This is a genomic window from Erwinia sp. L03-1 (genome assembly GCF_058686115.1).
The window spans coordinates 3,386,118-3,498,800 of sequence record NZ_CM178762.1 but is presented as its reverse complement, the minus strand read 5'-3'; the positions used below and the strand labels follow the sequence as shown (position 1 = coordinate 3,498,800).

At 55.5% G+C, this 112,683-nt stretch carries 115 protein-coding genes, 1 tRNA gene and 4 pseudogenes (1 of these 120 cut by a window edge); 61 read left to right on the top strand and 59 right to left on the bottom strand.

The features are described from left to right. Positions 1-98: 98 nt before the first annotated feature. The 8 genes from gpt to AC4PCC_RS16250 all read left to right on the top strand — a co-directional run bounded on the left by gpt (position 99) and on the right by AC4PCC_RS16250 (position 6,685). Positions 99-557, top strand: coding sequence for a xanthine phosphoribosyltransferase (gene gpt / locus AC4PCC_RS16285; RefSeq protein WP_067704917.1), 459 nt, complete (start codon positions 99-101; stop codon positions 555-557). A 119-nt stretch (positions 558-676) separates the two neighbouring features. Then, complete coding sequence (gene frsA, locus AC4PCC_RS16280; protein ID WP_492125207.1) at positions 677-1,927, top strand: esterase FrsA; 1,251 nt, start codon at positions 677-679, stop codon at positions 1,925-1,927. A 69-nt stretch (positions 1,928-1,996) separates the two neighbouring features. Then, positions 1,997-2,398, top strand: a complete 402-nt coding sequence (gene crl / locus AC4PCC_RS16275; RefSeq protein ID WP_492125206.1) for a sigma factor-binding protein Crl — start codon at positions 1,997-1,999, stop codon at positions 2,396-2,398. Between the two features lie 374 nt (positions 2,399-2,772). Then, the gene (proB, locus tag AC4PCC_RS16270) at positions 2,773-3,876 is read left to right on the top strand and encodes a glutamate 5-kinase (protein ID WP_067704940.1); all 1,104 of its coding nucleotides are present in this window, start codon (positions 2,773-2,775) and stop codon (positions 3,874-3,876) included. Between the two features lie 10 nt (positions 3,877-3,886). Further along, complete coding sequence (gene proA, locus AC4PCC_RS16265) at positions 3,887-5,140, top strand: glutamate-5-semialdehyde dehydrogenase (RefSeq protein WP_492125205.1); 1,254 nt, start codon at positions 3,887-3,889, stop codon at positions 5,138-5,140. Positions 5,141-5,189: 49 nt separating this feature from the next. Further along, on the top strand, positions 5,190-5,819 hold the full coding sequence (locus AC4PCC_RS16260) for a LysE family translocator (RefSeq protein ID WP_067704944.1): 630 nt from the start codon (positions 5,190-5,192) through the stop codon (positions 5,817-5,819). 217 nt (positions 5,820-6,036) lie between these two features. Then, a tRNA-Thr gene (locus AC4PCC_RS16255) sits at positions 6,037-6,112 on the top strand. Positions 6,113-6,304: 192 nt separating this feature from the next. After that, positions 6,305-6,685 carry a hypothetical protein gene (locus tag AC4PCC_RS16250; protein ID WP_067704982.1) on the top strand — a complete coding sequence of 127 codons (381 nt, stop codon included), beginning with the start codon at positions 6,305-6,307 and terminating at the stop codon, positions 6,683-6,685. A gap of 165 nt (positions 6,686-6,850) precedes the next feature. Here AC4PCC_RS16250 and AC4PCC_RS16245 read toward each other — a convergent pair whose 3' ends face one another. From AC4PCC_RS16245 to AC4PCC_RS16210, 8 genes and pseudogenes are all read right to left on the bottom strand, one after another. Continuing rightward, on the bottom strand, positions 6,851-7,240 hold the full coding sequence (locus AC4PCC_RS16245) for a DUF6985 domain-containing protein (protein ID WP_067704993.1): 390 nt from the start codon (positions 7,238-7,240) through the stop codon (positions 6,851-6,853). 11 nt (positions 7,241-7,251) lie between these two features. Further along, positions 7,252-9,285 (bottom strand): annotated as a pseudogene (locus AC4PCC_RS16240) (RHS repeat-associated core domain-containing protein); the annotation flags it as partial. A 19-nt stretch (positions 9,286-9,304) separates the two neighbouring features. Further along, a pseudogene (locus tag AC4PCC_RS16235) lies at positions 9,305-9,463 on the bottom strand (helix-turn-helix domain-containing protein); the annotation flags it as partial. After that, a complete protein-coding gene (locus AC4PCC_RS16230; RefSeq protein WP_492125204.1) occupies positions 9,441-9,893 on the bottom strand; it encodes a hypothetical protein in 453 nt (150 codons plus the stop codon). The pseudogene AC4PCC_RS16235 and the gene AC4PCC_RS16230, both read right to left, overlap by 23 nt. Beyond that, positions 9,890-10,039, bottom strand: a complete 150-nt coding sequence (locus AC4PCC_RS16225; protein ID WP_492125203.1) for a hypothetical protein — start codon at positions 10,037-10,039, stop codon at positions 9,890-9,892. The genes AC4PCC_RS16230 and AC4PCC_RS16225 overlap by 4 nt, the downstream gene beginning before the upstream one ends. A gap of 657 nt (positions 10,040-10,696) precedes the next feature. Continuing rightward, the gene (locus tag AC4PCC_RS16220) at positions 10,697-11,074 is read right to left on the bottom strand and encodes a hypothetical protein (protein WP_492125202.1); all 378 of its coding nucleotides are present in this window, start codon (positions 11,072-11,074) and stop codon (positions 10,697-10,699) included. 10 nt (positions 11,075-11,084) lie between these two features. Beyond that, positions 11,085-15,321, bottom strand: a pseudogene (locus tag AC4PCC_RS16215) (RHS repeat-associated core domain-containing protein). A gap of 18 nt (positions 15,322-15,339) precedes the next feature. Continuing rightward, entirely contained in the window at positions 15,340-15,777 is a 438-nt protein-coding gene (locus AC4PCC_RS16210; RefSeq protein WP_492125201.1) for a DcrB-related protein, read from the bottom strand. Between the two features lie 493 nt (positions 15,778-16,270). Here AC4PCC_RS16210 and AC4PCC_RS16205 point away from each other — a divergent pair. Then, positions 16,271-16,588 (top strand): annotated as a pseudogene (locus AC4PCC_RS16205) (transposase); the annotation flags it as partial. A gap of 8 nt (positions 16,589-16,596) precedes the next feature. On the opposite strand, the gene AC4PCC_RS16200 reads toward AC4PCC_RS16205, so the two are convergent. Continuing rightward, positions 16,597-16,944, bottom strand: coding sequence for a hypothetical protein (locus AC4PCC_RS16200; RefSeq protein WP_492125200.1), 348 nt, complete (start codon positions 16,942-16,944; stop codon positions 16,597-16,599). Positions 16,945-17,444: 500 nt separating this feature from the next. On the opposite strand from AC4PCC_RS16200, the gene AC4PCC_RS16195 reads away from it, so the two are divergent. The 4 genes from AC4PCC_RS16195 (at position 17,445) to AC4PCC_RS16180 (ending at position 19,463) form a co-directional block, all read left to right on the top strand. Further along, positions 17,445-17,690, top strand: coding sequence for a YmjA family protein (locus tag AC4PCC_RS16195; protein WP_492127546.1), 246 nt, complete (start codon positions 17,445-17,447; stop codon positions 17,688-17,690). 178 nt (positions 17,691-17,868) lie between these two features. Further along, the gene (locus AC4PCC_RS16190; RefSeq protein WP_067705008.1) at positions 17,869-18,294 is read left to right on the top strand and encodes a VOC family protein; all 426 of its coding nucleotides are present in this window, start codon (positions 17,869-17,871) and stop codon (positions 18,292-18,294) included. A gap of 169 nt (positions 18,295-18,463) precedes the next feature. Further along, complete coding sequence (locus tag AC4PCC_RS16185; protein WP_492125199.1) at positions 18,464-18,601, top strand: hypothetical protein; 138 nt, start codon at positions 18,464-18,466, stop codon at positions 18,599-18,601. 328 nt (positions 18,602-18,929) lie between these two features. Beyond that, on the top strand, positions 18,930-19,463 hold the full coding sequence (locus tag AC4PCC_RS16180) for a sterol desaturase family protein (protein ID WP_492125198.1): 534 nt from the start codon (positions 18,930-18,932) through the stop codon (positions 19,461-19,463). On the opposite strand, the gene AC4PCC_RS16175 is transcribed toward AC4PCC_RS16180, so the two are convergent. From AC4PCC_RS16175 to budC (AC4PCC_RS16135), 9 genes are all read right to left on the bottom strand, one after another. Then, positions 19,402-20,400 carry a phytoene/squalene synthase family protein gene (locus tag AC4PCC_RS16175; RefSeq protein ID WP_492125197.1) on the bottom strand — a complete coding sequence of 333 codons (999 nt, stop codon included), beginning with the start codon at positions 20,398-20,400 and terminating at the stop codon, positions 19,402-19,404. The genes AC4PCC_RS16180 and AC4PCC_RS16175 overlap by 62 nt on opposite strands. Beyond that, complete coding sequence (locus AC4PCC_RS16170) at positions 20,397-21,878, bottom strand: phytoene desaturase (RefSeq protein ID WP_492125196.1); 1,482 nt, start codon at positions 21,876-21,878, stop codon at positions 20,397-20,399. Before AC4PCC_RS16170 ends, AC4PCC_RS16175 begins: the two co-directional genes overlap by 4 nt. Continuing rightward, positions 21,875-23,041, bottom strand: a complete 1,167-nt coding sequence (gene crtY, locus AC4PCC_RS16165) for a lycopene beta-cyclase CrtY (RefSeq protein ID WP_492125195.1) — start codon at positions 23,039-23,041, stop codon at positions 21,875-21,877. Before crtY ends, AC4PCC_RS16170 begins: the two co-directional genes overlap by 4 nt. Further along, positions 23,038-24,309, bottom strand: coding sequence for a glycosyltransferase (locus tag AC4PCC_RS16160; RefSeq protein ID WP_492125194.1), 1,272 nt, complete (start codon positions 24,307-24,309; stop codon positions 23,038-23,040). The genes crtY and AC4PCC_RS16160 overlap by 4 nt, the downstream gene beginning before the upstream one ends. Then, positions 24,306-25,349: a type 2 isopentenyl-diphosphate Delta-isomerase gene (gene fni, locus AC4PCC_RS16155; RefSeq protein WP_492125193.1), complete on the bottom strand. Its 1,044-nt coding sequence runs from the start codon at positions 25,347-25,349 to the stop codon at positions 24,306-24,308. The genes AC4PCC_RS16160 and fni overlap by 4 nt, the downstream gene beginning before the upstream one ends. 110 nt (positions 25,350-25,459) lie before the next feature. Beyond that, positions 25,460-26,365: a polyprenyl synthetase family protein gene (locus AC4PCC_RS16150; protein WP_492125192.1), complete on the bottom strand. Its 906-nt coding sequence runs from the start codon at positions 26,363-26,365 to the stop codon at positions 25,460-25,462. A gap of 188 nt (positions 26,366-26,553) precedes the next feature. After that, complete coding sequence (locus AC4PCC_RS16145; RefSeq protein WP_492125191.1) at positions 26,554-27,108, bottom strand: YtfJ family protein; 555 nt, start codon at positions 27,106-27,108, stop codon at positions 26,554-26,556. A gap of 40 nt (positions 27,109-27,148) precedes the next feature. Next, on the bottom strand, positions 27,149-27,913 hold the full coding sequence (gene budC / locus AC4PCC_RS16140) for a meso-2,3-butanediol dehydrogenase (protein WP_492125190.1): 765 nt from the start codon (positions 27,911-27,913) through the stop codon (positions 27,149-27,151). A gap of 176 nt (positions 27,914-28,089) precedes the next feature. Continuing rightward, positions 28,090-28,854, bottom strand: a complete 765-nt coding sequence (gene budC / locus AC4PCC_RS16135; RefSeq protein WP_492125189.1) for a meso-2,3-butanediol dehydrogenase — start codon at positions 28,852-28,854, stop codon at positions 28,090-28,092. Positions 28,855-29,058: 204 nt separating this feature from the next. On the opposite strand from budC (AC4PCC_RS16135), the gene AC4PCC_RS16130 reads away from it, so the two are divergent. The 6 genes from AC4PCC_RS16130 to AC4PCC_RS16105 all read left to right on the top strand — a co-directional run bounded on the left by AC4PCC_RS16130 (position 29,059) and on the right by AC4PCC_RS16105 (position 33,556). After that, positions 29,059-29,967 (top strand): LysR family transcriptional regulator, encoded by a 909-nt coding sequence (locus AC4PCC_RS16130; RefSeq protein ID WP_492125188.1) that lies wholly within the window; start codon positions 29,059-29,061, stop codon positions 29,965-29,967. 100 nt (positions 29,968-30,067) lie between these two features. Then, positions 30,068-30,475 (top strand): DoxX family protein, encoded by a 408-nt coding sequence (locus tag AC4PCC_RS16125; RefSeq protein WP_492125187.1) that lies wholly within the window; start codon positions 30,068-30,070, stop codon positions 30,473-30,475. A gap of 11 nt (positions 30,476-30,486) precedes the next feature. Beyond that, positions 30,487-31,458: a glutathione S-transferase family protein gene (locus AC4PCC_RS16120; RefSeq protein WP_492125186.1), complete on the top strand. Its 972-nt coding sequence runs from the start codon at positions 30,487-30,489 to the stop codon at positions 31,456-31,458. A 2-nt stretch (positions 31,459-31,460) separates the two neighbouring features. Beyond that, positions 31,461-31,595 (top strand): hypothetical protein, encoded by a 135-nt coding sequence (locus AC4PCC_RS16115; RefSeq protein ID WP_492125185.1) that lies wholly within the window; start codon positions 31,461-31,463, stop codon positions 31,593-31,595. Between the two features lie 109 nt (positions 31,596-31,704). Beyond that, a complete protein-coding gene (locus tag AC4PCC_RS16110) occupies positions 31,705-33,021 on the top strand; it encodes an MFS transporter (RefSeq protein ID WP_345830864.1) in 1,317 nt (438 codons plus the stop codon). Between the two features lie 337 nt (positions 33,022-33,358). After that, a complete protein-coding gene (locus AC4PCC_RS16105; RefSeq protein WP_492125184.1) occupies positions 33,359-33,556 on the top strand; it encodes a YciX family protein in 198 nt (65 codons plus the stop codon). 128 nt (positions 33,557-33,684) lie between these two features. Here AC4PCC_RS16105 and AC4PCC_RS16100 read toward each other — a convergent pair whose 3' ends face one another. After that, complete coding sequence (locus tag AC4PCC_RS16100; RefSeq protein WP_492125183.1) at positions 33,685-34,713, bottom strand: FUSC family protein; 1,029 nt, start codon at positions 34,711-34,713, stop codon at positions 33,685-33,687. 160 nt (positions 34,714-34,873) lie between these two features. Here AC4PCC_RS16100 and crcB point away from each other — a divergent pair, with 160 nt between their 5' ends. Next, a complete protein-coding gene (crcB, locus tag AC4PCC_RS16095) occupies positions 34,874-35,251 on the top strand; it encodes a fluoride efflux transporter CrcB (RefSeq protein WP_067705062.1) in 378 nt (125 codons plus the stop codon). Positions 35,252-35,310: 59 nt separating this feature from the next. Here the strand turns inward: crcB and AC4PCC_RS16090 are convergent, their stop codons facing one another. From AC4PCC_RS16090 to AC4PCC_RS16075, 4 genes are all read right to left on the bottom strand, one after another. Then, positions 35,311-36,081: a hypothetical protein gene (locus AC4PCC_RS16090; protein WP_492125182.1), complete on the bottom strand. Its 771-nt coding sequence runs from the start codon at positions 36,079-36,081 to the stop codon at positions 35,311-35,313. A gap of 1 nt (position 36,082) precedes the next feature. Next, positions 36,083-36,280 (bottom strand): hypothetical protein, encoded by a 198-nt coding sequence (locus tag AC4PCC_RS16085; protein ID WP_067705068.1) that lies wholly within the window; start codon positions 36,278-36,280, stop codon positions 36,083-36,085. Positions 36,281-36,391: 111 nt separating this feature from the next. After that, complete coding sequence (locus AC4PCC_RS16080; protein WP_492125181.1) at positions 36,392-37,846, bottom strand: sugar porter family MFS transporter; 1,455 nt, start codon at positions 37,844-37,846, stop codon at positions 36,392-36,394. A 177-nt stretch (positions 37,847-38,023) separates the two neighbouring features. Then, the gene (locus AC4PCC_RS16075; RefSeq protein WP_492125180.1) at positions 38,024-38,404 is read right to left on the bottom strand and encodes a hypothetical protein; all 381 of its coding nucleotides are present in this window, start codon (positions 38,402-38,404) and stop codon (positions 38,024-38,026) included. A gap of 363 nt (positions 38,405-38,767) precedes the next feature. Between AC4PCC_RS16075 and iraP (AC4PCC_RS16070) the strand changes: the two genes are divergently transcribed. After that, positions 38,768-39,064, top strand: a complete 297-nt coding sequence (gene iraP, locus AC4PCC_RS16070; protein WP_492125179.1) for an anti-adapter protein IraP — start codon at positions 38,768-38,770, stop codon at positions 39,062-39,064. A gap of 140 nt (positions 39,065-39,204) precedes the next feature. Here the strand turns inward: iraP (AC4PCC_RS16070) and AC4PCC_RS16065 are convergent, their stop codons facing one another. Continuing rightward, the gene (locus tag AC4PCC_RS16065) at positions 39,205-39,408 is read right to left on the bottom strand and encodes a hypothetical protein (protein WP_492125178.1); all 204 of its coding nucleotides are present in this window, start codon (positions 39,406-39,408) and stop codon (positions 39,205-39,207) included. A gap of 326 nt (positions 39,409-39,734) precedes the next feature. Then, positions 39,735-39,980 carry an exopolysaccharide production protein YjbE gene (gene yjbE, locus AC4PCC_RS16060; protein WP_067705082.1) on the bottom strand — a complete coding sequence of 82 codons (246 nt, stop codon included), beginning with the start codon at positions 39,978-39,980 and terminating at the stop codon, positions 39,735-39,737. A gap of 570 nt (positions 39,981-40,550) precedes the next feature. Between yjbE and AC4PCC_RS16055 the strand changes: the two genes are divergently transcribed. Continuing rightward, positions 40,551-41,138: a class I SAM-dependent methyltransferase gene (locus AC4PCC_RS16055; protein ID WP_492125177.1), complete on the top strand. Its 588-nt coding sequence runs from the start codon at positions 40,551-40,553 to the stop codon at positions 41,136-41,138. 85 nt (positions 41,139-41,223) lie between these two features. Beyond that, entirely contained in the window at positions 41,224-41,454 is a 231-nt protein-coding gene (locus AC4PCC_RS16050) for a hypothetical protein (protein WP_067705085.1), read from the top strand. A 70-nt stretch (positions 41,455-41,524) separates the two neighbouring features. On the opposite strand, the gene AC4PCC_RS16045 is transcribed toward AC4PCC_RS16050, so the two are convergent. Together AC4PCC_RS16045 and AC4PCC_RS16040 are read right to left on the bottom strand one after the other, a co-directional pair. Continuing rightward, on the bottom strand, positions 41,525-42,529 hold the full coding sequence (locus AC4PCC_RS16045; RefSeq protein ID WP_492125176.1) for an acyltransferase: 1,005 nt from the start codon (positions 42,527-42,529) through the stop codon (positions 41,525-41,527). A gap of 128 nt (positions 42,530-42,657) precedes the next feature. Then, positions 42,658-42,879, bottom strand: a complete 222-nt coding sequence (locus tag AC4PCC_RS16040) for a hypothetical protein (RefSeq protein ID WP_492125175.1) — start codon at positions 42,877-42,879, stop codon at positions 42,658-42,660. A 553-nt stretch (positions 42,880-43,432) separates the two neighbouring features. Here AC4PCC_RS16040 and copM point away from each other — a divergent pair. Continuing rightward, on the top strand, positions 43,433-43,789 hold the full coding sequence (copM, locus tag AC4PCC_RS16035; RefSeq protein WP_492125174.1) for a CopM family metallochaperone: 357 nt from the start codon (positions 43,433-43,435) through the stop codon (positions 43,787-43,789). A gap of 139 nt (positions 43,790-43,928) precedes the next feature. Further along, on the top strand, positions 43,929-44,123 hold the full coding sequence (locus AC4PCC_RS16030; protein ID WP_067705562.1) for a hypothetical protein: 195 nt from the start codon (positions 43,929-43,931) through the stop codon (positions 44,121-44,123). Positions 44,124-44,164: 41 nt separating this feature from the next. Here AC4PCC_RS16030 and AC4PCC_RS16025 read toward each other — a convergent pair whose 3' ends face one another. The 7 genes from AC4PCC_RS16025 to AC4PCC_RS15995 form a co-directional block, all read right to left on the bottom strand. Then, the gene (locus AC4PCC_RS16025) at positions 44,165-45,742 is read right to left on the bottom strand and encodes an ABC transporter substrate-binding protein (RefSeq protein WP_492125173.1); all 1,578 of its coding nucleotides are present in this window, start codon (positions 45,740-45,742) and stop codon (positions 44,165-44,167) included. A 107-nt stretch (positions 45,743-45,849) separates the two neighbouring features. Then, positions 45,850-46,515, bottom strand: a complete 666-nt coding sequence (locus AC4PCC_RS16020; RefSeq protein WP_492127545.1) for an ABC transporter ATP-binding protein — start codon at positions 46,513-46,515, stop codon at positions 45,850-45,852. Then, positions 46,508-47,356 (bottom strand): ABC transporter ATP-binding protein, encoded by an 849-nt coding sequence (locus AC4PCC_RS16015; protein ID WP_492125172.1) that lies wholly within the window; start codon positions 47,354-47,356, stop codon positions 46,508-46,510. Before AC4PCC_RS16015 ends, AC4PCC_RS16020 begins: the two co-directional genes overlap by 8 nt. Then, complete coding sequence (locus AC4PCC_RS16010; RefSeq protein WP_067705112.1) at positions 47,346-48,206, bottom strand: ABC transporter permease; 861 nt, start codon at positions 48,204-48,206, stop codon at positions 47,346-47,348. The genes AC4PCC_RS16015 and AC4PCC_RS16010 overlap by 11 nt, the downstream gene beginning before the upstream one ends. Next, the gene (locus AC4PCC_RS16005) at positions 48,203-49,255 is read right to left on the bottom strand and encodes an ABC transporter permease (RefSeq protein ID WP_492125171.1); all 1,053 of its coding nucleotides are present in this window, start codon (positions 49,253-49,255) and stop codon (positions 48,203-48,205) included. The genes AC4PCC_RS16010 and AC4PCC_RS16005 overlap by 4 nt, the downstream gene beginning before the upstream one ends. Further along, positions 49,255-50,823, bottom strand: coding sequence for an ABC transporter substrate-binding protein (locus tag AC4PCC_RS16000; RefSeq protein WP_492125170.1), 1,569 nt, complete (start codon positions 50,821-50,823; stop codon positions 49,255-49,257). Before AC4PCC_RS16000 ends, AC4PCC_RS16005 begins: the two co-directional genes overlap by 1 nt. A 139-nt stretch (positions 50,824-50,962) precedes the next feature. Next, positions 50,963-51,619: a CPBP family intramembrane glutamic endopeptidase gene (locus tag AC4PCC_RS15995; protein WP_492125169.1), complete on the bottom strand. Its 657-nt coding sequence runs from the start codon at positions 51,617-51,619 to the stop codon at positions 50,963-50,965. Between the two features lie 187 nt (positions 51,620-51,806). On the opposite strand from AC4PCC_RS15995, the gene AC4PCC_RS15990 reads away from it, so the two are divergent. After that, positions 51,807-52,103, top strand: a complete 297-nt coding sequence (locus AC4PCC_RS15990) for an I78 family peptidase inhibitor (protein WP_345830889.1) — start codon at positions 51,807-51,809, stop codon at positions 52,101-52,103. Positions 52,104-52,133: 30 nt separating this feature from the next. Here AC4PCC_RS15990 and AC4PCC_RS15985 read toward each other — a convergent pair whose 3' ends face one another. From AC4PCC_RS15985 to AC4PCC_RS15975, 3 genes are all read right to left on the bottom strand, one after another. Next, positions 52,134-52,646 carry a redoxin domain-containing protein gene (locus AC4PCC_RS15985; RefSeq protein WP_492125168.1) on the bottom strand — a complete coding sequence of 171 codons (513 nt, stop codon included), beginning with the start codon at positions 52,644-52,646 and terminating at the stop codon, positions 52,134-52,136. 293 nt (positions 52,647-52,939) lie between these two features. Continuing rightward, a complete protein-coding gene (locus tag AC4PCC_RS15980; RefSeq protein ID WP_345830893.1) occupies positions 52,940-53,185 on the bottom strand; it encodes a biofilm development regulator YmgB/AriR family protein in 246 nt (81 codons plus the stop codon). Positions 53,186-53,386: 201 nt separating this feature from the next. Continuing rightward, on the bottom strand, positions 53,387-54,058 hold the full coding sequence (locus AC4PCC_RS15975) for a MarC family NAAT transporter (RefSeq protein WP_067705136.1): 672 nt from the start codon (positions 54,056-54,058) through the stop codon (positions 53,387-53,389). Between the two features lie 467 nt (positions 54,059-54,525). On the opposite strand from AC4PCC_RS15975, the gene cspE reads away from it, so the two are divergent. From cspE to AC4PCC_RS15945, 6 genes are all read left to right on the top strand, one after another. Then, positions 54,526-54,738 carry a transcription antiterminator/RNA stability regulator CspE gene (gene cspE / locus AC4PCC_RS15970; RefSeq protein WP_013200976.1) on the top strand — a complete coding sequence of 71 codons (213 nt, stop codon included), beginning with the start codon at positions 54,526-54,528 and terminating at the stop codon, positions 54,736-54,738. A 170-nt stretch (positions 54,739-54,908) separates the two neighbouring features. After that, positions 54,909-56,114, top strand: coding sequence for a multidrug efflux MFS transporter (locus AC4PCC_RS15965; RefSeq protein WP_492125167.1), 1,206 nt, complete (start codon positions 54,909-54,911; stop codon positions 56,112-56,114). Positions 56,115-56,337: 223 nt separating this feature from the next. Beyond that, positions 56,338-56,490, top strand: coding sequence for a hypothetical protein (locus AC4PCC_RS15960; RefSeq protein WP_492125166.1), 153 nt, complete (start codon positions 56,338-56,340; stop codon positions 56,488-56,490). 222 nt (positions 56,491-56,712) lie between these two features. Then, the gene (gene iraP / locus AC4PCC_RS15955) at positions 56,713-56,973 is read left to right on the top strand and encodes an anti-adapter protein IraP (protein WP_492125165.1); all 261 of its coding nucleotides are present in this window, start codon (positions 56,713-56,715) and stop codon (positions 56,971-56,973) included. Between the two features lie 161 nt (positions 56,974-57,134). Continuing rightward, positions 57,135-57,443 (top strand): PsiF family protein, encoded by a 309-nt coding sequence (locus AC4PCC_RS15950; RefSeq protein WP_492125164.1) that lies wholly within the window; start codon positions 57,135-57,137, stop codon positions 57,441-57,443. 216 nt (positions 57,444-57,659) lie between these two features. Further along, positions 57,660-59,195, top strand: coding sequence for an FAD-dependent oxidoreductase (locus AC4PCC_RS15945; protein ID WP_492125163.1), 1,536 nt, complete (start codon positions 57,660-57,662; stop codon positions 59,193-59,195). A gap of 103 nt (positions 59,196-59,298) precedes the next feature. On the opposite strand, the gene proC is transcribed toward AC4PCC_RS15945, so the two are convergent. Further along, the gene (gene proC / locus AC4PCC_RS15940) at positions 59,299-60,108 is read right to left on the bottom strand and encodes a pyrroline-5-carboxylate reductase (protein ID WP_492125162.1); all 810 of its coding nucleotides are present in this window, start codon (positions 60,106-60,108) and stop codon (positions 59,299-59,301) included. 178 nt (positions 60,109-60,286) lie between these two features. On the opposite strand from proC, the gene AC4PCC_RS15935 reads away from it, so the two are divergent. Further along, a complete protein-coding gene (locus AC4PCC_RS15935; protein WP_492125161.1) occupies positions 60,287-60,742 on the top strand; it encodes a YaiI/YqxD family protein in 456 nt (151 codons plus the stop codon). A gap of 42 nt (positions 60,743-60,784) precedes the next feature. On the opposite strand, the gene AC4PCC_RS15930 is transcribed toward AC4PCC_RS15935, so the two are convergent. Then, positions 60,785-61,483: a DUF2076 domain-containing protein gene (locus tag AC4PCC_RS15930; protein WP_492125160.1), complete on the bottom strand. Its 699-nt coding sequence runs from the start codon at positions 61,481-61,483 to the stop codon at positions 60,785-60,787. Between the two features lie 301 nt (positions 61,484-61,784). Here AC4PCC_RS15930 and aroL point away from each other — a divergent pair, with 301 nt between their 5' ends. From aroL to ppnP, 4 genes are all read left to right on the top strand, one after another. Beyond that, positions 61,785-62,309 (top strand): shikimate kinase AroL, encoded by a 525-nt coding sequence (aroL, locus tag AC4PCC_RS15925; RefSeq protein WP_492125159.1) that lies wholly within the window; start codon positions 61,785-61,787, stop codon positions 62,307-62,309. Positions 62,310-62,412: 103 nt separating this feature from the next. Next, a complete protein-coding gene (locus AC4PCC_RS15920; RefSeq protein ID WP_067705156.1) occupies positions 62,413-62,604 on the top strand; it encodes a YaiA family protein in 192 nt (63 codons plus the stop codon). Between the two features lie 299 nt (positions 62,605-62,903). Next, complete coding sequence (locus AC4PCC_RS15915; protein ID WP_492125158.1) at positions 62,904-63,758, top strand: AroM family protein; 855 nt, start codon at positions 62,904-62,906, stop codon at positions 63,756-63,758. 68 nt (positions 63,759-63,826) lie between these two features. Then, complete coding sequence (gene ppnP / locus AC4PCC_RS15910; RefSeq protein WP_492125157.1) at positions 63,827-64,117, top strand: pyrimidine/purine nucleoside phosphorylase; 291 nt, start codon at positions 63,827-63,829, stop codon at positions 64,115-64,117. 42 nt (positions 64,118-64,159) lie between these two features. On the opposite strand, the gene rdgC is transcribed toward ppnP, so the two are convergent. Then, on the bottom strand, positions 64,160-65,071 hold the full coding sequence (rdgC, locus tag AC4PCC_RS15905; RefSeq protein ID WP_067705162.1) for a recombination-associated protein RdgC: 912 nt from the start codon (positions 65,069-65,071) through the stop codon (positions 64,160-64,162). 144 nt (positions 65,072-65,215) lie between these two features. Between rdgC and mak the strand changes: the two genes are divergently transcribed. Further along, positions 65,216-66,124 carry a fructokinase gene (gene mak, locus AC4PCC_RS15900; RefSeq protein ID WP_492125156.1) on the top strand — a complete coding sequence of 303 codons (909 nt, stop codon included), beginning with the start codon at positions 65,216-65,218 and terminating at the stop codon, positions 66,122-66,124. 50 nt (positions 66,125-66,174) lie between these two features. On the opposite strand, the gene eat is transcribed toward mak, so the two are convergent. Further along, positions 66,175-67,539 (bottom strand): ethanolamine permease, encoded by a 1,365-nt coding sequence (gene eat, locus AC4PCC_RS15895; protein WP_067705166.1) that lies wholly within the window; start codon positions 67,537-67,539, stop codon positions 66,175-66,177. Between the two features lie 234 nt (positions 67,540-67,773). On the opposite strand from eat, the gene AC4PCC_RS15890 reads away from it, so the two are divergent. Continuing rightward, entirely contained in the window at positions 67,774-68,778 is a 1,005-nt protein-coding gene (locus AC4PCC_RS15890; RefSeq protein WP_492125155.1) for a phosphotransferase enzyme family protein, read from the top strand. 394 nt (positions 68,779-69,172) lie between these two features. Continuing rightward, positions 69,173-70,054 (top strand): AraC family transcriptional regulator, encoded by an 882-nt coding sequence (locus tag AC4PCC_RS15885; protein WP_492127544.1) that lies wholly within the window; start codon positions 69,173-69,175, stop codon positions 70,052-70,054. Positions 70,055-70,204: 150 nt separating this feature from the next. On the opposite strand, the gene AC4PCC_RS15880 is transcribed toward AC4PCC_RS15885, so the two are convergent. The 4 genes from AC4PCC_RS15880 to sbcD all read right to left on the bottom strand — a co-directional run bounded on the left by AC4PCC_RS15880 (position 70,205) and on the right by sbcD (position 76,779). Further along, positions 70,205-70,618, bottom strand: coding sequence for a cell envelope integrity TolA C-terminal domain-containing protein (locus tag AC4PCC_RS15880; RefSeq protein ID WP_492125154.1), 414 nt, complete (start codon positions 70,616-70,618; stop codon positions 70,205-70,207). Between the two features lie 222 nt (positions 70,619-70,840). Then, positions 70,841-71,704 carry a UilS family quorum-quenching N-acyl-homoserine lactonase gene (uilS, locus tag AC4PCC_RS15875; RefSeq protein ID WP_492125153.1) on the bottom strand — a complete coding sequence of 288 codons (864 nt, stop codon included), beginning with the start codon at positions 71,702-71,704 and terminating at the stop codon, positions 70,841-70,843. A gap of 47 nt (positions 71,705-71,751) precedes the next feature. Further along, positions 71,752-75,426 (bottom strand): AAA family ATPase, encoded by a 3,675-nt coding sequence (locus tag AC4PCC_RS15870; protein ID WP_492125152.1) that lies wholly within the window; start codon positions 75,424-75,426, stop codon positions 71,752-71,754. Between the two features lie 129 nt (positions 75,427-75,555). After that, positions 75,556-76,779, bottom strand: coding sequence for an exonuclease subunit SbcD (gene sbcD, locus AC4PCC_RS15865; RefSeq protein WP_492125151.1), 1,224 nt, complete (start codon positions 76,777-76,779; stop codon positions 75,556-75,558). A 919-nt stretch (positions 76,780-77,698) separates the two neighbouring features. Here sbcD and AC4PCC_RS15860 point away from each other — a divergent pair. The 7 genes from AC4PCC_RS15860 (at position 77,699) to proY (ending at position 85,591) form a co-directional block, all read left to right on the top strand. After that, the gene (locus AC4PCC_RS15860; protein ID WP_492125150.1) at positions 77,699-77,899 is read left to right on the top strand and encodes a hypothetical protein; all 201 of its coding nucleotides are present in this window, start codon (positions 77,699-77,701) and stop codon (positions 77,897-77,899) included. 270 nt (positions 77,900-78,169) lie between these two features. Next, positions 78,170-78,859, top strand: a complete 690-nt coding sequence (gene phoB / locus AC4PCC_RS15855) for a phosphate response regulator transcription factor PhoB (RefSeq protein WP_492125149.1) — start codon at positions 78,170-78,172, stop codon at positions 78,857-78,859. A gap of 21 nt (positions 78,860-78,880) precedes the next feature. Then, complete coding sequence (gene phoR, locus AC4PCC_RS15850) at positions 78,881-80,197, top strand: phosphate regulon sensor histidine kinase PhoR (RefSeq protein WP_492125148.1); 1,317 nt, start codon at positions 78,881-78,883, stop codon at positions 80,195-80,197. A 14-nt stretch (positions 80,198-80,211) separates the two neighbouring features. Continuing rightward, positions 80,212-81,144, top strand: coding sequence for a PstS family phosphate ABC transporter substrate-binding protein (locus tag AC4PCC_RS15845; RefSeq protein WP_492125147.1), 933 nt, complete (start codon positions 80,212-80,214; stop codon positions 81,142-81,144). Positions 81,145-81,333: 189 nt separating this feature from the next. Further along, positions 81,334-82,437 carry a cobalamin-independent methionine synthase II family protein gene (locus AC4PCC_RS15840; protein ID WP_492125146.1) on the top strand — a complete coding sequence of 368 codons (1,104 nt, stop codon included), beginning with the start codon at positions 81,334-81,336 and terminating at the stop codon, positions 82,435-82,437. Positions 82,438-82,841: 404 nt separating this feature from the next. Then, positions 82,842-84,164: a branched-chain amino acid transport system II carrier protein gene (gene brnQ / locus AC4PCC_RS15835; RefSeq protein ID WP_492125145.1), complete on the top strand. Its 1,323-nt coding sequence runs from the start codon at positions 82,842-82,844 to the stop codon at positions 84,162-84,164. A 68-nt stretch (positions 84,165-84,232) separates the two neighbouring features. Continuing rightward, positions 84,233-85,591, top strand: coding sequence for a proline-specific permease ProY (proY, locus tag AC4PCC_RS15830; RefSeq protein ID WP_492125144.1), 1,359 nt, complete (start codon positions 84,233-84,235; stop codon positions 85,589-85,591). A gap of 144 nt (positions 85,592-85,735) precedes the next feature. On the opposite strand, the gene AC4PCC_RS15825 is transcribed toward proY, so the two are convergent. The 4 genes from AC4PCC_RS15825 to AC4PCC_RS15810 all read right to left on the bottom strand — a co-directional run bounded on the left by AC4PCC_RS15825 (position 85,736) and on the right by AC4PCC_RS15810 (position 89,717). Then, positions 85,736-86,314 carry an Ail/Lom family outer membrane beta-barrel protein gene (locus tag AC4PCC_RS15825; RefSeq protein WP_492125143.1) on the bottom strand — a complete coding sequence of 193 codons (579 nt, stop codon included), beginning with the start codon at positions 86,312-86,314 and terminating at the stop codon, positions 85,736-85,738. Between the two features lie 379 nt (positions 86,315-86,693). Next, positions 86,694-87,971, bottom strand: a complete 1,278-nt coding sequence (locus tag AC4PCC_RS15820) for a histidine-type phosphatase (RefSeq protein WP_492125142.1) — start codon at positions 87,969-87,971, stop codon at positions 86,694-86,696. A gap of 379 nt (positions 87,972-88,350) precedes the next feature. Beyond that, positions 88,351-88,953 carry a peroxiredoxin C gene (locus AC4PCC_RS15815; RefSeq protein ID WP_067705193.1) on the bottom strand — a complete coding sequence of 201 codons (603 nt, stop codon included), beginning with the start codon at positions 88,951-88,953 and terminating at the stop codon, positions 88,351-88,353. A 182-nt stretch (positions 88,954-89,135) separates the two neighbouring features. Beyond that, positions 89,136-89,717 (bottom strand): ACP phosphodiesterase, encoded by a 582-nt coding sequence (locus tag AC4PCC_RS15810; RefSeq protein ID WP_492125141.1) that lies wholly within the window; start codon positions 89,715-89,717, stop codon positions 89,136-89,138. A gap of 262 nt (positions 89,718-89,979) precedes the next feature. On the opposite strand from AC4PCC_RS15810, the gene queA reads away from it, so the two are divergent. From queA to secF, 5 genes are all read left to right on the top strand, one after another. After that, positions 89,980-91,050, top strand: coding sequence for a tRNA preQ1(34) S-adenosylmethionine ribosyltransferase-isomerase QueA (gene queA, locus AC4PCC_RS15805; RefSeq protein ID WP_492127543.1), 1,071 nt, complete (start codon positions 89,980-89,982; stop codon positions 91,048-91,050). A gap of 86 nt (positions 91,051-91,136) precedes the next feature. Beyond that, the gene (gene tgt / locus AC4PCC_RS15800) at positions 91,137-92,261 is read left to right on the top strand and encodes a tRNA guanosine(34) transglycosylase Tgt (RefSeq protein ID WP_067705197.1); all 1,125 of its coding nucleotides are present in this window, start codon (positions 91,137-91,139) and stop codon (positions 92,259-92,261) included. 24 nt (positions 92,262-92,285) lie between these two features. Next, positions 92,286-92,618, top strand: a complete 333-nt coding sequence (gene yajC, locus AC4PCC_RS15795; RefSeq protein ID WP_067705199.1) for a preprotein translocase subunit YajC — start codon at positions 92,286-92,288, stop codon at positions 92,616-92,618. Between the two features lie 27 nt (positions 92,619-92,645). After that, positions 92,646-94,493 carry a protein translocase subunit SecD gene (gene secD, locus AC4PCC_RS15790; RefSeq protein ID WP_492125140.1) on the top strand — a complete coding sequence of 616 codons (1,848 nt, stop codon included), beginning with the start codon at positions 92,646-92,648 and terminating at the stop codon, positions 94,491-94,493. A 10-nt stretch (positions 94,494-94,503) separates the two neighbouring features. After that, positions 94,504-95,472, top strand: a complete 969-nt coding sequence (gene secF / locus AC4PCC_RS15785) for a protein translocase subunit SecF (RefSeq protein WP_067705203.1) — start codon at positions 94,504-94,506, stop codon at positions 95,470-95,472. A 135-nt stretch (positions 95,473-95,607) separates the two neighbouring features. Here the strand turns inward: secF and AC4PCC_RS15780 are convergent, their stop codons facing one another. Both AC4PCC_RS15780 and lysM read right to left on the bottom strand, forming a co-directional pair. Next, the gene (locus AC4PCC_RS15780; RefSeq protein ID WP_492125139.1) at positions 95,608-96,183 is read right to left on the bottom strand and encodes a DUF3251 domain-containing protein; all 576 of its coding nucleotides are present in this window, start codon (positions 96,181-96,183) and stop codon (positions 95,608-95,610) included. A gap of 26 nt (positions 96,184-96,209) precedes the next feature. Continuing rightward, positions 96,210-96,650: a peptidoglycan-binding protein LysM gene (gene lysM, locus AC4PCC_RS15775; protein WP_345830927.1), complete on the bottom strand. Its 441-nt coding sequence runs from the start codon at positions 96,648-96,650 to the stop codon at positions 96,210-96,212. A gap of 208 nt (positions 96,651-96,858) precedes the next feature. Between lysM and nrdR the strand changes: the two genes are divergently transcribed. The 6 genes from nrdR (at position 96,859) to pgpA (ending at position 100,959) form a co-directional block, all read left to right on the top strand. Further along, positions 96,859-97,308 carry a transcriptional regulator NrdR gene (gene nrdR / locus AC4PCC_RS15770; protein WP_067705210.1) on the top strand — a complete coding sequence of 150 codons (450 nt, stop codon included), beginning with the start codon at positions 96,859-96,861 and terminating at the stop codon, positions 97,306-97,308. Between the two features lie 3 nt (positions 97,309-97,311). Continuing rightward, positions 97,312-98,421: a bifunctional diaminohydroxyphosphoribosylaminopyrimidine deaminase/5-amino-6-(5-phosphoribosylamino)uracil reductase RibD gene (gene ribD / locus AC4PCC_RS15765; protein ID WP_492125138.1), complete on the top strand. Its 1,110-nt coding sequence runs from the start codon at positions 97,312-97,314 to the stop codon at positions 98,419-98,421. A gap of 115 nt (positions 98,422-98,536) precedes the next feature. Continuing rightward, entirely contained in the window at positions 98,537-99,007 is a 471-nt protein-coding gene (gene ribH / locus AC4PCC_RS15760) for a 6,7-dimethyl-8-ribityllumazine synthase (RefSeq protein WP_067705215.1), read from the top strand. Positions 99,008-99,023: 16 nt separating this feature from the next. Then, positions 99,024-99,443, top strand: coding sequence for a transcription antitermination factor NusB (nusB, locus tag AC4PCC_RS15755; protein WP_067705217.1), 420 nt, complete (start codon positions 99,024-99,026; stop codon positions 99,441-99,443). 54 nt (positions 99,444-99,497) lie between these two features. Beyond that, positions 99,498-100,475, top strand: coding sequence for a thiamine-phosphate kinase (thiL, locus tag AC4PCC_RS15750; RefSeq protein WP_492125137.1), 978 nt, complete (start codon positions 99,498-99,500; stop codon positions 100,473-100,475). 25 nt (positions 100,476-100,500) lie between these two features. After that, on the top strand, positions 100,501-100,959 hold the full coding sequence (pgpA, locus tag AC4PCC_RS15745) for a phosphatidylglycerophosphatase A (protein ID WP_492127542.1): 459 nt from the start codon (positions 100,501-100,503) through the stop codon (positions 100,957-100,959). A 163-nt stretch (positions 100,960-101,122) separates the two neighbouring features. Here the strand turns inward: pgpA and AC4PCC_RS15740 are convergent, their stop codons facing one another. From AC4PCC_RS15740 to xseB, 4 genes are all read right to left on the bottom strand, one after another. Beyond that, the gene (locus AC4PCC_RS15740; RefSeq protein WP_492125136.1) at positions 101,123-102,097 is read right to left on the bottom strand and encodes an aldo/keto reductase; all 975 of its coding nucleotides are present in this window, start codon (positions 102,095-102,097) and stop codon (positions 101,123-101,125) included. A gap of 92 nt (positions 102,098-102,189) precedes the next feature. Further along, on the bottom strand, positions 102,190-104,055 hold the full coding sequence (gene dxs, locus AC4PCC_RS15735) for a 1-deoxy-D-xylulose-5-phosphate synthase (protein ID WP_492125135.1): 1,866 nt from the start codon (positions 104,053-104,055) through the stop codon (positions 102,190-102,192). Between the two features lie 19 nt (positions 104,056-104,074). Continuing rightward, complete coding sequence (ispA, locus tag AC4PCC_RS15730) at positions 104,075-104,974, bottom strand: (2E,6E)-farnesyl diphosphate synthase (RefSeq protein ID WP_492125134.1); 900 nt, start codon at positions 104,972-104,974, stop codon at positions 104,075-104,077. Beyond that, positions 104,974-105,216, bottom strand: a complete 243-nt coding sequence (xseB, locus tag AC4PCC_RS15725; RefSeq protein WP_067705568.1) for an exodeoxyribonuclease VII small subunit — start codon at positions 105,214-105,216, stop codon at positions 104,974-104,976. The genes ispA and xseB overlap by 1 nt, the downstream gene beginning before the upstream one ends. A 230-nt stretch (positions 105,217-105,446) precedes the next feature. On the opposite strand from xseB, the gene thiI reads away from it, so the two are divergent. Continuing rightward, positions 105,447-106,895 (top strand): tRNA uracil 4-sulfurtransferase ThiI, encoded by a 1,449-nt coding sequence (gene thiI, locus AC4PCC_RS15720; RefSeq protein WP_492125133.1) that lies wholly within the window; start codon positions 105,447-105,449, stop codon positions 106,893-106,895. A 184-nt stretch (positions 106,896-107,079) separates the two neighbouring features. Here the strand turns inward: thiI and AC4PCC_RS15715 are convergent, their stop codons facing one another. Then, on the bottom strand, positions 107,080-107,619 hold the full coding sequence (locus AC4PCC_RS15715; RefSeq protein WP_492125132.1) for a DUF2514 family protein: 540 nt from the start codon (positions 107,617-107,619) through the stop codon (positions 107,080-107,082). Between the two features lie 724 nt (positions 107,620-108,343). Here AC4PCC_RS15715 and AC4PCC_RS15710 point away from each other — a divergent pair. After that, positions 108,344-109,141, top strand: coding sequence for a LysR family transcriptional regulator (locus AC4PCC_RS15710; RefSeq protein WP_492125131.1), 798 nt, complete (start codon positions 108,344-108,346; stop codon positions 109,139-109,141). Positions 109,142-109,400: 259 nt separating this feature from the next. Here AC4PCC_RS15710 and yajL read toward each other — a convergent pair whose 3' ends face one another. After that, the gene (gene yajL, locus AC4PCC_RS15705; RefSeq protein ID WP_492125130.1) at positions 109,401-110,006 is read right to left on the bottom strand and encodes a protein deglycase YajL; all 606 of its coding nucleotides are present in this window, start codon (positions 110,004-110,006) and stop codon (positions 109,401-109,403) included. Continuing rightward, a complete protein-coding gene (gene panE, locus AC4PCC_RS15700; RefSeq protein WP_067705235.1) occupies positions 109,960-110,880 on the bottom strand; it encodes a 2-dehydropantoate 2-reductase in 921 nt (306 codons plus the stop codon). Before panE ends, yajL begins: the two co-directional genes overlap by 47 nt. A 185-nt stretch (positions 110,881-111,065) precedes the next feature. Here panE and AC4PCC_RS15695 point away from each other — a divergent pair, with 185 nt between their 5' ends. Then, on the top strand, positions 111,066-111,557 hold the full coding sequence (locus AC4PCC_RS15695; RefSeq protein WP_067705237.1) for a YajQ family cyclic di-GMP-binding protein: 492 nt from the start codon (positions 111,066-111,068) through the stop codon (positions 111,555-111,557). Between the two features lie 69 nt (positions 111,558-111,626). On the opposite strand, the gene AC4PCC_RS15690 is transcribed toward AC4PCC_RS15695, so the two are convergent. Then, positions 111,627-112,683 carry the 3' portion of an MFS transporter gene (locus AC4PCC_RS15690; protein WP_067705239.1) on the bottom strand. Its footprint extends 308 nt past the window's final position, so 1,057 of the gene's 1,365 nt are visible here — the last part of the coding sequence; its start codon lies off the right edge, out of view; the stop codon is at positions 111,627-111,629.

Genomic DNA, 112,683 nt, shown 5'->3' with positions numbered 1-112,683 from the left:
CGATCGGTGCTGGTTTTTAGCGCCTCAGATCTCTATAATTCCGCGCAACCTCACCCATAGTACATTTTTAAGCCAACACCATTGGTCGGGACACCTTTATGAGCGAAAAATACATCGTCACCTGGGACATGCTGCAGATCCATGCCCGTAAACTGGCTCAGCGCCTGCTTCCCGTTGAGCAGTGGACAGGCATTATCGCGGTCAGCCGCGGCGGACTGGTTCCCGCTTCCCTGCTGGCCCGTGAGCTGGGTATTCGCCATGTGGATACCGTGTGCATCTCCAGCTACGATCACGACAATCAGCGTGAAATGAAAATCCTTAAGCGCGCTGAAGGCGACGGTGAAGGTTTTATCGTCATTGACGATCTGGTGGATACCGGCGGTACCGCGCAGGCGATCCGCGAGATGTATCCGAAAGCCCACTTTGTGACCATTTTCGCCAAGCCTGCCGGTCGCCCGCTGGTTGACGACTATGTGGTTGATATTCCGCAGAACACCTGGATTGAACAGCCGTGGGATATGGGCGTAGCCTATATTCCGCCCATTGTTAAAGGCTGATTGATCCCGGTCAACGCAACGCCCGGTTCTGCCGGGCGTTGCTGTTTTTACGGTTAGCGCAGCCGCAGGGCCTGGGGTAGACTGGTCCCATGCCCTGTGCGCCGGAGGACCGCCACGCTATGTCACCGAAAAATCTGAGCGAAGAGCTGTTCAAACCGCGCTTCAAACACCCTGAAACCTCATCCTTAGTGCGTCGCCGACATCTGCATAAGCCGCTGCCGGTTCATTCGGCGCTGGAGGGGGAGAGTCACGCTGGCTGGTACCGGATGATTAACCGCGTATTCTGGACGTGGCGCGGCCTGCCGCCGCTTGAGATCGGCGAGGTGCTTGCCAGAATCGCCAACAGCCGCGCGGAGCACACCGATGAAAGCCTGCTGGATACGGTGATCGGCTATCGCGGCGGCAACTGGATTTACGAGTGGTCTTCCCTGGCGGCGCAGTGGCAGCAACGGGCCAGCGCGGCCACCCGCGATGAAGAGGCAGGGCGCTGCTGGCTGCATGCCGCCAATTTGCTCGGCGTGGCGGGCTACCCGCATTTGAAAGGTGATGAGCTGGCCGACCAGGCGCAGCTGATGGCTAACCGCGCCTACGAAGAGGCAACGAAACGCCTGTCGGGCGAGCTGAGAGCGCTGACGTTTGCTATCCCCGGCGGCAGCCCGATTGAGGGCTTTCTGCATATGCCCGCAGGCGTCAGTGCGCCTTATCCTACGGTGCTGCTGTGCGGCACGCTGGACGCGCTGCAAACCGACAGCTATCGCCTGTTTCATGACTACCTTGCCCCGCGCGGGATCGCCATGCTGACCATCGATATGCCTTCAGTGGGGTTTTCATCGAAGTGGACGCTCACCCAGGACACCAGCTTTCTGCACCAGCAGGTGCTGCGTCAGCTGGAAAATGTACCCTGGGTCGATCACACCCGCGTGGCGGCCTTCGGCTTCCGCTTTGGCGCTAACGTGGCGGTGCGGCTGGCCTATCTTGAGTCACAGCGTCTGCGTGCGGTCGCCTGCGTCGGCCCGGTGGTGCATCATCTCCTCAGCGATAGCGTGCTTCAGGACCAGGTGCCGGAGATGATGATGGACGTGCTCGCCAGCCGCCTGGGCATGATGAACGCGGCGGACTCAGCCCTGCGCGCCGAGCTGGGCCGATACTCCCTGAAAACCCAGGGGCTGCTGGGCAGACGCACCACCACGCCGCTGCTTTCCGCCTTCTGGCCGAACGACCTCTTCAGCCCGGAGGAGGAGTCGAAGCTGATTGTGCAATCCTCCAGCGACGGCAGGCTGCTGCCGGTATCGCTGACGCCGGCGATGCGTAACTTCGATAAGGCTTTACGTGATATTGTTGACTGGATAGCAAAGCGGTTGCTGCGATGATTTGCTATAGTTCAGCACTTTCCTGCTCCTGAGCGGGGTGATAACAGGCTCAATGATGGAGGTTTTACAATGACGTTACCAAGTGGGCATCCTAAGAGCCGCTTAATGAAGCGCTTTGGTTCTCTGGGACCCTATATCCGTGAAGCTAAGTGCGAAGGCGATCGCTTTTTCTTTGACTGCCTGGCCGTTTGCGTCAATGTGAAACCGGCACCGGAGCTGCGTGAGTTCTGGGGCTGGTGGATGGAGCTGAATGCTGAAAGCGACCACTTCACCTACGAATACTACTTTGGTCTGTTCGACAAAGAAGGAAACTGGAAGCCGTGCGCCATTAAGGGTAAGGAAAACAACGAGCGACTGGAAGAGACGCTGCGTAATTTCCACGTGCGTCTTAAAGCGCTGCTGGAAGAGCTGGAGCTGGGCCTGAAGCCCGCCGAAGACTTTGCGGATGAACCGGTTAAGCTGACCGCCTGACGAGGAAACAGGGCTGGACATTGCCAGCCCTTCGATGTCTTTACCTTTGGTCTGTACCCCGGTCACCAAATCGTTAATCTGCGTCTGGCCCTTAAAGCCCATGCGCACGTAGGATTTGTCACCGCTGTATTTTTTCTATCAATCCCGAATGCCTGAATATTATTTTGGCTTCCAGAGCGCTCTGAACGCAGAGACGTTCTACAGGATGAAGATGATATTTTTACTACATATTTACACATTTGGAATTAAACTGAATTACTTAACGGGTTTGAAATAAGGCTGTTTTTTGCCTTTTTCCCGCTCCCCTGTTGGCTTCCAGCACCACACCTGATAAAACGTCTTCTTGCAGACCTCTCACGTAACGGCAGGAAATAATGAGCAGCAGCCAGACCCTGGTAGTGAAACTGGGGACCAGCGTATTAACCGGCGGATCGCGTCGGCTGAACCGGGCACATATCGTCGAACTGGTGCGTCAGTGTGCGCAGCAGCACGCGGCGGGCCACCGCATTGTGATTGTGACCTCCGGGGCGATGGCCGCCGGACGTGAGCATCTTGGCTACCCGGAACTGCCGCCGACCATCGCCTCAAAGCAGCTGCTGGCTGCGGTCGGGCAGAGCAGGTTGATTCAGCTGTGGGAGCAGCTGTTCTCTATTTACGGCATCCACATTGGGCAGATGCTGCTGACCCGCGCCGACCTTGAAGATCGCGAACGCTTTCTGAATGCGCGGGATACGCTGCGGGCGCTGCTGGATAACCACATCGTGCCGGTGATCAATGAAAACGACGCGGTTGCCACGGCGGAAATCAAAGTGGGCGATAACGATAACCTCTCAGCGCTGGCGGCGATTCTGGCCGGTGCGGATAAGCTGCTGCTGCTGACCGATCAGCAGGGGCTGTTTACCGCCGATCCGCGTAACAACCCGTCAGCGGAGCTGATCCGCGACGTGCACGGCGTTGACGATGCGCTGCGCGCGCTGGCGGGTGACAGCGTTTCTGGTCTGGGCACCGGCGGCATGACCACCAAGCTACAGGCAGCGGATATCGCCTGCCGGGCGGGCATTGATACGATTATCGCCGCCGGTAGCCGTGCAGGCGTCATTGGTGACGTCATCGCCAGCAACCCGGTCGGTACCCGCTTTCACGCGCTGGAAACGCCGCTTGAGAACCGCAAGCGCTGGATCTTCGGCGCGCCGCCAGCGGGCGAAATCACCGTCGATGACGGTGCGCTTTCGGCGATCCTCGAGCGGGGCAGCTCGCTGCTGCCAAAGGGCATTCGCGATATCGGCGGCAACTTCTCACGAGGCGAAGTGATCCGTATCCGCAGCCTCCAGGGGCGGGATGTGGCGCACGGCGTCAGCCGCTACAACAGCGATGCGATGCGCATGATTGCCGGGCATCACTCCCAGCGAATCAGCGAAATTTTAGGTTATGAATATGGTCCGGTTGCCGTTCACCGCGATGATATGATCGTCAGCTAAGGAGCAGGGCATGCTGGAAGAAATGGGTAAAGCCGCGAAAGCGGCATCTTATGCGCTGTCGGTGCTCTCCACCGCAGAGAAAAACCGGGTCCTGATGACCATCGCCGACCGCCTGGAAGCGCAGAGCGCTGAAATCCTCACCGCAAATGAGCGCGATCTGGCCGACGCGCGCCAGAACGGCCTGAGCGAAGCGCTGCTGGATCGCCTGATGCTCAACCCGGCACGGCTGAAAGCCATCGCCGACGATGTGCGCCAGGTCTGCCGCCTGGCCGATCCGGTCGGCGTGGTGCTGGACGGCGGCCTGCTGGACAGCGGCCTGCGCATTGAGCGTCGCCGCGTGCCGCTGGGCGTGGTGGCGGTTATTTATGAAGCGCGCCCCAACGTCACCATCGACGTCGCCGCGCTCTGCCTGAAGACCGGCAACGCCTCTATCCTGCGCGGTGGGAAGGAAACCTGGCGCACTAACGGCGCAACGGTTCGCGTTATTCAGGACGCGCTGCGTCAGCATGGTTTACCGGCCGGGGCCGTCCAGGCGATTGAAAGCCCCGATCGCGAATGGGTTAATCAGCTGCTGAAGCTGGATCGCTATGTGGATATGCTGATCCCTCGCGGCGGCGCGAATTTACATAAGCTGTGCCGCGAACAGTCGACCATCCCGGTGATCACCGGCGGCATTGGCGTCTGCCACATCTTTGTCGACAGCGATATCGAGCAGCAGGCGGCGCTGAAGGTGATTATCAACGCCAAAAAACAGCGCCCCAGCGCCTGTAATTCACTGGAGACGCTGCTGGTTCATGCGGACGTGGCAGAAAGCTTCCTGCCCGTGTTGAGCCACAGCATGGCGGAGGCGGGCATCAGGCTTCATGCCGACCCGCGCTCGCTGACGCTGCTGCAAAACGGCCCGGCCGACGTTACCCCGGTCACCGACGCCCAGCTGCGCGACGAATGGCTGTCGCTGGATCTGAACGTGGTGCTGGTGGACTCTCTGGATCAGGGCATCGCGCACATTCGCGAATATGGCACCCAGCATTCGGATGCGATCCTCACCCGCAGCCTGCACAACTCAAACCGCTTTGTGAATGAGGTCGACTCCTCGGCGGTGTACGTTAACGCCAGCACCCGCTTCACCGACGGCGGCCAGTTTGGCCTGGGCGCAGAGGTGGCGGTCAGCACGCAGAAGCTGCATGCGCGCGGCCCGATGGGTCTGGAGGCGCTCACGACCTATAAATGGATAGGGTTTGGCAGCGATACCGTGCGCGGTTAACGCTTTAGCATCATAACCACCGACGCCAGGTGCGCAGGGAGAGTTAAGTATGGTGACGTTTTCACAGCTTTTTCCCTTCGCCGCCATCGCCCTTGGGCTGGTGCTGACGCCGGGGCCAAATATGATCTACCTGATTTCCCGCTCGCTGTGCCAGGGCCGCCGCGCAGGTTATATCTCGCTAAGCGGCGTGGCGCTGGGCTTTATATTTTATATGCTCTGTGCCGCAATGGGCATCACCGCGCTGATTATGGCGGTGCCGCTGGCGTACGACGCGCTGCGCATTGCCGGGGCGCTTTACCTGCTGTATATGGCCTGGCAGGCGGTATTCGGCGGCAGATCGCCCTTTCAGCTGCGCAACCTGCCGCCCGACAGCGATCCTAAGCTCTTCACCATGGGCCTGCTGACCAACCTGTTAAACCCCAAAACCGCCGTCATCTACCTCAGCCTGCTGCCGCAGTTTATCCGTCCCGAACAGGGGCAGGTGCTGATGCAGTCGCTTATACTCGGCTTCACCCAGATTGTGACCAGCATTATCGTCAACAGTATGATTATCTTCGCCGCCGGCACTATCGCCACCTTTCTCGCCCAGCGCCCCGGCTGGCAGAAGCTCCAGCGCTGGATAATGGGTACGGTGCTGGCAGGCCTGGCGGTCAGAATGGTTAGGGAGGGAAGGAAGTAGGGTAGTGAGTGGGGGAAGTAAGTTGGGAGCAGAGAAAGAGCAGCAGGTGAGTGGGGGAAGTAAGTTGGGGGTAGAGAAAGAGCAGCAGGCTAGGAAAGGAGGAGAATCACCCGAGGTTTGCCTTGCCGCCAGATGAAAAAAGCGGCGACTGATTCGCGCCCCCTTGACTCCCCGGGCATTTTTTCTTAACGTAACGCCCCGTAGTTCACCTCCCCAAGCCGATATAGCTCAGTTGGTAGAGCAGCGCATTCGTAATGCGAAGGTCCCAGGTTCGACTCCTGGTATCGGCACCAGTAAAATCAATCAGTTACGAAATCCTCTGTCATAAGGCTTCCCATTTTTTCTCTCGCATATTTACTGGCGTACTTATTTAGCACGGTACAGACCCCTTACCATAACCTCCCCTGAAAGCGTTAGCCTTTGACCATTGGCTAATTGTTGATGTTGCATATAGTGGTGTAACGACATAAAGACCGGGCAACATAATGACAAAAACAGAAAAAATGCTGGCGCTGAGAAAGCGGTTCAACCCTGATAGCAATGACGCCTTGCTGGATCTTAACGTAGATGAGCTTTGCCAGAAGTTCAGGTACAGCCAGCAAATATATTTAAATTTTGAGTCAACCATTGAACAGCATTTTGCAACGCTTAACCAAAATCAGGAAGAACAGATATTCTCAGGCCACCCGATACTCACCGCTTCGTTAGGTGAGAACAAGCCTGCAATCGGAGAGCATAATCTGGAAAGCGATTACCACATTAAACATTTTCAGGTTAGCAGGCTCTTTCACCTCCGGGACATCATACAGTGCAGCAAAATCGTGCCTTTCACTGACCGTGAAACTCCTGAACCCGACTATTTCTAAAGCCCTATTTTTTCGTGAATAGAAATTTAATAGAATAAGAAATAATCCTATAAGCAAGAAAGTAGATGAGTCCAGAACTGTAGCTTAATTAGTTAACTATCTAACTTTAAAGGTACAGTCCAGGTTATCGGTATAATTATCTGATTTTATTTTGAATAATGTTATCTACATAAATGCGGTTTCGCTGCTACCGATTTTCTCTATGTTTTCTCCTTTCAATTTCACGCCAATTCCATGTTCTCTATCAATTGTTGTGGAAAACATAAAACCATATTCATTTTCTTTATCTGGGAATACGTACAGTTTTATAATTTTAAGGTCTGGTAATTCTTGATTGTAAGTTTTAATGCAATATTCACTGACCCCTTTTTGGATCTTTTGTAAAAATTCATTTTGGTGAGAAATTAAGTAAGAAATATCATCTTTCATCTTTTGATCTGGTGATTCAGACTCAAGATTAACACACTGTATTTCATCCGAACCGAATGCTTTTAAGATCAAATCGACAGCAATGCCTTCATCATCTTCATAAAATTTCAAGTCTTCTGAGTACATAATGCTCCTCACTATTTACAATTCAATGATTTTGCAATTTTTTTGGCTTCAAGTGATTCATATTTTACAACATGATACTGTTCGTATTGGCTTACTGAACCGGAGTGAGGGAACGTGGCTTCGTGAGCGCTTGTCTCTACAAGTTGCATGGTAGAAGTATTCGTTAGGGGATCATAATCATTTAAATGGTGCCAGGTATAGCCATCTGGATGTGATTTACCTGTAACATTCCCAACTGAGTTTGTGTAATTTGCCAATTCATTTGCTGCTTTAAAATCGCCATAACGACTACCTGTCATTGGTATTTTTACAATATTCTCACCATGCGGATAAAGTGCATCACTTCCTGAGAAATCCACCCCGGGATATCTTGATAGCCCCCACGGATCAATCCACCCCAGCGGATTCGGAGCATACTGATAAAGGTTCCAGCCACCCGCCAGCCCAATCGGATCCTGTACCGTAAAGCGTCCAATCTGCGGATCGTAATACCGGAACAGATTATAGTGCAGTCCGGTCTCGCTGTCAGCGTACTGCCCGGCATAGCGGAGTGGCTGATGGTGCAGGGCAGTTTGCTGCGCGATTTTGTGAAAACCTTCCGTCTGCCGGGTGACGTCACCGAAGCTACCGTAGTGCCCACTCCAGCGCAGTTCGCCGCTTTCATCGATAATTTCCAGCGGTGCACCGTTAAGGTCGGTACTGAACCAGAGAATATCTCCATGACTGTCGTCGCGTAAATGATCAACCCGCGCCAGCGGGCTGTATGCTTCATTCGGGTCGTAAATACAGGTCTGGCACTGCCCATTCTGCTGCTGCTCCTGTAACAGACGGAAGCCCTGCCACAGGAAACGGGTTTCAGTAGTGCCACGCTGGGTGGTGACGGTTTTACGGGTACGACGACCCAGGGCATCATACTGGTAGTGCGCCGTGAAGCCACCTTCCGGTCCGCTGCCTTCTGCCTGTATCAGCCGGTTTTCCGCGTCGTATTCGTAATGCTGTTCATACAGGCCGCTGCGGCGACTGACCAGGTTTCCCCACCCGTCGTATTTCATAAACAGATTTTGCCAGTGCGTCAGGCGGTTATCCGTCAGCGGCAGGGCAGACAGGTCATTATCCGGCAGGAGGTTATCCGCGGCGTCGTAACGGAACGTCCTGGTGCTGTGGTCCGGGCGGGCTTCGTAGTGCCTGAGAAGACGACCTTCCTCATCATAGCCATAAATCGTGCTGCCACGCAGTGTGTCGCTGACGTCAGAGAGTTCTCCCCGCCCGGTGTAGTTAAAGGCGCGTTCGAAGATTGCCTGTTCCGGCAGGTTGGGTGCTAAGCCGCCGATACTGCGTTGCAGGGTACGTCTGCCCATACTGTCATACTGGCGGGTCTGTTCACGGGTTCCCTGAGTGCGGGACACTTCCCGGTGCAGGCGGTCGCGGGTAAATTCAGAGATGATTTGCTGATTAAAGCGGAGGGCACTGACGTGACCGGAGCCGTAGTGCAGCCAGCTTATCTGCTGCCCGCCGGGCAGGGTCAGCGCGGTGAGGTTGTCCAGGGTGTCATAGTCGTAATGCAGTTCACCGTTCACCCCCTGTTCAGTGAGCAGTTTTCCTGCTGCATCAAAGGTAAACTGAATATCATCTGCTTCAATTCCCAGCGCCACGCCTGCTGCGGTCGGCGTGCGCGTCAGGCAGGTGAGCTGCCCGCTGTTGTTACGCTGGTAATGGTACCGGGCATCGCGGGTTGTCCGGGAGGTCAGCAGGCCGCTGCTGTCATAGCTGAACTGCTGAACACGCCGGGGAATGCCGCCATCGTTGTCCGGTCTGCCGCTTTCCAGCAGGGTGGTGAGCAGTCCCCGTTCGTTCCATTCCATCTGCCGGGTTGTGTTATCCGGGCGAATCTCATTTAAAGGACGTCCTGAGGGGTCATAAGTAAACCGGTACTCACCGCCGTTGCCGTTTTGCAGACGCAGCAAATTGCCTCTCGGGTCATAGTGCCAGCGTCGGCTGACGCCGTTGCTGCCGGTCTGACTGAGCGGCTGGCCCAGGCGGTTATACTGTAAGTATCCCACCTTAATCGGCCAATTCGCGGTAATGATAAAATGTATCACGTGAAACGCCCATGATTTTACAGGTTTTCGATACATTGCTGGATTCTTCAGCCAGATTAAGCAAACCAGCTTTATATTGACTGAAATCGCCGCTGTGGGGATTATTTATAAATAAAAAATTCACAGGTTATTTCATTGAAATCATAATCTATTTGAATGTAAAATGAAAAGTCTTCTGCTATTAGTCTTATTTCATCTGACTCCATTTTTTCAAAATCATAATGAGAGTTAATATATATTATACCATCAACTTTGTAAGCTCCAAGAAATTTCCATTCTTCATCTAATAGCATGTAACATTTTTTTGTGGTTGTTTTTTCTCCCGCTGAATTAATTAGAGTGTACATATTTTTCAGTTCTATTTTTTTTCTTGATATTTCTTCTTTTTCATTTAGTTTTTTTATTATTAAGTCAGTATCTTCAAGACTCATGAAGTTTGAGGTGTTTACGGGGTTAAGTGTTAAAGACTCAATTTTTTTATAATACTTATCCTTGAGTAAATTGCCTTGTGCTTTTCTATATAAAAAATCTTTTTTTTGTTTTAGTTCATTCATTTACATGTACCTTTTGCATAATAAGCTTTACCCTTTCCGTTACGGAGTTGTGGGCGACCATATTTATTAATTCGCGGGTTGCCAGCATCATCAGTTTTTACTGCTCCCGCTTCCCAGTGCGGTTTATCAGGGTGGCTGATGTCCATCGTTTGCTCCTGGACTGATGTCATTCCTGTGCCTCCCCCGGTTTTTGAGCTTCATAGGAATAATCTCGGCCAGAGTTATTTATTGACTGACTAAGGGGCTGCTGGCTGGTTGGAATACCACTCTGCCTCATTGCTTCTCTTCGCGCAGCTCTTGAATCTGGACTTTATATTCAACGGTGACCGCCTGTCATTTGTTAAATTCTGTATTTTAACAGAATCGAAGCATACCAAGATGATAAGTAGGAGAAGAAAACGGAGTTAAAAATATTAAAACATAAAAAATGTAACATTTTATAATTATTATTTTTGAGAAAATGCTACATTGAGATCGTTGACAAAATATCAGCGTTCGTTAGATCTTGGTGTAACCGACCACCAAGGAGGCTTTCAGTGCTCTAATTGTAATAATCGCTGGTAGTTCGATGTTAGTTGACGATTTACCATTTGCTGAGTATGAACTGGCGCAATTCCCTAACGCACCAGTTTCGGATAAAAAATCAATTATCGTTGTTTCATTCTGATGATGATGCTATGTATTTCATCATAGTTAACTCAACCCAAAGGGGCTTTCACACTTGCATTTCCTAAATCTCTACCCATTGACTTACTGTGGTCAAATTTAAGGCCTAGAATGTCAATATGATATTTTTAAAATATTCATTTTATAATTAATCTAGTGCTGCTATTTTTGAATATATCACGTAAATATTGTGACACTTTGAATTTGTCAATGGGATGTTTAAATATAGCATGGAAATTCCTGGCGCCTGCTTCACTAGACGCTTTATCATTAACTGTAATTACCAGTTCTACATCGTTTAGTTCAACATATTCTATTGCTGAGGGGATTTCATATTTAGTAGATTCATTCTGAAACCCAATACATTCATCAACAGATAAACTATCTTCGTCAAATCTGCCGATGATTAAGAAATTTTTAGGGTCGCTTTTGTCATCACCGACAGCCAGTGTAAGCACATCGTCTTCATCAATGCAGTTAACACAAACAGCTTCGATTTTTTTAGTAGAATTCATTGATTATTCCTTAACCAGAACAACTTCTGGCTCTTGTTGATTTTTTACCAGCAGCAGACCAGACATTTCTTTCACCGTTTTCGTCAGGCCATGTATAAACGACATCTGAACCAGTATTCAATTTAAATGTGTTCATTTTTCCCCGGCATGAAGTACAGGGAGGGTATTGGCCATCAATAACCAATTTATCTCCCGGCAAAGCAATCTGATCTAACTCGCGTGTTATCCGCGCTTCTGTATGAGTCGCTAGTGAACTTTGTGGGAAGCCAAGAGCCTTTTCTTCTGGTGTCATATTGCCACTTTGCCATATGCCCTGGGCTTTTACATTGCCATCAGAATCAAATAACGTGGCATTGGCGGTATGTGTACCTTTACCTGAACCAAATGATAGCCCCCACGGATCAATCCACCCCAGCGGATTCGGAGCATACTGATAAAGGTTCCAGCCACCCGCCAGCCCAATCGGATCCTGTACCGTAAAGCGTCCAATCTGCGGATCGTAATACCGGAACAGATTATAGTGCAGTCCGGTCTCGCTGTCAGCGTACTGCCCGGCATAGCGCAGCGGCTGATGGTGCAGGGCAGTTTGCCGTGCAAGTCGGTGAAAACCTTCCGTCTGTCGGGTAACCTCACCAAAGCTCCCGTAATGTCCGCTCCACCGGAGCTGGCCCTGCTCATCAGTGATATCCAGCGGTGCACCGTTAAGGTCGGTACTGAACCAGTAAATTTCACCCCGGTTGTCGTCCCGCAGGTGGTCGATACGCGCCAGCGGGCTGTATGCTTCATTCGGGTCGTAAATACAGGTCTGGCACTGCCCATTCTGCTGCTGCTCCTGTAACAGTCGGAAGCCCTGCCACAGGAAGCGGGTCTCAGTGATGCCACGCTGCGTGGTGACGGTTTTACGGATGCGACGGCCCAGGGCATCATAATGGTAGTGCGCGGTAAAACGGCCTTCCGGTCCGCTGCCTTCTGCCTGTATCAGCCGGTTTTCCGCATCATATTCATAATGTTGCTCATGCAGGCCGCTGCGGCGACTGACCAGGTTTCCCCACCCGTCGTATTTCATAAACAGATTTTGCCAGTGCGTCAGGCGGTTATCCGTCAGTGGCAGGGCAGACAGGTCATTATCCGGCAGGAGGTTATCCGCGGCGTCGTAACGGAACGTCCTGGTGCTGTGGTCCGGGCGGGCTTCGTAGTGCCTGAGAAGACGACCTTCCTCATCATAGCCATAAATCGTGCTGCCACGCAGCGTGTCACTGACGTCAGACAGTTCTCCCCGCCCGGTGTAGTTAAAGGCGCGTTCGAAGATTGCCTGTTCCGGCAGGTTGGGTGCTAAGCCGCCGATACTGCGTTGCAGGGTACGTCTGCCCATACTGTCATACTGGCGGGTCTGTTCACGGGTTCCCTGAGTGCGGGACACCTCCCGGTGCAGGCGGTCGCGGGTAAATTCGCTGACCGTCTGCTGATTAAAGCGGATGGCACTGACGTGACCGGAGCCGTAGTGCAGCCAGCTTATCTGCTGCCCGCCGGGCAGGGTCAGCGCGGTGAGGTTGTCCAGGGTGTCATAGTCGTAATGCAGTTCACCGTTCACCCCCTGTTCAGTGAGCAGTTTTCCTGCTGCATCAAAGGTAAACTGAATATCATCTGCTTCAATTCCTTTTTCCACGCCTTCAGCGGTCGGCGTGCGCGTCAGGCCGGTAAGCTTCCCGATGTTGTTACGCCGGTAATGGTACTGAGCATCGCGGGTTGTCCGGTTGGTCAGCAGGCCGCTGCTGTCATAGCTGAACTGCTGAACACGCCGGGGAATGCCGCCATCGTTGTCCGGTCTGCCGCTTTCCATAAGAGTGGTAAGCAGTCCCCGTTCGTTCCATTCCATCTGCCGGGATGTGTTATCCGGGCGAAACTCATTTATAGGACGTCCTGAGGGGTCATACGTAAACCGGTACTCACCGCCGTTGTCGTTTTCCAGACGCAGCAGATTGCCTCGCGCATCATAGTGCCAGCGACGCATGATACCGTTGCGGCCGGTCTGACTGAGCGGCTGGCCCAGGCGGTTATACGTCCAGGACACTTCGCTTTCCAGCGGGTCACGCCAGGCGTTGAGCTGTCCGTGTTCGTTCCACAGTAGCGTTTCCCTGCTGCCGTCGGCACGGATAATCGCAGTAAGCTGACCGGCGTCGTTCCATTCGCGGCGTGTGATGTTACCTTCCGCATCCTCACTGCTCAGGAGCTGGCCGAAGCGGTCATACGTAAAACGGGTCATGCTGCCGGAGCAGTCGGTGCGTTGCGTCAGCAGTCCCTGGCGGTTCCACACCAGCAGCACGTCACCGCCACTGGCATCGGTGATGCGTTCCGGCAGCGTTTCTTCGTCGTCAGGATAGTGGTAAGTGCTGGAGTGATTCAGTGCGTCGGTTTCCGACAGCAGGCGACCGTTTAAATCATATGTCGCCTGTGTGGCTGTTAAATCCGGGAAAACCGTGCGGGCGATGCGGTCAGTGTTGCGAAACCAGTAATACTCTGTGGTGCGGCCTGCCGGGTCAGTCTCTGACGTCAGGCGACCGTAGCGGTCCCACTGGCTGCGCCGCATGGCTCCGTCAGTAAGGATGACATCGCACAACTCACCGTCGCGGTAAACGAAGCTGGTCTGGCGACCGTCATAATCTGTGAAACGGGCGACGTTATTATCGTCGTCAACCAGCCAGTGTGCCTGTGCGCCATCCTCGCGGGTAGCGCGGCGGGTGCCGTTTATAAAATCGTATTCAAAATCAAGCTGCTCACCCGCGCTGTTGCGGTATGCCACCACGCGCGGCAGACCATCAATGTTCTGCCACAGATATTCATTCACAAGCCCGTTGCTGTCCTCATGGCTGCGCAGTAAATCCGTGCCATGCCCGTCGTCATACCAGCTGAAACGCCGGCGTACCTGACCGCCGCGTCCGGTGACGCTAATCACCCTGGCCTTATCATCGAAGCCGTAGCTGACCAGGCAGATTTCATTATCCAGCCAGGCCCCGGTCAGGCGAACCTGCCCGCTGACGGTTTTGTAGCGGCAGACTACACTTTGCCCCGCGCTGTCGGTGAGTGAATGCAGGGTATGGGTCGTCGTTCCATGCAAACAGGATATCGTTACCACAGGATTCAGTGAGGCGTAGCGGCAGGGAAGGGGAATTGTCCCGCAGGGATGAGTAATGCCAGCGCTCGCCGCTGATATCATACACTGACCATGTATCGTCCTGATGATGTTCCAGCCAGCGCTTCTCCGGTTCACAGAAGGTACGCTCTCCTTTCGGCACGGGAGGAAATGACACGTAATCGCCGGACGGTGCACGCCATACCAGCCCGTCCTGATACCGTTCAAGGCGGGTTTCCCAGAAAAGTGACCAGCCACGGCCCAGCACGCTGTCGCCGGGATTGCCACTGCGCCAGTAACGCTGCCAGACCACCGGCAGACGGGAAGGCAATACGAAATCCAGCTCGTCATCACCTGACAGAAACTTCTGCCCACTGACGATATCCACCGGACGCGCGATGATGCCCACGGCAGCGACACCGGTCATCAGCATGCTGGCGCGGCAGGCGATACGGGCCAGCTTGTTGATACCCGGAATTTTACTGAACAGTCTGCCCAGTGCACCGACTTTGCCAGCCGCTCCACCTGCTCCGCCGAGCAGTCCTGCAAATAACAACGTCAGGTCAGAGGCTTTATACAGTTTTTCAGGGACTTCAGATTGTATGGGCAGGGTCGGCTGCGGCTCACCGCCAATGCGCACGTTCCCTGAACCCGTCATCACTTTGCCGCCACAGGTGGTCTGGTCACCGATGCGGCCAGCAGGCAGGCCGTTAATAAATACGCGTGAGGAGCCTTCGGCCATCTGCTGTGAGCCACCGTCCTTAGCGCATTCCACCATGCTGTTGGTCGCAATGGCGGCAGGTCTGCCGTTAATGAACACGTTATGAGAGCCGGTGGCGATAACGCCTTCCTTCTGCATGCTGGCCGCGCCCGCATCCGCGATACCGTCCCGTGCTGCCGTCGCCAGTTCACCTGTCAGGTATCCCACCGCCAGGCTGGCCCCGACCAGAAGGACGCCAATGCCGAGACAGGACGCACCGAGACCGGCAATCATCATTGCCCCGGCGGCAATGCCACCGGCAGCCGCAATCAGTCCACCGACAATCGTTCCGGCAATCATCCCTGCCAGCGCGTGAGAATGGCCGATATCATCGCCCACGCGTGCCGCTTCAAACATAACAACGTTCCTTAATTGTCAGGTGTTAAACCGAAAACTGCCGAGGAGTGCCTGAAAGCACTGGCTGTCCATGTCCCTGATTTTTTCCACACGGGACATAGTGAACACCAGAATATGCTTCTCCGCTGTATTAAAGACGGCCTGCTGCTGAAAGACCTTCTGGTTATCACGAAAGTAGCTGGCATGCACACATTCACCGTGTGCAATATTTTCCCCCAGCACGGCTGCTTCGCGCAGAGACAGTTTCCATCCTTTAAGATGTTTATCCATGAGCGCTGTCTGGCGGTCAATATAGTCTTGCAGCACCTCTCCATTACTGAGGGTATCTCGTGAGATGTTAAATGCGGGGGCGTTCTCGCCGGGTAGAGTAAAAACATTAACCGTGCGGTCCTGATACTGGTCAGGAAGCGTTATCCGGCCTTCTGTGAACAGACAGGTAGCATGGCTTTCGGACATTGAGCAGATTCCCTGTGCCTGAGAAAACGTAAGTTTGCCACAGGGTATGCCCGCTGGCTATATGCGCAACCGGGTTTTCACTAACCCAAAGCGGGACATAAAAAGACTGACTTCCAGAGAGCAGTGGGTCAGCAAGCATCCTTTTCCCGTCTCACAAATCTATTAATTGATTAAAATCTCTTTGAGTTATTGATCTGTAAAATCGAAGAATGTAGTTAAATTGATAGTTATGGCGACTGATAATCTCATGTCGATTGGTAATTAATTGTCTAAATCGATCGATAAATTAATATCGATATTTTATGACTGCTAACTGTTGTGAATTTTATCGATAAAACCGCTCTGACAGGCTCTTTCTTCAGATCAATTAATTAGATGATATTTGGTGGGGGGTTATGTCAGCATGTCCGTTTGGTGATACAGGAATCCAGGAGCATCTGTCAGTTTGTAAAGGTTGTGGAGCTGAAAGAGTAAAAGGCCACGTCGCCAGCAGACGATGAAGGAGCTGGCAAAAGACATCTGGAACCGACCGTGGAGTACTGAACGGCGAACGGACTGGCAGCAATGGATAGCGCTGGCGAGAAGTTGCGATGTACCGGTAATGAGAAACATGGCCGGTACAATCAGCAAAAGGTTATACGGGATACTGAATGCCATGCGGCATAACGTCTCAAATGGCAATGCTGAAGCCCTGAACAGCTAAATAAGGTTGCTGAGAATAAAAGCCAGAGGTTACCGGAACAGGGAGCGCTTTAAGCTGGGAGTAATGTTCCATTACGGTAAGCTGAATATGAGCTTCTGCGCGTTTTGATTAACCGCTTATTTCTTAATTGGAATATCTTCGTTGATTGAGATTGCCTGTTCTCTTGGATTATCGTAGTTGGTTGAGATCGCATGTTCTACAGAAAATGCAGATCTTTCGGATTGCTTACTTGCTGGAATAGCATCCGAATCGGACGGGGTTGTACTTACTTGATCTTTTAATCGCTGCAAACGCCATTGCTCAAACTCTTCAAATAGAACGAAATCAGTATCATTGTCATCTACAGTGCTGATGGGGGCGGTTAACGGTTTATGGGTATCAGATACATCATGAGAGGCACTCTGTTTCCTGGACGGGACATCATCAAAGTGAACTTTTTTATTCGATTCTCCTACTGAAGCCATGAGTTCTTTGAAGTGAGTATATTATTCAGCACTCATTCTTAATTTGGGATGCAAAGACGAACATCGCGGCTTGATGTCTGAGGCTTTAACGTTCGTACTGGTTGTAACATATCCGCCAGATGAATGGATATTTTGAGTTGAATTCTTTGAGGTGGATGAGGTATCGACAAAGGAATCGATACTTAAGGTTGAATTACATAAGCATGAATTGATATTAAAAGGCATACGCCCTCCTGATAAGACTGACTGTAAATGAAGGGGGAATAATATCAAGAAACAGAGTTTATCTTATAAGTGTTTAACCCCTATAAAGACAATATGAGCGAATTTTTCACACCATAATCGGAGAAGACCCATTTATATACAGTTTTTTGTTGGCCCGGTCGGGAGAACAGTGGGATCAATGCCCAGGATGACACGAAAACCCCTTAAAATGCTATTATCCACACCAGCCGACTGAGGCAGTAACTGACACCCACCTTAACTCCCGGGGATGAATGATGAGCAATGACGTACCGCTAAAATTTTATGACATCGTAGATGAGTATTCGACGGAATCTGCAAAGCCGGTAAGCGACCTGGAGCGTGACCCTCTGGCGCGTTATTTCCAGCTGCTAGTCACCCGCTTAATGAATAACGAAGAGATCAGCGAGAGTACACAAACTGAGCTGGCCAGGGAGGCGGGCATCGACGCGCTTCGTATTGATGACATTGCGACGTTTCTGAATCAGTGGGGCAATGAGTAGCTCTTTTAAGACAGCCGATTTTTCAATCCTTTACCCCGCACCCTCAACGCTTTAGATAATACCCCCCACAGCAATGTCGCCCGCCGTGCTCTCCGTTACCCCCGGGCGCACTGGCGGATAAATGCGCTGCGCGCGATATCATATTCTTGCAGGACATAAACGCCGCAGGATAAAGATGATGACAGCGACTGATATTGGTTTGACCCACGTTGCCTTTGAAGTGAAAGATATCGCGAAAAGTATCGATTTTTATCAGCGCTATGCCGCGATGAAGGTCGTTCATCAGCGTGAGCCGGGCGTACCGGAGGCTGAGAAGGTGGCATGGCTCAGCGATCTTACCCGGCGCTTTGCCATTGTGCTGGTGCAGACGCAGGCGGGAAGGGATACGCCTCTTGGTCCGTTTGGGCACCTGGGCGTGGCCTGCGCAACCATTGATGAAATTGATATAAAAGTGAGCATGGCCGAACGGGAAGGCGTGCTGCGCAAGCCACCACAGCAATCCGGCCCGCCAGTGGGCTACTGGGCGCTGTTTGCTGACCCGGACGGTAATACGCTTGAACTCTCCTGTGGGCAGCAGATCGGCTTTACGATCGATGAAGTCTGATCCCGCCATAACGACCTACGCCAGCCCCGTTCCTTTTCAGGAGCGGGTGGGTAGAAATATCAATTAACAAACTTAATGAGTTATCACGGCCTCAGCGCTTGCGATTTTACCGGTAACATTCTAACTTTTCAGAATGTTCTTTAACCCTGTAAACGTTGAGGTGCTCGCCATGAAGTTAGCAAATGTATTTGTATTGTTTGAAAAAATTGCGTTGTTAGTGTTTGTTATTCTGCTGGGCTATCTGATAATAACAGGCGTTTTTTCTGCAACAGGCGTCGATCATAGCTGGCCTTACCCACATCGATAGCTGAGAGATTCACCAGGGAATACGCAATATAATTAATAAAAAAACGATAAAAACCTTTTCGCACCTGCACTTACCGTTAAACCTTCCGTTCAGCACACGTCAGCTTTGCTCGCCATAAGCGGGTAGCCTCTTTGGCACAACTCCCCCAATTTTAAGGTTTTCTCTGACCTTCGCGGTTAGCGTTCCCCCATTCGCCGTTAAGTCACGCAGTTAATTCAGCGTATGGCTCTGCCGGGCTCAGAAACACAGCGTTAATTCAGTAAAACTCAGTCGTCAGGCATTTTATCTATTAAGCTTACTGCCATCGAACCGGAGAAGAGCGAATAAGATGCAGCTGTTGTACAACGCATTAATCGTGCTGTTTACCATCATCGTGATGGAAGTGGTGGCGGCGCTGGCCCATAAGTACATTATGCATCGCTGGGGGTGGGGCTGGCATCATTCTCATCACCGACCACATAAGGGCGGGCTGGAGTTAAATGACCTTTATGCGATGGTCTTTGCGGTGCTTGCCATTGTGCTGATCTATCTGGGCAGTACCGGCGTCTGGCCACTCCAGTGGATGGGTGCGGGCATGACCGCTTATGGCGCGCTCTATTTTATCGTTCACGACGGGCTGGTGCACCAGCGCTGGCCGTTTCGCTATATACCCCGGCGCGGCTACCTGAAGCGTCTCTATATGGCGCATCGTCTGCATCACGCCGTCCGGGGGCGCGAGGGCTGCGTCTCTTTCGGATTCCTGTATGCGCCGCCGCTGTCGAAGCTGCAAAAAACGCTGCGCCAGCGGCACGGTAAGCCGGTCAGCGAGGACGCTGCCAGAGCGAATCGGGACGCGGGCCCGGCTTCGCAAGACGAGAAGTAAGCGCCAGCCCAGCCCCCGAGAGCAGCAGCCCCAGTTTCTCGCCTTTGCTGGTGCCCTGACGCCGGTCCCAGGCCTGCTCTCCGGCGTTACTGACCTTGACGCCGATCTCCCGGTAGACGCCGCGGGCGGTAGCAATCGCCCAGGCGGAGCGAAGTGGCAATCCGGGCAGGCCCGCCCGGGCCGACTGATAGTAAGGCTCGGCGGCGTCGACCAGCCGCCGGGCTATTCTTGCCAGCGCGGCCCGGTTGACTGGGCTGGCATAGTTCGCCCTGTCCATACCCTCTTCAGCCAGCCAGCGAGCAGGCACATAGCAGCGCCCGCCGTGGGCATCTTCCACAATATCACGCGCAATATTGGTGAGCTGAAAGGCCAGCCCAAGATCGCAGGCCCGATCCAGCACGGCGGGATCGCGCACGCCCATCACCTGCGCCATCATCAGCCCGACGACCCCGGCTACGTGATAGCAGTAGCGCAGGGTGTCATCAAGGGTGTAATAAGCCTCGCCCCGCACGTCCATGGCGTAACCTTCAAGGTGATCGAAAGCCAGCCGTTCTGGAATGGCGCTGGCCAGGGCTACTTCCTGAAAGGCGGCAAAGGCGGGTTCCGACACAGGGGCGCCGCTAAGCGCCTGATGGGTAAGGACTTTAAGCCTTTCCAGCCGCTGCTCCGGGCTGCTGTCAGCGGTTACGTGGCCCGCGCCCGCGTCCGGGCTGTCAGATAGCGGGTTGCTAAACGCAGCGTGCGGACTGTATTCCGCCCCGTCGCGGCGAAAACCCAGCTCCTGGCCATCAATAACGTCGTCGCAGTGACGACACCAGGCATAGAGCATCAACGCGCTGCGTCGCGTCTTTGCGTCAAACAGCTTCGAGGCGGAAGCAAAGCTCTTTGAACCGACCGCCATCGTCTGGGTAGCGTGAGTAAGTAAAGGCTGATTCAAGGGGCTAAATCCTCCAGCATCAGGCCGGCGGTGGCCCTGGCGGAGCCGATCACGCCCGGTACGCCTGCGCCGGGGTGTGTGCCGGCGCCCACCAGGTAGAGGTTAGTAATGTGACTGTCGCGGTTATGTGGCCGGAACCAGGCGCTTTGGGTCAGAATCGGTTCTACCGAGAAGGCCGAACCAAGATGTGCGCCCAGTTCGTCGCGAAAATCGAAGGGGGTAAACATCCGGTGGGTGACCAGCTGCTGGCGCAGGCCAGGCATATAGCGCTCCTCCAGATAGTCGAAGATGCGATCGCGCAGGCGCGGCCCTTCCACGTCCCAGTCGAGATCGGCAGTACCCAGGTGCGGCACGGGGGCCAGCACGTAGTAGCTGCCGCAGCCCGGCGGGGCCAGCGACGGGTCGGTGACGCAGGGGGCATGCAGATAGAGCGAAAAGTCGTCGGCCAGGCTGTTGCGGGTAAAAATATCGCTGATCAGCTCTTCGTAGCGCGGGCCGAAGCACACCGTATGGTGCGCCAGCTGGCTGTGATGATGATTAAGCCCGAAGTAGAGCACGAACAGAGAGTTGCTCATGCGCTTACGTTTAAGAGAGGTCGCGCGCGCCGCACCTCTGGGGTGGTGGCCGAGCAGCTTTTCATAGGTATGCACTACATCCGCATTTGAGGCGACGGCGGGCGTATCAATACGGCGACCATCGGTCAGGTGAACCGCTGAAATCTTATCGCCCTGGGTTTCCAGTCGATCAACCTCCGCGTTCAGCTCAATTTTTCCGCCGAGATCCTCAAACAGCTTCACCATGCCCTGCACCAGCGCCCCGGTTCCGCCCCGGGGGAACCACACGCCCCATTCCCGCTCCAGGGCGTGGATCAGGGTGTAAATGGAGGAGGTGGTAAAGGGGTTGCCGCCGACCAGCAGCGAGTGAAAAGAGAAAGCCTGACGCAGGTGTTCGTCCTCAATAAATGAGGCAACCATGCTGTAGACGCTGCGCCAGGCCTGGAGGCGGGCCAGCTGAGGCCCGGCACGCAGCATATCGCGGAAAGAGAGAAAGGGGACGGTGCCGAGTTTCAGGTAGCCCTCTTTAAACACCGCGCGCGAATAGTCGAGAAAACGCTGATAGCCCGCCACATCGCGGGGATTGAAGCGGGCGATCTGCGCCTCCAGCGCGGGCTGATCGTTATCGTAGTCCAGCACCCGGCCCGTTTCCCAGCAGAGGCGATAAAAGGGTTTAACCGGCAGCAGTTGGACGTAATCTGCCATGCGTTTACCGGTCAGGGCAAACAGCTCCTCAATGGCGGTGGGATCGGTAATCACCGTTGGCCCGGCGTCAAAGGTAAAACCCTGATCCTGGTAGACGTAAGCGCGCCCGCCGGGCTTGTCTCGCCCTTCAAGCAGCAGCGTGGGAATGCCCGCCGACTGTAGCCGGATGGCTAATGCCAGCCCGCCGAAGCCGGCTCCTACAACAATTGTTCTTTTCATTTAAGGGCTCGCAGCCTGGGGTGATGTTTAAGGATGGCGCGCAGGGCTTCGCCTACCGGAACCGGCGGCTTGCCCGACAGGATCCGTACCCGGTCAAAGTGGGTAGGGTGACCGGCATAGAAGCGGGCAATCAGCCCGTCGCTAAGGCCGTAAAAGCGTTGCATGACGCGCCAGCGCCCGGCCGGAGGACCGGCCAGGAAAAGCATGCGGTTTAGCAGGCGGAAAAAGCGCTGATGCCGCCACTGACGTAGCGCAAAATCCTGAATGAGTCGGAACAGCTGGGCGCTATCCGGCGAGGGCTGGCTGGCGATCAGATCGGCCAGCTGAACAGCCAGCGGCAGTGAGTAGCCGGTGGTCGGGTGAAAAAGCCCGGCGCGCAGGCCGCTGCACGGCAGTCCGTCGCGCTGTCGCCAGAAAGCCCCAGGCTGACCCGCCAGCGTAATGGGCAGAATGCCCTGCTCCTCGCGTTCCAGCTCCTGTAACAGCCAGCCTTTTTCGGCGGCATAGTCTGCAATACGCTGCCGCGCCCGATCGGCGTCCAGCGCCGCGCTGTCAATATAGTGCGTATCCTCAATCAGCAGCGTATCCGGCGTGAGTGGCAGGGTATAGACAAAGCGATAGCCCGCCAGCTGATCCACCGTGGCATCCATCAGAATGGGGCGGGTCAGGCCATGTGGCGTGGCCAGCCGCCACTGCTGGCCCAAAAAGGCCTGACTGCCGACCGTCAGCGCGGGACCGGGCTGGTAGCCACGGCCATCTATTACCGCTTTTGCCCGCAGGATCTGCCCGTCAGCGAGCTGGACGCTGTTCGCGGAGAGCGGGATGGCCGGACACGCCGTCAGCAGATTGTCGCCCAGGGCCTGTTCAACAACCCCGGCGAAGCGCCCGGCGGTCACCGTCATATAGCCGCCGGACAGGGTGCGGGTCAGCTGCGGAAACTGCACGTCATAGCCGGCCCAGCGGTGGGCGACCAGCGGGTCGATCCACTCCTGCTGTTCAGGCGTCAGGTCGCTTTGATGGAAGGACCAGGTGTGGTTACCGCCGCAACGCGCGCTCTCCTCCAGCATTAACACGCGGAGCGTGGGCTGACGCTGCGCTAAGCGCAGGGCGATAAGGCCATTGGCCAGGCCGCCGCCCAGCAGGATCACATCCGATTTCTTCACGGTGCCACCTTATCCGCTGTGGAAAAGCGCGGGCTTAACGCCTGCTCGACGATGAGTGCGGCGGCAGACGCGCCACCCGCGCTGCTGAGCTGAGCCTGCATGGCTGACAGGTTTTCCCGATAGCGATTGTCGTTTAACAGCGCGTCGAGATGATGCGCCAGCGTTTTGCTGCTGCTGAAACGAGAGGCGCGCCGCCCAGTGCCGCTCCAGGCGACGCGCGCGGCAACGCCGGGCTGATCGAAGGCGATCGGAATGGCAAGGATCGGCGTGATATTTTTCACCGCGTCGGCCACGGTATTCAGCCCGCCGTGCGTTACCACCGCCTGCGCCTGACGCAAAACGGCATCCTGATCGGCAAAGTCTGTGACCCAGCTGGCACCGGCGTGACGTAATTTTTCCACCTGGCGCGAGTTCAGGCCGCCGCAGTGGGCGATCAGCAGCTGGGCGTCCAGGCGGCGGCAGGCGCGGGCGATAGTATTGAAAAGACGGAAACGATGCCCCTGCAGGGTGCCGAGTGAGGCAAAAATAAAGGGACGGGCGGGATCCAGCGGCCAGGCTGCCTTACCGGTTTTGCCTGGGGATCGCAGCGGTCCGACGGCGTGAAATCCGGCGGGCAGCGCGCGACGGGGGAAATCCAGCGCGGGCAGGGTCTGGCTGATTTGCGCCAGCGGCGACAGGCAGTCGTGCAGTCCCTGGCGGGGCGTCAGGCCAAAGGCGCGCGCATGGCGGTTGATGATCCTGGTATGGCCGCGCATCATCCAGTCGTAGATCTGCTGGCTGGAATGATAGAGTTTTTGCGCCCGGCGATCGGTGCCCCAGGCAAACGGCATAACCGGCAGCGGCAGGCCCGCCTCGCGGTTAACCGGCAGGGCGCAGGCAACCGAGACGAAAGGGAGCCCCAGCGCGTCGGCGACCAGCCCACCGGCAGGCTCCATCTGGTCGACGATCAGGCCGTCCACCGCCAGTCTGTTCAGGATGGCAGGCAGGGCGCAGCAGAGCCGATCGGTGGCGTGGGCCATATCATCAATCACGCCGAAGAGGGAGAGGCTACGCGGGTTAACGGTCAGCCTGAAGGCGCGGGTGGGCGTGCCCGCAGGCAGGTTCTCTACCGGCTCGAAAGCGATGTTCGCGTCGCTGAGCAGGCTTCGCGCTTCGGGCGGCTGAATAAAAGTGATGCGATGTCCCCGCGCCATCAGCGCCTGCGCCAGGGCCTGGAGCGCGCGCACGTGGCTGAAAAGCGGCGGCGCAACCACGGCGTAGTGGCTCATGCTCCGCTTCCTGCGTAGTGCATCGGCGCGTGACGCAGCTCGCGCAGGTTACTGCTGCCGGTGCAGAAGCAGGCGGTTTGTAGCTGCGCGATCAGCGTCTGGAAAAATGCCGTGACGGCCTGTTCTGACGCGGTGGCGCTGGGGAGTATCGCGGCGGCAAGGCCGACCACATCCGCGCCCAGACCAATAGCTTTGGCAATATCAATGCCGTCGACAATCCCGCCCGAAGCGATCAGGGTCAGGTCGGGCAGGGCAGCGCGTATTCCCCGCAGCGCCTCGCTGGTGGGAATGCCCCAGTCGGCGAAGGCCATGGCGACGGCACGCTGCTGTGCGCTGTTGGCGCGCTCGCCCTCCACCGCCGCCCAGCTGGTGCCGCCCGCGCCAGCCACGTCCAGCAGGGTCACGCCCGCCTCTGCCAGCCGACGGGCCACGTCAGGCGAGAGTCCCGCACCGACCTCTTTGACCACCACCGGCACCGCCAGCTGCTTAACCAGCCCGGCAATGGCGGACAGTACGCCCCGCCAGTCGCGGTCCCCGCCGTTTTGCAGCGCTTCCTGGAGCGGGTTGAGATGCACGATCAGGGCATCGGCCTCAATCATCTCTACCGCACGACGCGCATAGTCCAGCCCGGTTGGGCCGACGATCTGCGCCGCGCCGAGGTTAGCCATCAGCGGGATGTCCGGCGCAATAGCGCGTAAATTTTTGTTCAGGCCGAAATTGACGTCGCTCTCCAGCGCCACCCGCTGCGAGCCGACGCCCATCGCCAGGCCCAGCGTCTGCGCCGTGGACGCCAGGTGAAGATTAATCTCCTGGGCGCGACGGGCTCCCCCGGTCATTGACCCGATCATAATCGGCGCTTTCATCGGCCTGCCAAACAGAGAGGTGCTGAGATCGATACGATCACAATCAATTTCGGGCAGGGCGCAGTGCTCAAAACGCCAGAGCTCAAATCCTGTACGGATCCTGCTGACGGCGCGCGCCGGGTTAAGCACGATATCCAGGTGATCGTTTTTACGCTGAATCAGATCCGCGTCCTTCATGGGTACTCCGGTGAATCCATTATTCGGTCATTTGCAGGCGTCACTACGGCGGGCGGTTTCTGACAAACCGCAGGCGTCAACACCCGCGCAGGCACCCGTTTAAACAGACGTTAACGCAACGTGGCCAGCTGCTGGTTGAACCAGCGGTGCATAAAGCGCCGGGTCGCCAGCCCCTGATGACAGACGAAGGCAAAGTGCCGATCGGCACTGTGCAGGTGATTTTGCAGGCGGCGGTGTACCTCTTCGGCCCCCAGCAGGGCCACCAGGGTCGATTTGCCCGCATCCTGATTCAGATCCTTGCCGGAGCCGCTATGGCTGTCGGCCAGATCGTCAAGGAGCTGGAACGCCTGCCCCAGATCCTGCGCGAAGCCGCGCAGCTTCTGGCGCACGACAGGGGGCGCATCGGCGGCCAGCGCCGCCATCTGGATGGTGGCGTCAAACAGCATGCTGGTTTTCAAATCATTTGTGGTGGCGATAGCTTCACTGCTGCGGCACGCACCGCCTTCATTAAGATCCTGAAACTGGCCCTGAACCAGCCCCTGCAAACCGACGGCGGCAGAAAGCTCCGCCACCGCCTGCGCGCGACAGTTTCCTGATAACCCTTCTGCGGCCGCGACGGTGCCAAAGGCGCTGCTTAGCAGGGCAACGGCAGCCAGCACGGCCACGTCCTCGCCAAACTGGCGATGAATGGTGGCCCGGCCACGGCGCAGCAGGGCGTTATCCATGCAGGGAATATCATCAAGGATCAGCGAGGCGGCATGGATCATCTCCACGGCGCAGGCTAAATCAATCAGGCCGGGGTGGTTTTTATCACACCCCAAATCACAGGCGGCCAGCAGCAGCAGCAGGGGACGCATGCGCTTTCCAGGCGTCAGCGTGCCTTCGCGCATAGCAGCCCTTACGCGGTCCCGCTCGCCACCGGCAGGCAGCAGCGAGTCGAGTCGCCGCTCCAGGGCTTCACGCAGCGCCAGCAATTCGGTATCCATATCGGGGGATTTTTCTGCTAACACTGTCATGGTCACTCTTAATCGAATCAGTAAATTAATGGGCCGGAAAACGAATGGACGCTACAGGAATAAATGCACGGTCCTTGTTGATAAGGCTAGAGTATTATTAAGAAATTGCGCTGATAAACGATGAAAAAAAGCTTAACTGATACAGGATGGGGGCCGTATGGAGCAATCCGTGCCTGCGTTTCAGCGACTTATTGCAGCAGTTGGTGCAGCAGCGACAAAACCTGATTGATCTCCGCAGGCGTCAGCGCGCCCTCTTTGGCAAAGCGAATGAGGCCAGCGCTATCGACCACCACCACGGCTGCGCTGCCGGGGGTCAGTTGCCAGGCGCGCTTCACCGCCCCGCGATTGTCGATAATAAACTGTGTCGAGGGCGACTCGCGTTTGGCGGACCGCAGGCTGGCGCGCACAAAAACGGCGCTGCCGGGGATGGCATCGTCTGCGTTAACAATAATCGACGTCTGAAAGCGCGTCGGGGGCAGGTGAGCCGCCGCTAACGCCGCACTCAGCGGCGCGTTTTCGTCTCTGGCAGAAAGCCGTCCGGCCAGATGCATCACCACGCGCACCCTGCCGGTTAACCCGACGCTGTTCCAGGGCTGGTAGTCCGTTTCTCCGCCGCTGGCGATCACTTCGCCTGCATCATATACGCCTACAGGAGGAAGGCGCTGGCCAACCGTAAACAGGTTTGCCAGCGCGGAGAAGGGCAGAAACAGAACAAGGGCGACAAACAGTAGACGAGCCGACATGCATCTCTCCATTAAGCCGCCCTGAACAGGGAAGACGGGCTTATGCCTGCTTAGGCTGTCCGTTTGAGGCCGTGATGCCGCCGTCTACCGGCAGATTGACCCCGGTAATGTAACGGGCGTCATCGCTGGCGATAAAGGCAATCGCGTTAGCGATATCTTCCGGCTCACCCGCGCGGTTCAGCGGGATACGCTCATAGAATTTATTCAGCAGCTGCGGGTCATCCTTCATCCCTTCCGTCAGATCGGTCATGGTCAGACCGGGACAGACGGCATTGACGCGTACGCCGTCTGCGCCGTAATCCATTGCCAGCGAACGGGTAAAGTTGGTCACCGCGCCTTTCGCTGCGTTATAGACGCTCATGCCCCAGTCGCCGCCCAGGCCGGAAACGGAGGAGATATTCACGACGTTGCCTTTGGTTTTCAACAGCGCGGGCATAAAGTAGTGAACGCAGTGGAATACACCGTTCAGATCCACCCCCATCAGCTTTTTCCAGTCTTCAAGCGCGATTTCATGAATGCGCCCCTGAACGATAATGCCGGCGTTATTCACCAGCACGTCCACCCGGCCATACTTGTCCTGCACCTTGCGCGCAAGCGCCTGGACCTGGCCTGCGTCGGCGACGTCACAGGGGGCAACCAGATGATCGCCCTGGGTCAGCGTGGCCAGCGTTTTTTCCAGCTTTTCAGCCGTCCGGCCTACCAGTACCACCGATGCGCCTTCGCGGGCAAAGCGCTGCGCCGCGGCTTCGCCAATACCTGAACCTGCCCCGGTGATGACGACTACTTTTTGCTGAAAACGTGCCATTTTGAACTCCTGTTCATCATTATTACCGAATTAAATCATGGGTGTAAGCCTGGCAGGCTTAGCGTGAAGTGCAAGTGAAGACGGGGCGCGGGAGGGCTAATTAGTTGTAATTGCACAGGGTTTTTTGCATAAATCATGCCGGGCAGCGGGCAGCGGGCAGCGGGCAGCGGGCAGGACTACCCCTGGGCGGGCTGACCATTAGAGGCGGTAACGCCGCCATCAACCGGCAGATTGACGCCGGTGATATAGCGCGCATCATCGCTGGCGATAAACGCAATGGCACTGGCGATATCCGCGGGTTCCCCTGCGCGATTTAATGGGATGCGCTGGGTGAACTTTTCCAACAGCTGTGGCGCGTTCCTGATCCGTTCGGTCAGGGCCGTCATGGTCAGGCCGGGGCAGATAGCATTGACGCGCACGCCGTCTGCGCCGTAGTCCATCGCCAGCGCGCGGGTGAAGTTGCTAACGGCCCCCTTTGCCGCATTGTATACGCTTATGCCCCAGTCCCCTCGCAGGCCAGAGATGGAGGAGACATTGACCACATTACCTTTGGTGATAAGCAGGGCGGGCATAAAGTAGTGTACGCAGTAAAAGACGCCGTCCAGATTGATGGCCATAAGAGTTTTCCACTCCTCAGGCGCGACGTCGTGAATGCGTCCCTGAACAACGATGGCCGCATTATTCACCAACACATCGACCCGGCCATACTTAGCCCGGACGTTGTGCGACAGCGCCTGCACCTGGTCCGCCTGCGAGACGTCACAGGGGGCAACCAGATGGTCGCCCGGCGCGAGGGTTGCCAGCGTGCTGTGTAGTTTCGCAACCGTGCGGCCTGCCAGCACGACCGACGCGCCCTCAAGGGCAAAGCGCTGCGCCGTGGCCTCGCCAATACCTGAACCCGCCCCGGTGATCACCACGACCTTCTGCTGAAAGCGTGCCATCTGAACCTCCGCTTAACGCGATTAGTACATTAAATCATCAATATAAGCCTGGCAATTATGAAAATAAGTGCAAGGTCTGCCCCATCCTGTTGATAACCCGTTGTTACATCAGGCGCATAATTTCAAATTGTGCATCTGTCGGATGACTCACCGCGCCGATAGGGCTATGTTAGTTCCCGGCTAAGTGAGTGGTGAGGAAGCAAAGTGGAAAGACTGGATTGCGACAGGATGTTTATTGGCGTGATGGAAACCGGAAGTTTTACCGCTGCGGCGCAGCGTTTGGGCACCAGCCACGGCCAGGCGTCAAAGCTGATCTCACGTCTGGAAAAGGAGCTGGGCGTGCAGCTTTTCCGGCGCAGCACCCGGGCGCTGACCGCTACCGATGTCGGCAGAGCCTACTACGAAAAGGTCAGGGTCCTGCTGGCTGAGTACGATGCCCTGAATGATTCCGTGCGCACCACCTCAGACTCCCCCTCTGGCAGGGTGCGCGTCTCCGCGCCGGTGACCTTTGGCACCACCCAGCTTACCCAGCCGCTAATCGACTTTGCCCGGCGCTATCCGGGTATTGAACTGGACGTCAGCTTTGCCGATCGGGTGGTTAACGTGGTGGACGAAGGATTTGACCTGGCGCTGCGCATCGGCAAGCTAAACGACAGTGTGCTGATGGCCAGAAAGCTGTGTGATATCCGTATTATCGCCGTGGCCTCGCCGGACTATCTTAAGCAGCGGAGCACACCCTCCCACTGGGGCGAACTTTCACAGCATGACTGTATAATCGACACCAACTTCCGCGATCCTTTCCGCTGGCCTTTTTTACAGGGTGAGCAGATGGTTCAGGAGCCGGTCAACGCCCGCCTGAAGTTTTCAAACGCCGAGGTGTGTTTGCAGGCGGCATGCGCTGGACTGGGCATCGCCCGTCTGCCCGCCTTTGTCGCGGGGGAAGCCCTGCGCAATAAAACCATTGTGCCGGTACTGGCATCTTATGAAATCCCGCCGCTGGGTCTTTTCGCCCTCTACCCGCCGGCAAAATACCTGGCGCACCGCTCCCGCACCCTGATCGATTTCCTGGTCGAGGCGTTCGCGGGCGAGCCGGGGTGGGAGAAAGGCTGGTGATTATTTCCAATATGGAACAAAACATCCCCTTTTTGAGGGGATAATCATCTCAGCGGAAATAAGGTACTTTTCTCTTATCAACTCACTGAGAGGAAAGACCATGACTGACAATCGTACTGCACCCTGGGCTGCTTTGATCCTGCGCCTCGCGCTGGGCATCCTGTTTCTGGCTCACTTCAGCCTGAAATTTTTCGTTTTCACGCCCGCAGGCACCGTAAAGTTCTTTGCCTCGCTCGGACTGCCGGGCGGTCTGGCCTGGCTAACGATGGCCGTGGAGCTGGTGGGGGCTATCGCCCTGATTTTAGGCATCTATAGCCGCATCGTCGCCGTGGTGCTGATCCCCATCCTGCTCGGGGCCATCTTCACCGTTCACGGTCCGGCGGGCTTCTTCTTTACTAACCCTAACGGCGGCTGGGAATTCCCGGCATTCTGGATAGTGGGCCTGATTGCGCTTGCCCTGACCGGCGACGGAAAGTATGCCCTCAGGCCCACCCCCGTCAGAAGATAAGGAGCAGACCCATGCTGGTAAATGGACAATGGACCGCCGACTGGCATCCCGTTCAGGCAAAAGATGAGAAGGGCGGCTTTGTCCGCCAGACCTCCAGCTTTCGCAGCTGGATAACCCCGGACGGCGCGCCGGGGGTGACCGGCAAGGGGGGCTTTCAGGCCGAAGCGGGACGGTATCATCTCTATGTTGCGCTGATCTGCCCCTGGGCCTCACGCACCCTGATCGCCCGCAGCCTGAAAGGACTTAACGAGGTCGTCAGCGTATCGGTAGTCGAGCCCTGGCTGCTGGATCAGGGCTGGCACTTTGGTGACTATCCCGGCGCTAACCGGGATACGCTGAATCAGGCCGAGTGGATGCATCAAATCTACACCCGTGCGGATGCGGACTATACGGGCCGGGCCACCGTGCCGGTGCTGTGGGATAAAAAGACCCAGACGATCGTGAGCAATGAATCCGCGGATATTGTGCGGATGTTTAACAGCGGCTTTGGTGAGCTGGCCAGTGCGGAGTTTGACCTCTTCCCTGCCAACCTCCAGCAGGAGATTGCGTCCCTGAACGCGGAGATTTATCCGCTGCTGAACAACGGCGTTTACCGTGCGGGCTTCGCCACCACGCAGATAAGCTATCAGGAAGCCTGTCGCGATGTGTTCAGCATGCTGGATAAGCTGGAGCAGCGTTTGAGCGACGGACGCCGCTTTCTTACCGGCGAGCGATTCACCGAGGCGGATATTCGCCTGTTCGTGACGCTGATTCGCTTTGATGCGGCTTATCATGGCCTGTTCAAATGCAATATCCGTCAGCTCCGGGAGTATGCCTGGCTGCATGCCTATACCCAAAGCGTGCTGGCGGTCGCGGGCGTGCGCGAGACGGTCAGTATCGATCACATTAAACAGGGCTATTACTCTATCAGGGCGCTGAACCCCACCGGCATTGTGCCCGTTGGGCCAGACCTGAGTGACTACGGCCTGCAGGAGAGTCTGTAACCGTGAAAAAACTCCTTATTTTGCTGCATGGCGTGGCGGTCAGTACCCTTTTTGAGCCGGGCGTGCCCCATACGCTTAGTACGAATGGCGTTCAGCGAGCGGTGGCGTTTATCGGACAGCGATTCGATCTGAATTGAGAACGCATGCAGGTGGGATTTCTCTGCAAGCTTGCCTGCGTTGCCAGATTACGTCTATTGTTAACGGCTAAGAGTAGTTTTCCCGGAATACGCGCGACAGGGAGCCGTCATGAAGAAAGTGCTGGGTGCTTTTTTACCGTTATATACCACCACGCTGTTAATGCTGCTGGGCTCTGGCCTGCTGACCACCTATGTCTCGCTGCGGCTTGCCCATCAGCAGGTGAGTGGCGCGGTGATCGGGGCGATTATCGCCGCGAACTATATTGGCCTGGTCATCGGCGGCAAGGTTGGACATAACCTGATTGCCCGCGTCGGGCATATTCGCGCTTACGTATCCTGCGCCGGGATCATCACCGCCTCGGTACTGGGGCACGGGCTCACCGACTTTTTGCCGATGTGGATCTTTCTGCGGCTGATTATCGGCCTGTGCATGATGTGCCAGTATATGGTGCTGGAGAGCTGGCTTAACGATCAGGCCGAGCCGGGGCAGCGCGGCATGATATTTGGCTTCTATATGGTGGCAACCTATCTGGGGCTTTCTGCGGGGCAGATAATCCTGATGACGCAGATTGGCTCGGGCAGCAGCAGCCTGCTGATAGTCGCCCTCTGCTTTGCACTGTGCCTGGTGCCCATCGCTCTGACCACCCGCACCAACGTACAGCCCATGTCGCCGGCACCGATGGAGCTTGGCTATTTTTTTAAAGCCATTCCGAAAATTCTGTTTATGACGCTGGTCATTGGGATGGCGGTCGGGGCTTTCTACGGGATGGCCCCGGTTTACACCAGCCTGCTGGGATTCAGCACGCAGCAATCCGGGCTGTTTATGGGCATTACCATTTTCGCCGGGCTGATTTCGCAGTTTCCTCTCAGCTGGCTTTCTGACCGCGTAGATCGTCACCGCCTGCTGTTTTTCACCGGCCTGCTTTATGCCCTTGCCGCACTGCCGCTGACCCTGCCGTTGCATTTTCACTACCTTACCGTGGTCTGCGCCGCCTTTATCGCCAGCATGATGCAGTTTTCACTTTATCCGCTGGTGGTGGCGATGGCGAATGACAGCATCGTGCCCGAGCGCCGGGTATCGCTCACCGCCTGCCTGCTGATGGCCTTTGGCGTGGGAGCCTGTATTGGGCCGCTGGCAATTGGGGCCATAATGCAGCCGCTGGGCGGCAATATGCTCTACCTCTTTTTCTGCCTGTGCGGGGTGGTAATTGCAGGAATGAGTTGGTATCGCAGCACCACGCATCAGGAGAGCAGCGAACCGCCGGTTCCTCATGTGCCGATGCCGGATACGATGGCCAGCTCGCCGCTGGCTGCCGCACTTAATCCGACCAATACCGAAGAAGAGATCCAGGCGGTAATGGTCAATACCGACGAACATGCTGCCGGGGCCGACAGCGCTGAAGAGAGCGAACAGCAGGCATCCTGATGCCTGTCTTACCCTCTGTAACCCTTCTGTAACCTGAAACGAAACTGGATTAACACCCAGGTAAACCGTTTTTTTTCCCACCGGGCGCTGGGCGTACGCACAGCGCCACCCGTCGCGCTATCCCAAAGAAACAGAACAAAATTCTTAAATGGCTGCCGTTGTCCCTAGGGATAGTCTGAAAGTTGATCGATATTTTTGATTGTTTATACTGTGGTGACATTAAAAACAGGTAAGGAATCCGTATGAAGTGTCGTTTATCCCGGAGAGGGAAAACCTGGCTGGTCATCATTGCCTGTTGTTTTATTTTTTGGGGGGTAGTGGCCTGGGGAGTGTGGTCATGAATAAAGCTGAAGAGATTGTGAATGAAAATGGCCTCCTGATTAGCGAGGCGGCCGCAGAAAACAGTAACCCTCCCGGCGTGAATAGCGACGGTAAGCCACTTAATAACAAGAAAATACTGGATGGCTGGGAATTGAGTGCCGCGCAAACCGCTTTTATCGAATCACTCCTGCCGGATGATGACAGCGGCTGCTGATCCGCTGCCAGATCCGGCGCTGCCCCCGCTGAAACCGGCAGCGACCCTAACTTTTTCCACCTTATGCTTCTTTTGCTGGCGTTTCTACCTGCAGCGCCCGCTCGGCGTGACCAGCGCCTGCCTCCGCGTTAACTTTTTATCACCTGCCGCCGGGTAAAGAGGCGGGTAAATACGATGGCAACCAGCGCGAAAATCCCACCCAGCGCGGTGGCCTCCAGTCGGTGAGTGGCTACGCCCGCCTGAGAAACGCCCAGGCTTGCGATCATAAACACCACCATCAACGTGACGAAAAAAGTAAACACAAAATACGATTTTGAGATCAGCGAATAAGAAAAGGTAAACGCGATATAGCCGGCGGTGATAAAGCCGCACACCAGGAACAGCGGATTATGCCAGGTGGAGATCAGCGAAGCGGCCAGGATGCTGCCCATCAGCGTTCCCAACACTCTGGCCTGAACCCGCGACAGCGTATCGCGGTAGTTATTACGCAGACAGAGCAGCAGGGTCATTCCCGCCCAGTAGCCATTTTTCAGGTGCAGCAGCTGGACCGTACTCAGCGCCAGTCCCATCGTAAGCAGCGCCCAGAAAATGGACCAGCGCAGGTGGATTTTGCGTTTATAAAGCTGCCGGGTGGTGTTGAAAAAAGTGAGCCACGAGCGGGGGTTAATATCTTTTAAATGAAAGGGGTAGCGACGGAAAACGCCATACAGAAAAAGCATCTGTAACAGACCGCCGCAGCCGGTGAGCGCCGCGCGATCCAGCGCATGTTCCAGGGGGCCCGCATAGTAACCCGACACCAGATAGGCAATTGACCACTGGAGCACCATCCACCAGGCGCTGCTGTCGACGTCCGCCAGCGCAACATAAATCCCCGCGTAGAGCATGGCTCCCGCAATATAGATCGGCAGCACGTTGCCGGTCAGGCAGCCAAGCCAGGAGGAGAAAGCCAGCCCGAGCGTGGTAGTGAGCAGCAGAGAAAAGGAAGAGTCGCCCCAGGTTTTATTCGCGCCAAAGGCCAGCGTCAGGGCGCCACCGGCAATTACGCTGGCCACCGGCACGCGATCAAAGGTGAAGCCGGCCAGATAGATAGCGATGATAGCGGGCAGGCAGCACAAACCCAGCAGCATGTCGTGTTGCAGTTCGTCAGAAAGGCGCATCGGTTTACAGCTTCTCCTGTCATTCGCAAAGATTAATGATAGCTTTCAATAATATATTGTTGTTAACAGGGTAGCTTATTCTTGCATTGCACGACGGCGATGATTAGGCTGAAACCACTTTCCTGCTGCGTATACCGCACGTTTTCTCTTTGAGGGCGTTATGATCAAATCACTGGTCGCCGTGGCCGTTGGCGGCTCCATCGGCTGCATCATTCGCTGGCTGCTGGCGGTTCGTTTGAATGCACTTTTCCCCAACCTGCCGCCCGGCACGCTGGTCGTGAACCTGGTCGGGGGCTTTATTATCGGCGGGGCGATGGCCTGGTTTATGCGCAATCCGCATCTCGACCCGGCCTGGAAACTGTTGATTACCACCGGTCTCTGCGGAGGCATGACCACCTTCTCAACCTTCTCGCTGGAGATCGTTACGCTGCTACAGGCGGGTAACTATGCCTGGGCGATGACCTCGGTGCTGACCCATGTGCTGGGCTCGCTACTGATGACCTTTGCCGGATTCTGGCTGGTTTCGCTGGTTCTCTGATTCACTCGCTCTACGGCGCCGACTCGCGCATCCATGCGCCAGGTGGCAAAGCGGTGTTTTTAGTGCGGGGTGCCACCCTTCATCAGATCGATCGCGCTGGCGCTGGCTGCATCAAATAGCGACAGGCTCTCAATCTGATCAACCATGATGACCTTACGGAAGGCCATGGCTGACTTAGGCTCGGAATCCAGCGTAATGCCGTGATCGGCGTACCATTTGCTGTAGTTATGCTCGATGCGCAGATCCAACGCCGTGCCCTCGCGGTAGCCGCTTAGCATTGGGATCATCACAATATTGCAGACGGCAGCATTCTCAAAAGAGGCGGTATGGACCATTCCGATATAGATACGGCGAGACTTCAGCGTGATCCACGCCAGCTCTCCCTCTTCCATACACTGAAACAGCAGCCCTTCAACCCCATTGGAGCGGGACAATTTTTTGTAGAGTTTTTTTCGTCCGCTGCTGTCGAGCCGCGCGCTGCCTGACCAGCTTGAGCGATAAATACAGAAAACGACGGCGAAGGTCAGCATGATAACGACCGGCGCCTGTATGCCGAGGAAACTCCAGGTCATAAATTCGACCTGCCAGTGGTGGTGCAGGCCATCACCGAGCTGCGGAATGGCGTTCATAATACCTGATGCGGCCAGCAGAATCAGCCAGACGATACCGGTGGCAATGACGCCCTGGAGAACGAAAATGCAGCCATACAGCGCCACCAGGAAATAGACGTCCCAGCCAAACGAGCGTTTGATTTTGAAACGGGTTGAGAGGTCGCGGCTGGTATACCAGTACCCACACACCATCAGCACCATAAATATTGCCGTACCCATCTTATGCCCTCTTCAACGCATTGACGTGACGGGCAAAATCATCTTTGACTTCTTTGCTGCACAGATTGACCGCAGCGGTGCCGTCTTCGTCGATCAGGATGCGTTCGCCGTCTTCAATCGACTCTTCGATATCGCGCTGACTCATCACCTGAAGTAACAGTTCCGGACTGGAAAAAAGAGCGCGTAAAAATTTGAACATGGCTTTCTCCATCAATAAGATAGGATAATTCTGGCACTATAATAGCGACTTCGCCATGAGACGAGTATGAAAGGGGGAAAGTGATGGGTGCGCGTCCCTGCGCACGGGCGATTAGCTGCCGCTCTGCGGTGCCGGATCGTCCTGTAAATGCTTTTTGAAGTGCTTCTCAATCTGCTCCAGCGTCTTGCCCTGGGTTTCGGGGGCGAAGAAGATAGCAAATATCCCTCCGGCCACGCCTATCGCCGCAAAGGCAAAGAAGGTGAAGGTCAGGCCAACGTGCTCCAGCAGGATCGGGAACATAAAGGCAATCGAGAAGTTTGTCATCTGCATGGCAAATACCGAGATACCGTTAGCCATGCCACGGATGCGCATCGGGAACATTTCGGACAGCAGCAGCCAGGTGACCGGCGACAGCGCAGCCTGCTGAAAGCACAGGAACACCAGCATACCGCCCAGCACCATATAGCTGCGCACCGTATCCGGATGGCCGTTGACCGTTTCCGGCATCAGCCAGGTGATAAGCCCAATGGCCAACACCGTACAGGTACAGCCGATTTGCCCGGTCAGCAGCAGCGGACGGCGGCCAAAGCGGCTCAGCAGCATAATGCCGACAAAGGTCATGATGACGGAAATCACCCCGTTGGCGATGGTCGCCAGCAGCGAAGCGTTAGTGCCAAGCCCGGTAGACTGCAACATGGTCGGCGCATAGAACATAATGGTGTTCACGCCGGAAAGCTGTTGCAGCATGGCAATACCGATCCCCAGGGCCACCAGCCGCTTCATCCATACCGAAATGGTTTTCTGACGGCGAGCGTGTTTTTCACTTTTCGATGACATCGATTTGCGAATTTCGCCCAACTCTCTTTCGACCATGCGTGATTTGCGGGTGCGCTCAAGCACGTCACGCGCTTCACTGTAGCGACCATGCATCGCGTACCAGCGCGGCGTATCGGGCAGAAATAGCATGCCGACCCACAAAATAACCGCCGGAATACAGGCTACGCCCAGCATCCAGCGCCAGGTCGTTTCACCCCCCCAGACTTCATTGATGGCTGCGTTACTGGTATAGGCGATCAGCTGACCGGAGACGATCATCAGTTCCTGAAGGGTAACAAACTGCCAGCGCCGATTTGCCGGGACGATTTCGGCGATATAAATGGGAACGATGGCAGCTGCGCCGCCTACCGCCAGTCCAAGAATAAAGCGGAAGGTAATCATCATCACGACGTTCGGCGCCATGGCACAGCCAAGCGTACCGACAATAAAAATAAGCGCCATGGCCAGAATGATTTTTTTACGGCCAAAGCGGTCTGCAACCCGTCCGGCGGCAATGGCACCAATAGCCGATCCCAGAATCAGGAAGCTGGTGACCATACCGGTGGTCAGTGAGGTCAGATGCAGGTCGTGCTTCATAAACAGCAGCGCACCGGCAATAACACCGGTGTCATAACCAAATAGCAAACCACCCAGAGTGGCAATAAAGGCAATTACTTTGACCAGCGGTTCCGTCGACTGCGGCGTTTTGGACGCCTCGCCGGTGGTACCGCCGTATGATTTGTCTGTCACTTGCTACTCCCCGAATAGTGCTATTTTGTGATTTTCATGTGACTAAGATCACACGCACCCTAAATTTACTCTACGTTGACAAATTTGGTAGGAAAAGTACGAAATATAATTTTTTTATTTGTCAGCAGAGGGGAGCGGGGGAGGTAAGGACTGCCGGAGCGTACTCCGGCAGGGGGACTAGTGCTGAACATTATGAACAGATTTGGCTGCGGCATGCGGCCAGCTGGCGGCAGCGAGGCGCGCCACCCGGTGAGGCGTGCCACCGGTGCGTGCACGCTGAAGCGGCGCGTTTTCCTGCGACCCTAAACGCCGATCGGGGGCAGAGAGTTCATGGTACTCATTCAGCCAGCGCAGATATTCTTCCCTGACCTGCGTGATATTTTCGCCACCCTGAGTGGTACGAATATAGAGCTGCGCGCAGGTGCGTGATTTGTCCTGTATGTAAATTTCGTACTTTTTATCCCATGCTGGTGTTTCTGGTCGTTCACGTACAATAACGTCGTTAAAGCGCAGATGCTGCCAGCGCATGAGTCGTTGATAAAAATGTGTTTTATCCATGACGGATTAACCTCTCCGTTTTTCTAGTCATAATTTGGGCGTTCCACTAAAAATACAGCGCCCGGGGCCTCTCAGGGCGGCATAACGTTGTGACACGTTAATCAAGTAGAGGAAGTGAGCCAGCGCCCTGCCCGTTGGGGCCGGCTGGTTAAATCTAGACGAAATCCCCCGCTTCGCCAGCAGCAGGATATTTTTAGGAACATTTCCTGGCCTGGAAATCTCTGTATTTAAAATAACTAGTTGATTTTAATGTTTTTAATGGGTTTTATCGCGAATCACGGGAGTGCTTATTTTTGTCAGTTTATATTTACTCAACGCGCTGCGAGATGGTAATTTCTTACCAAAATAATTTGGGGGCGTAACATGAAGCAGTTAGTGATCGATATTTTGTTAAAAATGGCCAATATCGAAGTCGGTGCTAAAGAACTGACGGCACAGGTTGAGGCCCAGTCGCTGCTGTTGGCGGCGCTGATGATCACCGCCAGTAAAGAGGGGAGCTCATCCATTTCGGAAAATATTCACAATGCTATCGCCACCGCATCTTCTGCTGGCGAGCAGGTGATGCAGTCGGATGTCGATCTGCTGTTAACGCATGTCAACCGCCTGCTGGCCGTCACCAGCTGGGTTGATGAAGTGGCGAAGAGCACCGAACAGGAGTAGCACACTGACCTGATGCGATTCCTCAGTGTCCGGGAGTTGGCGAATTGCATGTTTGCCCAGAGTGAAAAACGCCCGCCATTACTCCCTGTAAGGCTTTGCGCTTTAGCCATGGCTGGCCCCACACCTGAAAGTTTGGTGCGTCAACGTTGCTGGCCGGCTTCGGACGTCTGGCGATCCCGGTACACTTCCCCACACAGCAGCACCGCATTGGGCCGACGCTGATGGATGCGATCCGCCATCTGCTCACAGGCTTTTTTGTCAGGGAAAATATGCTCGGAAACGGGCAGGGCGTCACAGGCATCATGCCCGCAGGCGCTCACAAGTAAAACAAAGCCAATCAACATAGCTCACTCTTTTAAAGATGGTCATTCAGCGTTGAGTATAGCCGAAGCGAGCAACACTGTGACGTTGCGGGGCGGCGAGGTGAAGACGGGTAACGGCCATCGCGCTGTTCGGCACACCAGGGGACAGCTATCAGGGCGCTGTTGCTGAAGAGGCAGCCGGCAGGTAGAACAGCGTGGCTGATAATGCAGGTTTCAAAGCCTGCCAGCAGGTAAAACGCGTCGCGGAGGATAGCCATAAGCATGCCGCCCGCGACGCTCACCCGGTCAATAAAATTACCCGCTGCCTGCTGGCGGGGAAATTCCCCGTTACCCGCAGGCGGGCGGAATTAATGCGCCATGGTCGCGGTAGTGGTGGTCGCCGTGCCGGTACTGGAACCTTCACCGCCGCCGCCCATCGTGGCCAGCGCCACGCCGAGCAGGGCGGCAATGGCCCCAACGCCCATGGCGTTTGAGTTACCCTGAGCCATCGTGGTGGCCTCGCTACCTGCGGCTACCCCGGTTTCAGGTGCAGCAAATACGCTGCTGCTGCCGGTAAGCGTCACAAACAGGACAAGGGCGGTTATTTTTTTCATTTTTTATTTATCCTCAGGCAGTGGTGGGGGTAAGAGCGGCTGAAGCATAAATTTAAATGCAGATGTTTGAAACAGGGGGGGAAATCGCTTTTTGATGCTTTGCTGGTGGAGGGATGAAATAAACAGATCCGGTTAATAGCTGGAGTTTCTACGCGGTCGATCCGTGAATAAAGCCTCTCTGTCACGCCAGGGAAGCCTGCCGCTTCGTTATCCCGGTTTATTTATCGGATTACCCTCAGAGCAGGTGCAGGGTAATAGTCTCAGGGCCAACACATCCGGCTGGCTATAAATAAGAGCCAGGGAAATAAAGAATCGGGCTTCTATTTTAGGAATAAAACCGGTCACAATTTTAGTCTGTTTCCAGGTGGATTTTACTTAACTCAAATCCCGTCATCGCCAACATGCGTTGTATGCTGATATGTAAGCACGTTACAGGATGTGAACTTTCAACGCTGCACTGACATACTTAATGCGACTAATCCGAGTTTTCTGTTTAATTCCCTGACTTTTAAGAACTCATTAAGCTTACTGTGGCCTACTGAACGAACTTATTTCATTCAGGGAGTTAGTATGCTGTTGTCTGCATTTTCCTATATCAAAGATAAGACCGGTTATTTGCAGGAGTTTCTCACCGATCCGCGTAAAACAGGCACCATTGCGCCCTCATCCGGTTTCCTGTGCAGAACCATGTCCGATGCCGTTGAGTGGGGAAGCTGTCAGCGCATTGCGGAACTGGGGGCGGGTGATGGCGTACTGACCCGACACCTGCTCTCCCGGATGCGGCCTGATGCAGAGCTGCTGGCCTTTGAAACGAACCCCCGGTTTATTCCCAAGCTTCAGGCGATTGACGATCCGCGGCTGACCATCACCACGGCATCGGCAGAGACGCTGAGCCACGAGTACGATGCTATCTTTTCTGGCCTGCCGCTGCTCTCCCTGCCCCAGAAGGTACGTGACACCATTCTGGCGCGTGCGGCCTCACTGCTCAGCCCCCACGGCGTATTCGTTCAGTTCCAGTACACCTCCCTCTCTGAGCCGCTGATATCGGACCATTTTGCCTGGCAACGTACGCGAGTACTGTGCAATCTGCCGCCCGCGTGGGTCTATCGCTGTCATTCCCGGGGCGCTTATTCTGCTGCGCGTGATGCGAATGGCTGAGCCGGCGTGGCCGGGGGGAGAATATGAGATGGCAATCTCCGCATTCTCTGCCAGGCTTAAATTTCACCCATGACAGGAGGAGAAGATGAGTAATGCAATCGATATACCCGATTCAAGCGATGAGGAAGTCTGTAACATCATTGGCAAAGCGGTAGTGGATCTCAGCATTACCGGCCAGCCCGTCAACAAAGCTACGCTGGCATTGAAGCTGCTGGCGATGGCGGATCAGGATAATGACGAAGAGCGAATTTTGCTTTACTGGATTGCGCGTAAAGCAATCAATCAGCCCCACAGATTTGCTTCGGCTCTTTACTGACGGTGGCGATGCCCGGCCAGGATTGCCGGACGAGCGGCCGCTTATGCCAGCGGCCGTTTTTGTTGGTTGCTCAGATGATCCTGCGCAGCCAGGGAACAAGACGCAGTAGCCAGCAAATAGCGGCAGAAATAATATAGCAGATCAGCGCGACCGCCGGGATCGTCAGCGCCGAATAGTAACCCTCAAAGTTAATATCAAACAGGCGCAGTAATAATTCCAGCACCATCAGGTGGACAAAGAATATTCCCAGGCTTAAACGCGATAGCGTTTTAATAAGGGTAATGCTCCGTCGGCTATAGTTTATTGGCGCGTTGAGTAACATAAAGAAGCAGGCAAGCGACACCACGACAAGGGTCGGCGCAGAATAAAAGAGGAAGACTTCATTCGGCTTAAAGGTGCTGATTGAGAGCGAATAGGTCATGACCGCCGTCAATACGGCAGAAAGAATAAAGATAATCGCTGAAATTATCACCTTGGGGTTGATGTCAAAACGTCGCGCAACGCCGCCGATAATATAGAACCCTGAAAGGTACACCACCATATCAATATTACTCGGCGTGGGAATGGCATGCCCCTCCAGTAAATTGGCCTTTACGTTATCAAACAGCATATAGACCGAGGCCAGCACAAACCACACGGTGAGCGTGTAATTAACCCGCGGCTGGCTGCCATTTTGAATAAAGGTATTCAGCAGGGGGGTAACCAGGTACAGCAGGATCAGGGTATAGATAAACCACAGATGCGGATACGCAGGCGTACTGAGCAGTTCCAGCAGGCTGACCGGTGTGGTATCTCCCTTAAAGGAATGGCTGTAGATAATGTAGATTACGGACCAGGCGACCAGCGGAATAACCAGGTTGAGTACGCGTGTTTTTAGCGTACTGAGCAGGGATTCATTTTTATTCAGAGAAATATAGCCGGTAATGAGCAAAAACAGCGGAAACGCGATACGCCCCAGCGCTTCATACATAACCGACACGGACCAGGCTAAATGGAAGTAGCTAAAAGGTATCGCTGCCGTATGCAGCAAAATAACCAGAAAGGTAGCTACCAAAGACAGCAGCTTAATATTCATTATTTTCAACGCCTAACTCCCCGTTAAGAAGCCTCATCTGGCCAAAAGCCAGACGATCGCCAATACGCTAAAGGTATCATACTCCGTCGTGCTGACGAATCGCGGGGCGCAAAAATAACCCTGGATTTTCAGCCGGGCTGGGAAGCGCGTTCAACGGTGAGGGTAGCCGGGCAGACTTCATTGGCCTGAACCACACGATACTCCGCTTTTCCCTGATGGATATACATGCAGGCGCGACCCGCCTCTCCGCCGTCCTGCTCCTGAGAGAGTCTTAGGGTAATTTGTTCCGCCCCGGCGGCGTTCACCAGGGGAATGAAGGCGAGGGCAGACACCATCATAATTTTCAGCACAGCGACACTGCATAATTTATTCATAGTAAACATGGCCAAAAGGAGAAAATGATATGCCAGCAGCAGGCAATTCCGATCGGAACATCGGATCGTTTAGTTTGTATACCGCCATTGCTCATGCTAACAGAGTGCAAACGTTGCTGAAATATCGGATGAAGCCGACATTCCTGCCACCAGAGTTTTCTTATTTATTGTGGATCTGTTCGGGGATTGCGATCGCGGATTGATTCTATCGCGATGCTGGAAACCTTCTTCGATTTTACGCAGTATTTCTGAGAGGTGACCTGAGGAATTCAACATACGCCGCAAAAAAGTGCCTCGGGAAGTGGGAAACCCAGCAGCACTTCCCGAGGCCGTGCAAATGCATAATTCGTTACCTGATGAAAAATAGTCGTTTTTTTACTACCACACAAGTTTTTTGTTATTTCTCAATTAAGTGCGGGTTTTCTGGTCGAATAGGAGCGGCAATTCGGTTATTTCTCCTTGACCTTCCCCCTGCTGGAAGGTAGAGGATACGCCCTACCATTTACTCAACGTCGAAAGGGAATAGTTGATGAACATTGTCAAAATCGCAGTTATCTCCACGCTTCTGCTGTCCGCTGCCGCCATGGCGGATGACACGATGTCTATGCCTGACCGCCAGGCTCAGGGAACGGCTGCTCAGCATAGCTATCAGAGCGGGATGGATAAAATGCATCACAGCATGCAAAAAGGCATGACCTCGCACGATCCGGACGTCGCCTTCGCTAACGGTATGACGGCCCATCATCAGGGCGCCATTGATATGGCGAAGACCGAGCTGAAATATGGCAAAGATCCTGAAATGCGCAGGCTGGCAGAGGCGATTATTAACGCGCAGCAGCCAGAAATTGACCAGATGCAGGCGTGGCTGAAAAAGCAGAAAAAATAGCCTTTCAGTGAGGCTGATGCTGCTTAATAAGGCGATAGGGCAGGCGTGAGAGGATATTAACGTGGGCGAAGGAAAAAACTCACCCGCTGAGGCGAAAGTTGTTAAAATTAACTTCTTTCTCAAACTCATGGAATACATTATGTCATCGGAAATTGCACATCCCTCTACCAGCCCAAAGCAGGCTGCACTTCAGCTGGTTATTGAACTGGTCCGTGCGGGTAAGCTCAGTCCATTACAGGGCGACGCCTCCAATATGATCTCTATTTATGAGCAGTTCAAAGCCCACTTTGAAGCGGATAAGCAGAAAAAAAGTTCGGAATCTGCCATCTCATAAGTGTCGGGCGGCGTTTCGCCGCCCGTGCTTATCCCCCGGCGTCAATTTTTACTCACTCGATCGTAGTAGAGCATGCTGGTGCCGATCCCCTGCTGCGCCCCCTGAATATTACTGCGCAGGCCCACCAGCTTTTGCCCCTGTAGCGTGACGACGTAGGGAGAGTTTTGCTGAATCTCCGTCTGTAGCTGCTGATAGAGCGCATTGCGGGTTTTCACATTGCTCTCAGCCGCCGCGGCACGCGTCTGCTCACTGAGCTTTGGAATGGTCCAGCCCAGCCGCCATGCCAGGGTTTTCGGGCCATTCGGCACGTTGTAAGCAAAGGTGCTGGCGTTGGTATTGGGGTCAACATAGTCCGCCCCCCAATAAATAAAGATCGACTGAAAGTTACGTCCGCGCATTTTTGCCCACAGCTCCGCTTCCGTCACCGGCTGGATATCAATTTGGATATCGGCTTTGGCAAAGCTGGCCTGGAGAGCCTGTGCGATATCGGTGTAGGGTGGCTGGTTTACGATGGTCAGTGAGAAGCGCGTGCCGGGCCTGATCCCTCCCTGCTGCAAAATCGCTTTTGCCTTGTTCAGATCGTAGTGGAAAGGCTGACTGGTAAGGGCCCCGTCGAAACCCTCAGGCAAAAATGTCTGATGCACCTGAAACTGGCCCTTCAGCAGATCCTTTGAAATCCCATCGTAATCAACCAGCCAGCGGGCGGCCTGCCACAGCGCCGGGTTACCCAGCGCACTTTGCTGTTTGTTCTGCGTGTTGAAGCCCAGATAATAAATCAGGCTGGACGGAAAGCTGGCAACGTTCACCCCGGACACCTTTTTGAGCGCATCAAACTGATCGGCACCCAGCTCATAGGCGACATCGGCATCCCCCTGCTGCAACAGCAGGCGGCGGGAGCCGGGATCGGACACTCCCTTAAGAATGACCCGCTTCAACTTCGGCAGCGGCACCGCGTGAGGGTTCTCCTCCAGCACCAGCGCCTGCTGAGGGACAAAGTTGCGAATGGCGTAGGCCGCGCTGCCCGCCGAGTGGTTGCGCAGCCAGCCGTTGCCAAAATCACCGTTGCTGGCATGCTGCTGCGCCAGCTTGCTGTCCACCACCGAGGCCACCGGCGCGCTGAGCAGCCGCAGCGCCAGATCGCGGCCAATCGCCGAGGTCCAGCGGATCTCAATCTGATGGTCACCCTGTGCGATCAGCTGGCCGTCGATATTTTCCGGCGTCCAGCCAAATTCACCGAGAATAAACGCCGGCGTCTTGTTGAGCTTTACGCCCCGGCTCAGCGAATACACCACGTCCTGCGCGGTAACCGGATTTCCGCTGGCGAACGTGGCATCAGGGCGCAGGGTGAAGAGCAGACTGCGATCGGTGGCGCCCGGCTGCCAGGCGCTGGCAAGTGCGGGATCCAGCCTGCGCGGATCGGTGCGATCGGTGGCGACCAGCCCCTGATAAACGTTAATCAGGCTGCTGGTGCTCACCGTTTCAAAGCTTTCAGCGGGGTCGAAGCTGATAATGCCGTCCAGCGGTATGGCAACCACCAGCGTATCGGCTGGCGTAGCGGCATGAGCCAGCTGGGCTAAGCCCAGCGTGACCGCTGCGGTAAGCGTAAGAATTTTTCGCATTGTGGAGTCCTGGAATGGTAGCATTATCAGGACTATAGGGGGAAACGCAGCGGGGGGAAATGCTGATTCCGGCAAGGGTTAGCTGATTAACAGATTAAGCGTTTCCCTCAGGGCACGATGTAGCCCCTATCCATATGCACCGCGCGATCGCACATATGATCGATCACCTGCGGATCGTGACTGACCAGCACCATGGTCAGCTTATCCTCCTGCTTCAGGCGGTTCAGCAGGTTAAGGATCTCTGCCTGCACCGACATATCCAGCGCCGAAGTGGGCTCGTCCAGCAGCAGGATCTTCGGCTCCAGCAGCAGCGCCCGCACGATAGCCACGCGCTGGCGCTGGCCGCCCGAAAGCTGGTGCGGATAGCGGTCGGCCAGTTCAGGATCCAGACCGGCATGGCGAAAACCGGCGTCGATGCGCAGATTGATATCCTTTTTCTTCAGCAGCTTCAGCGGCTCTGCCAGGGTGCGCCGCAGGCGATGGCGTGGATGCAGTGAGGCATAGGGATCCTGAAAGACCATCTGCACGTCCTGACGAAGCTGGCCGGTAAACGCGCTCCCCGGCCTGGCCTGATGGCCTGCCAGCGTCATCTTTCCCTGCCAGTGGGGATTTAATCCGGCCAGCGCCCACAGCAGCGAGGATTTGCCGCAGCCCGACGGGCCGACCAGACCAAAGCAGGAACCGGCCTCAACCGTCAGAGACACGTCGTGAACGACGGTACGGGTTTCATAGCCCAGTCGGTGAGAAACGCTCAGGTCGCTCAGCTCAATGATGTTCACGGTGTGCCTCCAGTGCCGCGCGGTCAAGCACCGGCAGCGGTTGTCCTTTGGTTGCCAGGCTGGGGCGGCATGACCAGAGCGTGCGGGTATAGGGGTGGGTCGCGCGCGGCAGATCGGCCGCGGGTAGCCGGTCAAGAATTTCACCCTGATACATCACCATCACCCGTTCGCAGTGTTCGGCAACCTGCTGAAGATCGTGACTGATCAGCAGCAGCCCCATATTTCGCTGTTCCACCATCCGGCGGATCAGCGCCAGCACCTGATCGCGCATGGCGTGATCCAGCGCCGAGGTCGGTTCATCCGCGATCAGCAACTGGGGATCGGCTATCAGCGCAATGGCCAGCATCACCCGCTGACCCATTCCGCCTGACAGCTGGTGGGGATAGCGGCTCATGAGCTGGCGCGGCTGAGGCAGGCCGACCGCGTCGAGCATTTCGCAGACCTTCTCTTTTATCTCCGCCCGGCTGAGCCTCGCGTGGAGCTTTAGCGGCTCCGCCACCTGCCAGCCGATGGTGCGCATTGGATTAAGCGCATATTTCGGGTCCTGCATCACCATAGCGAGCTGGCCACCACGCAGCGGTGCCCACTGGCGTTCGCTTAGCGTCAGGGCATCTTCACCCACCACGTTCAGCGTCTGCGCATTCAGCCGCAGCGAGGGGGAAAGCAGCCCCATCAGGCTGCGCGCGGTTAACGATTTCCCGGAGCCGGATTCGCCCACCAGCGCCACGCGCTCGCGACCCAGCGTGAAGCTGATATTGTTGACCAGCGTGGCACCGCTGGCGCTGGCGATACGCAGGCGGTCCGCCACGATCAGAGGAGAGTTTTCAGTTGGCATGTCGGGTATCCAGTCGGTCACGCAGGCCGTCGCCCGTCAGGTTAAAGGCGAGGCTGGCGAGAAGGATCGCGCCGCCGGGCGCGGCAGCCACCCACCACTGATCGAAAATCACTTTGCTGCCCTCGGCCACCATCGAGCCCCATTCGGCGGTCGGCGGCTGTACGCCCATGCCCAAAAAGCCCAGTCCGGCGGCGGAGAGAATGATACCGCCCAGGCTGAGCGCGGCGCGAACCACCGCACCGGGCATACAGAGCGGCAGGATATGGCCAAACATCAGGCGCAGGCCGTTGATGCCCTGCATGCGGGCCGCGGCCAGATAGTCACTACGGCGCAGCGCCAAAGTTTCCGCGCGCGCCTGTCGGGCGAACGGGGGCCAGCTGGTTAACGCCAGCGCCAGTGCGCCGTTCATCAGTCCCGGACCCAGCATCGCCACCAGCGCCAGTGCGATAACCAGATTCGGCAGCGACAGGAAAATATCGGTAATGCGCATCAGCACCCGTTCGGTCCAGCCGCCTAAATAGCCCGCACAGATGCCGATCAGCATGCCCACCGGAATGGTCAGTACCAGGATCAGCGCGACCAGCAGTAGCGTCGGACGGGCACCGTAGATCACTCTGGAGAGCAGATCGCGGCCAAAGCCGTCGGTTCCCAACCAGTGAGCGGAAGAGGGCGGTAGCAGACGGGCCGTCATCAGCTGTGCGTTGGGGTCGAAGGGGGCCAGCAGCGGCGCCAGCAGCGCGGCCAGCACCAGCACTGCAACCAGCGTACCGCCGATGGCCAGTGAGGTGACGCGGGGGCGTCGGCGTCCGCGAGGCGGGACGCTTTCAAGTTCAGTCAGGTTCTGCGTCATCGGGTTCTCGGATCGGTAAGATAAGTCAGCGCGTCCGCCAGGGCATTTAGCGTGATAAAGCAGCCGCCAATCAGCAGCGTTGAACCCAGGATCGCTGGCGTATCGGAGGCAAATAGCGCGTTAGTCATATAGCGCCCCACGCCCGGCCAGGCAAACACCGTTTCCGTCAGGACCGAGCCTTCCAGCAGCGTGGCATAGGAGAGCGCCAGCACGGTTATCAGCGTACCGCGGACGTTAGGAAAAACGTGCAGCAGCAGGATACGACCCCGGCTGGCGCCTTTGGCGCGCGCGAGAGTGACATACTCTTTACTGCTCTCTTCCAGCAGCGCCGCGCGCAGTAGTCGGGTTATGCCCGCCATTGCCAGCAGCGCCAGCACCACCACCGGTAGCCAGAGATGGGCGATGGCATTGCGGAACATCTCCGGGTCGCCTGAAAGCCAGCTATCAATCAGCACCAGGCCGGTTTTAGGCTCCAGCGTATAAATCCAGATGTCATCCAGCTGCCCCGGCCCGGCGGACCAGTGAAGGACTGCATAGAACAGCAGCAGCCCGAGCAGACCGAGCCAGAACACCGGCACCGAGTAGCCCAGCAGTGAAACCAGTCGCGCCAGGTTATCCAGCAGGCTACCCGGCTTCCACGCTGCCAGCAGCGCCAGCATAATCCCCAGTGTCGCACCGAGGATCATCGCACAGGTCGCCAGCTCGAGGGTGGCGGGAAAGGTGCGCAGCAGATCGGCTGCCACGGGCTGGCTGGTGAGGCGGGATATCCCCAGGTCGCCGTGCACCAGATGCGTCAGATAGTGCCAGAACTGCATCAGCACCGGCTGGTCCAGCCCCAGATCGCGCCGCACCTGGGCATAGGTCGATTCGCTGGCGTGGTCGCCCGCAATTTGCAGCACCGGGTCGACCGGCGACAGGTGCGACAGCATAAAGGTAAAGGCCAGCAGGCCAAGCAGCGTCACCGCCAGCGAGGCGATGCCGGTCAGCAGCCGTCCGCCCCGGAGCCAAAACACCCGCGCAGATGCGCGGGTCACCGCAGCGTCTGCCATTATTTACTGACCTGGCCGTAGTAGACCATATCCGGGTTGATACCCTGCACGTAGCCTTGCAGATTGTCGCGAACGGCGATCAGGTTGCGCGCCTGTAAGCCAATCACGTAGGGCGAGTTCTTCTGCACTTCACGCTGCATATTCTGATAAAGCGCAATGCGTTTGGTCTTGTCGCTTTCTGCGGTAGCGGCCAGCGTCTGCTTGTTCAGCTCAGGAATATGCCAGTTTGAACGCCAGGCCAGCGTGGTGCTGCCGTTTTCCGGGTTATAGGCAAAAGCCGATGCGTTGGTATTGGGATCGAAATAATCGGCTCCCCAGGCATTCAGCGTGGCGTCATAGTGATGCGCCTTAACGGTGGTGGAGACTTCGCTGCTGATCCCGGGGATTAGCTCAACCTTCACGCCGCCTTTGGCAAAGCTGGCCTGGAGCGCCTGAGCGATATCAAGGTAGGGCGGCTGATTGCTGACGATCAGCTTAAAGCTGACATTTTTTAGCCCGGCCTTGCTCAGAATGGCTTTGGCTTTGTCCGGGTCATAGGTATACGGATTGTCATTCAGCGCACCGAGGAACCCTTCCGGCAGAAACGCCTGATGCACCTGGAACTGACCTTTCAGCAGCTGGTCAGCAATGCCGTGATAGTCGAAGAGGTAGCGCGAGGCCTCCCACAGCGCCGGATTTTTCAGTACCGGATTGGCTTCGGTATTGAACTGCATGTAGTAAAGCGAGGCCATAGGGATCGCCAGCGGCTTCACGCCGGGTTTATTCTTCAGCGCGGCCATCTGATCGGCACCCAGGTTGCGGGCAATATCCGCATCGCCCTGCTCAAGCAGCAGGCGGCGGGCTGCCGGCTCAGGCACGTTTTTAATCAGGACGTTTTTCAGCTTTGGCGCACCGCCTGGTGAGCTGGCGTTGGCAGAGAGCAGCAGCACCTCGTGCGGAATATATTTGCGGATCTGGAACGGACCGCTACCCGCCGAGTGCATGGCCAGCCATTTATTACCGAAATCGCCCTTCTGCGCGTTGGCCATGGCGGTTTTTTCATCAATAACCGAGGCGACCGGCGCGGCGAGCAGGCTGAGCACATAGGTGGGGCTGACATTTGCCGTCCAGCTAACCTGTACGTGTTGGTCATCCACTTTTTTCAGCTGCGCATCGATATTCTCTTTGTTCCAGCCAAGCTGGGTAAGAATAAAGGAGGGATCGAGGTTCAGCTTCACCACGCGGCTGAGGGAGAAGATCACATCTTCCGGGCGAACCGGATTGCCAGAGGCGAATGTTGCCCCCGCGCGCAGGGTAAATGTCAGGCTGCGATTGTCACTGCCGGGCTGCCAGGCGCTGGCCAGCGTAGGCCTCAGCTCGGTCGGGTTCTCAGGATTGGACTGGATCAGACGTTGATAAAGGTTAGTAAAAGCCTGCACCGACGTGAGCTCGAACCCTTCAGCCGGGTCAAAACTGCTGGCGTCATCAATAGACTGGGCAATAACCAGCGTATCCGGTGGCGTGGCGGCAGAGGCGTTAAATGAGGCGGCCAGCGCCACGGCGAGAATTGATGGAACCGCAATCTTCATGGCTTTTTTTACCTTTTAATGTTTTGCGCGAGTGTAGATGACCCTTGTGTCAGATAAATAGTAGATTATTCGCTATAGATATGTGTTTTGGTTATAAGAAAATCGTACTGGTTATAAAAGCTTAACCTTTGTCTGGTGGCTAGCGGGTTGCGGCAATCCACAGCCAGGGAGAGACGCCAATCAGATTGTTCAGCATATGGAGCAGGATGGGCAGCTTAAGTCCATTTGAAACGAGGCGGGCGTAGCAGAGCAGCAGTGAAAGCGCTGTCAGGGCAATAAGCGTCTGGGGATGGGTGTACTGCATATGGCAAGCGGCAAAGATCAAAGAGGCGATCAGGGCGCAGGCCAGCCGCTGCTGTGGTGCCCATAGCAGTAGCCCCTGAAGCAGAAAGCCGCGAAACACCATCTCTTCAAAAACCGGGGCCAGCAGCACGACCGCCAGCGCAAAAATCACCACCCGGCGATGCCCGTCGCCAAGCTGGCTACCGGTCCAGCTTTCGTGAGACAGGTAAAACGACTGCGAAAGAATAAGCATCAGCAGTAGCGCGATGAAGATAAGAAGCTGGCGAAGGTTGAGCTTGCTCTGCGGAATGAGGGGGTAGCGGCGTGAAGTCCAAAAATAGAGCGGCACCAGCACGGCAAACTCCAGCGCACAGAGTACCGGCACCAGCATCCCGTTTTGGCGCAGGGCGGTGAGGTCGGACAGTACGCTTACCACCAGGGTAAGGGTGTACCAAACCAGACATATACCTGCGCAAAGCAGCGTGCGGGTTATTCTCTCATCAGGATTGTTCATCAGATACGCCCAGGGCCAAAGTCTGCTAAGGGTAACGGATTTATCCTGTCGCTGCGCGCCAGCCCGTCACGTTGTCGTGTACGCGAACAGGGCCAGGGTCAAATTCAAAAGCCTTTCTCAATTGTTGCGAAATTCTGCTAACCTGCCGCTTAATCGCCACAGTTAATTGCAAAACAGGAGTGGATAAATGAACCGTTATGGAAAAATCGCGATGGGTATCATGCTGGCTGGGCTGGCGGGTTGCCAGTCGTCTGGAAAACAGGGCGCAAAGGATACGCAGGTTGATCCGGAGATGGACCGCTGCGGCGCGTCTGAGTATCAGCAGTTCGTGGGTAAGCCCCTGTCCTCAGTCGACGCGCTCAGGTTTGACCATCCCGTGCGGGCCATCCCCTATAACTCTGCGGTAACGATGGACTTTAACCTCAATCGACTTAACTTTATGGGTGATGCCCAGGGCAATATTGCCCGCGCCTACTGCGGCTAACCCTCAGGCCGGCAGATGGCCGGCCTGAGCCTAACGATGTGATTTTTTTGCCCACCACAGGCGCAGGCGTATGCCCCATTCGCTGGTCCAGCCCGTCGTGGATGAGACTATTTTCCCCTTCGAGAGAATAAGGATGGCGGGCAGGGTGTCGATCTCCCAGTCTGCCGTTAGCGTGCCTGCAGGATCGTTCACTACCGGCAGCGCCAGGTTTTTACTCTGCAACTGGCGAATAACGTGAATATCATCCCCCGATTGCCTTACCAGGATAACGACACTCCTTCCCTTATCGGCAAGCGACAAGACTGCAGGCAGGGTAAAGGGACAGGCACCACACCCCGTACCCCAAATGAACAGCAACAGGGGTTTTTTTTCACTCAGGTTGGCCAGGGTGACGCTTCTGCCGTCGATGGTGTGCATCAATACCTCAGCAAAACCTGCAGGGGGATGCGGCGCGCGCTGTGCGGCTAACAGATAAAGTCCGATAACCATGATTATCATCAGCGGCAGCAGCCAGGCGGGTCGGTAGGGTTCATCCCGAAACATACTTACCTCGCAGAGGCCAGTAGCAGAGTTGAGGTGGGGCAGCATAGAAGAGGAGAGGTAGTGTTTTCATATTCATTTCCCTTGAAGTTTATCCCTGTGTCCAACAGAGCTGCCTGCGCTGTTTTCGGAAAGGCAAGGCTATGATAACCCGATAATTTCCCCTCGTAACTATTGCTACTGTAAATTTGGGTAAGGTCGGGTGCGGCCAGGGGGGCAGGCCGCAGGTTAGGAACGGGCAGCGTGTGGGGGGAGAGAGGGGGGATTAACCGCGTGCGGCGGGTTTGATAATGCGATTACCTGTTCTCATCCAGCAGGCGGTACAGCAGATTGCGATATCCCTGGAGTAACGCCTCATCCGCTTCGCCCTCCAGCCTGGCGATCACGCTGCTAATGATCGCTTTTCGGGTGGCTGGCCTGCCGCTGCGTAGCAGTTCGTTCATGATCACCGCCAGCAGTTCACCTTCGGCCGGTGCATGGAAGGCCGGACTGTTAAAGTAATCGGTGATGGCGCGTCCTGCACCCGCTGATTGGTGGCTCATAGCCTGCTCCGGATAAACGGCACCGAACCCCCGGCGGCGTACCAGTAGGTTGGGTAATCATTCCCACGCGCGCTCCGCTTAGCTCATTACGCAGGCCCCTCTCTATGATTAATTATCATAAAGGATATTAATATTTTGGATGGGGAAGGCAGGAAGTCCAGCAACAATCAGAAATATTTTCTCTCACCTTCCGTGGCCCACTCAACTGGCGGGATAGGTTCTGATCACTTCCAGCGTACCGTTAATAATAAACTGAACGCCCATGCACACCAGCAGGAACCCCATCAGTCTGGATATGGCTTCGATGCCACCTTTGCCGACCAGGCGCATAATCGCACCTGAGCTTCGCAGGCAAATCCACAAAATCAGGCTCACCATAAAGAAGGTCAGGACGGGGGCAACGGCCAGCACCCAGGGGGTAAATTCACTGTTGTGATGAACGGTAGAGGCCGCACTGATAATCATCGCAATGGTGCCCGGCCCGGCGGTGCTGGGCATGGCCAGTGGCACGAAGGCGATATTGACCGTCTTACTTTCGCTCAGCTCATCCAGCTTATGTTCCGCCTCAACCGAGTGGCCCGCCTGCTGCTGTGGAAACAGCATACGGAAGCCAATAAAGGCCACTATCAGACCACCTGCGATGCGTAATCCCGGAATAGAGATACCGAAGGTATCCATAACGGCGTTACCCGCATAAAAGGCCACGGTCATGATGATAAAAACGTAAATGGATGCCTGCAGCGACTGCCGGTTCCGTTCGCTAAAATTCATATCTCCCGCCAGCCCCAGGAACAGGGCCACGGTGGTTAAAGGGTTGGCGAGGGGCAGAATCACAACTAATCCGAGGCCCACGGCCTTCATCAGTTCAAACATGCTTTCTTTCCTTGAGATATCAGACAGACAGAGTGATGCCGTTATGATGCCCTGGCATCCTTTTCCTGCGAAGTGTTAAAGGGAAATTATCCTCATAAAGGGACCGGCATTAAGGTTAAAAAATGCGGAATTTAGTGATGATGAAGTTAATGGTGTGTGTATTTAGGGATAACAGAATGAGGGGTTAAAAAATAAACAAAAATAAAAACATTATATTTCAAAGTGTTATGTGCGAACCCTTTTTTTTTATCACTGAGTGCTTGTGCTGACTTCTTCATTGTGAGTAAATGCACCGTCGGTTTTGAAACAGACAACGTATGCGAGCAAATTTATTAAAGCAGTTATCAGTTAAAGCGCTATCTCAGATATCTCTTCTTCCTGACTTCCTTCTTAAGTGCCTCATAAGTCCGCCCTGTTGACAAACCCCGTGCCCTTGCGGCTTATTACATTTTTTGAAGGAAAGACAAATGTCTAACAAAATGACTGGTTTAGTAAAATGGTTCAACGCTGAGAAAGGTTTCGGCTTTATCTCTCCAACCGACGGCAGCAAAGATGTGTTCGTACACTTCTCTGCAATTCAGAACGGCGGCTTCAAGACGCTGGAAGAAGGCCAGAAAGTTGAGTTCTCTATCGAAAACGGCCAGAAAGGCCCAGCTGCAGCTAACGTAACTGCGCTGTAAGTTTTCAGAGACTCCCACTTGCAGCGAGCAGTAAGGGTTTCCCGATATTGCTCATGCTGAAAGTGAATAAAAACCCGCCTTATGGCGGGTTTTTTGCGTTTATCATTCAGCATAAACGCGGTTTAATAGGAAACCCTACGCTGTTGCCATAAGGTTATGTTTACCCGCCAATGGAATCCTGGAAAGTTAACCTCATCTCAGTCTGGTTTGGCTGTCTGTTTACCGGACTGGCTATCAGTCAGATCATTCCTTTCCTCCCCCTTTACGTAGAACAGCTTGGCGTGACCGATCCCAGGGCGCTTACCCTGTGGTCAGGGCTGATTTTCAGCATCACCTTCCTGATCTCCGCTATTGTCTCGCCAATGTGGGGCAGCCTGGCTGACAGAAAGGGGCGAAAGCTGATGCTGCTGCGCGCCTCGCTGGGCATGGGCCTGGTGATTTTCTTACAGGCTTTTGTCACCAACGTCTGGCAGCTATTTTTGCTGCGGGCGCTGATGGGACTGACTTCCGGCTATATTCCCAACGCGCTGGCGCTGGTGGCAACCCAGGTGCCACGCGATCGAAGCGGATGGGCGCTGAGCATGGTGTCAACGGCGCAAATTTGTGGGGTGATCATGGGGCCGCTGATGGGCGGTTTTCTTGCCGACTGGGTGGGGCTGCGCGCGGTCTTTTTTGTCACGTCGGCGTTGTTGCTTACCAGCTTCCTGATCACCCTCTTTCTGATTAAAGAGGGTGGGGTTAAACGGGTGAGCCGTGAGGAGAAGCTGAGCGGGAGCGGAGTGTTTCGATCGCTGTCGCACCCCGGCCTGATTATCAGCCTGTTTGTCACCACGATGGTTATCCAGCTCTGCAACGGTTCCATCAGTCCAATATTGACGCTCTTTGTCAGGCAGCTCGCGCCTGACGCGCAGAATATTGCCTTTATCAGTGGGATGGTGGCGGCAATTCCGGGCGTATCTGCGCTGTTATCGGCTCCCCGGCTGGGTAAGCTTGGCGACAGAATCGGTGCCGAGCGCATTCTTTTTGCCGCTCTGGCACTGACCATCATACTGTTTATCGGGATGTCATGGGTAAATGGTGTCGTTCAGCTGGGCATACTGCGTTTTCTGATGGGCTTTGCCGAAGGGGCGATGATGCCTGCGGTACAGACCCTGTTACTTCGCTACACCAGCGACAGGGTGACAGGGCGCATCTTCGGGTATAACCAGTCATTTATGTACCTCGGCAACGTGGTGGGGCCGCTCATTGGCGCTGGCGTTTCCGCCGTGGGAGGATTTCGCTGGGTTTTTGCGGCCACCGCCGTCGCGGTACTGGCGAATACGCTACAGCTACTCTGGCACTGGCGCAGGTTTACGCGCGGTCAGGCCGCCCGTTAAGCGACACTCCTGACGGCTGACAAAGGCCGCTCGTTAAGCGACATTCCTGACGGCTGACAAAGGCAGGTGTGCGCGAACAGGCAGGTTTTTCCCGGCTTTTTGACAGCAAAGCGTTAAGCGTCGTTACCCTGGGTAAAAATGGCCCTCAACCGGATGATTCCGCATTGTGGGGAGTGACGCGGCCGCTTACTATCACCGCCAACGCTACCATGAGGTGATAATAATGAGTCGTTTAATTAAAGCAGTAAGTGTGATTGCACTGGTTACCGCTCTGAGCGGTTGCCTGTTCCCACCTCCGGGCGGTGGTGGTGGTGGTGGCGGCGGCTGGGGCGGCGGCGGTCCACGCGGTGGCTTTGATATGGGCGCTGGCCGCTAAGCACGACTAAACCAGAGGCGTTATGCCTCTGGTTTATCGCCCCCGTCACTACCCGGTATCCCGCCATTTCCCTCCTTCGCCTGTTAACATCCGTTTTAGCGTACCCTCATCCCCAGGTTGTTGATTAGATTATCTTATAAGGCTTAAAAATACCTATTGTGGCTTATTCTCTTTTGCCGGTGGTGGTGGTAACGTTCCGCCTTTAACCGCTGAGACATTCGCATGAAAATCCTTATTTCAGAACTTTTAGTCAGACTGGCGGAAAAAGAAGAAGAGTCCAAAGAGTTAGTGGCACAGGTAGAAGCACTGGAAATAGTGGTTACTGCCCTGCTGCGTAAACTGGATGGCGACCATCTTCAGCAAATTACCGACAGCGTCAGTACGGCGATGAAACTCGCTTCGGATGAGCATGCCGCGCCCGGCAGCGATGCTTCCCTGCTGGAAAATTATATTCAGCGACTGCTTATCCACCCTCGTCACTAAGCGCCTCTGTCGTCCGGGAGCATCCCGCCCATGGTGCTCCCGGGCAATGGGCCCCTCACAGACAGTTTTGCGATCGCCGCAGCGTATTTATGCCTGAATTTTTTGCGTGAGAAGAAATCCCTGCCAGAATTAATACGAAATTAATCGTTAAGAGGTAGCAAATGATCAAGATAACCTGCCTTGCCGCCACCCTGGGGCTTGCACTTTTAGCCAGCGGATACGCTAATGCGGCAGAAAAAACCGTACAGCAGCAAAAAATGACCCTTTGTAACCAGCAGGCGGGTGAAAAATCGCTGAAGGGGGATGCCCGTAAAACCTTTATGAGCCAGTGTCTTAAAAAGGACAGTACGGCGAGTAACATGACGCCACAGCAGGCAAAAATGAAAACCTGTAATGCACAGGCCGGTGAGAAATCACTCAAGGGAGCCGAGCGTAAAACTTTTATGAGCAGCTGCCTGAAAAAGAGTTAACAGCGATGGGCCTCACGAGGCCCATTGATCGCCCGCGCTTAACATTCATATTTCCTTAAACTTTTAAACTCCCCGAAATACAGCTATTTAGCCATCAATTTACGCTTTGATCCTGCCAGTTTCATTAAAAATACCCTCCTCGATGCCAGGCTTAACCTGCATGTCATAAAATTACAGCGCAAATAATTTCGCGCGAAAATAATAAGGAGCATTGTCGTGAGCTATCAAAATGCAATCGTATTACAGGATCTTCCCGAACTGGAGCCGGTAAGGGTACCGATCGGTGATACCGACATACTTCTGATCCGCGAAGGCGAAGCGGTTAAGGCCTTTCAGGCAAAATGTCCGCATTCAGGCGCGCCGCTGGAGCAGGGGGCAATTTACAATGGCAGACTGGTTTGCCCCTGGCATAAAGCTAACTTCAGCCTGGAGGACGGCAGCCTGTGTGAACCCCTGGCGTTAAGCGATTTACAGCGCTACCCGGTAAAAATTGAAAACGGTATGGTGCAGATTGATCCCGAGCCTCTGCCCCCGCTTTATCCCCTGGCGGCACCGGCAGAGAAGGACGCGCCGGTTTATGTGGTATTGGGCACGGGGGCCGCGGGAAGCGCCGCCGCCTGGACGCTACGCCGGGAGGGTTTCAAGGGCACGCTGGTCGTCGTCGATCGCGAGTCGGAAGCGCCCTATGACCGCACCGTACTGACTAAATTTGTTCCCTCCGGCAATATGGCTATAGATGAGGTTCCGTCCCCGCTGGATAAGAACTTCTTCGCCTTTGCTGAGCAAAAAAAGGGCGATGTCGAGCAGCTTGACAGCCGCCAGCAGATCCTGCGTTTTGCGGACGGCAGCCAGCTCCGCTATGACAAACTGCTGATTGCCAGCGGGGGCATTCCCCAGCGCCCGGATCTCGAAGGCAAGGCGCTCGCCGGGGTGCATGTCCTGCGCAGTATTGAGCAGGCGGACACACTGCTGCAGGACGTGGATAGCACGAAGAAACTGGTGATCGTCGGTAACAGCTTTATTGGTATGGAACTGGCCTCCGCGCTGCGTAGCCAGCAGGTGGATGTTCAGGTCATCGCCCGCGATCCGCTGCCATTCAGGAAGCCCTTTGGCGAACAGTTGGCAGCCTGGTTTCGCCAGCTACATGAAAGCAAGGGCGTCCGGTTTATCGACGGCGACGTCGCGGGCCTGGAGGGAGACAATGGCAAAGTCAGTGCCGTGATGTTAAAAAACGGTCAGCGGATAGTGGCCGACGTGGTGCTACTGGCAACGGGCGTTGCACCGGGCACGCAGTTTATTCACGATATCCCCCTGCGTGACGACGGCAGCCTGACCGCCAACGATATGCTGGAAGTCGCGCCAAACGTCTGGGCTGCGGGGGATATCGTTAGCTATCCGGTCTCTGAGGGCTACCAGCGTATTGAGCACTGGCGCGTGGCTCAACAGCAGGGCAGGACGGCGGCAAAGAATATGCTGCAACGGGGTGAAGCCTTTGATCGGGTGCCTTTTTTCTGGACCGCACAGTTTGGGACGCGCTATGAGTACCTTGGGCACGCCAGCGAGTGGGACAGTTATCAGCTGGTGGGATCGTTAGGGGATAAGTTTATTGCGCTCTATGGGCAGAAGGGCCGGCTGGTGGCCGCGGCGTCATGCGGAATGTACACCTTTACCGCCGAACTGATCAAAAGAATGGAGAAGCCGATGAGCATACAGGAAACCGCAGCGCTGGCAGAAAAGGCGCTAAGCGAGTAAATACGGCCGGTCTGGCCGATGCCGCGACAGGCCATTCATTCTGATAACCGGGAAGTTATGCGCAGGGGGAAGAGAACCTTCCCCCTGCCTGACGGAATCGCGTTTATTTACTCATGCTGTCCGATTTCGCCATGCAGCTCTGCATTGCCTCTATCACTGCCGTGCGAAAGCCTTTCTCCTCCAGCACTCTGACCGCTTCAATGGTGGTGCCGCCCGGTGAGCAAACCATATCTTTCAGTTCGGCAGGATGCTTACCGGTTTCCAGTACCATCTGTGCGGCGCCCTTCACCGCCTGCGCTGCAAACTCATACGCCTGCGCGCGGGGCATGCCGCCCAGTACGGCTGCATCGGCCATCGCTTCAATAAACATAAAGACATAGGCCGGCGCAGAGCCGCTCACGCCCACGACGGCGTGGATCATATACTCCGGCACCAGCGCGGCTTTACCAAAGCCGCGGAAAATGGCCACGATCTCGTCCGCTTCCTCTTTCGTCACCAGTACGTTCGGCGTAACAGAGGTCATTCCTTCATTGACCAGCGCAGGCGTATTTGGCATCACGCGGATCAATTTGCGATCGTGACCCAGCACGCCAGCCAGGGCATCCAGCGTGATACCCGCAGCAATGGACACGACGACGGTATCCTTGTTCAGGCTGCCCGCCACGTCGTTCAGCACGTTAAGGATAACGTTAGGTTTGACGGCGCCAAAAAGGATATCGACCTGTTTTGCTACCTGCTCAGCGCTGTCGGCGGGCGTGATGCCATACTTCTGCTGCATGGCCTGATTGGTTGCGGGCTTATGGTCGAAAACCCAAATGTCCTCAGCTTTTATCTGACCGGACGATAACAGTCCGCCGATAATGGCCTGCGACATATTGCCACAGCCGATAAAGCCGATTTTCTTATCCATCATCCTGCTCCCTTAATTATCTGGTTTACGCTGTAAACAGCTTACTGCATTCACTACCTTAATTCAGCGTGGATCGCGAGTCAGTAAAAAGAGGGCGCAACGCCAGCAGATTACATTTGCCATTTCTGAAAAGAACGGCAAGATCGTGCTTAATCTTGTCATTATGTAAAAGGAAAGGGCGATGCCAATCTGGGTAGATGCCGATGCGTGTCCAAAAGTGATCAAAGAGGTACTTTATCGTGCCGCCGAACGCGAGCAGATGATGGTGACGCTGGTTGCTAATCAGTCGCTAAGCGTGCCGCCGTCGCGCTTCCTGCGTACCCTGCGGGTTGCAGCGGGGTTTGACGTCGCGGATAACGAAATCGTACGGCGTGCTGAGCCGGGCGATTTGGTGGTAACGGCCGATATTCCGCTGGCGGCGGAGGTAATGGAGAAGGGCGCCGTGGCGCTGAACCCTCGTGGGGAGCGCTACAGTGAGGCCACGATTCGTGAGCGGCTGACCATGCGTGATTTTATGGATACGATGCGCGCCAGCGGCGTACAAACGGGCGGGCCAGCGGTGCTCAACCAGCGCGATCGGCAGCAGTTTGCAAATGAACTGGATAAATGGCTAAGGTCGCAAAAAAATAACGGCTGAGGGGAAGCGTAGCGGGGGGCATATCGCCGCCCGCCGGCAGGATCAGAGGAAGCTGTCGTCGTCTCCGAAGTCGTCATCGTCATAGCCGTCATTGCCGAAGCCAGCAAAATCGCTACTACCGTTATCCTGCTGTAGCCCGGCGTCCTGATTCAGAAACTGCCCGTCGTTACCGTTAAAGGTATCAAGGTTATTATCGAAGCTCTCCTGCGGCATGGCAGGCTCATTGATAATATTCACAATCTCTTCCGGCTGTGATTTATGGAACATGCTGGTCAGCATATCCGCCATCACCACGCCACCGGCCACGCCAACTGCGGTTTGCAGCGCACCGCCCAGAAATCCGCGCGAAGCGGTAGGGGCCGCTGCGGGCTGAGGGGCGTATGCCGGCTGCTGCTGAGGCGCAGGTGCACTGCTCCAGGCAGACTGCTGAGGTGCCTGCTGTGTCGGTTGTTGCTGACGCTGGCCGCCGCCGAACAGGCCGGAAAGAAATCCGCCGCTGCTCTGCTGAGGCTGCTGTTGCGCCAGCTTCGCTTCCAGTTCGCTGACGCGATTGTTCAGTTGTTTCATGGCCGCTTCCTGAATCAGGATAGCCTGAGCCATATAATAAGGCGCGCCCGGCTGCGCTTGTAGCTGCTGCTGAATCAGCTTTTCAGCTGACGCGTCTCGCGGGCCCGACTGAGTTTCAGCCTGCTTTAAACGGCCAAACAGACTTTCTATTAACTTTTGTTCTTCGATCTGCACAGGTAATCCTCCGAAACGGGCAATAACGCTATTTTGAGCCACCCGTAAGGAAAGTAAATGTCCTTCGGGTAAGGAAATGTTGCCAGCAACACGGGCTGACAGGGCGTTTATGTACAGAAAAGTTTACATCAATTAACCTTATGTAAAATATCGGCTTTTATGCTTTATACTGCACTGGTAGTGTAAGGAAAACGTTACTACTGGTGGTGCAGGAATTTTATCGGTATCATGCGGTGCAAAGTTAATCATTATCGGCCTGATGTTGCGGTGTGTGCCGCAAACGGGTGAGGAAGTGCCAGCTATGTCGTTACCCCTATATCTGATCGGCGCACGCGGATGCGGAAAAACCACCGTCGGTCAGGCATTAGCCTCTGCGCTGGGCTACACCTTTCGTGATACCGACAGTCATCTCCAGCTTATCACGCAGCGTACCGTCGCGGAGATCGTGGCGGAAGAGGGATGGAGTGGCTTTCGACAGCGTGAAACCCAGGCCCTTAAAGATGTCACCGCACCCTTTACGGTGATCGCCACCGGCGGCGGCATGGCGCTGGCGGCGGAAAATCGTCGGTATATGCGCGAACAGGGAAGGGTGCTTTATCTGCACGCTGACGCGGGCGTGCTTGCCGCACGTCTTGAGGCCTATCCAGAAAAGGACCAGCGCCCGACGCTTACGGGGCGTCCTATTGCTGATGAAATGATCGAGGTACTGGCGGCTCGCGATGGCCTTTACCATGATGCGGCCCATGGGATAATCAACGCAATGCAACCGCCAGAAAGCGTGGTGGAAGCGATTATTCACTCACTCTCACTGGCGCGCGCGGTTTGATTCTTCCCGAAAAATGTCAATAATTGTCTATACTTAATTCAGACCTGATGGTGTCCGGCTTCACCGGCGGACAGAATCTTATTGATAAAGGAAGGGGAGTTATATGCCAACAAGACCACCGTATCCTCGTGTCGCAACGATTGTCCCGGTAGAAAAGGGTGTATCAGGCAGCACGGTAACCTGGTATGAACTGCGTGCTGATCATCCTAAGGCGGGTACGCTTATTAGCGAACATGAATCAGAGCAGGAAGCGCAGGATGCCAAGGCGCGCTACGAAGATAAAGAGAAAGAGTGACGCCACCGGCAGGGATGCCGTAATGCACTGCGTTTTTTTAATTCCGTCAGCCCGGGCATGTTCAACTTCGGAATATCCCCCGGCATTTAGCTTATCTGGCTGATAATTCGCGCTTATGCCGCTTATTGTGCAAAGTTAACGAAAATAACTGGATCTAAATTGGGGGGCAGGCGATGTTTCTGACATATTCTGCTGGCTACTCTGGGCTGTTTAATCGGATACTCGCTTGACCCGGCAGCGGCATCCCCTTATTTTCGGCTGAGTGACACCCGCGTTATTTACCGGCTGCGCGAACGCGTATGACCGAAATTCTACTGGACAGAGCATTGATTGATTATTTGACCGATCCCCTTTCATCACCAGAGACCTTGTCCACGACCGGGCAGGAGACGCTCACTGTACCGACCACGCCCCCCGAAGTTGACCGGTTCCAGCAGCCAGCGGTGAAGCAGGCTGCCCCCACTGAGGCGGCTGCCACGGCGAAACGGCTGGTCGCCCTGACCCTTGGCCCGGCATCGAGCAGCGATTTGCGACCGTTACTAACCGAACTGATGCCCGAGGATCACATCGTTCACGTTGGCCTGCTGGATAATCTCACCGCTGCGGAAATCGAAAGCCTGTATGCTCCCATCGACGGTGAGAGCATCGTTATGGCGCGTCTGGAAGATGGCAGTCACCTGATATTGTCCGCTGCGCGTGTGGAGGCTGCACTGCAAAAGCGCATTGATGGGCTTGAGCAGCAGGGATATGAAACCCTGCTCCTGCTCTGTAGCGGAGAATATAAAAACCTCGTTACCCGCAGCGCCGCCCTGCTTGAGCCTTACAGCCTGCTCCCTCCGCTGGTGGAGGCGATTACTGCCGGACATCAGGTCGGCATTGTCGTTGCGCGGGAAGAGTTTCTTACGGAACAGGCGCGTAAATGGCGTAGCCTGAGCCAGCGGCCTCACTTTGCCGTCGCCAGCCCGTGGGCGCTGAGCGACGAGGAGCTGATCGATGCGGCGCTGTTGCTCCAGGAGAAAGGGGCAGACGTCGTGGTACTGGACTGTCTTGGTTATCATCAGCGGCATCGTGATTTTTTACAGAAACTACTTGGGATCCCTGTAGTACTGTCAAATATGCTTATTGCAAAACTGGCGGTGGAACTCCTGGAGTAAGTGAGGAAGCCTGGCTTTTTTGCCCGCCACAATACCTGTGTCTTTCAATATAATGTAAGGATAGTGATATGCTCAACGTCAGTGAGTACTTCGACGGAAAGGTGAAATCAATTGGTTTTGACAGCGCCAGTACGGGCCGTGCCAGCGTCGGTGTAATGGCAGAGGGAGAATATACTTTTGGCACCGGCCAGCCGGAAGAGATGACTGTGGTAAGCGGTTCGCTGAAAGCTTTACTGCCGGGTGAAACCGAATGGAAGCTGTTTGAGCCAGGCCAGGTCTTTAACATTCCGGGCCACAGCGAGTTTCACTTACAGGTGGCTGAACCCTCTTCTTACCTGTGTCGCTATCTGAAAGATTAAGATTATCAGGGGCGGTGTCACCGCCCCTGTTACCCTCACGGTTTAACGCTGAGCTTCCCCGCCTAACGCCTCGACGGTATTTACGATCAGAGCCGCCAGTTCGCTGGTCATCAGGATAAAATCTGCATCAAAGCGCGCCGCGACATCTTCACGATCAATATCATCATTCTGCTCGCGCAGCGTATCTGAAAACTTCAGGCGCTTTAGCGATCCGTCGTCAGAGAGCAGCAGCTGTACGCGCTCCTGCCAGTCGAGCGCCAGTTTGGTCACCAGCTTGCCGGCCTCAATATGGTTAGCGATTTCATCGCAGACCAGGTCCTGTTTCTTACAGCGGATAACGCCGCCATCTTCCAGCAGGGCTTTGAGTTCGGCTTCATCCATCAGGGCGAATCCGGCTGGCGTTTCACCTGAGCGCACCCATTCGGTCATGGTCAGTTCAATCGGGCTTTCCATCGTCAGCGGGACCACCGGCAGCGAACCCAGACATTTGCGCAGCAGCGCCAGCGTGTCTTCGGCCTTTTTTGCGCTGGCGCAGTCAACCATAATCAGATTGTTGACGGTGTCGATCCACACGAAGGTCTGGCTAAAGCGGCTGAAGGCACGGGGCAGCAGGCTGTGCAGCACTTCATCCTTTAGCGAGTCCTTCTCGGTTTTTTTCAGCTTACGCTGCTGCTCGGCTTCGAGCTTGCCAATTTTGGCTTCCAGTGCCTGTTTAATCACTGGCGAAGGCAGTATTTTTTCTTCTTTACGGGCACAGATCAGGATTTGGCCTTTATTAACGTGGGTCAGCGCGTCGCCGCGCGGCCCCATTGGCGATACCCAGCCGGTTTTCGCCATATCCTGACTGCCGCAGGGAGTAAAGGTGAAGGCCTCAAGCTGTTTTTCCATCTCGTCAACCGCCAGCGGGATCTCACGATTCAGACGATATACCATTAAATTTTTAAACCACAGCATTATGCTTTCCCTCTCCATGCGCGCATCAGGCGCGCGAATTCAACGACAGCGCGCATGATAGCGAATCGGCGGCAGCGTTTCATTGCCTTTAGGTTAATGCCTCTCTAAGGTTAAGGGGCGGGCGCTAAAAAATGAGGAATAACAGTGCGTATTGGAATTGATTTAGGTGGAACGAAAATCGAAGTGATTGCCCTATCCGAACAGGGAGAAACGCTGTTTCGCCATCGGGTGGACACCCCGAGGAATGACTACACCAAAACGCTGGAGGCCATTACCGGGCTGGTGAACCTGGCCGAGGAAAAAACCGGACAGCGTGGCAGCGTGGGGTTAGGTATTCCAGGCACTCTTTCTCCCTTTACTCATCGGGTCAAGAATGCCAACTCTACCTGGCTTAACGGGCAGCCGCTGGACAAGGATCTGCACAGGATGTTGCAGCGCGAGGTGCGTATTGCCAATGATGCTAACTGCCTGGCGGTTTCCGAGGCGGTGGACGGTGCGGCTAAGGGCCAGCAGACCGTCTTCGCCGTGATTATTGGCACGGGCTGTGGGGCCGGTGTGGCGCTCAACGCGCAGGCACATGCGGGCGGCAACGGCAATGCCGGGGAGTGGGGGCATAATCCGCTGCCCTGGATGGATGAAGATGAGCAGCGCTTTCGTGATGAAGTCCCGTGCTACTGCGGCAAATCTGGCTGTATCGAAACCTATATTTCCGGCACCGGTTTTGGTACCGACTATCATCGCCTGAGCGGCATCAAACGCAAGGGCGCTGATATTATCAGCCTGCTGGAGCAGCAGGACCCGGTGGCCGAACTGGCGATAAGCCGCTATGAATTGCGGCTGGCTAAATCGCTGGCGCAGGTAGTGAATATTCTCGACCCGGATGTGATCGTGATGGGGGGCGGGATGAGCAACGTAGATCGTCTCTATCAGACCCTGCCGCCGCTTATCAAAAAGTGGGTGTTTGGCGGCGAATGCGAAACGCCCATTCTCAAAGCCCGACACGGAGACTCCAGCGGCGTACGTGGCGCGGCGTGGCTCTGGCCAGCTGAGTAAATAACTGCGCGTAAAGCCTTTTTACGCGCATGACCAGGACGGTCCAGGCGTTATTCACCAAACAGCATGGCGTCGCGCGGGGCGCGGTCACGCTGTTTTTTGGTCATCAGGAAATAGAGATAACCGACCGCCATAAAGGCGACAAACAGCCCACCTATAACCGGGTTAAACCACAGCATCGCGACCAGACAAACCAGCGCCAGCACCAGTGCAATCCCCGGTACAATCGGATATCCCGGCGCGCGAAAGCTACGCTCCAGCTCGGGAGCGGTACGGCGCAGGCGAAACAGACTCAGCATGCTCATTACATACATGACAATTGCGCCGAACACCGCCATGGTGATCATCGCCGCCGTCAGCGTCATGCCCTGCAAATTGATCCAGCCGTCGCTGAAAATGGCGGCGATGCCAATCAGCCCGCCCGCGATGATGGCCCGATGCGGCGTCTGGAAGCGGGAGAGCTTCGCAAGGCCAGCGGGAAGGTAGCCCGCGCGCGCCAGGGCAAAAAACTGACGCGAGTAGCCCAGAATAATGCCGTGGAAGCTGGCAATCAGCCCAAACAGGCCAATCCACACCAGCATATGCATCCAGCCCGAATGCTCGCCCACCACCATTTTCATTGCCTGCGGCAGCGGATCGTTAATGTCCGAAAGCCTGCGCCAGTCACCCGCGCCGCCTGCCATCAGCATCACGCCCACGGCCAGTACCACCAGCGTCAGGATCCCGCCGATATAAGCGCGCGGAATTGTCCGCTTCGGATCTCTGGCCTCTTCGGCGGCCATCGCGGCGCCTTCAATCGCCAGGAAAAACCAGATCGCGAACGGAATGGCGGCAAAAATTCCGGACACGGCGGTCATACCGGGATGATCGCTGCCCGCCCAGCCGTGGGCGACGAAATTCGCCATGCTGAAACCGGGAGCCACCACGCCCATAAAGACCAGCAGCTCCATCACCGCCAGCACGGTCACCACCAGTTCAAACATCGCTGCCAGCTTAACCCCCAGAATATTCAGCAGCATAAACAGGATATAGGCACCCACGGCGGCATATTTGGGATTAAGGTGCGGATACTGCACGTTAAGGTAAGCCCCGATCGCCATGGCAATGGCCGGGGGCGCGAAAACAAACTCCACCAGCGTCGCCATACCTGCAATCAGGCCGCCGGTTTCACCAAAGGCGCGGCGACTGTAGGCAAAGGGGCCGCCAGCATGAGGAATGGCCGTGGAAAGCTCGGTAAAACTGAATATAAAGCAGGTATAGAGGGTGGCGACCAGCAGAGTCGTGACCAGGAAGCCCAGCGTCCCCGCTACGCCCCAGCCGTAGCTCCAGCCAAAATACTCGCCGGAGATAACCAGACCTACCGCAATCCCCCAAAGATGTATGGTGCCCAGGGTGGGCTTTAACGTGCTTGTCATACCGATATCCCCGTCAGAAGCGTGTCTGTCGATAATGCCGTCAGGAGCGCTGAATAAACTTGACGCTGCCGTGATCAATTTTGTGCTCTGAGGTCAACTCCCTGCCGTCTAAAACGCCGGATGCACGCTAAAGTCAAAAGAGAGTCGTCCGTCGTCAAGCCTGTCCGATTTCAGGTTGCCATGCTGGTCTCACCACGCCGGATAACCCACACCCAACTACAGGGGAGCCACACTATGACAGCCAGGCAATCAGAACATCTTGATAACAGCGCGCTGATGGCGCTGGCCCGACGGGCGATTAGCCGTTATCCCTTTGCCAGAAGGGGCAAGCTGAGCCTGCTGTGCCGCTCTGAAAATGCCACCTTTCTGCTGGAGGTCGCCGGGACGCGCTATGCCCTGCGTCTGCATCGCGGCGACTATCATCAGCGTGGCGATATTGAGAGCGAGCTAAACTGGCTGGATGCCCTGCGCGAAACCGGGATTGTTGTACCCCAGGCCGTGCCGGATGAAACAGGGCAGCGGGTGCAGTCGCTGCCGCTTGCTGACGGAGGCGAACGCCATGCGGTATTATTTCACTGGATCGACGGCGAGATGCCCGGGACTGATGTCGATCCCCGAGCCTTCCAGCAGCTGGGAGAGATTACGGCCCGGCTGCATCAGCACAGCAGGCGCTGGCAAAAGCCAGCCGGCTTCCAGCGCATTATCTGGGATCACCAGACGATGGTCAGTCCACAAAGCCACTGGGGTGACTGGAAAGACGCGCCCGGCCTGCGCATGGCCGATCATCAAACGGTGCAGCAGGCTATCACGCAGGCGGGAAACGCGCTGGAGCGTTTCGGTAAGGCGGGATCGCGCTACGGACTGATCCACGCCGATCTGCGCCTGACCAACCTGCTGCTCCATAAGGGTGAAACGCGGGTGATCGATTTTGACGACTGCGGCTTTGGCTGGTATCTCCACGATCTGGCGGCGGCGATCAGCTTTGTTGAGCATCATCCCCGCGCGGCCCAGTGGGTGGATCACTGGATAACCGGCTACGAGCGGGCAGCGCACATCAGCGATGAAGAGATGGCGCTGGTGCCGACGCTGCTGATCCAGCGACGGATCCAGCTGCTGGCCTGGGTAGGATCCCATGCGGAGACCGAGATGGCCCTAAGTCTGGGGCCGCAGTGGGCAGATCACAGCGTGCGTTTGTGCCGACGCTATCTGGAAACCGATGCACTGCCCGTTGGCGCATGAGACAGGCCCGAGCTCCGCGTGGGCAGAGGCTGACAGTCGGGCAGGGTGCTGCTAATGCTGCCGCATACCTGATTGCTGAGCGAATTGATGCGGGTGCTGTGCTGAGAGCTGATTGCTCAGTGAAACGCTGCTGATACTTTGCTGAGAGCTGATTGCTCAGTGAAACGCTGCTGATACTTTGCTGAGAGCTGATTGCTGAGTGAATTGATGCGGGTGCTGTGCTGCATACCTGACTGCTGCCTGCGTTGCTGATGCACTGCTGGTGAGCAGAACCCGCGCCAGGGCAGTGCCGCCACCGATGGGGAGCGGCGTAAGCGACTGTTTTCGCGTAGTTTGCGCATTGGTACGATAATTGCTGCACCCTCAGTCTGTTCCTGACGCTGAGGCGATGATGATGGAAAGTGGCCTGATTAAACAGCCCGCCGTGATGAAAGCGCTGAACGCCAGCGAGGCCTGCAACCGGGGCGTGCTGGCCGCCGCCAGCGGCCTGAGCGAATTTATCAGCGAGAAGGGTGGCGACGCCGACCGTATCTTTGGCATGAGCGGCATTGACCCTGAACAGCTGGCCAGCCCGACGCTAAGCCTGGGGTTAGTTAACTACTGTCGGGTGATGGAAGAGGCCGCGCGCGCCTCGGGGTTTGACAACTTTGGCCTGCACTATGGCAAACAGTTTAAGCCACAGTCGCTGGGGCTGATAGGCTACGTGGGACTCTGCTCCGCAACCCTGGAGCAGGCGCTGCATAATGTGGTGAACGCCTTTCCCTATCATCAGCATAATACGCTGACCCGTCTGGTGGATAAGGGCGACTGCTGGCGTCTGGACTATCAGGTACGCCACGGCGCGATACTCTGCCGCCGTCAGGATGCCGAGCTGACGCTGGGCATGTTCCTGAATCTGATCCGCCACGTTGCCGGTAAGCACTGGGCACCGCGTGAAGTGCATTTTGAGCATCCCCGTCCGGGGCAGTGGCATGAACACTGCAAAGTATTTGATGCACCCGTCTGGTTTGATCAACCCTATAACTCGCTGCTGATCGCCAAACAGGATCTCACCCGGGCGATGCCGGACAGGGATCCGATGCTGCTAACGGTGATGCAGGATGCGATTCGCCGTCTGAACCGCGCCACACCGCAGCAGAGCCTTGCCGATCGTGCCCGTACCCAGGTTCATCTGCTGCTGCTGGGATACTCCGAAGTCAGCGCCTTCTCTCGTGCCTTTCGCCGCTGGTTTGGCATCAGCCCCCGCCAGTGGCGTCAGGATGAACTGGCCAGCTAAATAGCGCTCTCAGGCAGTGCAATCCGCGTACGTAGCAACGTGGCGCGGTATAGACAGGATCCAGGAGCCGCAGTATTCGCGCAGCCAGCCAGGCGAGCACGCGACAACGTATGATACCTGCGCGGTCAGCCATCCCGGCGGTCGTATTCATCAGCGCGGCGCGATTGTGACAATATTTTTGCCTGACAGGGCGGGCGGCGGTGGCGGCAGGTTGCCGTTACTGCTGACCAGGCTCCAGGCTTTCAGGCAGAGCGCTTCGTCGCCCGCGGTGCTTAGCACGCTATAACGGTGGTTTTTGCCATACTCTACTTCCAGCGTGCATTGACGGCCTTTATAGCGGGCGGCTTCGGGAAATTCAGACTGGATCCCTTCACGCATAATGTCGCTGTACACGCACGCATCCTGCGGAATGCTGCTGCGGGTTGCACAGATTTTCTTTCCCTGAGCCTGCCAGTCTGCCAGCGACGATCTGTCTTTTGGCGCTGACTGGCATCCCGCCAGCAGCAGCAACATACCCGCCATTCCCGCCGCGATAAGTGCGGACCGGTTCCCGTTTGATACCATTGTTAACCCTGATAGCAAAATTTCGATGTTATCCGCCAGTTTACCGCGTTAGCGAGGGGCTGACAGGGGAATCCGCGGCTGTCGGGGGATTTACAGATTATTCGCGGGTCGCACCGGGAGGACGCACGATGAACAGGATGCAGGATCGCCCGGCATGATTGCGATCCTGATGAAAAGAAGGATCGCGCGAGGAGCGATCCTTTACCCGACATGCGCCGTCAGTTACAGGTGCTTATTGAACCAGTCGAGCTGAACCTGGATAACGCTGTCAAAATGCGCGCCGCTGTAAATGTCATAATGGCGGGCGTTTTCTTCACAATAAAACTGCTTATCGGTCGCTTTTACCGCGTTATACAAGGCCTGCCCCTGAGCGGCAGGGTTAACGTTATCCTTGCCGGCCACCACGACCAGCGTCGGGCAGGTGACGCGCGCGGCGTTTTCCGCGGGTTTATACTGGAGCGTTTCCCGGACGGTGAGAAAGGGGATCTTGATATCCATCGCCGGATAGCGCGTCTTATTCTGCTCGAAAAATGCCTTTGATTCCTCATCGCTTAGCACGCGAGTGATGTTAACGAACATCTCTTTACCCGTAGCGCGCTTTTTATCTGCCATTTTCGTTAGCGTGGCGATAAACCCTTCCTTCTCCTCCGCCGACATATGCCCGGTAACGATATCCTCGCCGTCGGCAAAAGCCAGCTGGCTGACAATACAGCGGATATCGGCGTTATCCGCCGCCGCGGCAAATACGTGGCAGCCGCCGAAGGAGGTGCCCCACAGGCCGATACGCTGATTGTTAAAGAAAGGGTGTTGTTTCACCCAGTCGGTAACCGTAAGAATATCTTCGATCTGCATGGCGGGCTCAAGACGCCCACGCTCGCCTGCACTGGCCCCAAAGCCCCGGTAGTCAAAGGTTACGGTGCAAAAGCCTGCCCGGGTAAAAGCTTCAGCAAAAGGCGGTAACAGGATCTCCTGAATGCCGCAAAAGCCGTGGCACAGGATAATGACCGGCAGATTACCCAGCGTAGAAAGGGGTTTTCTGAGCGTCAGGGCAATGCCGTTGTCGAGCTGATGACTGATGGTTTCCATGGTTTACTTCTCCTTAAGTGAACGCTGTCTGACCCGCCGACGCAGTATTAATGCGAGGGGGTTTCCAGCTTACTGTAGCCCAGTCCGTTCATTTTACGTACTTTTATCTGAACGGGAATACGTTCTTTCATCGCCTCGACGTGGCTTATCACGCCAATGGTTTTGCCGCTGGCATTTAGCGCATCCAGCGCATCCAGCGCCGTATCAAGGGTTTGCGCATCCAGGGTGCCAAAGCCTTCGTCGAGAAACAGCGACTCAATGCGCGTTTTGTGGCTGACCAGGTCGGAGAGCGCCAGCGCCAGGGCCAGGCTAACCAGGAAGCTCTCTCCGCCGGAAAGGGTGCGGGTGTCGCGCAGGGCGTCGGCCTGCCAGGTATCCACCACCTGTAGCTCCAGCGCTTCACCTGCCTTGCGTTGTAGCATGTAGCGTCCGTGCAGACGATTAAGCTGGTTATTTGCCAGCCATACCAGGTGATCCAACGTCAGCCCCTGGGCGAAGCGGCGGAATTTGTCGCCGCCGCTGGAGCCAATAAGGTCATTAAGGCAGCCCCAGTCTTCAACCTGGCGTTCGCTGACGGCAATCTCACTCAGCATCGCCTGCTGCTGCTGTCGGCGGGCCGCGTCGCTGTTGAGCTGCTGGCGCGCTTCGCCCTGGCGCTGAGCATTTTCCCGCAGCCCCCGTGCCGTGCCGTCGACCGCGCCCTGCAGGCTGCTGGCATCCTCTGGAAACGCCTCCGGCCGGGTCTCAAGCCACAGCGCCAGGTTTTTCTCTGCCTGTTGCAGCAGGGTGGCGGTCTGTTGTAGCCGTGCCTGATGCTGTTTATGCTGGATCTGCAACCGCTGGATATGTTCTTCGTCCAGCAGGGCGGCAGTAAACTCAGCTTCGTCGCTAAAAGGGCTGGCCGCCAGCGCCATATTAAAGGCCTGCTCCCGCTGTGCCAGGCGTTCGGCCAGCGTAGATAACTGCTCAGTCAGTGAATTATGCTGTCCGGTCAGGGTATTTAACTGGTTTTGCTGCTGCTGCCACTGTTGTTGCAGAACCTGACAGGCTTCCGCTCGCAGCGTTGACGTAAGTCTGAGCTGCTGTTGCACCTCCGCCGTCTGCTGCTCGCCGAAGGCACGGTGACGCTGCTGTTTGACTTCAGTCAGCTCGGCAGTTTTTGCCTGAAGGCGCTTTTCCAGCCCCTCCAGGCTGGCCTGCCTGTCATCGATGGCTTCGGTCAGCGCCTGCTGCTGGGTAGCCAGCGCGGCCAGCTCAGGGCCAAGGTGAGTTAGCGCCTGCTCCGCCTGTTGCCACTGCTGCCACTCCTCTTCGCGGCGTGTTAGCCAGCGTTGATGCTCGCCGTTTTCTGGCGGCGTTAGCCCACATTTACTGAGCGAGGCGGCCAGCGTAGCACGCTGATGGTCAAGCTGTTGCTGCGCCTGCGTCAGGCGCTGCTCGCGCTCATTCAGCGTCTGGGTCGCAGTAAGCTGCTGCTGTTCGGTAAGCTGCCGCTGCTGCTGGAGAGCGTTAAGCTGGTTCTGCTGCTGAATCAGCGCATCCTTATGCTGCTGCAGCGTTCGGGCAGCCTGCTGAAGCTGGGTGAGCTGCGCCTGAAGCGTGATTTCCTGCTGCTCCTCCTCGTCCAGCCACGCTGTTACCGACGGCTGCTGTTCCGGTGCCAGTGACAGCGAAAGCGCGTCAGCGGTCGTCTGCCACTGGCTGTGCAGGCGGGTGGCTTCGGCCTCTGCCTCTTCCCGTTCCTGTTTAAGCCGTTCGGCCTGCTGCGTCAGGTTTTTGACTTCCACACCTTTCGCCGTCCCCTGGTCGTGCAACAGTTGCACGTCAGCGCTGAGCTGCGCGAGGCGCTGCTGTGTTTCAGAGGGTTGCAGGGCCTGATAATCGGCAATGGCGGGATGCTCGCAGGCCCCGCACAGCGGACAGGGCTGCCCGGCAGTCAGCTGCGCGCGGTGCTGTTCCAGGCTGACGATACGTTGTTCAAGCCTGTAGCGCGTATCCAGATCCTGCTGGTGCTGATGCTTCTCTTTCCAGTCGCGGCGTAAGCGCTGTAGCTGCTGTTCTGCCTGCTCCAGCTGCTGCCGCAGGGTCTGCTGCGCGTCATCCGTTCGCTGACGACGCGCGGCGTGCTGCTGCCACTGCTGCACCAGCAGCGCCAGGGTTTGCCGAAGTGGGCGCTGCTGATTGAGCGTAGTCAGTTTGGCCTGGAGTGTCGTTTCGGGAAACTGCTGCTGAAGAGTGGCGCAGTGCTGCTCAGCTTCGCTGACTTTGCGCTGGGCGAGTTCGCTTTGCTGTTGCAGCGGGCGAAGTGTGAGGTCCAGCCGATCGAGCTGCTGCTGCAGGGCGGCAACGCTATGCTGCTGTTCAACCCGGCTCTGCTGTAACGCAGTAAGCGCCTGCTCACTTTGGTGCTGCTGCTCAAAGTGCATCCGCCAGGGTTGCAGGGATTCCCCCCAGTCAGCCAGTCGTACATGATCGGTCCGCCACTGCTGATACTGTGCCTGCTGGGCGAGTTTATCCTGCTGCGCCTGATGATTGGTTTGCAGGGCTGCGCGACGCTGCGTCAGCGCGTGTTGGTACTCACTGACTTCTTTTGTCAGTTCTTCCTTTTGCTGACCCAGCGTCGCTAAGCGGTTATCCAGCGGCACGACCGTCTCCGTAATCAGCGTCTCCTGCTGCTGACGCTGCACTTCGTGCTGTCGCTGAGCTTCTTCGGCTTTTTGCAGCGCCTGAGTGCTGCTTTCCAGCTGTTCGCGAGCCTGCTGCTGCCGGGTGGACAGCACCTGCAACTGCTGTTGCAGGCTGCCTGCATCCTGCCTGAACTGGTTACGCTGCTGCCAGAGGGGCCGTAGCTTTTCCGCTGGCTCCGCGAGTGTGAGCTTACCCATCTCGGTCTGGGCCGCCAGCCAGCGATCTTCAGAGAGCTGGTGCTCAGTACGGGCGGCGGTAACGGCATCCGTTAGCGCGATCTGCTGGCGGTGCCAGTTAAGCAGATGCTGCTGCTGGTGCGAAAGTGAAGTGAGCGCCTGCTCATCTGTCTCAAGCTGCTGTAACTGCCCGGTTAACTGCGTAACCTCATCCTCCGTCAGCAGGGACAGGCCGCTGGCTCTGGCGAGAAGGGTATCAAGCGCGGCGCGGGCGCGCTTATGGTGCTCAAAGACGCTGACCGAAACCCGACCATAGATCTCCGTGCCCGTCAGTTCTTCCAGCAGCTCTGCGCGTTTATTGGCTGGGGCGTTGAGGAAGGCGGCAAACTCCCCCTGCGAGAGCATCATTGAGCGGGTAAAACGTTCGAAGTCCAGCCCGGTGAGGGCGGTGAGCATCTCAAGCTTATCCTTCACCTTATCGGCAACGATGGTGTTATCGTCGCAGCGGGCCAGCTCGACGCGGGGCACCTGGAGGTTTCCCTCTGCTGAGCCGCGCGCGCGGGTCTGGCTCCAGAACGCACGCCACGCCACACCTTTGACTTCAAACTCCACTTCGGCAAGACACTCCGCCGTATCGCGGGTCATCAGGTCGTTTTGCGCGTTAGATAACTTACCCAGCCGGGGCGTTTCGTGATACAGCGCCAGGCAGATGGCATCCAGCAGGGTGGTTTTGCCGGCACCTGTCGGGCCGGTGATGGCAAATAAACCGTTGCTGGCGAACGGCTCGGCGGTGAAGTCGATTTTCCACTCGCCCTTTAGCGAGTTCAGATTCTTAAAGCGCAGCGTCAGGATTTTCATAGCATTCCCCGGTGACTTATTTTGGCCAGCGTTAGCGTTTTCATAGCGATTCCCGGTGACTTATTTTTGGCCAGCGCTATCGTTTTCATGACGGTTCCTGGTGACGGAGTTCAGCCAGCCTCAGAGTTTTCATGAAGGCTCCTCATTTTCCATTTCTGCCAGCGTCTGGCTAAACAACAGGCTGGCGCGGGCCAGCTGCCCGGGGTCTCTCCCTTCCTCTGACGCCAGTCGGCGGGCGAAAACCTCCTGCACGCTGAGTTCGCTGAGCGTTTCGTTATCCTGGCGGGCGAGGGTCTGCTCGCGCTGCTCGCGGCTGCGGCGAAGCAGCACGACGTCAACCGGCAGCTGTTCGGTTAGCGCCTGGATACGGCGCTGCAGGTCATTCAGCCAGTCCTGGGTAACAATCTCGATATCCAGCCACACCTTTTTGCCATCCTCGCGAGGTTCAATTGCTGCCAGCTGGTGCTCAATCTCTTCCAGCGTGCCTTTGATCATCTGCATAGGTTGAAACAGCGGGATGGTCAGCGGTTCAACGCGGCTCAGTTTCCCGTCGGCGAAATCGACGATAAAGACGCTTTTTTCCTTACCCAGCTCATCAAAACTGAGAGGGATAGGTGAGCCGCTATAGCGAATGTGTTCGGTGTTAGCGATGCGTTGTGCACGGTGGATATGGCCCAGCGCGATATAGTCAGCGGGGGGGAAAGCCTGCGCTGGAAACGCATCCAGCGATCCAATATAGATGTCGCGTACCGCGTCGCTTTTAGTCACGCCGACGGTCGTGAGGTGTCCGGTGGCAATAATCGGCAGCGACAGGCCAAGGGCTTCGCGCTGTGCCCGCGCCTCTTGCCAGCACTGCTGATAGTGCTGAGTGATGGCCTCCAGCAGAGAGTGCTGTTTTTCATGGCCCGACTGCCCGGCCTGGCTGAGGGTGATATCACGAGGGCGTAAAAAAGGGATGGCGCAGAGTAGGGCGCCTGGCTGGCCGTCGCGGGTTTTCAATAGCAGAACCTGCTCACCTGGGGTATCGCTGGCTGCTGCGATAACGGTGGTGTTCAGGCAGGCGAGCAGTTCGCGGGACTCATTCAGGGTGGCAACGGAGTCGTGGTTTCCCCCCACCACCACCAGCTGGCAACCCGCCTGTTGCAGCTTCACGACGAAGCGGTTGTAGAGTTCACGCGCATAGCTCGGCGGCGATCCGGTGTCGAAGATATCGCCAGCGACAATAATAGCATCAGCCTGCTGTTCAACGGCCTGTACCAGCAGCCAGTCGAGGAAGGCCTGATGTTCGGGCGCACGGCTTTTCGTATAGAAAAACTGTCCCAGATGCCAGTCGGAGGTATGAATAATGCGCATGAAAATCCTTTGGTCAGCAAACCCGATGCGCCGATTATAAACGTCGCGCGGCAAAACCCCAGCCCGAAAGGGATAACCCGGTTGATAAAGCGGTAATTTACCGCGTCAGGGGCGTAATGCATTGTGTTACGTGCCCCTTGCGCCAGAGGCTCAGTGCCGTCGCCTACGGGTGGCCCGGCTCGCTACAGGCTCAGTGCCGTCGCCTACGGGTGGTGCCCGGTGCCTGGCGGTCCTCGCGCCGCGCTCGGCGCGGTTCCTTCGCTCCGCTCGTCGGCCTCTCGGACCGGGCATGACGTGACATCCCTGTCCCGGCATGCCCTTGTGCCAGCATCCCTGCTGGCCCATCCGGGTCTTCCTCCCTGCGCTCAGCGCTGCGGAATGCCTGTCACCGGGCCCCACCCGCCGGCTTATTGCATTGTGCTGGCTGCGGGTAAGGGCGGTGTCGGAGATTCCCGGAAACTCTTCGCCAGATATGAATGCGTGCAGGAAGTATGCAATGACCAAAATAGTTGGGATATGAAGAAAATCAGAAGACTGAGAGTGCACAGTTTATTGTGACTGGTTTTTTTGTGATGCAGATAAATGACCTAAATAGCGGCACCAAAAACTAAATCGAAAAGTGAGCCGAATCCTGCCCGAGAGCAAACCTTAACGGGGATAGGCTATGAAATCTGCGGACAGATAAACGGTTTTACCGGAGCAGCTCAGCAGCCCGCGGACAGATAAACGGTTTTACCGGAGCAGCTCAGCAGCCCGCGGACAGATAAAAGGTTTTACTGGAAGCAGCTCAGCAGCCTACGGACAGATAAACGGGTTTACTTAAAGCGGCCCAGAAGCCTGAGAGGTGGATAATCCCTGCGGGTGACGGGCAATCCGCAGCGCTGCGGCGAAGACGGAAGGCCAGGCGAGGGCAGCAGGGATGCTGCACTCAGGGAGCGGCGGGCAGGGATGCCCGCTCGCGACCGGGCCGTCCGGCCTGAAGTCGGAGCCAAAGGCACCATGCGAAGCGTGGCGCGAGGACGCCCGTCACCCGCAGGGATTATCCACCGACAAAGCCGACATTGCAGCCGACACAACCAACCGGCAAACGTCGAAACTGTCCACCAGGCAAAACCTGTAGCTGCGACGCCCGGCACCCGCTGGGATTATCCACCGGCACAGCAGAAATTGCAGCCAGCACAACCCACCAGTAACCGCGGGGATTATCCACCGACACAGCAAATAGTGCAGCCCGTCACCCGCAGGGATTATCCACCGGCGGCGCAGATATCCATCCCATGCAGCATAATTGCGTCTGGGGCTGGGGCTTTTTTCATAAATATGTCATAAAAGTGACGCATAATAACGCCGCGAGTCTCAATGACATCCCGTTACCGCAGCAGGAGTAATAATGGCTAAGCGCATTCTGGTGGTTGAAGATGAAGCCCCCATCCGTGAAATGCTCTGTTTCGTTCTGGAACAAAATGATTACCAACCGATTGAAGCAGAAGACTATGACAGCGCCATCAACCTGCTCATTGAACCCTGGCCCGACCTCATACTGCTGGACTGGATGCTTCCCGGCGGATCGGGCATTCAGCTCATCCGGCACTTGAAGCGTGAAGCCATGACCCGACATATACCGGTCATGATGCTCACGGCGCGCGGCGAAGAAGAAGATCGCGTTCGGGGCCTTGAGGTGGGAGCCGATGACTACATCACCAAGCCATTCTCACCGAAAGAGCTTATCGCCCGCATCAAAGCGGTCATGCGCCGTATTTCACCGATGGCGGTGGAAGAAGCGATCGAAATGCAGGGACTGACACTGGATCCCTCATCCCACCGGGTGATGTCCGATACCCAGCCCGTTGAAATGGGGCCGACGGAATATAAGCTGCTGCACTTCTTTATGACCCATCCCGAGCGGGTTTACAGCCGTGAACAGTTGCTTAATCACGTATGGGGCACTAACGTTTACGTCGAAGATCGTACCGTTGATGTGCATATTCGCCGACTGCGCAAAGCGCTCGAACTTACCGGGCACGATCGCATGGTGCAAACGGTGCGCGGCACAGGTTACCGTTTTTCCTCACGCTACTGATCTCGCAACGGAGTATCCACCGTGCTGGAACGCCTCTCCTGGAAGAGATTACTGCTTGAACTGCTGCTGGCGTGCCTGCCCGCGCTGGCTATCAGCCTGCTGATCGGCTATCTGCCGTGGCTGCTGCTGCTCTCCGTGCTGGCCCTGCTGGGCTGGCATTTTGCCAACATCCTTCGTCTTTCTCACTGGTTGTGGATCGACCGCAGCATGACGCCGCCAGGTGGGCGCGGCAGCTGGGAACCCCTTTTTTACGGTATTTACCAGATGCAGGCGCGAAACCGCCGTCGACGTCGCGAACTCGGCCATCTGATCAAACGCTTTCGCAGCGGCGCCGAATCACTGCCTGATGCGCTGGTGCTGACCACCGAAGAGGGCAGCATCTTCTGGTGCAACGGCCTCGCCCAGCAGATGCTCGGTCTGCGCTGGCCCGAAGATAACGGACAAAATATCCTCAACCTGCTGCGCTATCCTGAGTTCACCCGCTATCTGCGCCAGCGGGAATTTTCCCGCCCGCTGATGCTGGTGTTAAACAGCCAGCGGCACCTTGAATTCCGCGTAATGTCCTACAGCGAAGGGCAGTGGCTCCTGGTGGCTCGGGACGTCACGCAGATGCACCAGCTTGAAGGCGCGCGGCGCAACTTTTTTGCCAACGTCAGTCACGAACTGCGTACGCCGTTAACGGTGCTGGGGGGCTATCTGGAGATGATGGAAACGTCAGAGATGGAAGGCGTGCGGCGGCAGAAAGCATTACAGACTATGCAGGACCAAACCCGCCGTATGGATGGGCTGGTGAAGCAGCTGCTGACGCTGGCCCGTATCGAAGCCGCACCGACCCAGGGAAGGGATGAGCAGGTTGATATACCCGCGATGCTGCGGCGGCTGGAGGTGGAAGCCGCTACGCTCAGTCAGGGACGTCATCTGTTGCAGTTCTCCACCGATCCTCATCTGTGGGTTTACGGTAATGAGGAGCAGCTGCACAGCGCATTTTCTAATCTGGTTTACAATGCGCTAAACCATACGCCGGACGGCACACGGATTGACATTGCATGGCTGAAAACTGCGAAAGGGGCTGAGTTCAGGGTGAAGGATAACGGCCCGGGCATTGCGGCAGAGCATATTCCGCGCCTGACGGAGCGCTTCTATCGGGTGGATAAAGCCCGATCGCGACAAACCGGCGGCAGCGGTCTGGGCCTGGCTATTGTAAAACATGCGCTGAGTCATCATTACAGCCGTCTGGAAATACGCAGCCAGCCGGGAGAAGAGACCTGCTTCAGTTTTGTCCTGCCGACGGAGTTGCTTGTCAGCGCTGAATCATCACAGAATGCGCTTCATCACTGATGCGGATAACAATAATGAAAAAGCTGATTATTGCCGGGCTGCTACTGTTTAGCCTGCTGGCCCGGGCAAACGAAGGAATGCTGGCGGGTAATTTGAGCAGTGTAGGTTCGGATACGCTGGGTAATTTGATGGCGCTGTGGGGAGAGAGTTTTAATCGTCAGTATCCCGGCGTGAACGTGCAGATTCAGGCAGCCGGTTCCTCAACTGCGCCTACCGCGCTGGCAGCCGGGGCGGCTCAGCTGGGGGCAATGAGTCGCCCAATGCAGCAGGGAGAGCGTCAGCTGTTTGAAACCCGCTACGGCTATCCGCCCCTTGCCGTGCCGGTTGCCATGGATGCGCTGGTGGTGATGGTGAATCAGGATAATCCGCTGGCCGGGCTAAATACCCGCCAGCTCGATGCAATTTTTTCCATTACCCGCCGCTGTGGCGATACTGCAATCATCCGTCAGTGGGGTGATCTCGGGCTGACCCAGCCCGGCTGGCGAACGCGGGCGCTACAGCGTTTTGGCCGCAACTCCGCCTCGGGAACCTGGGGTTTTTTCAAGCAGCAGGCGCTCTGCCACGGCGATTTTCGCAATGATGTCGGGGAGTATCCTGGTGCGGCGGCGGTCGCGCAGGCCGTTGCCGCCACGCTGAACGGTATCGGCTATGCCAGCATGGGGAGCCATATCAGTGGGGTTAAAACGCTGCCCATTGCCCGTGAGGGGAATGACTGGATCCCGCCTGACGCAGAGAATATTCGCAGTGGGCGCTACCCCTGGGCCAGACCGCTCTATATCTACGTCAATAAGGCGCCAAGCCAGCCGCTGGCACCGCTGACTGCCGCCTTTGTGCGGCATATTCTTTCACCGCAGGGACAGGCGCAGGTGAGTCGGGCTGGCTACCTGCCGCTTTCTGACGCACAGCGTCTGGAAGCGCTAAGGCTTGCCGGGCTGGCCACAAAGTAAAGGTTATCCCCGGCCACCCCCAACGTGAATTTTTTTCACCTGTGATGAATTTTCCTCGTTTGCGCCTGAAACTTTCTCATGACATTCTTGCGTCTGGACATATAGACATCCAGAAGTCTAAAAATAACCCGTTGTAACTATTTCACCGGTAAATTATGCGCCCTGCGCGCAGGCCAGGAGTAACCTAACATGCAAAGAGATTCCGCTCAGTACCGTGCCGAAGTGGTCGGCAGTTTTCTGCGTCCCACCGCAATCAAAAAAGCACGTGAGCAGTTCCAGAACGGTGAAATCAGCGCCGAAGAGCTGCGTCGTACTGAAGATAAGGCCATCCGTGACGTCGTGGAACATCAGCGCGCCAGCGGCCTGAAGGTGGTGACCGACGGTGAATTCCGCCGTGCCTGGTGGCACTTCGATTTCTTTGATGGCCTGGAGGGCGTGGAGCTTTATGAATCAGAGCAGGGTATTCAGTTTAACGGCGTGCAGACCAAAGCACACAGCGTACGCGTCACGGGCAAGCTGGGCTTTGGTCAGCATCCTATGCTGGAAGATTTCCGCTTTCTGAACAGCATCAGCGGCGATGCCATCGCGAAAATGACCATTCCCAGCCCAAGCGTGCTGCACTTCCGCGGCGGCCGTAAGGCGATAGACGCCACCGTCTATCCCGATCTGAATGCCTATTTTGACGATCTGGCGCAAACCTATCGCGATGCGATTCAGGCTTTCTATAACGCGGGCTGCCGCTACCTGCAGCTGGACGATACCGTCTGGGCGTATCTCTGCTCCGAAGACCAAAAGGCGCAAATCCGCGAGCGCGGCGAAGACCCTGAAGAGCTGGCGCACATTTATGCGCAGGTGCTGAATAAGGCTCTCGAAGGCAAGCCTGAGGATCTCACCATCGGCCTGCATGTCTGCCGGGGTAACTTCCGATCGACCTGGATTTCGGAAGGCGGTTACGAGCCCGTGGCTGAAATTCTGTTTGGCAGCGTAAATGTTGATGCGTTCTTCCTGGAATACGATAACGAACGCTCCGGTGGCTTTGAACCGCTGCGCTTTATCAAACCGGGCAGGCAGCAGGTAGTGCTGGGGCTGATCACCACCAAAACGGGTGAGCTGGAAGATCCGCAAACGGTAAAAAAACGTATTGCGGAAGCCGCGCAGTTCGTCAGCCTCGAGCAGATTTGCCTCAGCCCGCAGTGCGGCTTTGCCTCTACGGAAGAGGGGAACAGCCTGAGCGAAGCGCAACAGTGGGAAAAGCTGCGACTGGTGGTCGATATCGCTAAAGACGTCTGGTAAAACACCGCAAAGGGTCATAAAGGCGCGCCCGGGTGCGCCTTTTGTGCATTGAAGAGGGCGGTAATACAGGAAAACCCCCTGGGCTGCATGCAAATCATACAAATCATGTAAGGCAACCAGCCGATAAACTGAACTGATTCACTGGATAATCTTTTTTTTACGCTATATCACTCTGCATTCCCGATCCCGTATTGCCTTTCTCCGCTATAAACGGTTTACTTAGCGCCGTTTTTACATTATCCCCCGTTAGAAAATCAAAATCAGCGTACATTCGCTGCCAGAGCGACGTTGGGTCAATATATTTCCCTGTATCGGTTTGATAAGGCGGTGTTTTCAGCGCACACGGGGCGATATTTCTGACATCACGATTCCACTTAACACCAGTACAGGCAGCTTCGCTGATTATGACAAATCGATTATCTTCTAAAGACATCCTCGCGCTGGGCTTTATGACCTTTGCCCTGTTTGTGGGGGCAGGTAATATTATTTTTCCACCTATGGTGGGTATTCAGTCGGGCGCACACGTCTGGATCGCAGCAATAGGCTTTCTGATTACCGCCGTCGGCCTGCCGGTGGTTACGGTCATTGCGCTGGCGCGCGTGGGCGGCGGCATCGACGCACTCAGCACGCCGATTGGCAAAGCCGCCGGTTTGGTACTGGCGACCGTGTGCTACCTGGCCGTCGGTCCGCTGTTTGCCACACCGCGCACCGCTACGGTCTCTTTCGAGGTGGGTATCGCCCCGCTGACCGGTGACGGCCCGCTACCGCTTTTTATCTACAGCCTGATCTATTTTGCGCTGGTTATCGGTATTTCTCTCTATCCCGGTAAGCTGCTCGATACCGTCGGTCATGTCCTCGCGCCGCTGAAAATTGTGGCGCTTGCCATTCTGGGAATTGCAGCGCTGATCTGGCCTGCCGGGGGGGTGGCACCGGCGACGGACGCTTACCAACAGGCGGCCTTTTCCACCGGCTTCGTCAATGGCTATCTGACCATGGATACCCTCGGTGCGCTGGTGTTCGGCATTGTGATTGTCAATGCGGCCCGCTCGCGCGGCGTCAGTGAAGCTAAGCTGCTGACGCGCTATACCGTTATGGCCGGTCTTATTGCCGGCGTGGGCCTGACGCTGGTCTATCTGACGCTGTTCAAGCTGGGTTCCAACAGCGCGGGACTGGTTGAGCAAAGCGCTAACGGTGCAGCTATCCTTCACGCCTACGTGCAGCAGACCTTTGGCGGCATGGGAAGCACCTTCCTGGCGGCGCTGATCTTCGTTGCCTGTATGGTGACGGCAGTGGGTCTGACCTGCGCCTGCGCGGAGTTCTTTGAGCAGTATCTGCCGCTGACCTATCGTCAGCTGGTATTTATTCTCGGCCTGTTCTCCATGCTGGTATCTAACCTTGGCCTGAGCCATCTGATCCGCATCTCTGTCCCCGTGCTGACCGGTATCTATCCGCCCTGCATCGTACTGATCCTGCTGAGCTTTACCCTGAGCTGGTGGAACAAAAGCAGCCGCATTATCGCGCCAACGATGCTTATCAGCCTGCTGTTCGGCATTATTGATGCCATGAAAGCCGGTGAGCTGACGTCCATGCTGCCCGCTTTTGCCCAGCATCTTCCGCTGGCAGAGCAGGGGCTGGCATGGCTGCCGCCTTCACTGGCTATGCTGGTCGTGGCCGCTATCTATGACCGCGTACGCGGTGGCCAAACCGCTAACGTGCCGCAACAGTAATCGATCATCCGTCTTCCCCGTCGTCAATGCGTCGGGGAGGCAAATGTAGCAGGATCGGAAGTAGAGAAATGACAAAAAATACGCTCAAGAAGGGACTGAGTACCCGACATATTCGCTTTATGGCGCTGGGATCGGCAATTGGTACCGGGCTTTTTTACGGCTCGGCTGATGCAATGAAAATGGCCGGTCCGAGCGTTATCCTCGCCTACATCATCGGCGGGGCTATCGCCTATATTATTATGCGCGCGTTGGGCGAGATGTCGGTGAATAACCCACAGGCCAGCTCTTTTTCACGTTACGCGCAGGACTATCTGGGGCCGCTGGCTGGCTATATTACCGGCTGGACCTACTGCTTTGAAATCCTGATTGTCGCTATTGCCGACGTGACCGCCTTCGGCATCTATATGGGCGTGTGGTTTCCGGACGTCCCGCACTGGATCTGGGTACTGAGCGTGGTGCTGATTATTGGCGCCATCAATATGGCGACCGTAAAGGTATTTGGCGAGGTGGAGTTCTGGCTGTCGCTGTTTAAGGTTGCCACCATTATCATCATGATCGTCGCCGGTATCGGTATCATCTTCTGGGGTATTGGTAACGGCGGTCAGGCGACTGGCATCCATAATTTATGGACTAACGGCGGCTTCTTTGCGCACGGCGTGATCGGTATGGTGCTGTCGTTGCAAATTGTGATGTTTGCCTATGGCGGGATAGAAATAATTGGTATCACCGCCGGTGAAGCGAAAGATCCTGAAGCCTCTATTCCCCGTGCGATAAACACCGTCCCGCTGCGTATTCTGGTGTTCTACGTGGGTACGCTGTTCGTGATTATGTCGATCTTCCCCTGGAATCAGGTCGGCACTAACGGCAGCCCCTTCGTGCTGACCTTCCAGCATATGGGTATCGCTGCCGCTGCGGCTATTTTGAATTTTGTGGTGATCACCGCTTCGCTGTCGGCCATCAACAGTGATGTATTCGGCGTGGGCCGTATGCTGCATGGTATGGCTGAACAGGGGCATGCGCCAAAAATGTTCGCCACGGTTTCGCGGCGCGGCATCCCCTGGGTAACCGTGTTGGTGATGATGTTAGCTATGCTGATCGCGGTCTATCTTAACTATCTGATGCCGGGCAAGGTGTTTCTGGTGATCGCTTCACTGGCGACGTTCGCCACCGTCTGGGTATGGATTATGATCCTCTTCGCTCAAATTGGCTTCCGCCGGACGCTGAGCAAAGAGCAGGCGCGGGCGCTGAAGTTTGCCATGCCTGGCGGTACGTTCACTGCGATGGTAGGCGTGCTGTCGCTGGCCTTTATTATCGGGCTGATTGGCTACTTTCCCGATACGCGCGTGTCGCTGTATGTTGGAGTAGGCTGGATCGCGCTGCTGCTGGTGAGCTGGCTGTTTGTGAAGAAGAAAGTCAACGTTCAGTAAGTTTTTAGCTTATGAAGAGGGCCGGATAAAATGAATCGCACTCCTTCAAAGGAGGGCCATTCAGATTATCCAGCCCTTTTTGATATTGCGGTTTAGCAGGCGTTATCAGGGGGGTATTCCTAACGCCTGATGTTAAACCCTTTATCAGAAGCGATAGCCTGCGCCGATATTGAAGCCATTAAGCGAACGCGTCCTGACATCATCATTGAAGCTTGACCCTTCATAGGCCACATCAATAGTCCAGTTTTGTACAGGGTTTATCTGCAGGCCTGCGCTATACATAAACGACGTCTTCTTACCGCTGTATTTGTTGATATAGCCCATATCTCTGTAGCGATCATGCTCATAATTACTCCAGTGGGTTTTGGAATCAGCCTTATTATAATTCAGGCCAGCCAGCCCATAGATACTGATGTAATTATTGAATCGGTATGCCGGGCCGATGGCCAAAGAGTAATAGGTTAATTTGTTTTGACTTTTCATCCTGTCTTTTACAGCGAGCCAGGATTCATTAAATTCATTTCCCATATAGGTAAATGAACTAATAATACTGAGCGGAGTATCCCACTCGTAGCGGTATTTCAGGTTAACGCCCTTAATTTCTCCAACGTTCTGGATTTTGCTTTGGGCGTAGCCAAGTGTCACAGTCTGATGATCGGCAGAAACCAGAGGGGAAAGGGTAACAGAGGCAAGTATAAGAGTGCTAAGCATTAATTTATTCATTACATCATCCTTAATGAAAAAAAGCAGACAGTAACTGAAAATACCATTCGGTCATAAAATTATGACAGCAGCACGATCCATTCGTGCTGGTTAACATGTCTGTGCGGGAATTATAATGAATTCAGACGAGATTAAAAGTATTTTTCAAGGAGAAGTATAGCGAAGATACATAATAAGTTTGAATCAGATCGATGGGGTAGATTATTGTCTGGTTGTGTAAATAAATCAATGTTGAGGTCGAGTCCGTGTAGGCTTAATAACAGAGTAAGTCATTTGCTACTATCAAGGGATGATTTTTCTGTTTATTCTGGCTGGCCTCTGCCAAAAGCTTAATAAAGAGCAGGCGTGAGCGCCCGCATCTCTATTCTATTATCGGCAATCAGGATTTCGGGTAGCTCACCGGGACCATCACCGCCGGATCGATATTCTGCTTTATGCGCGTTAGGGCTGCATCGTAAGGGCAGAGCGTACCCACCGCAGTAGTTTTACAGCCGGGGAACTGCCACTCGGTGATAAGCAGCGGATTGCTCTGGCTGAGCGGCGTGAGCTGGCGTAGCTGATCGAGGCTCTGGGCCTGAAAGGTCACCCGGATATAACGCTGCTGATGGCTATCACGCCAGCGTTCGAAGACCAGGCTGCCGCCGGGCGGGATATTGCCAGGCGGATATTCACCCTGCTGCCAGCTGAAATTAAGCAGCGTGCGCAGATACGCCAGATTAATATCGCTTGCCACATACAGCAGCCAGCGAACATTCGGTGGCCCATCAGGCTGCGTATTATTATCCAGCGCAGCGGCTATCTGCCCCATCAGTATCGATCCGCCGCGACGCGCGGCATAAGGCAGATCGTTGCTGTAGGTGTATTTGGCGCTTAACAGTGGCAGAAGTCTGGCGATCCCGGCGGTGGTGCTTACCTGACCAAAAGCCACCCGCTCGACAGGCAGATTTTCACTCCACGCCAGCCGAAGGGTTTCCGCCATGGCGCCCAGGCTGTCCAGACCGGTAATACCTATGCGGCCGTTCGACCAGACATGGAGCGACCAGGGGCGATCGAAATCAGGGCAGGCGCTTCCCGGATGACATAAGGCGCGCTTCAGGGCCGCGATCTGTGGCTCCAGGCGCTGCTGCGCGCGGCTAACGTCGCCTCCGATTGCCTTAAGTGCTTCTTGCTTCGCTATTTCCTTTTCTGCCGGGCTGGCATTGCCTTCGGGATACTGAAACAGAGGGTCCCTGCCCGACAGCGCATGGACGGGCACACCGCAGCCGGGAAAAGCAGCCGATGACAGCGCAGCGGCGGTAGCCTGCGTACGCTGTAGGGTACTGGCGCGGATATAAACCTCATCTTCAGACGGGCAGCCCGCCTTTAGCAGGCCGAGCTGGCGATAGCGCTGGCTTTCAAACTGGCCCTTAAGCCAGGCCCCGGTATAGCCGTGCCCGGTTAACTCTCCGTCGGCTGTCTGCCATACGGGCCAGGAACGCTGTGTGATGGCTTCAATCTGCTTTCGGTTACCTGGGGTAGGTGGGCGCACGCCGTGGCGGCTGACCTCAACCACTTTTTCCAGCTGGTATTGCGTGCTCTCCGCACAGGCATTAAGCGTGAACAGGGCGGGCAGAATAGCGCTGATAAGCGCAGACAGAACGGGCGTTTTCACCAACATCGGATCCCTGTGCGTTGTCATCATTGGGGGAAGAGCAGACTGGCTCCAGTTTGCGAAACAATAGCCTGATTGCAGCACTAATGAAACCTTAAGGCCCCAGGTGTAAGGCCTTAACACGATGGAATTACGTGAGATGAGCGGAGTTAAGCCATCCAGCGCTGGATCAGCAGAGCTTAAGGGAAAGATGATGCTGGCTTAGGCGGCGATTAATGAGAGGGATGATGCTGGTTAAGGCGGCGATTAATGAGGGGGAGTGATGCTGGTTAAGGTGGCGATTAATGAGGAGGATTTATGCCGGTGACGGGCCGCTGAGGGGCTGCCGTATCAGCACAGCTAAAAAAAAAGGCCCGCCGAAGCGAGCCATTGCAAAACGCGGGAATTACAGGTTATTTGCGTTTGCGGACAGGTATTTAGCTACGCCGTCTGGAGACGCGCCCATACCTTCTTTGCCTTTTTCCCACTGAGCCGGGCACACTTCACCGTGCTCTTCGTGGAACTGCAGCGCGTCTACCATACGCAGCATTTCGTCAACGTTGCGGCCCAGCGGCAGATCGTTAACAACCTGGTGGCGAACCACACCGGCTTTGTCGATCAGGAATGAACCACGCAGCGCAACGCCAGCATCCGGGTGTTCAATACCAAACGCTTTCTGTACTTCGCGTTTGATATCAGCAACCATCGCATATTTCACTTCGCCGATGCCGCCTTTATCAATTGGGGTTTTACGCCAGGCGTTATGAACGAACTCGGAGTCAAAAGAAACGCCCACAACTTCCACGCCGCGCTTCTGGAACTCTTCGTAACGCTTGTCGAAGGCAATCAGTTCAGAAGGACACACGAAAGTGAAGTCCATTGGCCAAAAGAACACCACGGTGGCCTTGCCAGCGGTGTGTTTTTTGAAGTTGAAGTTTTCAACGATTTCACCGTTGCCCAGCACGGCAGCAGCAGTAAAATCAGGGGCTTGACGAGTTACCAGGACCATATGTACTCCTGTAAAAGTGAGTGAATTAACGTTAATTAGACGCAGTATAAAGGTGGCTTCCGCGCGTGAACCAGCGCAACAGGCCGATTAATGAGATAGGCTAAAGCTATCAAAAGGTGTTATTCCTTCAGGCAGTCCACCACAGTAGTCTATTCCTGCAAAAGGGCAACGCTTTTCATTATTCAGAGGGCTTTTTGCGAGGCAAGTTCCATCATTCGCGGATATAACTGCCAAAAATAGTCGCTAAATGTTTGATAGTTATCAATGAAATCATAATAGGACGGCGCCAGCGTGGCCAGCCGGGGCCTGCTTCTGGCCATGCCGTTCAGCACTCTCTCAAGCCAGGCCGGATCGGCATACCTCTCCATCCAGCGCTCGCGCCACAGATAGCGGTTAAGGCTCTGAAAGCGTTCCGGCGTCCCAGCCAGGTGAGGCGTAATTTCATCCTCAGCAAGGGTTAAAAATTCGCTAAGCGGCCTGTCGGGATGCAACCGGCCCCAGTTAAGGGATAAGAAGTGATCCCAGATAACATCAAGCGTAATGGGTGCCACCCGGCGCGTTTCATCACGAAAAAATGCTTTTGCCGCGCGAACCTCAGGTAAAGCGTCGGTCATCGCATCAATCCGGCGGTGCAGCAAAATACCCTCAGCAACGGCATCCGGCCAGTCGTTACGCGGATTACCGCGAACATAGTCAGCCATAAGATTACCCAGCAGGGAGCTGTCGGCCAGCGTGGCGAGGTGGAGATGAGCGAGATAGTTCATCCCCACAGTATACCGCCTTCGCCCTTGACGCTGTAGCGGTGTTTGCGGCGTTCGCTCACCCGAATCACTTACTTGTGTAAGCTCATCGGGATTCACTCTCTTGCAGCCTTGCTACAGCGCCAATGGCTTTGGCGGTTTATTGCCTTCGCCCTTGACGCTGTAGCGGCGTTTGCGGCGTTCGCTCACCCGAATCACTCCCTGTTTAGAAATGGTCGGTTTTCAGCTAGACTGTGCGCCCTGATTTCCCTGACAGTGAATGACCATGCGCGTTGCCGATTTTTCCTTTGAGTTGCCCGAGTCCCTGATTGCCCACTATCCGCAGGCCCAGCGCAGCGGATGTCGTCTGTTGACCCTGAATGGGGCTGACGGCACGCTGACGCACGGGGTCTTCACCGATTTGCTGGATATGCTCAACCCCGGCGACCTGCTGGTGTTCAACAATACGCGGGTGATCCCCGCGCGCGTCTTTGGTCGCAAAGCCAGCGGCGGTAAAATTGAAGTGCTGGTCGAGCGTATGCTTGACGACCATCGCGTACTGGCGCATGTCCGCTCCTCTAAGGCACCTAAACCGGGCGCTGAACTTCTGCTGGGTGATGACGAAAGCGTCAAAGCCACCATGGTCGCACGGCACGATACGCTGTTTGAGCTGCGCTTTGAGGATGAGCGTGCGGTAATGGACATCCTGAACGCCGTGGGGCATATGCCGCTGCCGCCTTATATTGATCGCCCGGATGAAGACGCGGACCGCGAGCTTTATCAGACCGTATACAGTGAGCGTCCTGGTGCGGTAGCCGCGCCGACCGCTGGGTTGCATTTCGACCAGCCGCTGCTGGATGCGCTGCGTGAGAAAGGTATTGAAACCGCTTTTGTGACCCTGCACGTTGGCGCGGGCACCTTCCAGCCGGTGCGGGTAGAGAGCATTGAAGACCACATCATGCATGCCGAATATGCCGAGGTGCCGCAGGAGGTGGTGGACGCGGTACTGGCCTGCAAGGCACGGGGTAACCGCGTGGTCGCGGTAGGCACAACCTCCGTTCGTTCTCTGGAGAGCGCGGCGAAGGCGGCACAGGGCCAGCTGATTGCACCCTTTTTCGATGACACGAAAATCTTTATCTATCCCGGCTACCATTACCAGGTTATTGACGCGCTGGTAACCAACTTCCATCTGCCTGAATCAACGCTGATTATGCTGGTCTCCGCCTTTGCCGGTTACCGCAATACCCTGCATGCCTATCAGCAGGCGGTTGCTGAACAGTACCGTTTCTTTAGCTACGGCGACGCCATGTTTATCACCCAAAATCCGCAGGCCGCAGATGAACAGGTGGGCGGTTAACGCGCTCGCTTGTATCGCAGCTGCCTGGGTTGGTAGAATGCGCTCCTTTTTACTGATCATCAGACTGTATATCTGGTGGAGGCAATGTGAAGTTTGAATTAGATACTACCGACGGGCGCGCACGCCGTGGCCGTCTGGTCTTCGATCGCGGCGTGGTTGAAACCCCTGCATTTATGCCGGTGGGCACCTATGGCACGGTAAAAGGCATGACGCCGGAAGAAGTGCAGGATACCGGTGCGCAGATTATTCTCGGCAACACCTTCCATTTATGGCTGCGCCCTGGCCAGGAGATCATGAAGCTGCACGGCGATCTTCACGATTTTATGCAGTGGAAAGGCCCCATTCTTACCGACTCCGGCGGTTTTCAGGTCTTCAGCCTGGGTGACATCCGCAAAATTACCGAAGCGGGCGTGCATTTCCGTAACCCGATTAACGGCGATGCGATTTTCCTCGACCCGGAAAAATCAATGGAGATCCAGTTCGATCTCGGCTCCGACGTGGTGATGATTTTTGACGAGTGTACTCCTTACCCTGCCGACTGGGATTATGCTAAGCGCTCAATGGAGATGTCCCTGCGCTGGGCCCAGCGTAGCCGCGACCGCTTTGATTCTCTGGGTAATAAAAATGCGCTCTTTGGCATTATTCAGGGCGGGGTTTACGAAGATTTACGAGATGTCTCGGTAAAAGGGCTGGTGGAGATAGGCTTTGATGGTTACGCTGTGGGCGGCCTGGCGGTAGGTGAGCCAAAAGAGGATATGCACCGCATCCTGGAGCATGTCTGCCCGCAGATCCCGGAGGACAAACCCCGCTATCTGATGGGCGTGGGCAAGCCGGAAGATCTGGTTGAGGGCGTACGTCGTGGGGTCGATATGTTTGACTGCGTGATGCCGACCCGCAATGCCCGTAACGGACATCTTTTTGTGACCCGCGGCGTGGTAAAAATCCGCAATGCGAAGTACAAAGATGACGTCTCGCCACTCGATGCTGACTGTGATTGCTATACCTGTCGTCACTACAGCCGCGCCTATCTGCATCATCTCGATCGCTGCAATGAAATCCTGGGCGCGCGTCTGAATACGATCCATAACCTGCGCTACTATCAGCGCCTGATGGCAGGTTTGCGGCAGGCTATCGAAGAGGGTAAATTAGAGCGCTTCGTTACCGAATTCTATGAACTGACGGGTAAAGCGGTTCCGCCGTTGAACGTCTGATAATTAAACAAAGAGGGAAATTAAATGAGTTTGTTCATATCTGACGCAGTGGCTGCCGCAGGCGCGCCGTCTCAGTCAAGTCCTTATTCACTGGTGATTATGCTGGTGGTATTTGGCCTGATCTTCTTTTTCATGATCCTGCGTCCGCAGCAGAAACGTGCGAAAGAACATAAAAAGCTGATGGATTCCATCTCTAAAGGTGACGAAGTGCTGACCACCGGTGGTCTGGTAGGTCGCGTAACCAAAGTGGCTGACACGGGCTACGTGGCCATCGCGCTGAACGAGACCACGGAAGTAGTGGTTAAACGTGATTTCGTGGCTGCCGTCCTGCCGAAAGGTACGATGAAAGCGCTTTAATTTTTTGTCTTCCCTAAGGGAAATGCCGTGTTAAACCGTTATCCTTTGTGGAAGTACATCATGCTGGTCGTCGTGCTTATCGTCGGCCTGCTGTATGCGCTTCCTAACCTTTATGGTGAGGATCCGGCTGTTCAGGTCACTGGTGCGCGCGGAAGCGCCGCCAGTGAGCAAACGCTGGTCCAGATCCAGAACGTACTAAAACAAGACAATATTCAGAGCAAATCCATCGCGCTGGAAAATGGCGCTATCCTGGCACGTTTTGCCAACGGTGATGCCCAGCTGCGCGCGCGTGATGCGATGATCAAGGTACTGGGCGAAGACTATGTCGTTGCGCTCAACCTGGCACCGGCGACGCCTGAATGGTTATCCCTGCTGGCTGCTGAACCGATGAAGCTGGGTCTGGATCTGCGCGGTGGCGTGCACTTCCTGATGGAAGTTGATATGGATACCGCCCTGGGCAAGCTCCAGGAGCAAAATATTGATAACCTCCGCAGCGACCTTCGCGATAAAAACATCCCCTACACCAACGTGCGCAAAACGGATAACTACGGTCTGGAAATTCGCTTCCGCGATGCTGCGGCGCGTGATGATGCCGTCAGCTATCTCTCTGGCCGCCATCGCGATCTGGTGATCAACAGCAGCGGCAGCAATGCGCTGCGTGCGGTCATGACCGACGATCGTCTGCGTGAGGCTCGCGAATACGCCGTACAGCAAAACATCACCATCCTGCGTAACCGCGTTAACCAGCTCGGCGTGGCCGAACCGCTGGTGCAGCGTCAGGGCTCCGATCGTATCGTGGTCGAGCTGCCGGGTATTCAGGATACGGCGCGGGCGAAAGAGATTCTGGGCGCGACGGCGACGCTGGAATTCCGCCTGGTGAACACCTCTGTTGACCCTACCGCCGCCGCGAATGGCCGCGTACCGGGTGATTCTGAAGTCAAAAAAACCCGTGAAGGCGAGCCGGTAACGCTCTTCAAGCGTGTGATTCTGACCGGCGATCATATTACCGATTCCACGTCCAGCCAGGATGAGTACAACCAGGCGCAGGTGAACATTTCACTGGATAGCGCGGGCGGTAACATCATGTCCAACTTCACCAAGGATAATATCGGTAAGCCGATGGCAACGCTGTTTGTTGAGTATAAAGACAGCGGTAAGAAAGATGCCAACGGTCGGGCGATTCTGGCGAAGCAGGAAGAGGTTATTAACGTGGCGAATATCCAGTCCCGACTGGGTAACAGCTTCCGTATTACCGGTATCAGTAATCCTAACGAAGCCCGTCAGCTCTCGCTGCTGCTGCGTGCGGGTGCGCTGATTGCGCCTATTCAGATTGTTGAAGAGCGTACTATCGGTCCAACCATGGGCCAGCAGAACATCACTCAGGGTCTGGAAGCCTGCCTGTGGGGCCTGATCGCCTCTATCGTGTTTATGGTGGTTTACTACCGTAAATTCGGGGTGATTGCGACCACGGCGCTGGTCGCTAACCTGGTGCTGATCGTGGGGATTATGTCCCTGCTGCCGGGCGCTACCCTTACCATGCCGGGCATCGCCGGGATCGTACTGACGCTGGCGGTTGCGGTGGATGCAAACGTACTGATCAATGAGCGTATTAAGGAAGAGCTGAAGAACGGTCGTTCCGTTCAGCAGGCGATTCATGAAGGCTACAGCGGTGCGTTCTCCAGTATTATCGACGCCAACGTGACGACGCTGATCACCGCGATTATCCTGTACGCGGTCGGTACGGGTTCGATTAAAGGCTTTGCTATCACCACGGCAATCGGTGTGGTGACGTCTATGTTTACCGCCATTGTCGGTACCCGCGCCATCGTCAACCTGTTGTACGGCGGCAAACGCATCAACAAGCTGTCTATCTGAGGAGTGCGTTGTGGCACAGGACTATAGCGTTGAACAACTGAACTACGGCCGTAAAGTCTATGACTTTATGCGCTGGGATAAACTGGCCTTTACCCTTTCCGGCCTGTTGCTGATCGCCTCTTTTGCAATAATGGGCGTGAAAGGGTTTAACTGGGGTCTGGATTTCACCGGTGGTACGGTGATTGAAATTACCCTGGAAAAACCAGCCGATCTCGACAGCCTCCGCGGTGCGCTTGAGAAGTCTGGCTTTGTGGACCCACAAATCCAGAACTTCGGCAGCAGCCGTGACGTCCTGGTCCGTCTCTCTCCTCATGAGGGGAATGCGGGCCAGGAGCTGGGTAACAAGGTGGTCACCACCATTAATCAGGCCAGCCAGCAGCAGGCTACCGTGAAGCGTATTGAGTTCGTCGGTCCCAGCGTGGGCAGCGATCTGGCGCAGACCGGCGGTATGGCGCTGCTGGTGGCGCTGATCGCCATCCTTATCTACGTTGGTTTTCGCTTCGAATGGCGACTGGCGTTAGGGGCCGTACTGGCGCTGGCGCACGACGTGATCATTACTATGGGCGTGCTGTCTCTGTTCCATATTGAGATAGATTTGACCATTATCGCGTCGCTGATGTCGGTTATCGGCTACTCGCTGAACGACAGTATCGTGGTATCGGACCGTATTCGTGAGAACTTCCGCAAAATTCGTCGCGGAACGCCTTACGAGATCTTCAACGTCTCGCTGACGCAGACGCTGAGCCGTACCATCATGACCTCTGCGACCACGCTGATGGTGGTGCTGATGCTGTTTATCTTTGGCGGTGCGCTGTTGGAAGGCTTCTCATTGACCATGCTGATTGGCGTGTCCATCGGGACCATCTCTTCAATCTATGTTGCCTCGGCCCTGGCGCTGAAGCTGGGAATGAAGCGTGAGCATATGCTACAGCAGAAGGTTGAGAAAGAGGGTGCCGATCAACCTTCAATCATGCCGTAAGCGGGAGAATTGCCGTTCTCAAGTCTGAGCGGCAGTTGAAAAAAACAACCCCACGCTAAGGTGGGGTTGATTGACCGTCAGAAGCGCCGCTCATGCGGCGCTTTTTATTTGGCTGGTGTGGAAGGCTGCCCGGAATTATTTGGCGGGTGTTGCCAGCTGTTCGGTAGGAGCCAGCTGGATATCATGAATGCGCACATAGCCTAACTGCTCGGGTGACACATTTTTCAGGCTTAGCGAAACGGCTGCATCACGTCTCGGCAACAGCGCGTCCGTCAGGTGAAGGGTCTGACTCTGACTGCTGGCCTCCAGTGGTTTACCCGTTGCGTTATCTGTTTCACCCCATTCAACCTGCGCGCTCAACGCCGGAATCGGCTTGTCTGACACCGCATGGATATGCAACATCACCCGCGTGCCGTCGGCTTCGCTTTGTAGCGAACCAAGCGACAGTCGAAGGTCCCCCGCCTGACTTTGCAACACCACTACCGTGTGGGTGGATGGCAATAGCCACGCACCCTGTGCGGCACCGCCGTTAAGGCTATTTTGCTGCTCCAACAGCGAGGCCTGTGCGGTAAGCTGCTGCATCTGATTGTTTAGCTTACCCACCTCATGGTGCAATTTGTTCAGCTGCGGCTGCTGCGCGGGGGTGGCACAGCCGGCTAACAGCAGGGCTGCTGTTACCAGCAGAGGGGCTTTTACTCTGTCCTTTACCATTCTGTTCCGGGCTCCTTGCAGCCAGCTTACTCAGGGATACGCAGCGTCTGTCCGGGATAGATCTTGTCCGGATGAGAGAGCATTGGCTTGTTCGCTTCAAATATTTTGTTGTACTTGTTCGCGTCGCCATAGACCTGTTTAGAGATGGCGCTCAGGGTATCGCCTGACTTAACGGTATAAAATTTCGCTTCTGTGGCAGGCTCGGCGACTTTCACGTTGTCATCAACTGCGGTAATGCCCGCTACGTTACCTGCTGCAACGAGGATTTTCTCTTTCAGTTCCTGCGAAATAGCGTCACCGCTGATGCTGGCTTTGCCATCATTAACCTTCACATCGACCTTATCACTGCCCGGCAGGCCCAGTTTGTTGATATAGTCGTGCAGCTTTTTACTCTGGTCCTCACCGGTGCCTGAAACGGAATCCCACAGTTTTTCACCCGCTTCTTTTACAAAGTTGAAAAGTCCCATATAACCTCCGGTTAATTGTTGCTCACTGAATGATTTATTTCACATCAGGGGATAATTATAGCGGGAAAAACGGGAGCTGCTTTCAGGGGAGGTCTGAAAGAGGCCTGAAGGCTAAGGGATAATCGCGGTCAAAAGGTCGGTACGTTATTTTGTTCACTTTGACTTCGCGCTACACTGTATGTCTATTTCCAGACTATCAGGAAGCATCATGCACTGCCCGTTCTGTTCTGCTGTGGATACCAAAGTGATCGACTCCCGCCTGGTGGGGGAGGGAACCTCAGTGCGTCGACGTCGTCAATGCCTGGTGTGTCATGAGCGGTTTACTACCTTTGAGGTGGCCGAGCTGGTAATGCCGCGGGTGGTGAAAAGCAATGATATTCGCGAGCCGTTTAATGAAGATAAGCTCAGCAGCGGTATCATGAAAGCGCTGGAGAAACGCCCGGTTAACTCCGATGACGTGGAAAACGCCGTCAGCCATATCAAAAGCCAGCTGCGCTCGACCGGTGAGCGTGAGGTGCCCAGTAAAATGATCGGTAACCTGGTCATGGATGAGCTGAAGAAGCTGGATAAAGTGGCCTACATTCGCTTTGCTTCGGTTTATCGCAGTTTCGAAGATATTCGCGAATTTGGCGAAGAGATTGCCCGCTTACAGGACTAACTCATGCGTGATGAAATCTATATGGCGCGCGCCCTGGAGCTGGGCCGCCGGGGACGCTTCACCACGACGCCCAATCCTAACGTGGGCTGCGTTATCGTACGTGCAGGCCAGGTGGTAGGGGAAGGCTATCACTACCGTGCGGGTGAGCCGCACGCCGAAGTCCACGCGTTACGCATGGCGGGTGACAAAGCGCGCGGGGCGACGGCTTACGTCACCCTGGAACCCTGTAGCCATCATGGGCGAACGCCGCCCTGCTGCGATGCACTGATTGCCGCGGGTGTCAGCCGCGTGGTGGTAGCGATGCAGGATCCTAACCCGGAAGTGGCGGGGCGCGGACTTTACAGGCTGAAACAGGCAGGTATTGAGGTCAGCCACGGGCTGATGATGCAGGAAGCGGAAGCGCTAAACCGCGGATTTCTGAAACGGATGCGTACCGGCTTTCCCTGGGTGCAGCTTAAAATGGGCGCGTCGGTGGATGGCAGAACGGCGATGGCCAACGGCGAAAGCCAGTGGATTACCTCACCGGAAGCCCGGCGCGACGTGCAGCGGCTGCGCGCGCAGAGTTCCGCTATTCTCAGCAGCAGTGCAACGGTGCTGGCGGATAATCCCTCCCTGAATGTACGCTGGGACGAACTGTCCGGCGAGAGTCAGGCGCTGTTCCCGGAAACGGATCTGCGGCAGCCGATACGCGTGATCGTCGACAGTAAGAATCGCGTCACGCCCGAGCACCGCCTGATTAATCAGCCCGGTGCTACCTGGCTGGTGCGCGAGCAGGCTGATACGCAGAGCTGGCCCGCGAACGTAGAGCAATTTACCCTGCCGCTGCATCGTCACCAGACGGATTTAGTCTCGTTACTGCTGCTGTTAGGCCGCCGTCAGATCAACAGCGTCTGGGTGGAAGCGGGTGCGGGCCTTGCCGGCGCGCTGCTTAGCGCGGGCGTGGTTGACGAGCTTATTATTTATCTTGCGCCCAGGCTGCTGGGCGATGCCGCCCGTGGTCTGTGCCATTTGCCCGTCATCGCACATCTTGCTGAAGCGCCAGCGTTTTCATTCAGCGATATTCGTCAGGTCGGGCCTGATTTACGTCTTACGCTCACGCCGACTGCATCTTAATTAGCATTATTGATGCTGCGACCCGCCGTCTGCGCGAAAGCGGAAGCAGACCGGTGAAGAGTGTGATAGAATCCGCCCCCCTGCGGGGCCTCAACAGAACCCTTAAAGGAAGATTATGAACGTAATTGAAGCTGCTGTTGCTACTCCTGACGCGCGCGTGGCGATTGTTATCGCGCGTTTCAACAACTTTATCAACGACAGCCTGCTAAGCGGTGCCCTCGATGCGCTGAAGCGTATTGGCCAGGTCAAAGATGAAAACATCACCGTGGTCTGGGTGCCGGGCGCCTATGAAATGCCGATGACCGCACGCGCGCTGGCTAATGCCGGCAAGCATGATGCCGTGGTCGCCCTGGGAACGGTTATTCGCGGTGGCACTGCCCACTTTGAATACGTCGCGGGTGAAGCCAGCTCTGGCCTGGCCAGTGTGGCAATGAACAGTGATATTCCGGTTGCTTTCGGCGTGCTGACGACTGAAAACATCGAGCAGGCCATCGAACGCGCCGGAACAAAAGCGGGTAACAAAGGGGCGGAAGCTGCCCTGACCGCACTTGAAATGATTAACGTATTGAAAGCCATCAAAGCCTGATTTAAAGGGGAATTTCGTGAAACCTGCTGCTCGTCGCCGCGCCCGTGAATGTGCTGTCCAGGCGCTTTACTCCTGGCAGTTGTCTAAGAACGACATCTCTGATGTCGAATACCAGTTTCTGGCGGAGCAAGACGTCAAGGACGTTGATATCAGCTATTTCCGCGAGCTGCTGACCGGGGTTGCGACCAACAGCGCGTATCTCGATGGCCTGATGAAGCCCTGGCTGTCTCGTCAGCTGGAAGAGCTGGGTCAGGTTGAGAAAGCGATTTTGCGGATCTCATTATATGAGCTGAGCAAACGCGCCGACGTCCCCTATAAGGTGGCCATCAACGAGGGGATCGAGCTGGCGAAAATATTTGGCGCCGAAGACAGCCACAAATTTGTCAACGGCGTGCTGGATAAAGCCGCTCCCACTATCCGCCCCAATAAGAAGTAATCCTCCCAGGCCGGTTTACCGGCCTTCTTCTTTTTTAACCCCGGAACGCAGCGTATGGCATGTGGCGAATTCGAACTTATCACCGGTTATTTTGATCGTGTGACCAGCTCCCGTCGCGATGTGGAAAAAGGCATTGGCGACGACTGCGCATTACTGACCGTCCCCGAAAAGCAAACCCTGGCTATCAGCACCGATACGCTGGTGGAAGGCGTGCATTTCCTTCGTGATATTCATCCTGCCGATCTGGGCTACAAGGCCCTGGCGGTTAATCTGAGCGATCTGGCTGCCATGGGTGCTGACCCCGCCTGGCTGACGCTGGCGCTGACGCTGCCGGAAGTGAATGAACCCTGGCTTAAAGCGTTCAGCGACAGCCTGTTTGAGCTGCTGGACTACTACAATATGCAGCTTATCGGTGGCGATACCACGCGCGGACCGCTGAGTCTGACGCTGGGCATTCACGGCCTGGTGCCGCAGGGCAGGGCGCTGAAACGGTCGGGCGCACGGCCCGGCGACTGGATTTTTGTCACCGGCACGCTGGGCGACAGCGCCGCGGGTCTGGCGCTGCTCCAGCACCGGGTGAAGATTGGCGACCCGGTCGCCCATGAGGCGCTGATCAAGCGTCATCTGCGTCCGATGCCGCGTATCCTGCAGGGGCAGGCGCTGCGTAATCTTGCCAGCGCTGCCATCGATCTCTCTGACGGCCTGATCTCCGACGTGCAGCACATTCTGAAAGCCAGCGGCTGCGGCGCCCGGCTTAATCTGGATGCGCTACCGCTGTCGGAGGTGATGAAGCAGAATATTGACTCCGGGCAGGCCCTGAGCTGGGCGCTGGGCGGCGGAGAGGATTATGAACTCTGCTTTACCGTGCCTGAGATAAATCGCGGTGCGCTGGATGTCGCTCTCAGTCATTATGGCGTTCCGGTTACCTGCATCGGACAGATTGCGCCGCTCTCAGAAGGGTTGGTCCTGCTGCAAAATGGCAAACCGGTAGAGAGTCACTGGAAAGGATTTGACCATTTTGATCGCAGATAAATACGCGGCCAAAGGCCGTTTGAAAATGAGTAACCCCTGGCATCTGCTGGCAACGGGCTTCGGTAGCGGGCTTAGTCCCTACGTTCCTGGCACGGTTGGCTCGGTTGCCGCGCTGCCCTTCTGGTATTTGATGACCTTTTTGCCGCCGGATATTTACTCGCTGGTAGTGATGTTCGGTATCTGTATTGGTGTTTATCTCTGCCACCGCACGGCGAAAGATATGGGCGTGCACGATCACGGCAGCATCGTCTGGGATGAATTTATCGGCATGTGGATAACGCTGATGGCGATTCCGGTGAATAGCTGGCAGTGGGTGCTGGCAGGATTCATTATCTTCCGCATTCTGGATATGTGGAAGCCCTGGCCGATACGCTGGTTTGACCGCAACGTGCAGGGCGGTATGGGCATTATGGTAGATGATATTGTTGCCGGGATTATTTCGGCGGGGATCCTTTACTATGCCGGGCATTATCTGGCGCTGTAGCCGTTAGGATGAGCGGCCGTACACAAGCCAGCTTACACGACCGATCACGCTGTCTGACCCCAGACCCGCGTAAGCATAAAAAAGCCTGACGTTAAATAACGACAGGCTTTTTCGTCTACTGTGCGGCAGGCTTATTCGTCCGGGTTTTCAGCACGCCCTGAGATTATTCAAACCCTACGAGATTATGCGGCTGATAGGCGCTCTCTAACTCGGCGATATCGGAAGGCGTTAGCTCAACGTCAACGGCCTTAACCAGATCGCTTAATTGCTCAGCCCGCGATGCGCCGATAATAGGTGCGGTAACGGCGGGTTTAGCCAGCATCCATGCCAGCGCGATCTGCGCCCGGCTGACGCCTTTATCTTCGGCAAGCGCAGCGACGCGCTGCGCTATCGCGCCGTCGTTCTCTTCGGTCTTATCATACAGGGTGCTGCCATATTCGTCCGATACCGAGCGCGCGGTGGCTTCACCCCACGGCCGGGTCAGGCGTCCACGCGCCAGCGGGCTCCACGGCAGCACAGCAATACCTTCTGCCTGACAGAGCGGATGCATTTCGCGTTCTTCTTCACGCTGGATCAGGTTGTACTGGTCCTGCATGCTGACAAAGCGCGTCCAGCCGTGAAGGTCAGCCGTGTACAGCGCCTTCGCGAATTGCCAGGCGTACATGGATGACGCGCCAATATAGCGGGCTTTGCCTGACTTCACGACGTCGTGAAGCGCTTCCAGCGTCTCTTCCAGCGGCGTTTCGTAGTCCCAGCGATGGATTTGCAGCAGGTCTACATGATCCATGCCAAGGCGACCCAGGCTGTCATCAATGGATTGCAGAATATTTTTGCGTGACAGGCCGCCTGAGAGATTGCTCATCGGGAAGTAGACTTTGGTCGCCACCACGATGTCGTCACGGCGGGCGTACTCTTTCAGCGCGCGGCCCACAATCTCCTCGCTGCTGCCGTCGGAATAGCTGTTCGCGGTATCGAAAAAGTTGATCCCCGCGTCCAGCGCCTGCTTGATCAGCGGCCTGCTGCTCTCTTCGGGCAGAGTCCAGGCGTGGCGGCCACGGTCAGGCTCACCATAGGTCATGCAGCCCAGGCAGAGGCGGGAAACGGTCAGGTCGGTGCTGCCTAATTGAATAGTCTTCATTCGTGCTCCTGCATAGCGGAAATGGCGGGTAGCCGTTTATTCCGTTAAGCATAGCAGTTCAGATGCTCCCCGGATGGGGAGCATCGTGCGGTTTACTGTGCCAGCCAGCGGCTGATTTGTTGCTCAATGCCCTCTGCATCCAGCTGATAATCATGACGGATCTCATCCTGCGTGCCCTGCGGAATGAATTCATCGGGAAGACCCAGCGTCAGAACCGGCACCAGCAGTCGGCGTGTCATCAGGGTTTCGATCACTCCGCTGCCCGCTCCTCCCTTGATTGCGCCTTCTTCCAGGGTGATAAGCGCCTCATGGCTGGCGGCCAGCTCTGCAATAAGCGACTCATCCAGCGGCTTAACAAAGCGCATATCTACCAGCGTGGCGTTCAGCTTATCAGCCACCGCCGCCGCTTCGGGCAGCAGCGTGCCGAAATTGAGGATCGCCAGCTTTTCACCTTCACGCTTCACAATGCCTTTACCCAGCGGCAGCGAGGCGAGCGGCTTAAGCTCGGACCCGGTGCCGGTCCCTCTCGGATAGCGCACCGCGCTCGGCCCTTGGGAGTAGTGATAGCCGGTATAAAGCATCTGCCGACATTCGTTCTCATCGCTTGGCGTCATGATCACCATATTCGGAATGCAGCGCATAAAGGCGATATCGAACGCACCCTGATGAGTCTGACCGTCTGCGCCGACAATACCGCCACGGTCAATCGCGAATAGCACGGGCAGCTTCTGGATCGCCACGTCATGGATCAGCTGGTCGTAGGCACGCTGCAGGAAAGTAGAGTAGATCGCGACAACCGGCTTATAGCCGCCGATAGCCAGGCCCGCAGCGAAGGTGACGGCGTGCTGTTCGGCAATCGCCACGTCGAAATACTGCGCGGGATAGTCGCGAGAGAAGCTTACCATGCCGGATCCTTCGCGCATCGCGGGCGTCACGGCCATGAGCTTAGCGTCATCGGCTGCCGTTTCGCTCAGCCACTGACCGAAAATTTTAGAGTAGGACGGTAAGCCCTCTGCGACTTTTGGCAGCAGGCCGCTGGCGGGATCAAACTTTGGCACCGCATGCCAGGAGATCGGATCTTTTTCCGCCGGGGCGTAGCCTTTCCCCTTTTTGGTCATGATGTGCAGAAACTGCGGGCCCTTCAGGCCGCGCATGTTTTTTAGCGTCTGCACCAGCGTCAGCACGTCATGCCCGTCAACCGGCCCAATATAGTTGAAGCCCAGCTCCTCGAACAGGGTGCCGGGCACCACCATACCTTTCAGGTGTTCCTCGGTACGCTTCACCAGCTCTTTGATGGGCGGCAGGCCATCCAGCACTTTCTTGCCACTTTCGCGCAGGCGCGAATAGGTCTTGCCGGATAAGATTTGCGCCAGGCGGTTGTTAAGCGCACCCACGTTCTCCGAAATGGACATCTCATTGTCGTTAAGGATCACCAGCAGGTCGGACTTAATATCCCCGGCATGGTTCATCGCCTCGAACGCCATGCCCGCAGTAATCGCACCATCGCCAATGATACAGGCGGTACGACGGCCTTTGCCTTCCTTCTCAGCGGCAACGGCCATCCCCAGCCCGGCGCTGATTGATGTGGACGAGTGACCCACGTTAAGCACGTCATACTCACTTTCGTCGCGCCACGGGAAAGGGTGCAGGCCATTCTTCTGGCGGATAGTCCCGATGCGATCGCGGCGGCCGGTCAGAATTTTGTGCGGATAGGCCTGATGACCGACGTCCCAGACAAGGTGATCGAAAGGCGTATTATAAACGTAATGCAATGCAACGGTGAGTTCCACCACGCCCAGCCCGGAGGCAAAATGACCGCTGGAACGACTGACGCTGCTGAGTAAATACTGGCGCAGCTCGTCACAGAGTTTTGGCAGGCTCTCTTTAGGCAGAGAACGTAATTCTTGTACCGAGCTGGCCAGCGCCAGCGTCGGGTATTTTGCAGTATCAAAACTCATCAGAGACTCATTGTAGAGGTTATTTGTCGCGTTCAATTATGTAACTTGCCAGCGCCTGGAGTGAGGTTGTGTTACAGGATTGCGCCGCCAGAACGTCTAATGCGCTGAGGGATTCCTGATAGAGATCCCGCGCCTTCTGCCGCGCGCCGTCAAGCCCCAGCAGAGCAGGATAGGTACTTTTGCCCAGGTCCTGATCGGCCCCCTGACGTTTCCCAATGATGGCCGTATCACCGACCACATCCAGAATATCGTCCTGCACCTGAAACGCCAGGCCAATAGCGCTGGCATAGCGGTCAAGCGCTGGCAGCGCCTGGCGGCCGCGCTCACCGGCCGCCAGTGCGCCGAGACGTACGGCTGAGCGAATGAGTGCGCCCGTCTTATGACGGTGTATTTGCTCCAGCGCTGCCAGATCTGTCTGCTGACCTTCAGCCGCTAAATCCAGCGCCTGGCCGCCGCACATACCGGCTACGCCGCTGGCGTGGGCAAGTTCTGAAATCATCGCAATCCTGTTTGCTTCAGGGACGCCCCGCATTGGCGTATCGGCAAGTATAGTAAAGGCCAGCGTTTGCAGGGCATCGCCCGCTAAAATAGCCGTGTCTTCACCAAATTTAATATGGCAGGTTGGCTGCCCACGGCGCAGGCTGTCGTCATCCATAGCGGGTAAGTCATCGTGAATCAGCGAATAGGCGTGGATGCACTCTATCGCCGCGGCAGGTGCGTCCAGCGCCTCGCCGTTGGCCAGCAGCATTTCACCGGTGGCATACACCAGGAAAGGACGTATGCGCTTGCCGCCTAATAATGCACCATATTCCATGGCATTCACCAGAGGAGAACTCTGAAAGGGCAGCGGCGAAATAAAGCGCTGTAGCGCCTGGTTTACGCGTGCGTGGTGCGCCGTCAGGAGAGCAGCGAAATCCATCAGTCATTTTCCGGTGTGAAAGGCGTTAATTCGGCGTCCTTATCATCACTGAGCAGGATCTGCACGCGCTGTTCGGCCTGTTGCAGCGTTTGCTGCCCCGCGCGCGCCAGCTGGACGCCACGCTCGAATTCGGTCAGCGCCTCTTCCAGTGGAAGCTCACCGCTTTCAAGGCGTGAGACAATGTGTTCCAGCTGCGTAAGCGAGGTTTCAAAGCTGGCTGGCTGTTCGGCTTTTTTTGGCATAATGGCTTTCGACCCGGTCGTTTTGTTGACGTGGAAGTCGCTCATGTTAGCCGACTGGAAATGATTAGCAAAATAATGATCCTGTTAACGGATGAAGAAGCGGTCGGTCAACGGATGTGGTAGACTGCCGTCCTGGATGTAAAGGGCGCAAGCTGCTTTGCAATACGATGATTTTATCAGCTAAGTGCGTACGCTTTCAGCACTTAATTGCCCAACGAACCCATGCCGCCATGAAGTTTATCATTAAGCTGTTCCCCGAAATTACCATCAAAAGTCAGTCTGTTCGCCTGCGATTTATCAAAATTTTGACCACGAACATCCGTAACGTGCTGAAACAGAGCGATGAGACGCTTGCCGTCGTTCGCCACTGGGACCATATCGAGGTTCGCTCAAAGGATGAGAGCAAGCGCGCCGTCATTATTGATGAGCTGACGCGTATCCCCGGTATCCATCATGTTCTGTCGGTTGAAGATCGCCCCTGGACCGATATGCACCATATTTTCGAGCAGACGCTCGAGCTGAACCGTGAGCGGGTGGAGGGTAAGACCTTTGCCGTACGCGTTAAGCGTCGTGGCAAGCATGATTTCAGCTCCCAGGACGTTGAGCGTTATGTGGGCGGCGGTCTGAATCAGCACGTTGCCTCTGCGCAGGTGAAGCTTAACCATCCGCAGGTAACGGTCAATCTTGAGATCGAAGACGATCGCCTGATGCTGATTACCGCCCGGCATGAAGGTATCGGTGGCTTCCCGATTGGTACGCAGGAAGATGTACTGTCGCTGATCTCCGGTGGATTCGATTCCGGCGTATCCAGCTATATGCTGATGCGTCGCGGATGCCGCGTACATTACTGCTTCTTTAATCTGGGCGGTGCAGCGCATGAAATTGGTGTCCGTCAGGTGGCGCACTATCTGTGGAACCGCTATGGTCGATCGCATAAGGTGCGCTTTGTCGCCATCAACTTTGAGCCGGTGGTGGGTGAAATCCTCGAAAAAGTTGAGGATGGTCAGATGGGCGTGGTGCTTAAGCGCATGATGGTTCGTGCGGCCTCTAAGATAGCGGAGCGTTATGACGTTCAGGCGCTGGTCACGGGTGAAGCACTGGGCCAGGTGTCCAGCCAAACCCTGACTAATCTGCGGCTGATTGATAATGCTTCAGACACGCTGATCCTGCGGCCGCTGATTTCCCATGATAAGGAACACATCATCAATCTGGCCCGTGAAATTGGTACCGAGGATTTTGCCCGGACCATGCCGGAGTATTGTGGCGTCATTTCAAAAAGCCCGACGGTAAAAGCGGTTAAAGCAAAAATTGAAGCCGAAGAGCAAAATTTTGACTTCGCCCTCCTTGACAGGGTGGTGGCTGAAGCAACCAACGTTGATATCCGGCAAATTGCGGAAGAGACCCAGCAGGAAGTGGTAGACGTTGAAACCGTGATCTCCTTTAGCAACAATGATGTGGTGCTGGATATCCGCTCTCCCGACGAGCAGGACAGCCATCCTCTTATGCTGGAAGGCGCGGAGGTTAAATGCCTGCCGTTCTACAAACTCAGCACGCAGTTTGGCGATCTGGATCAGAGCAAAACCTGGCTTCTCTACTGCGATCGTGGCGTGATGAGCCGCCTGCAGGCGCTCTATCTGCACGAGCAGGGATTTACTAATGTGAAGGTTTACAGACCTTAACCGCAAAACGCGGATGGCTGCATTATGCAGCCGTCCTGCGCTCGCTTCTGGCTTGTCCCTCTGAGAGGGTACGAACCTGTCCCAGGCCTGCGATCGTGCGGATACCCTTAGTAGCCATACGAACCCCTCCTGCGCCTGAACCCTGGCTGCCCTTCAATGGCCATACGACACTGTTCTCACCGCATCAAGGTGCCTGTTCTACTGTTTTGTCCCAGATTCTTTCACAGGCTGCGCCTCGTATAGCTGACTGGTCAGCATAGTTTGCCAGCGCTCTATTGCGCTCGACAGATTCTTCGAGCAGCTGGGCAAGCAAAAGGGAGGAGCGGGTCTCTGTCTGGCATTTTCCGGCAGCGGGGGCATTCTGGCGGGCATGACCGACGATAAGCTGCTTACGTAGTTTACCGATGGTGAGCTGCAACTGCTCAGCAGAAGACTTAGCATTAGCGGTCTCAGCATGCGCCTGTTCAAGCTGTTTGCTGGCATTATCGTTTACCTGTCCGATGATAGTTTGACGGGCAAATTCTTTACTGCGCTCTGCCGCCTCTTGTTGTGCCCTGGCACGCAATTCTGCCACATCTCTCTCGTGCCATTTACCCATCCACTCCCTCTCTGAGGCACGAAACCCGGAGTAATAAATGCCTGCGCCAACGCCAAGGAATAATAAAATAACAGCCACAGGTTTCCAGTAATTAATGGCCAGGTTAATTGCTTTCATTATTGCCATTTTAAATTTCCAATCTTATCAATGCCATTAATCACAATTTCCTGACAGCATGCGCCACTCCGTTGATGAAGGTTAGCTGGCATGAAGACACTTTTATTATAACGATTTGTTGTCGAGTCAGAAGTCTCTGGAATAATTATTTTTTAATGTGAAAAACACATTATGTAATTTTTTGAAAATGGTGCGTGTTTTCTTAATTAGGATGTTGACTAAAGAATAATAATGAATGGCTTTTTATTATGGTTTTTTTTGGTTGCACCATGGTCCTGATTTTTACAGACAGGCAGGCAGTCAATTCTCATCATGCTCGTGTAAGTCCACGTACATTTAATGCCTTGATTTTAAGTGGTTATTTCATTTTCAGCTGGAACTAATAATTACCTTCTGCCACTTAATGCGGTTAAGAAGTGAACGTGTTTTTTAAAAATTGATTTTTAGAAAATAGAAATTGATTCGTAAAAAAGCTGAAAATTACTTAATTATTCCTTATTTTTAACTGGCGAAGTAAATAATTTTCTTCTCTGAATTTAGGATGAGTTTTTATTTAATTTTTAATTAAGGCAAATAAAAATCATCAGTGCCACGGGGTACGAAATTTTTTACATTGAATTTTATTATCTTTACCTTTTTAGACACGTGAAGAATGTTTTAGTTTAGAATTAATGGCACTAACGATCAGGATTTTATCTGAATGGCATTTCTCCCTGAATAAAAGGACAGGCGCATGTTTATAAGTAAATCTATGCAGGTTTTTATTACATTATACAGGCAGAAAAACCTTAAGCAGGCGGCCGACCAGCTCTGCCTCACCGTACCGCCCGTCTCGCGTATGTTAAAAAACACCGAGGAATGGCTTGGGGTTAAGTTATTTATAATCGAACGTAATAAAGCCATCCCTACGCCTGCGGCAGAAGCGCTTTATAAAAAACTGATGCCACACTACTCGCTGCTTAATGAGATACTGAATGATAACAAAAATCATCAGTTTACCATTTCATCATCGCTGACACATTCCTCCTTCTTCAGCTATGTCATGCAGCCCTTTATAAAAAAACTGTCCACGATGCCCAGGGTGAAATTTTCCAGTCGTATTTATCACGAGGATGATGTTTACGTTTCTTTCTGCCAGATGCAGAGTTCAGATGATTTTTTACTGCATCACTTCCTTCTTCCCTGCGTCGTCTGCTGTACGCCTTCCGTGCGGGAAGGGTGGAAGCAGCTGGATTTAGTGGTCGATCATAGTTTGCTGGATACCGACGAGTTTCAGAACATCGTTCTTGTTCTGCGCAATGAGGGGTTTGAAGGTAAAATAAAACAGATTGATAATGCGGATCTTCAGCTCCTACAGTTCAAACAGGGTGAGTGCATTATGCTGAATGTAAATGCCACGCATCCCGATGCAGAAACCATCCTGCCGTTTAACTTTTCACTCTCGCTTTATATTTATATTAATCAGGCCAGAAAAATGCCCAGTTCGGAACTTATGCTGGATTACCTATCCCATGAGATCGTAGGGCTTTAAGGTTTATCAATGGTCATTTCTTAAAGAAACTACCCAGCGATAAAATGAAAAGACCAGGTTAAGCACCGCGAAATAGGTTATTACTCTCCCTTTTTATCAACCGCAGCTTAGCGGTTGATGTCATCTGGGGCGAATCAGGTTGGCAATGCCTCAGGGCGAGACTGTTATTTTTAAGACGCTTAGTACGCCTTTTTCACCTTGTCTGCTTCCGGCCAGCTAACCCTGGCCTTACTCTGACGGCTTGACCTCACCTGAAAGCTTACGCTTCCCAGTCGCAATAGTCGTAAATGCCAGCGGCCAGCACCAGTTGTCCAGCCACCTCCTGTGCCTTATCCTTACCGACCAGCAGGTCAATAAGCTTCAGCGCAAAATCTATCGTGGTACCTGGTCCCTGGCTGGTCAGTAAATTCACTCGCGGGTCCCAGACAACGCGTTTATCCACCCATTTCTCCTCAGGGATAGTTGCCTTCAGACCCGGCGAGCCGGTCATATTACCCACCGGAAACAGATTGTGGGGAATAAGTACGGTGCCGGGCGCCGCGCAAATGGCGGCGACAATGCGCCCGGAAAGATGAAACTGACGAACGGTCTCGACCACCAGGGGACTGTCACGAAACGCTTCAGCACCCCGCAGGCCGCCCGGCAGAACGACAGCGGCAAAATCGTTATCAGCAACCTCTATTAGGGGGGCATCGGCCAGTAGCCGCACTCCGCGGGAGCAGACAATTTCTTTGCTCCCCTCGTCCGTGACGCTGGCAGTGGTGACGCTAATCCCGCCGCGTACCAGTAAATCAATGGTGGTAACAGCTTCAGTTTCCTCACTGCCAGGTGCCAGGCAGACCAGTACCGATACGTTCGCGGTCATAATTTTGCTCCTTTCGTTTCACTATTTCATAAAGTCGGCTGTTCTGTGGCGTAGACAGGCCCTGTGCACGTGCGCGACGGATAATGTAACCGGTAATGTATTCAATCTCAGTACGGCGTTCGGCCCGGATATCCTGTAGCATGGAACAGGTATTTGCAGCCGTGCTGTGAATCACATCCATCACCACGGCGAGCAGCGACGCTGTCGAGGTGTGCTGGCCTTCACGCGCCATGACCATGGCTAATTCATCGCAGAGGACGGTAATTTCGTCACCATAGTTTACCAGCTCACCGTTGGTACAGTCGTACAGTACAGCCAGCGGGTTGATCACGCAGTTGACCGCCAGCTTTTGCCAGGCGGCAGAGGCCACGTTATTGTGCCAGGCAACGTCGGGCAGGGCATGATGTAGCGTCTCGGCAAGGCCGCTAAACTCTGCCGCTTCGGGAGACGTGGGGCCAATATGCGTCACCCCGGAAGCCACGTGAATCACTCTGCTGCCGTCACGTTTGGCTGCGTGAGTCGTTACTCCCCGCAGGAGCGGTTGTCGTAGCGCACTGAGCTCTTCCAGCGTGCCCATGCCATTGTGCAGCAGCAGGATTGGGCACGATCCCCGTAGTGCAGGCTGTAAATTTTTAACCGCTTCTGAAACCTGCCAGGCTTTAAGCGTAACCAGCAGCAGACTGCTTTCTGACAGAAACGCGGCGTCGTTAGCAAGGTAGCGTTTACCGATCGTCTCCCCTGCAAGCGTAACAACGTCAACAGAACAGTGAGACTGCGGCACACGCAGCCATCCCTGCACCTCATGTCCCTGCTGGTCGAGGGCTGCAAGCCAGATCTGCCCTAACGCGCCGCACCCCAATACGGTTATTTTCATTAATCCTCCCCGCCTGCGGATGGTATTCAGTGATGCTGGGTTATGGTAGTCAGCCAGCCAGGCCAAAAATTACCACCAGGCACACTGCGTGTAACTCCCCCTGGTATAGCTTTCGACAGCGGTGGTTTTTTTACCGTGGCGAAGTGGGTATTATGCACGTCACTTTAGATTCAGGAGAATACATCATGCCATCTTTCGATATCGTTTCAGAAATTGACATGCAGGAAGTCCGAAATGCCGTTGAGAATGCTAACCGTGAGATCTCAACGCGCTTTGATTTCCGCAATGTCACGGCCAGCTACGAGCTTAACGAGAAAAACGAGTCCATTAAGGTGCTGAGCGAATCTGACTTTCAGGTTAAACAGCTGGTGGATATCCTGCGCGAGAAATTATTAAAGCGCGGTATTGAAGGTGCAGCGCTGGAGGTGCCAGAAGAAATTGAGCACAGCGGCAAAAGCTGGACCGTCGAGGCCAAAATGAAGCAGGGCATTCCGACAGACGTGGCGAAGAAGCTTGTTAAGCTGATTAAAGACAGCAAGATAAAGGTGCAGTCGCAGATTCAGGGAGAAGAAGTGCGGGTTAACGGCAAATCTCGCGACGATCTGCAAAGTGCGATGGCGCTGGTTCGTGGGGGTAATTTAGGTCAGCCTTTCCAGTTTAAAAACTTCCGCGACTAATCCTTCGTGGAGCGCCTATGCGGAGAATCGCTCTCCGCATAGGATATTCATTTTACAGCAGCAAACCCTTCAGGCCGAGGCGACCAGGGCTTCAAGCTCCACGCGGCTGGTCACTTTACTGTCAATTTTCACGTAGGCACTTTTCTCCTCCGGAACAATAAACACCGCCGCGACGCCGGGCTGGGCCTTTAAGCGTTTTTCCAGCTTTGCGCTGTCCTGATGATGATCGCCCAGCATAATGCGCAGGCTACTGACATAAGGTGGCTCTTTCATCGTACAGCTGACTAACAGCCAGACTGCCGCCACCATCGCACCGACAAGAAATACCGTCTGGGCATCAAAATGGCCAAACAGCCAGCCACCCAGGCTACCACCGATGGCAACGCCGATAAACTGGCTGGTTGAATACAGCCCCATCGCCGTGCCTTTATAGCCAGGGGGGGACTCTTTGCTGACCAGCGAGGGGAGGATAGCTTCCATCAGATTGAATCCGATAAAGAACAGCTGTACGCCGACCACCAGCGTCCAGAAGTGCGCACCGGCACCCCACAGCACAATTTCGGCAATCAGCATCAGCGCGACACAGCAGATAAATACCCGCTTCATACGGCGCTTCACTTCGGCATAAATAATAAAAGGAATAACGCTGCAAAAGGCGATCAACATCGTCACCAGGTAGACTTTCCAGTGCTGTTCAGCAGGGAATCCTGCCTGCTCAAACTCGCCCGGCAGCGCGACAAAGCTCGACATCAGCAGGATATGCAGACACAAAATGCCAAAGTTAAGCTTGACCAGCCGACCGTTGGATAACACATCCCGAAAGCTCCCCTTAACCATCCCCGACTCACGGTTGAGAATATGCACCGGCGTGGAAGGGACCACCAGCAGGGTAATGATAATGCCGCCCGTAGCCAGCAGGGCAATCATCCAGAACAGCGCATGCAGACCCAGCGCGTGCGTAATAATGGGCCCCAGCACCATCGCAATGGCGAAGGTCACACCGAAGCTGATGCCAATAAACGCCATCGCCTTGGTTCGGTTTTGTTCACGGGTGAGGTCGGAGAGTAACGCCATCACCGCTGCCGCAATCGCCCCCGAACCCTGTAGCGCACGCCCCAGGATAACG

Coding starts and splice junctions, on each gene's coding strand:
- gpt (WP_067704917.1), top strand. CDS start 99: ATGAGCGAAAAATACATCGTCACCTGGGACATGCTGCAGATCCATGCC.
- frsA (WP_492125207.1), top strand. CDS start 677: ATGTCACCGAAAAATCTGAGCGAAGAGCTGTTCAAACCGCGCTTCAAA.
- crl (WP_492125206.1), top strand. CDS start 1,997: ATGACGTTACCAAGTGGGCATCCTAAGAGCCGCTTAATGAAGCGCTTT.
- proB (WP_067704940.1), top strand. CDS start 2,773: ATGAGCAGCAGCCAGACCCTGGTAGTGAAACTGGGGACCAGCGTATTA.
- proA (WP_492125205.1), top strand. CDS start 3,887: ATGCTGGAAGAAATGGGTAAAGCCGCGAAAGCGGCATCTTATGCGCTG.
- AC4PCC_RS16260 (WP_067704944.1), top strand. CDS start 5,190: ATGGTGACGTTTTCACAGCTTTTTCCCTTCGCCGCCATCGCCCTTGGG.
- AC4PCC_RS16250 (WP_067704982.1), top strand. CDS start 6,305: ATGACAAAAACAGAAAAAATGCTGGCGCTGAGAAAGCGGTTCAACCCT.
- AC4PCC_RS16245 (WP_067704993.1), bottom strand. CDS start 7,240: ATGTACTCAGAAGACTTGAAATTTTATGAAGATGATGAAGGCATTGCT.
- AC4PCC_RS16230 (WP_492125204.1), bottom strand. CDS start 9,893: ATGAATGAACTAAAACAAAAAAAAGATTTTTTATATAGAAAAGCACAA.
- AC4PCC_RS16225 (WP_492125203.1), bottom strand. CDS start 10,039: ATGGACATCAGCCACCCTGATAAACCGCACTGGGAAGCGGGAGCAGTA.
- AC4PCC_RS16220 (WP_492125202.1), bottom strand. CDS start 11,074: ATGAATTCTACTAAAAAAATCGAAGCTGTTTGTGTTAACTGCATTGAT.
- AC4PCC_RS16210 (WP_492125201.1), bottom strand. CDS start 15,777: ATGTCCGAAAGCCATGCTACCTGTCTGTTCACAGAAGGCCGGATAACG.
- AC4PCC_RS16200 (WP_492125200.1), bottom strand. CDS start 16,944: ATGGCTTCAGTAGGAGAATCGAATAAAAAAGTTCACTTTGATGATGTC.
- AC4PCC_RS16195 (WP_492127546.1), top strand. CDS start 17,445: ATGAGCAATGACGTACCGCTAAAATTTTATGACATCGTAGATGAGTAT.
- AC4PCC_RS16190 (WP_067705008.1), top strand. CDS start 17,869: ATGACAGCGACTGATATTGGTTTGACCCACGTTGCCTTTGAAGTGAAA.
- AC4PCC_RS16185 (WP_492125199.1), top strand. CDS start 18,464: ATGAAGTTAGCAAATGTATTTGTATTGTTTGAAAAAATTGCGTTGTTA.
- AC4PCC_RS16180 (WP_492125198.1), top strand. CDS start 18,930: ATGCAGCTGTTGTACAACGCATTAATCGTGCTGTTTACCATCATCGTG.
- AC4PCC_RS16170 (WP_492125196.1), bottom strand. CDS start 21,878: ATGAAAAGAACAATTGTTGTAGGAGCCGGCTTCGGCGGGCTGGCATTA.
- AC4PCC_RS16160 (WP_492125194.1), bottom strand. CDS start 24,309: ATGAGCCACTACGCCGTGGTTGCGCCGCCGCTTTTCAGCCACGTGCGC.
- fni (WP_492125193.1), bottom strand. CDS start 25,349: ATGAAGGACGCGGATCTGATTCAGCGTAAAAACGATCACCTGGATATC.
- AC4PCC_RS16150 (WP_492125192.1), bottom strand. CDS start 26,365: ATGACAGTGTTAGCAGAAAAATCCCCCGATATGGATACCGAATTGCTG.
- AC4PCC_RS16145 (WP_492125191.1), bottom strand. CDS start 27,108: ATGTCGGCTCGTCTACTGTTTGTCGCCCTTGTTCTGTTTCTGCCCTTC.
- budC (WP_492125190.1), bottom strand. CDS start 27,913: ATGGCACGTTTTCAGCAAAAAGTAGTCGTCATCACCGGGGCAGGTTCA.
- budC (WP_492125189.1), bottom strand. CDS start 28,854: ATGGCACGCTTTCAGCAGAAGGTCGTGGTGATCACCGGGGCGGGTTCA.
- AC4PCC_RS16125 (WP_492125187.1), top strand. CDS start 30,068: ATGACTGACAATCGTACTGCACCCTGGGCTGCTTTGATCCTGCGCCTC.
- AC4PCC_RS16120 (WP_492125186.1), top strand. CDS start 30,487: ATGCTGGTAAATGGACAATGGACCGCCGACTGGCATCCCGTTCAGGCA.
- AC4PCC_RS16110 (WP_345830864.1), top strand. CDS start 31,705: ATGAAGAAAGTGCTGGGTGCTTTTTTACCGTTATATACCACCACGCTG.
- AC4PCC_RS16105 (WP_492125184.1), top strand. CDS start 33,359: ATGAATAAAGCTGAAGAGATTGTGAATGAAAATGGCCTCCTGATTAGC.
- AC4PCC_RS16100 (WP_492125183.1), bottom strand. CDS start 34,713: ATGCGCCTTTCTGACGAACTGCAACACGACATGCTGCTGGGTTTGTGC.
- crcB (WP_067705062.1), top strand. CDS start 34,874: ATGATCAAATCACTGGTCGCCGTGGCCGTTGGCGGCTCCATCGGCTGC.
- AC4PCC_RS16090 (WP_492125182.1), bottom strand. CDS start 36,081: ATGGGTACGGCAATATTTATGGTGCTGATGGTGTGTGGGTACTGGTAT.
- AC4PCC_RS16085 (WP_067705068.1), bottom strand. CDS start 36,280: ATGTTCAAATTTTTACGCGCTCTTTTTTCCAGTCCGGAACTGTTACTT.
- AC4PCC_RS16075 (WP_492125180.1), bottom strand. CDS start 38,404: ATGGATAAAACACATTTTTATCAACGACTCATGCGCTGGCAGCATCTG.
- iraP (WP_492125179.1), top strand. CDS start 38,768: ATGAAGCAGTTAGTGATCGATATTTTGTTAAAAATGGCCAATATCGAA.
- AC4PCC_RS16065 (WP_492125178.1), bottom strand. CDS start 39,408: ATGTTGATTGGCTTTGTTTTACTTGTGAGCGCCTGCGGGCATGATGCC.
- yjbE (WP_067705082.1), bottom strand. CDS start 39,980: ATGAAAAAAATAACCGCCCTTGTCCTGTTTGTGACGCTTACCGGCAGC.
- AC4PCC_RS16055 (WP_492125177.1), top strand. CDS start 40,551: ATGCTGTTGTCTGCATTTTCCTATATCAAAGATAAGACCGGTTATTTG.
- AC4PCC_RS16050 (WP_067705085.1), top strand. CDS start 41,224: ATGAGTAATGCAATCGATATACCCGATTCAAGCGATGAGGAAGTCTGT.
- AC4PCC_RS16045 (WP_492125176.1), bottom strand. CDS start 42,529: ATGAATATTAAGCTGCTGTCTTTGGTAGCTACCTTTCTGGTTATTTTG.
- copM (WP_492125174.1), top strand. CDS start 43,433: ATGAACATTGTCAAAATCGCAGTTATCTCCACGCTTCTGCTGTCCGCT.
- AC4PCC_RS16030 (WP_067705562.1), top strand. CDS start 43,929: ATGTCATCGGAAATTGCACATCCCTCTACCAGCCCAAAGCAGGCTGCA.
- AC4PCC_RS16025 (WP_492125173.1), bottom strand. CDS start 45,742: ATGCGAAAAATTCTTACGCTTACCGCAGCGGTCACGCTGGGCTTAGCC.
- AC4PCC_RS16015 (WP_492125172.1), bottom strand. CDS start 47,356: ATGCCAACTGAAAACTCTCCTCTGATCGTGGCGGACCGCCTGCGTATC.
- AC4PCC_RS16010 (WP_067705112.1), bottom strand. CDS start 48,206: ATGACGCAGAACCTGACTGAACTTGAAAGCGTCCCGCCTCGCGGACGC.
- AC4PCC_RS16005 (WP_492125171.1), bottom strand. CDS start 49,255: ATGGCAGACGCTGCGGTGACCCGCGCATCTGCGCGGGTGTTTTGGCTC.
- AC4PCC_RS16000 (WP_492125170.1), bottom strand. CDS start 50,823: ATGAAGATTGCGGTTCCATCAATTCTCGCCGTGGCGCTGGCCGCCTCA.
- AC4PCC_RS15995 (WP_492125169.1), bottom strand. CDS start 51,619: ATGAACAATCCTGATGAGAGAATAACCCGCACGCTGCTTTGCGCAGGT.
- AC4PCC_RS15990 (WP_345830889.1), top strand. CDS start 51,807: ATGAACCGTTATGGAAAAATCGCGATGGGTATCATGCTGGCTGGGCTG.
- AC4PCC_RS15985 (WP_492125168.1), bottom strand. CDS start 52,646: ATGTTTCGGGATGAACCCTACCGACCCGCCTGGCTGCTGCCGCTGATG.
- AC4PCC_RS15980 (WP_345830893.1), bottom strand. CDS start 53,185: ATGAGCCACCAATCAGCGGGTGCAGGACGCGCCATCACCGATTACTTT.
- AC4PCC_RS15975 (WP_067705136.1), bottom strand. CDS start 54,058: ATGTTTGAACTGATGAAGGCCGTGGGCCTCGGATTAGTTGTGATTCTG.
- cspE (WP_013200976.1), top strand. CDS start 54,526: ATGTCTAACAAAATGACTGGTTTAGTAAAATGGTTCAACGCTGAGAAA.
- AC4PCC_RS15965 (WP_492125167.1), top strand. CDS start 54,909: ATGGAATCCTGGAAAGTTAACCTCATCTCAGTCTGGTTTGGCTGTCTG.
- AC4PCC_RS15960 (WP_492125166.1), top strand. CDS start 56,338: ATGAGTCGTTTAATTAAAGCAGTAAGTGTGATTGCACTGGTTACCGCT.
- iraP (WP_492125165.1), top strand. CDS start 56,713: ATGAAAATCCTTATTTCAGAACTTTTAGTCAGACTGGCGGAAAAAGAA.
- AC4PCC_RS15950 (WP_492125164.1), top strand. CDS start 57,135: ATGATCAAGATAACCTGCCTTGCCGCCACCCTGGGGCTTGCACTTTTA.
- proC (WP_492125162.1), bottom strand. CDS start 60,108: ATGATGGATAAGAAAATCGGCTTTATCGGCTGTGGCAATATGTCGCAG.
- AC4PCC_RS15935 (WP_492125161.1), top strand. CDS start 60,287: ATGCCAATCTGGGTAGATGCCGATGCGTGTCCAAAAGTGATCAAAGAG.
- aroL (WP_492125159.1), top strand. CDS start 61,785: ATGTCGTTACCCCTATATCTGATCGGCGCACGCGGATGCGGAAAAACC.
- AC4PCC_RS15920 (WP_067705156.1), top strand. CDS start 62,413: ATGCCAACAAGACCACCGTATCCTCGTGTCGCAACGATTGTCCCGGTA.
- AC4PCC_RS15915 (WP_492125158.1), top strand. CDS start 62,904: ATGACCGAAATTCTACTGGACAGAGCATTGATTGATTATTTGACCGAT.
- ppnP (WP_492125157.1), top strand. CDS start 63,827: ATGCTCAACGTCAGTGAGTACTTCGACGGAAAGGTGAAATCAATTGGT.
- rdgC (WP_067705162.1), bottom strand. CDS start 65,071: ATGCTGTGGTTTAAAAATTTAATGGTATATCGTCTGAATCGTGAGATC.
- eat (WP_067705166.1), bottom strand. CDS start 67,539: ATGACAAGCACGTTAAAGCCCACCCTGGGCACCATACATCTTTGGGGG.
- AC4PCC_RS15890 (WP_492125155.1), top strand. CDS start 67,774: ATGACAGCCAGGCAATCAGAACATCTTGATAACAGCGCGCTGATGGCG.
- AC4PCC_RS15885 (WP_492127544.1), top strand. CDS start 69,173: ATGGAAAGTGGCCTGATTAAACAGCCCGCCGTGATGAAAGCGCTGAAC.
- AC4PCC_RS15880 (WP_492125154.1), bottom strand. CDS start 70,618: ATGGTATCAAACGGGAACCGGTCCGCACTTATCGCGGCGGGAATGGCG.
- uilS (WP_492125153.1), bottom strand. CDS start 71,704: ATGGAAACCATCAGTCATCAGCTCGACAACGGCATTGCCCTGACGCTC.
- AC4PCC_RS15870 (WP_492125152.1), bottom strand. CDS start 75,426: ATGAAAATCCTGACGCTGCGCTTTAAGAATCTGAACTCGCTAAAGGGC.
- sbcD (WP_492125151.1), bottom strand. CDS start 76,779: ATGCGCATTATTCATACCTCCGACTGGCATCTGGGACAGTTTTTCTAT.
- AC4PCC_RS15860 (WP_492125150.1), top strand. CDS start 77,699: ATGCTGCACTCAGGGAGCGGCGGGCAGGGATGCCCGCTCGCGACCGGG.
- phoB (WP_492125149.1), top strand. CDS start 78,170: ATGGCTAAGCGCATTCTGGTGGTTGAAGATGAAGCCCCCATCCGTGAA.
- AC4PCC_RS15845 (WP_492125147.1), top strand. CDS start 80,212: ATGAAAAAGCTGATTATTGCCGGGCTGCTACTGTTTAGCCTGCTGGCC.
- AC4PCC_RS15840 (WP_492125146.1), top strand. CDS start 81,334: ATGCAAAGAGATTCCGCTCAGTACCGTGCCGAAGTGGTCGGCAGTTTT.
- brnQ (WP_492125145.1), top strand. CDS start 82,842: ATGACAAATCGATTATCTTCTAAAGACATCCTCGCGCTGGGCTTTATG.
- proY (WP_492125144.1), top strand. CDS start 84,233: ATGACAAAAAATACGCTCAAGAAGGGACTGAGTACCCGACATATTCGC.
- AC4PCC_RS15825 (WP_492125143.1), bottom strand. CDS start 86,314: ATGAATAAATTAATGCTTAGCACTCTTATACTTGCCTCTGTTACCCTT.
- AC4PCC_RS15820 (WP_492125142.1), bottom strand. CDS start 87,971: ATGTTGGTGAAAACGCCCGTTCTGTCTGCGCTTATCAGCGCTATTCTG.
- AC4PCC_RS15815 (WP_067705193.1), bottom strand. CDS start 88,953: ATGGTCCTGGTAACTCGTCAAGCCCCTGATTTTACTGCTGCTGCCGTG.
- AC4PCC_RS15810 (WP_492125141.1), bottom strand. CDS start 89,717: ATGAACTATCTCGCTCATCTCCACCTCGCCACGCTGGCCGACAGCTCC.
- queA (WP_492127543.1), top strand. CDS start 89,980: ATGCGCGTTGCCGATTTTTCCTTTGAGTTGCCCGAGTCCCTGATTGCC.
- yajC (WP_067705199.1), top strand. CDS start 92,286: ATGAGTTTGTTCATATCTGACGCAGTGGCTGCCGCAGGCGCGCCGTCT.
- AC4PCC_RS15780 (WP_492125139.1), bottom strand. CDS start 96,183: ATGGTAAAGGACAGAGTAAAAGCCCCTCTGCTGGTAACAGCAGCCCTG.
- lysM (WP_345830927.1), bottom strand. CDS start 96,650: ATGGGACTTTTCAACTTTGTAAAAGAAGCGGGTGAAAAACTGTGGGAT.
- nrdR (WP_067705210.1), top strand. CDS start 96,859: ATGCACTGCCCGTTCTGTTCTGCTGTGGATACCAAAGTGATCGACTCC.
- ribD (WP_492125138.1), top strand. CDS start 97,312: ATGCGTGATGAAATCTATATGGCGCGCGCCCTGGAGCTGGGCCGCCGG.
- ribH (WP_067705215.1), top strand. CDS start 98,537: ATGAACGTAATTGAAGCTGCTGTTGCTACTCCTGACGCGCGCGTGGCG.
- thiL (WP_492125137.1), top strand. CDS start 99,498: ATGGCATGTGGCGAATTCGAACTTATCACCGGTTATTTTGATCGTGTG.
- pgpA (WP_492127542.1), top strand. CDS start 100,501: ATGAGTAACCCCTGGCATCTGCTGGCAACGGGCTTCGGTAGCGGGCTT.
- AC4PCC_RS15740 (WP_492125136.1), bottom strand. CDS start 102,097: ATGAAGACTATTCAATTAGGCAGCACCGACCTGACCGTTTCCCGCCTC.
- dxs (WP_492125135.1), bottom strand. CDS start 104,055: ATGAGTTTTGATACTGCAAAATACCCGACGCTGGCGCTGGCCAGCTCG.
- ispA (WP_492125134.1), bottom strand. CDS start 104,974: ATGGATTTCGCTGCTCTCCTGACGGCGCACCACGCACGCGTAAACCAG.
- xseB (WP_067705568.1), bottom strand. CDS start 105,216: ATGCCAAAAAAAGCCGAACAGCCAGCCAGCTTTGAAACCTCGCTTACG.
- thiI (WP_492125133.1), top strand. CDS start 105,447: ATGAAGTTTATCATTAAGCTGTTCCCCGAAATTACCATCAAAAGTCAG.
- AC4PCC_RS15715 (WP_492125132.1), bottom strand. CDS start 107,619: ATGGCAATAATGAAAGCAATTAACCTGGCCATTAATTACTGGAAACCT.
- AC4PCC_RS15710 (WP_492125131.1), top strand. CDS start 108,344: ATGTTTATAAGTAAATCTATGCAGGTTTTTATTACATTATACAGGCAG.
- yajL (WP_492125130.1), bottom strand. CDS start 110,006: ATGACCGCGAACGTATCGGTACTGGTCTGCCTGGCACCTGGCAGTGAG.
- panE (WP_067705235.1), bottom strand. CDS start 110,880: ATGAAAATAACCGTATTGGGGTGCGGCGCGTTAGGGCAGATCTGGCTT.
- AC4PCC_RS15695 (WP_067705237.1), top strand. CDS start 111,066: ATGCCATCTTTCGATATCGTTTCAGAAATTGACATGCAGGAAGTCCGA.